At 48.9% G+C, this 115343-nt stretch carries 106 protein-coding genes, 1 tRNA gene and 1 riboswitch (2 of these 108 cut by a window edge); of the genes, 56 read left to right on the top strand and 51 right to left on the bottom strand.

Annotation, left to right across the window (positions count from 1 at the left end; genetic code table 11):
- From atpA to RIG61_09830, 7 genes are all read right to left on the bottom strand, one after another.
- Positions 1 to 56 carry the 5' portion of a F0F1 ATP synthase subunit alpha gene (gene atpA, locus RIG61_09860; GenBank protein ID MEQ9619465.1) on the bottom strand. The gene continues 1462 nt to the left of window position 1, outside the view, so the window shows 56 of its 1518 coding nt (coding positions 1-56); it begins with the start codon at positions 54 to 56; the stop codon falls past the left edge of the window.
- A gap of 32 nt (positions 57 to 88) precedes the next feature.
- Positions 89 to 631, bottom strand: a complete 543-nt coding sequence (atpH, locus tag RIG61_09855) for an ATP synthase F1 subunit delta (protein ID MEQ9619464.1) — start codon at positions 629 to 631, stop codon at positions 89 to 91.
- Entirely contained in the window at positions 610 to 1164 is a 555-nt protein-coding gene (atpF, locus tag RIG61_09850) for a F0F1 ATP synthase subunit B (protein MEQ9619463.1), read from the bottom strand. The genes atpH and atpF overlap by 22 nt, the downstream gene beginning before the upstream one ends.
- Positions 1161 to 1676: an ATP synthase F0 subunit B gene (locus RIG61_09845; protein MEQ9619462.1), complete on the bottom strand. Its 516-nt coding sequence runs from the start codon at positions 1674 to 1676 to the stop codon at positions 1161 to 1163. Before RIG61_09845 ends, atpF begins: the two co-directional genes overlap by 4 nt.
- A gap of 22 nt (positions 1677 to 1698) precedes the next feature.
- Positions 1699 to 2970, bottom strand: a complete 1272-nt coding sequence (locus tag RIG61_09840) for a cation:proton antiporter (GenBank protein ID MEQ9619461.1) — start codon at positions 2968 to 2970, stop codon at positions 1699 to 1701.
- A 202-nt stretch (positions 2971 to 3172) separates the two neighbouring features.
- Positions 3173 to 4132 carry a DUF1152 domain-containing protein gene (locus RIG61_09835; protein MEQ9619460.1) on the bottom strand — a complete coding sequence of 320 codons (960 nt, stop codon included), beginning with the start codon at positions 4130 to 4132 and terminating at the stop codon, positions 3173 to 3175.
- Positions 4133 to 4251: 119 nt separating this feature from the next.
- A complete protein-coding gene (locus RIG61_09830) occupies positions 4252 to 5673 on the bottom strand; it encodes a hypothetical protein (GenBank protein MEQ9619459.1) in 1422 nt (473 codons plus the stop codon).
- A gap of 182 nt (positions 5674 to 5855) precedes the next feature.
- Between RIG61_09830 and RIG61_09825 the strand changes: the two genes are divergently transcribed.
- Positions 5856 to 6584, top strand: a complete 729-nt coding sequence (locus RIG61_09825; GenBank protein MEQ9619458.1) for a transporter — start codon at positions 5856 to 5858, stop codon at positions 6582 to 6584.
- A 155-nt stretch (positions 6585 to 6739) separates the two neighbouring features.
- Here RIG61_09825 and RIG61_09820 read toward each other — a convergent pair whose 3' ends face one another.
- A complete protein-coding gene (locus RIG61_09820; protein ID MEQ9619457.1) occupies positions 6740 to 7003 on the bottom strand; it encodes a hypothetical protein in 264 nt (87 codons plus the stop codon).
- A gap of 222 nt (positions 7004 to 7225) precedes the next feature.
- Here RIG61_09820 and RIG61_09815 point away from each other — a divergent pair, with 222 nt between their 5' ends.
- Positions 7226 to 8041, top strand: a complete 816-nt coding sequence (locus RIG61_09815; protein ID MEQ9619456.1) for an AMP nucleosidase — start codon at positions 7226 to 7228, stop codon at positions 8039 to 8041.
- Between the two features lie 6 nt (positions 8042 to 8047).
- On the opposite strand, the gene RIG61_09810 is transcribed toward RIG61_09815, so the two are convergent.
- From RIG61_09810 to tatC, 4 genes are all read right to left on the bottom strand, one after another.
- Complete coding sequence (locus tag RIG61_09810; protein ID MEQ9619455.1) at positions 8048 to 8425, bottom strand: glycine zipper family protein; 378 nt, start codon at positions 8423 to 8425, stop codon at positions 8048 to 8050.
- A gap of 45 nt (positions 8426 to 8470) precedes the next feature.
- Complete coding sequence (locus RIG61_09805) at positions 8471 to 9154, bottom strand: hypothetical protein (protein ID MEQ9619454.1); 684 nt, start codon at positions 9152 to 9154, stop codon at positions 8471 to 8473.
- A 154-nt stretch (positions 9155 to 9308) separates the two neighbouring features.
- A complete protein-coding gene (locus RIG61_09800) occupies positions 9309 to 11027 on the bottom strand; it encodes an AMP-binding protein (GenBank protein MEQ9619453.1) in 1719 nt (572 codons plus the stop codon).
- A gap of 232 nt (positions 11028 to 11259) precedes the next feature.
- The gene (tatC, locus tag RIG61_09795) at positions 11260 to 12021 is read right to left on the bottom strand and encodes a twin-arginine translocase subunit TatC (protein ID MEQ9619452.1); all 762 of its coding nucleotides are present in this window, start codon (positions 12019 to 12021) and stop codon (positions 11260 to 11262) included.
- Positions 12022 to 12234: 213 nt separating this feature from the next.
- On the opposite strand from tatC, the gene serA reads away from it, so the two are divergent.
- The 3 genes from serA to RIG61_09780 are packed head-to-tail and all read left to right on the top strand — an operon-like array spanning position 12235 to position 16361.
- The gene (gene serA, locus RIG61_09790) at positions 12235 to 13821 is read left to right on the top strand and encodes a phosphoglycerate dehydrogenase (protein ID MEQ9619451.1); all 1587 of its coding nucleotides are present in this window, start codon (positions 12235 to 12237) and stop codon (positions 13819 to 13821) included.
- Entirely contained in the window at positions 13822 to 15069 is a 1248-nt protein-coding gene (hisZ, locus tag RIG61_09785; protein ID MEQ9619450.1) for an ATP phosphoribosyltransferase regulatory subunit, read from the top strand.
- 2 nt (positions 15070 to 15071) lie between these two features.
- Positions 15072 to 16361: an adenylosuccinate synthase gene (locus RIG61_09780; protein MEQ9619449.1), complete on the top strand. Its 1290-nt coding sequence runs from the start codon at positions 15072 to 15074 to the stop codon at positions 16359 to 16361.
- A gap of 13 nt (positions 16362 to 16374) precedes the next feature.
- Here RIG61_09780 and RIG61_09775 read toward each other — a convergent pair whose 3' ends face one another.
- From RIG61_09775 to RIG61_09755, 5 genes are all read right to left on the bottom strand, one after another.
- Complete coding sequence (locus RIG61_09775) at positions 16375 to 16833, bottom strand: hypothetical protein (GenBank protein ID MEQ9619448.1); 459 nt, start codon at positions 16831 to 16833, stop codon at positions 16375 to 16377.
- Positions 16834 to 16885: 52 nt separating this feature from the next.
- Positions 16886 to 17857, bottom strand: coding sequence for a PhoH family protein (locus RIG61_09770; protein MEQ9619447.1), 972 nt, complete (start codon positions 17855 to 17857; stop codon positions 16886 to 16888).
- 294 nt (positions 17858 to 18151) lie between these two features.
- Complete coding sequence (locus RIG61_09765; protein MEQ9619446.1) at positions 18152 to 18976, bottom strand: SDR family oxidoreductase; 825 nt, start codon at positions 18974 to 18976, stop codon at positions 18152 to 18154.
- Positions 18977 to 19093: 117 nt separating this feature from the next.
- On the bottom strand, positions 19094 to 19987 hold the full coding sequence (locus RIG61_09760) for a phosphoribosylaminoimidazolesuccinocarboxamide synthase (protein ID MEQ9619445.1): 894 nt from the start codon (positions 19985 to 19987) through the stop codon (positions 19094 to 19096).
- Between the two features lie 427 nt (positions 19988 to 20414).
- Positions 20415 to 20711, bottom strand: a complete 297-nt coding sequence (locus tag RIG61_09755) for a hypothetical protein (GenBank protein ID MEQ9619444.1) — start codon at positions 20709 to 20711, stop codon at positions 20415 to 20417.
- Positions 20712 to 20894: 183 nt separating this feature from the next.
- On the opposite strand from RIG61_09755, the gene htpX reads away from it, so the two are divergent.
- Together htpX and RIG61_09745 are read left to right on the top strand one after the other, a co-directional pair.
- Positions 20895 to 21758, top strand: coding sequence for a zinc metalloprotease HtpX (gene htpX / locus RIG61_09750; GenBank protein MEQ9619443.1), 864 nt, complete (start codon positions 20895 to 20897; stop codon positions 21756 to 21758).
- 56 nt (positions 21759 to 21814) lie between these two features.
- The gene (locus tag RIG61_09745; protein ID MEQ9619442.1) at positions 21815 to 22162 is read left to right on the top strand and encodes a hypothetical protein; all 348 of its coding nucleotides are present in this window, start codon (positions 21815 to 21817) and stop codon (positions 22160 to 22162) included.
- Positions 22163 to 22220: 58 nt separating this feature from the next.
- On the opposite strand, the gene RIG61_09740 is transcribed toward RIG61_09745, so the two are convergent.
- The 3 genes from RIG61_09740 to RIG61_09730 are packed head-to-tail and all read right to left on the bottom strand — an operon-like array spanning position 22221 to position 25214.
- A complete protein-coding gene (locus tag RIG61_09740; protein ID MEQ9619441.1) occupies positions 22221 to 24272 on the bottom strand; it encodes an ABC-F family ATP-binding cassette domain-containing protein in 2052 nt (683 codons plus the stop codon).
- Between the two features lie 36 nt (positions 24273 to 24308).
- Positions 24309 to 24659, bottom strand: coding sequence for a hypothetical protein (locus RIG61_09735; GenBank protein MEQ9619440.1), 351 nt, complete (start codon positions 24657 to 24659; stop codon positions 24309 to 24311).
- Positions 24660 to 24689: 30 nt separating this feature from the next.
- Entirely contained in the window at positions 24690 to 25214 is a 525-nt protein-coding gene (locus tag RIG61_09730) for a hypothetical protein (protein ID MEQ9619439.1), read from the bottom strand.
- Positions 25215 to 25385: 171 nt separating this feature from the next.
- On the opposite strand from RIG61_09730, the gene RIG61_09725 reads away from it, so the two are divergent.
- Entirely contained in the window at positions 25386 to 26081 is a 696-nt protein-coding gene (locus RIG61_09725) for a gamma-glutamyl-gamma-aminobutyrate hydrolase family protein (GenBank protein MEQ9619438.1), read from the top strand.
- 23 nt (positions 26082 to 26104) lie between these two features.
- On the opposite strand, the gene RIG61_09720 is transcribed toward RIG61_09725, so the two are convergent.
- From RIG61_09720 to RIG61_09695, 6 genes are all read right to left on the bottom strand, one after another.
- Positions 26105 to 26575: a hypothetical protein gene (locus tag RIG61_09720; protein MEQ9619437.1), complete on the bottom strand. Its 471-nt coding sequence runs from the start codon at positions 26573 to 26575 to the stop codon at positions 26105 to 26107.
- 6 nt (positions 26576 to 26581) lie between these two features.
- On the bottom strand, positions 26582 to 26875 hold the full coding sequence (locus RIG61_09715; protein ID MEQ9619436.1) for a hypothetical protein: 294 nt from the start codon (positions 26873 to 26875) through the stop codon (positions 26582 to 26584).
- A gap of 137 nt (positions 26876 to 27012) precedes the next feature.
- Positions 27013 to 27867, bottom strand: coding sequence for a vitamin K epoxide reductase family protein (locus tag RIG61_09710; GenBank protein MEQ9619435.1), 855 nt, complete (start codon positions 27865 to 27867; stop codon positions 27013 to 27015).
- 116 nt (positions 27868 to 27983) lie between these two features.
- Positions 27984 to 30140, bottom strand: a complete 2157-nt coding sequence (locus RIG61_09705; protein MEQ9619434.1) for a 3-hydroxyacyl-CoA dehydrogenase NAD-binding domain-containing protein — start codon at positions 30138 to 30140, stop codon at positions 27984 to 27986.
- Positions 30141 to 30163: 23 nt separating this feature from the next.
- Positions 30164 to 31462 carry an acetyl-CoA C-acyltransferase gene (locus tag RIG61_09700; GenBank protein ID MEQ9619433.1) on the bottom strand — a complete coding sequence of 433 codons (1299 nt, stop codon included), beginning with the start codon at positions 31460 to 31462 and terminating at the stop codon, positions 30164 to 30166.
- Positions 31463 to 31642: 180 nt separating this feature from the next.
- Entirely contained in the window at positions 31643 to 32110 is a 468-nt protein-coding gene (locus RIG61_09695; protein ID MEQ9619432.1) for a TerB family tellurite resistance protein, read from the bottom strand.
- A 257-nt stretch (positions 32111 to 32367) separates the two neighbouring features.
- Here RIG61_09695 and nuoE point away from each other — a divergent pair, with 257 nt between their 5' ends.
- The 4 genes from nuoE to dnaB all read left to right on the top strand — a co-directional run bounded on the left by nuoE (position 32368) and on the right by dnaB (position 36419).
- Positions 32368 to 32841 carry an NADH-quinone oxidoreductase subunit NuoE gene (gene nuoE / locus RIG61_09690; GenBank protein ID MEQ9619431.1) on the top strand — a complete coding sequence of 158 codons (474 nt, stop codon included), beginning with the start codon at positions 32368 to 32370 and terminating at the stop codon, positions 32839 to 32841.
- Between the two features lie 52 nt (positions 32842 to 32893).
- On the top strand, positions 32894 to 34228 hold the full coding sequence (locus tag RIG61_09685) for a glycerate kinase (GenBank protein MEQ9619430.1): 1335 nt from the start codon (positions 32894 to 32896) through the stop codon (positions 34226 to 34228).
- Positions 34229 to 34254: 26 nt separating this feature from the next.
- Positions 34255 to 34977 carry a metallophosphoesterase family protein gene (locus tag RIG61_09680; protein MEQ9619429.1) on the top strand — a complete coding sequence of 241 codons (723 nt, stop codon included), beginning with the start codon at positions 34255 to 34257 and terminating at the stop codon, positions 34975 to 34977.
- A gap of 89 nt (positions 34978 to 35066) precedes the next feature.
- Positions 35067 to 36419 carry a replicative DNA helicase gene (gene dnaB / locus RIG61_09675; protein MEQ9619428.1) on the top strand — a complete coding sequence of 451 codons (1353 nt, stop codon included), beginning with the start codon at positions 35067 to 35069 and terminating at the stop codon, positions 36417 to 36419.
- 55 nt (positions 36420 to 36474) lie between these two features.
- Here dnaB and RIG61_09670 read toward each other — a convergent pair whose 3' ends face one another.
- The gene (locus RIG61_09670; protein MEQ9619427.1) at positions 36475 to 37290 is read right to left on the bottom strand and encodes a hypothetical protein; all 816 of its coding nucleotides are present in this window, start codon (positions 37288 to 37290) and stop codon (positions 36475 to 36477) included.
- A gap of 45 nt (positions 37291 to 37335) precedes the next feature.
- Between RIG61_09670 and RIG61_09665 the strand changes: the two genes are divergently transcribed.
- From RIG61_09665 to RIG61_09630, 8 genes are all read left to right on the top strand, one after another.
- Positions 37336 to 38316, top strand: coding sequence for an SDR family oxidoreductase (locus RIG61_09665; protein ID MEQ9619426.1), 981 nt, complete (start codon positions 37336 to 37338; stop codon positions 38314 to 38316).
- A 55-nt stretch (positions 38317 to 38371) separates the two neighbouring features.
- On the top strand, positions 38372 to 39442 hold the full coding sequence (gene aroC / locus RIG61_09660) for a chorismate synthase (GenBank protein MEQ9619425.1): 1071 nt from the start codon (positions 38372 to 38374) through the stop codon (positions 39440 to 39442).
- A 281-nt stretch (positions 39443 to 39723) separates the two neighbouring features.
- A riboswitch (cyclic di-GMP riboswitch) is annotated at positions 39724 to 39816 on the top strand.
- A 118-nt stretch (positions 39817 to 39934) separates the two neighbouring features.
- Positions 39935 to 42688 (top strand): aminotransferase class I/II-fold pyridoxal phosphate-dependent enzyme, encoded by a 2754-nt coding sequence (locus RIG61_09655; GenBank protein ID MEQ9619424.1) that lies wholly within the window; start codon positions 39935 to 39937, stop codon positions 42686 to 42688.
- Between the two features lie 222 nt (positions 42689 to 42910).
- Positions 42911 to 45250 (top strand): ATP-binding protein, encoded by a 2340-nt coding sequence (locus tag RIG61_09650; GenBank protein MEQ9619423.1) that lies wholly within the window; start codon positions 42911 to 42913, stop codon positions 45248 to 45250.
- The gene (locus RIG61_09645) at positions 45240 to 47159 is read left to right on the top strand and encodes a response regulator (GenBank protein MEQ9619422.1); all 1920 of its coding nucleotides are present in this window, start codon (positions 45240 to 45242) and stop codon (positions 47157 to 47159) included. Before RIG61_09650 ends, RIG61_09645 begins: the two co-directional genes overlap by 11 nt.
- Positions 47160 to 47168: 9 nt before the next feature.
- Positions 47169 to 47540: a hypothetical protein gene (locus tag RIG61_09640; protein MEQ9619421.1), complete on the top strand. Its 372-nt coding sequence runs from the start codon at positions 47169 to 47171 to the stop codon at positions 47538 to 47540.
- 58 nt (positions 47541 to 47598) lie between these two features.
- On the top strand, positions 47599 to 47889 hold the full coding sequence (locus RIG61_09635; protein ID MEQ9619420.1) for a hypothetical protein: 291 nt from the start codon (positions 47599 to 47601) through the stop codon (positions 47887 to 47889).
- A 78-nt stretch (positions 47890 to 47967) separates the two neighbouring features.
- Positions 47968 to 48897, top strand: coding sequence for a cation diffusion facilitator family transporter (locus RIG61_09630; GenBank protein ID MEQ9619419.1), 930 nt, complete (start codon positions 47968 to 47970; stop codon positions 48895 to 48897).
- On the opposite strand, the gene RIG61_09625 is transcribed toward RIG61_09630, so the two are convergent.
- Positions 48898 to 50133 (bottom strand): exonuclease SbcCD subunit D, encoded by a 1236-nt coding sequence (locus RIG61_09625; GenBank protein ID MEQ9619418.1) that lies wholly within the window; start codon positions 50131 to 50133, stop codon positions 48898 to 48900.
- A 49-nt stretch (positions 50134 to 50182) separates the two neighbouring features.
- Positions 50183 to 51319, bottom strand: coding sequence for an alanine--glyoxylate aminotransferase family protein (locus RIG61_09620; GenBank protein ID MEQ9619417.1), 1137 nt, complete (start codon positions 51317 to 51319; stop codon positions 50183 to 50185).
- A gap of 260 nt (positions 51320 to 51579) precedes the next feature.
- Between RIG61_09620 and prfB the strand changes: the two genes are divergently transcribed.
- The 3 genes from prfB to RIG61_09605 all read left to right on the top strand — a co-directional run bounded on the left by prfB (position 51580) and on the right by RIG61_09605 (position 54048).
- Positions 51580 to 52690 (top strand): peptide chain release factor 2 gene (gene prfB / locus RIG61_09615; protein MEQ9619416.1). Its coding sequence is split into 2 segments (ribosomal slippage): positions 51580 to 51648 and positions 51650 to 52690, totalling 1110 coding nucleotides; the frame shifts between segments, so codons are not numbered across the junction.
- Between the two features lie 139 nt (positions 52691 to 52829).
- Positions 52830 to 53699 (top strand): NAD(+)/NADH kinase, encoded by an 870-nt coding sequence (locus tag RIG61_09610; protein ID MEQ9619415.1) that lies wholly within the window; start codon positions 52830 to 52832, stop codon positions 53697 to 53699.
- The gene (locus RIG61_09605) at positions 53680 to 54048 is read left to right on the top strand and encodes a hypothetical protein (GenBank protein ID MEQ9619414.1); all 369 of its coding nucleotides are present in this window, start codon (positions 53680 to 53682) and stop codon (positions 54046 to 54048) included. Before RIG61_09610 ends, RIG61_09605 begins: the two co-directional genes overlap by 20 nt.
- A gap of 21 nt (positions 54049 to 54069) precedes the next feature.
- Here the strand turns inward: RIG61_09605 and RIG61_09600 are convergent, their stop codons facing one another.
- Positions 54070 to 56106 carry a PAS domain S-box protein gene (locus RIG61_09600; GenBank protein ID MEQ9619413.1) on the bottom strand — a complete coding sequence of 679 codons (2037 nt, stop codon included), beginning with the start codon at positions 56104 to 56106 and terminating at the stop codon, positions 54070 to 54072.
- A gap of 555 nt (positions 56107 to 56661) precedes the next feature.
- On the opposite strand from RIG61_09600, the gene glyA reads away from it, so the two are divergent.
- The 4 genes from glyA (at position 56662) to pdxA (ending at position 60234) form a co-directional block, all read left to right on the top strand.
- Positions 56662 to 57909 (top strand): serine hydroxymethyltransferase, encoded by a 1248-nt coding sequence (gene glyA / locus RIG61_09595; protein ID MEQ9619412.1) that lies wholly within the window; start codon positions 56662 to 56664, stop codon positions 57907 to 57909.
- The gene (gene nrdR / locus RIG61_09590) at positions 57910 to 58443 is read left to right on the top strand and encodes a transcriptional regulator NrdR (GenBank protein MEQ9619411.1); all 534 of its coding nucleotides are present in this window, start codon (positions 57910 to 57912) and stop codon (positions 58441 to 58443) included.
- Positions 58443 to 59207: a TatD family hydrolase gene (locus RIG61_09585; GenBank protein MEQ9619410.1), complete on the top strand. Its 765-nt coding sequence runs from the start codon at positions 58443 to 58445 to the stop codon at positions 59205 to 59207. Before nrdR ends, RIG61_09585 begins: the two co-directional genes overlap by 1 nt.
- 61 nt (positions 59208 to 59268) lie before the next feature.
- Positions 59269 to 60234 (top strand): 4-hydroxythreonine-4-phosphate dehydrogenase PdxA, encoded by a 966-nt coding sequence (pdxA, locus tag RIG61_09580; GenBank protein MEQ9619409.1) that lies wholly within the window; start codon positions 59269 to 59271, stop codon positions 60232 to 60234.
- Positions 60235 to 60249: 15 nt separating this feature from the next.
- Here the strand turns inward: pdxA and RIG61_09575 are convergent, their stop codons facing one another.
- The 5 genes from RIG61_09575 to rsmD form a co-directional block, all read right to left on the bottom strand.
- Positions 60250 to 61002 (bottom strand): NAD-dependent deacylase, encoded by a 753-nt coding sequence (locus tag RIG61_09575; GenBank protein MEQ9619408.1) that lies wholly within the window; start codon positions 61000 to 61002, stop codon positions 60250 to 60252.
- Between the two features lie 120 nt (positions 61003 to 61122).
- Complete coding sequence (locus RIG61_09570) at positions 61123 to 62256, bottom strand: amino acid ABC transporter substrate-binding protein (protein ID MEQ9619407.1); 1134 nt, start codon at positions 62254 to 62256, stop codon at positions 61123 to 61125.
- Between the two features lie 110 nt (positions 62257 to 62366).
- Entirely contained in the window at positions 62367 to 63560 is a 1194-nt protein-coding gene (locus RIG61_09565; protein MEQ9619406.1) for a pyridoxal phosphate-dependent aminotransferase, read from the bottom strand.
- A 15-nt stretch (positions 63561 to 63575) separates the two neighbouring features.
- Complete coding sequence (coaD, locus tag RIG61_09560) at positions 63576 to 64061, bottom strand: pantetheine-phosphate adenylyltransferase (GenBank protein MEQ9619405.1); 486 nt, start codon at positions 64059 to 64061, stop codon at positions 63576 to 63578.
- Complete coding sequence (gene rsmD / locus RIG61_09555; protein ID MEQ9619404.1) at positions 64061 to 64600, bottom strand: 16S rRNA (guanine(966)-N(2))-methyltransferase RsmD; 540 nt, start codon at positions 64598 to 64600, stop codon at positions 64061 to 64063. Before rsmD ends, coaD begins: the two co-directional genes overlap by 1 nt.
- A 282-nt stretch (positions 64601 to 64882) precedes the next feature.
- Between rsmD and RIG61_09550 the strand changes: the two genes are divergently transcribed.
- From RIG61_09550 to RIG61_09535, 4 genes are all read left to right on the top strand, one after another.
- Complete coding sequence (locus RIG61_09550; GenBank protein ID MEQ9619403.1) at positions 64883 to 65878, top strand: hypothetical protein; 996 nt, start codon at positions 64883 to 64885, stop codon at positions 65876 to 65878.
- Between the two features lie 246 nt (positions 65879 to 66124).
- The gene (locus RIG61_09545; GenBank protein ID MEQ9619402.1) at positions 66125 to 66526 is read left to right on the top strand and encodes a PA2779 family protein; all 402 of its coding nucleotides are present in this window, start codon (positions 66125 to 66127) and stop codon (positions 66524 to 66526) included.
- Positions 66527 to 66533: 7 nt separating this feature from the next.
- Positions 66534 to 67091: a C39 family peptidase gene (locus RIG61_09540; protein ID MEQ9619401.1), complete on the top strand. Its 558-nt coding sequence runs from the start codon at positions 66534 to 66536 to the stop codon at positions 67089 to 67091.
- A gap of 86 nt (positions 67092 to 67177) precedes the next feature.
- Positions 67178 to 67684, top strand: a complete 507-nt coding sequence (locus RIG61_09535) for a tetratricopeptide repeat protein (GenBank protein ID MEQ9619400.1) — start codon at positions 67178 to 67180, stop codon at positions 67682 to 67684.
- 9 nt (positions 67685 to 67693) lie between these two features.
- Here RIG61_09535 and fmt read toward each other — a convergent pair whose 3' ends face one another.
- The 6 genes from fmt to RIG61_09505 all read right to left on the bottom strand — a co-directional run bounded on the left by fmt (position 67694) and on the right by RIG61_09505 (position 74168).
- Positions 67694 to 68620: a methionyl-tRNA formyltransferase gene (fmt, locus tag RIG61_09530; protein MEQ9619399.1), complete on the bottom strand. Its 927-nt coding sequence runs from the start codon at positions 68618 to 68620 to the stop codon at positions 67694 to 67696.
- 140 nt (positions 68621 to 68760) lie between these two features.
- On the bottom strand, positions 68761 to 70086 hold the full coding sequence (locus tag RIG61_09525; GenBank protein MEQ9619398.1) for a DHH family phosphoesterase: 1326 nt from the start codon (positions 70084 to 70086) through the stop codon (positions 68761 to 68763).
- Entirely contained in the window at positions 70087 to 70920 is an 834-nt protein-coding gene (gene trpA, locus RIG61_09520) for a tryptophan synthase subunit alpha (GenBank protein ID MEQ9619397.1), read from the bottom strand.
- 252 nt (positions 70921 to 71172) lie between these two features.
- Entirely contained in the window at positions 71173 to 72384 is a 1212-nt protein-coding gene (trpB, locus tag RIG61_09515; GenBank protein MEQ9619396.1) for a tryptophan synthase subunit beta, read from the bottom strand.
- On the bottom strand, positions 72374 to 72988 hold the full coding sequence (locus tag RIG61_09510; protein ID MEQ9619395.1) for a phosphoribosylanthranilate isomerase: 615 nt from the start codon (positions 72986 to 72988) through the stop codon (positions 72374 to 72376). Before RIG61_09510 ends, trpB begins: the two co-directional genes overlap by 11 nt.
- A 70-nt stretch (positions 72989 to 73058) precedes the next feature.
- The gene (locus tag RIG61_09505; protein MEQ9619394.1) at positions 73059 to 74168 is read right to left on the bottom strand and encodes a hypothetical protein; all 1110 of its coding nucleotides are present in this window, start codon (positions 74166 to 74168) and stop codon (positions 73059 to 73061) included.
- Between the two features lie 220 nt (positions 74169 to 74388).
- Between RIG61_09505 and RIG61_09500 the strand changes: the two genes are divergently transcribed.
- Positions 74389 to 75489 carry an SGNH/GDSL hydrolase family protein gene (locus RIG61_09500; GenBank protein ID MEQ9619393.1) on the top strand — a complete coding sequence of 367 codons (1101 nt, stop codon included), beginning with the start codon at positions 74389 to 74391 and terminating at the stop codon, positions 75487 to 75489.
- A gap of 48 nt (positions 75490 to 75537) precedes the next feature.
- On the opposite strand, the gene RIG61_09495 is transcribed toward RIG61_09500, so the two are convergent.
- Both RIG61_09495 and RIG61_09490 read right to left on the bottom strand, forming a co-directional pair.
- Positions 75538 to 76854 (bottom strand): oligosaccharide flippase family protein, encoded by a 1317-nt coding sequence (locus RIG61_09495; GenBank protein ID MEQ9619392.1) that lies wholly within the window; start codon positions 76852 to 76854, stop codon positions 75538 to 75540.
- Between the two features lie 16 nt (positions 76855 to 76870).
- Entirely contained in the window at positions 76871 to 78064 is a 1194-nt protein-coding gene (locus tag RIG61_09490; GenBank protein MEQ9619391.1) for a glycosyltransferase family 4 protein, read from the bottom strand.
- Positions 78065 to 78245: 181 nt separating this feature from the next.
- Here RIG61_09490 and RIG61_09485 point away from each other — a divergent pair, with 181 nt between their 5' ends.
- From RIG61_09485 to hslU, 6 genes are all read left to right on the top strand, one after another.
- On the top strand, positions 78246 to 78491 hold the full coding sequence (locus RIG61_09485) for a hypothetical protein (protein ID MEQ9619390.1): 246 nt from the start codon (positions 78246 to 78248) through the stop codon (positions 78489 to 78491).
- A gap of 82 nt (positions 78492 to 78573) precedes the next feature.
- Positions 78574 to 78900, top strand: a complete 327-nt coding sequence (locus RIG61_09480) for a hypothetical protein (protein MEQ9619389.1) — start codon at positions 78574 to 78576, stop codon at positions 78898 to 78900.
- A gap of 232 nt (positions 78901 to 79132) precedes the next feature.
- Complete coding sequence (locus RIG61_09475; protein MEQ9619388.1) at positions 79133 to 81571, top strand: LysM peptidoglycan-binding domain-containing protein; 2439 nt, start codon at positions 79133 to 79135, stop codon at positions 81569 to 81571.
- 153 nt (positions 81572 to 81724) lie between these two features.
- Positions 81725 to 82621 (top strand): tyrosine recombinase XerC, encoded by an 897-nt coding sequence (xerC, locus tag RIG61_09470; GenBank protein MEQ9619387.1) that lies wholly within the window; start codon positions 81725 to 81727, stop codon positions 82619 to 82621.
- Positions 82622 to 82623: 2 nt separating this feature from the next.
- A complete protein-coding gene (gene hslV, locus RIG61_09465; protein ID MEQ9619386.1) occupies positions 82624 to 83172 on the top strand; it encodes an ATP-dependent protease subunit HslV in 549 nt (182 codons plus the stop codon).
- On the top strand, positions 83162 to 84502 hold the full coding sequence (gene hslU, locus RIG61_09460; protein ID MEQ9619385.1) for an ATP-dependent protease ATPase subunit HslU: 1341 nt from the start codon (positions 83162 to 83164) through the stop codon (positions 84500 to 84502). The genes hslV and hslU overlap by 11 nt, the downstream gene beginning before the upstream one ends.
- A 38-nt stretch (positions 84503 to 84540) precedes the next feature.
- Here the strand turns inward: hslU and RIG61_09455 are convergent, their stop codons facing one another.
- Positions 84541 to 85269, bottom strand: coding sequence for a chlorite dismutase family protein (locus tag RIG61_09455; GenBank protein MEQ9619384.1), 729 nt, complete (start codon positions 85267 to 85269; stop codon positions 84541 to 84543).
- A 416-nt stretch (positions 85270 to 85685) separates the two neighbouring features.
- On the opposite strand from RIG61_09455, the gene RIG61_09450 reads away from it, so the two are divergent.
- The 4 genes from RIG61_09450 to argF all read left to right on the top strand — a co-directional run bounded on the left by RIG61_09450 (position 85686) and on the right by argF (position 90981).
- Positions 85686 to 87317, top strand: coding sequence for a hypothetical protein (locus RIG61_09450; protein ID MEQ9619383.1), 1632 nt, complete (start codon positions 85686 to 85688; stop codon positions 87315 to 87317).
- 676 nt (positions 87318 to 87993) lie between these two features.
- A complete protein-coding gene (gene argB, locus RIG61_09445; protein ID MEQ9619382.1) occupies positions 87994 to 88875 on the top strand; it encodes an acetylglutamate kinase in 882 nt (293 codons plus the stop codon).
- Entirely contained in the window at positions 88872 to 90065 is a 1194-nt protein-coding gene (locus RIG61_09440; protein MEQ9619381.1) for an aspartate aminotransferase family protein, read from the top strand. The genes argB and RIG61_09440 overlap by 4 nt, the downstream gene beginning before the upstream one ends.
- A gap of 1 nt (position 90066) precedes the next feature.
- The gene (argF, locus tag RIG61_09435; protein MEQ9619380.1) at positions 90067 to 90981 is read left to right on the top strand and encodes an ornithine carbamoyltransferase; all 915 of its coding nucleotides are present in this window, start codon (positions 90067 to 90069) and stop codon (positions 90979 to 90981) included.
- A 51-nt stretch (positions 90982 to 91032) separates the two neighbouring features.
- Here argF and RIG61_09430 read toward each other — a convergent pair whose 3' ends face one another.
- On the bottom strand, positions 91033 to 91296 hold the full coding sequence (locus RIG61_09430; GenBank protein MEQ9619379.1) for a hypothetical protein: 264 nt from the start codon (positions 91294 to 91296) through the stop codon (positions 91033 to 91035).
- 261 nt (positions 91297 to 91557) lie between these two features.
- Between RIG61_09430 and RIG61_09425 the strand changes: the two genes are divergently transcribed.
- On the top strand, positions 91558 to 92676 hold the full coding sequence (locus tag RIG61_09425; protein MEQ9619378.1) for an AAA family ATPase: 1119 nt from the start codon (positions 91558 to 91560) through the stop codon (positions 92674 to 92676).
- Positions 92673 to 93977, top strand: coding sequence for a 30S ribosomal protein S12 methylthiotransferase RimO (gene rimO / locus RIG61_09420; protein ID MEQ9619377.1), 1305 nt, complete (start codon positions 92673 to 92675; stop codon positions 93975 to 93977). The genes RIG61_09425 and rimO overlap by 4 nt, the downstream gene beginning before the upstream one ends.
- A gap of 23 nt (positions 93978 to 94000) precedes the next feature.
- Here rimO and cofH read toward each other — a convergent pair whose 3' ends face one another.
- From cofH to cofD, 3 genes are all read right to left on the bottom strand, one after another.
- Positions 94001 to 95203 (bottom strand): 5-amino-6-(D-ribitylamino)uracil--L-tyrosine 4-hydroxyphenyl transferase CofH, encoded by a 1203-nt coding sequence (cofH, locus tag RIG61_09415; GenBank protein MEQ9619376.1) that lies wholly within the window; start codon positions 95201 to 95203, stop codon positions 94001 to 94003.
- The gene (cofG, locus tag RIG61_09410) at positions 95190 to 96440 is read right to left on the bottom strand and encodes a 7,8-didemethyl-8-hydroxy-5-deazariboflavin synthase CofG (GenBank protein ID MEQ9619375.1); all 1251 of its coding nucleotides are present in this window, start codon (positions 96438 to 96440) and stop codon (positions 95190 to 95192) included. Before cofG ends, cofH begins: the two co-directional genes overlap by 14 nt.
- 202 nt (positions 96441 to 96642) lie before the next feature.
- Positions 96643 to 97569: a 2-phospho-L-lactate transferase gene (gene cofD / locus RIG61_09405; protein ID MEQ9619374.1), complete on the bottom strand. Its 927-nt coding sequence runs from the start codon at positions 97567 to 97569 to the stop codon at positions 96643 to 96645.
- A gap of 279 nt (positions 97570 to 97848) precedes the next feature.
- Here cofD and RIG61_09400 point away from each other — a divergent pair, with 279 nt between their 5' ends.
- From RIG61_09400 to RIG61_09375, 6 genes are all read left to right on the top strand, one after another.
- Positions 97849 to 99453, top strand: coding sequence for a SurA N-terminal domain-containing protein (locus tag RIG61_09400; protein MEQ9619373.1), 1605 nt, complete (start codon positions 97849 to 97851; stop codon positions 99451 to 99453).
- 32 nt (positions 99454 to 99485) lie between these two features.
- The gene (locus RIG61_09395) at positions 99486 to 102236 is read left to right on the top strand and encodes a DnaJ domain-containing protein (GenBank protein ID MEQ9619372.1); all 2751 of its coding nucleotides are present in this window, start codon (positions 99486 to 99488) and stop codon (positions 102234 to 102236) included.
- A 99-nt stretch (positions 102237 to 102335) separates the two neighbouring features.
- Positions 102336 to 105860, top strand: a complete 3525-nt coding sequence (smc, locus tag RIG61_09390; GenBank protein ID MEQ9619371.1) for a chromosome segregation protein SMC — start codon at positions 102336 to 102338, stop codon at positions 105858 to 105860.
- A gap of 146 nt (positions 105861 to 106006) precedes the next feature.
- The gene (secA, locus tag RIG61_09385; GenBank protein MEQ9619370.1) at positions 106007 to 108865 is read left to right on the top strand and encodes a preprotein translocase subunit SecA; all 2859 of its coding nucleotides are present in this window, start codon (positions 106007 to 106009) and stop codon (positions 108863 to 108865) included.
- A gap of 11 nt (positions 108866 to 108876) precedes the next feature.
- On the top strand, positions 108877 to 109818 hold the full coding sequence (locus RIG61_09380; GenBank protein ID MEQ9619369.1) for a MoxR family ATPase: 942 nt from the start codon (positions 108877 to 108879) through the stop codon (positions 109816 to 109818).
- A gap of 81 nt (positions 109819 to 109899) precedes the next feature.
- Positions 109900 to 110178 carry a DUF308 domain-containing protein gene (locus RIG61_09375; protein ID MEQ9619368.1) on the top strand — a complete coding sequence of 93 codons (279 nt, stop codon included), beginning with the start codon at positions 109900 to 109902 and terminating at the stop codon, positions 110176 to 110178.
- A gap of 12 nt (positions 110179 to 110190) precedes the next feature.
- Here the strand turns inward: RIG61_09375 and RIG61_09370 are convergent, their stop codons facing one another.
- Positions 110191 to 110469 (bottom strand): 4a-hydroxytetrahydrobiopterin dehydratase, encoded by a 279-nt coding sequence (locus RIG61_09370; protein ID MEQ9619367.1) that lies wholly within the window; start codon positions 110467 to 110469, stop codon positions 110191 to 110193.
- A gap of 74 nt (positions 110470 to 110543) precedes the next feature.
- Between RIG61_09370 and folK the strand changes: the two genes are divergently transcribed.
- Entirely contained in the window at positions 110544 to 111071 is a 528-nt protein-coding gene (gene folK / locus RIG61_09365) for a 2-amino-4-hydroxy-6-hydroxymethyldihydropteridine diphosphokinase (GenBank protein ID MEQ9619366.1), read from the top strand.
- 164 nt (positions 111072 to 111235) lie between these two features.
- Here folK and folD read toward each other — a convergent pair whose 3' ends face one another.
- Together folD and thiD are read right to left on the bottom strand one after the other, a co-directional pair.
- Positions 111236 to 112090, bottom strand: a complete 855-nt coding sequence (folD, locus tag RIG61_09360) for a bifunctional methylenetetrahydrofolate dehydrogenase/methenyltetrahydrofolate cyclohydrolase FolD (protein ID MEQ9619365.1) — start codon at positions 112088 to 112090, stop codon at positions 111236 to 111238.
- A 13-nt stretch (positions 112091 to 112103) separates the two neighbouring features.
- On the bottom strand, positions 112104 to 112904 hold the full coding sequence (gene thiD / locus RIG61_09355) for a bifunctional hydroxymethylpyrimidine kinase/phosphomethylpyrimidine kinase (protein ID MEQ9619364.1): 801 nt from the start codon (positions 112902 to 112904) through the stop codon (positions 112104 to 112106).
- 129 nt (positions 112905 to 113033) lie between these two features.
- On the opposite strand from thiD, the gene RIG61_09350 reads away from it, so the two are divergent.
- From RIG61_09350 to RIG61_09330, 5 genes are all read left to right on the top strand, one after another.
- Positions 113034 to 113450 carry an OB-fold domain-containing protein gene (locus RIG61_09350; GenBank protein ID MEQ9619363.1) on the top strand — a complete coding sequence of 139 codons (417 nt, stop codon included), beginning with the start codon at positions 113034 to 113036 and terminating at the stop codon, positions 113448 to 113450.
- 200 nt (positions 113451 to 113650) lie between these two features.
- Positions 113651 to 114535 (top strand): lytic transglycosylase domain-containing protein, encoded by an 885-nt coding sequence (locus RIG61_09345; protein ID MEQ9619362.1) that lies wholly within the window; start codon positions 113651 to 113653, stop codon positions 114533 to 114535.
- A 168-nt stretch (positions 114536 to 114703) separates the two neighbouring features.
- Positions 114704 to 114777 (top strand) — tRNA-Ile (locus RIG61_09340).
- A 27-nt stretch (positions 114778 to 114804) separates the two neighbouring features.
- Positions 114805 to 114948: a hypothetical protein gene (locus tag RIG61_09335; GenBank protein ID MEQ9619361.1), complete on the top strand. Its 144-nt coding sequence runs from the start codon at positions 114805 to 114807 to the stop codon at positions 114946 to 114948.
- Positions 114932 to 115343 carry the 5' portion of a C4-type zinc ribbon domain-containing protein gene (locus RIG61_09330; protein ID MEQ9619360.1) on the top strand. The gene runs 317 nt beyond the window's last position, so the window shows 412 of its 729 coding nt (coding positions 1-412); it begins with the start codon at positions 114932 to 114934; the stop codon falls past the right edge of the window. The genes RIG61_09335 and RIG61_09330 overlap by 17 nt, the downstream gene beginning before the upstream one ends.

Below are 115343 nucleotides of genomic sequence, written 5' to 3'. Positions count from 1 at the left end.
CCTTTAATTCTATTTCTCAGTATTTCTCCGATTTCTTCTACTTTCATTTCCTGCATATTTCTTCGCTCCTTTAAAAATTAGAAGGATTTCATGATCGAGATAGTACTCCCCTTACCCTTTCGAGCTGGGCTTTTATACTACCATCTAACACCTTATCTTCAACCTTTGTTATTATCCCCCCGATGATGGACGGGTCAACTTTAGAGGTAATTTCAACTTCCTGACCTATAACTTTTGTAAGCGCGCTCTTGATACGCGCAAGATCGGATTCGGAAGGCTCGGTTGCCATGATTACTTCCGCCCTTAATTTCCCCGACGCTCTTCTGAGCTTTTGTATGACAATCTCCTCGGATTTCACAAGGGACTTGAACCTGTCGAGCTCAACCACCAGGTTCAGAAAATTCACACTCAGTTTGTCATAACCCTTTTTCGAGCCCACGTCATCTAAAATTCCCTTTCTTTCAGAAAGATCAAACGTGGAACTCCAGAGGATATTCCTTACTTCTTCATTGTCGCTCAGAAGACGGAAGAAATCCTCCATGTCGGAAGTTACCAGCTCAAGGCTTCCTTCTTCCTTAGCGCTTTCGATGAGCGCTTCAGTGAGGTCTCTCAGTGTTGCGATTGATGCCATTTTTGTCCCTCTATATTTTTAGTGAATTCTTCTATGAATCTTTCCTTGTCCGACTCCCCCAGGCTCTCTCTTATTATTCTTTCGGCATGTCCAAGCGCAATATCTACAACCTCGGTCTGGATCTCGTGCCTCGCCCTCTCCACCTCGAGCGCTATCGTTTCCCTGGCCTCCTTTTTAATATTTTCGGAAGCCGCCTCGGCGTGTCTCATAATTTCAGCCCTTTCGGTCTCACCCTGCTTGGTAAGGGTATCCTTGATGCTGTTTATTTCCCCTTCTATCGCCTTTAACTTCTGCGCGTATTCCTCATACCTAGCCTTTGCCCCCGTTATGGTTTGCTGAGCCTCATCTATCTCCTGTGCGATGTTTCCGCGCCTTTCAACCAGAAAATTCCTGACTGGCGTTTTAAGGAAGTAGACAAGCACACCGAGAAGGATTATCAGGTTTACGGCATGCTCCATAACATAACGCCAGTTAAAAGCACCGCCCTCTGAAGCTCCTGTAATCAGTAGATTTATTATTCCAAAGTCCGTCATACTCCCGCCTCCTTGCCCAGAATTTTGGACGCGATATCCCTGGCCAGCAATTCCACGTCGCCCTTGAGTTTTTCCTTTATCCGTCCGGTGTCGGCTTCAAGCTTACTCTTAGCCTCCTCTATAACACCCGACGCCTCCTGTCTCGCTTCGGAAATTATTCCTTCGGCTGCCGTTTCCGCTTCACGGAGTATTTTGGTGCGCTCCTCCTGAGCCCGGGCTCTCGCCTCGGAGAGCTTTGCATCGTATTCCTCTATTATCTCCTTAACCTTTTCCTCAAGCTCTCTGGCCTCTTCAATCGCTCCTCTGGTCAGCTTTTCCCTGCGGTCGATCAGCTTGATGAAGGGTTTGAAAACAAGGGCGTTCAAGACAAAGATCGCGGCTAAGAAAATGACGATTTGTATGAATACCGTTTTATTAACGCTCAGCAAATCTTCTCCCGCCGCGGCGGCGTCAACAGCGGTCAAGATTATGAGTATGAATGTAAAAAGGACTGCGTATTTGGTTCGCCTCATATGATACATATCTCCTTTGAAATCAATCAGCCCCCTGAGCTGCTTCACTTTTTTGCGCAAACCCCATTTTAAGCAGAGGCGGGGCGATAAAGGTAGTCAGCATGACCATTACGGTTACAGCTGAAAAGAGCTGTGAGTTAAAAACACCGTAGGTCAGACCCACCTGGGCGAATATAAGCCCAACTTCGCCCCTCGGGATCATTCCATAGCCTATCACGCTCTTCTTAATACCTTTTTGAAATACAGCCCAACCGCTTACAAATTTACCCACTACAGCAACAATGAAAAGTATTCCGGCAATCATTAGTATAGGAATATTCTCTCTCACAAAGGGATTGAACACGGTTACGTCCACCGCGGCGCCTACCATAATGAAGAATATTGGCGTAAAGACGTCCGAGACAGGCTTGAGACGCTCTTCTATGGATTTGAACTGATTGGTATTAGCCAGAACCAGTCCGGCCGCAAACGCGCCCACTATCGGTGCAAGCCCGACTGCGCTCGCAAGAAAGGCGAAAATAAACGCAAACGCCAGCGCGCTCAGAAGGAGCACGCCGCGTACGCGCATCTTATTTACCAGGTCGAATAATCTCTTGGAGGTGAGATTGCCGATTACGACGGCCGCTACCAGAAAACCGAAGGATTTAAGGAATATTATAAAGACTCCGCCCGCGGTCATAGCTTCACCGCCGCCCTTGGATGACTCTATGATTCCACTCACAACACCCAGGATTATAAGGCCCAGAATGTCGTCTATTACGGCCGCCCCAAGTATTATCTTCGCCTCTCCGGTCTGAAGACGATTCATATCCGACAATACCCTTGCCGTAATACCCACACTTGTGGCCGTAAGCGTCGCCCCCGCGGTTATAGCTATGAGTATCATCAGTGACGGGTCTAAATCCCCCATCAAACCGTACTTTTCGAATGCCAGAACACTCCCGAACCCGAGGACAAACGGAACCACTACGCCTACAACGGCTACGGATGCGGAAGCAACTCCGACCTTGAGCATGTCCTTGAGGTCCGTCTCAAGACCGATTTCAAACAGCAGTATAGCGACCCCTACCTCCGCAAGTAGGTGAAATATGTCATATCCGGCCATCCCGGCCTGTGAAGGGACGAGGGCGAGGACGCTTGCCCCGAGAATAACCCCCGCCACAAGCTCTCCCAGAACTGCAGGCTGCTTGATACGCTCCGCCAATTCTCCGAAAACCTTGGAAAAAATAAGTATGAGCGCAAATGCAATAAAAAATTTTTCTACCGGGTAATGACCGACTTGTTCTAGACTCATTAACGGGTTTGATTCCTCAAGAGCAGAAATTAAAAAATCGTAAGTATTTAACCCGAAATAGAGATACTGTCAAACAGGGCGCGGCAACTGTTTTTTCAGCGAAGAGCCATGCTTCGCGCCGCCGTTCTCGAAAAACCGCCGAATTTACGGCCAGCTCCCATTTAAGAAAACGCCGAAACGAACTCAAAACCGGGGCCGGCGCTCAGACTGCGCCTTTTCCCTCCTTTATCCTGTCCAGCTCAATGTCAAGCTCGGTGCGGATCCCGATGGAATGAAGGGCTTCATTCGCCTCTTCAAGACTGCGTGTATTAATGACGGAACGAGCCATGCGCGATAATTTTTCATACACTACGCCGGGAGAGAAATAGAATGTAACGGTAGAGGACATGGACAGCCTTACCCGCCTCGTGCCGCTCCTTATCGTGGTATCGGAGAATTCCCCCTTCGCGTAGAGCGCGGGCATGCGGCTGGCCTCGGTCGGAACGACCTGAATAAGCCTATCCAGGAGCCGCATGGCGTCCCGGGTGATTCCCCAGCCGCCGAGAAGACCCCCTTCCCTTGCAATGATTTTCATTGATTTTTCCAGCTCTTCCTGAGTAAGCTCACCGTCACTGCCGAAACCGAAAAGCCCCATCATCGCAGGCGTCCTGGTTTCGATTATGGAAAAAGCGGCGGTCATGATGGAATCGGCGAGAGGGCTCATCAGCCCGGGCTCGTCACCGCGGGCCAGGAAATCCCCACCCACATCTATGCCCACTATTAAGTCCGCGCCAAGCTCCTCTGCCGCGCCCAGAATACCCTCGGCGACAGCCTTCGGGCCCGAATGTATGCCTATAAGCAGTGTGTCCGCTCCCAGAACCTCGGCCACCCCCGCCTCCGCAAACCTGACGCCGGTGCTTGTAACCGTATTCGCGTTGGCAGACCATACGACATCGTTCAGCTTACGCGCATTTTTAGTCTCCTCGTATCTTCTCGGGCCGGGGGCGGGGTCTATTACGGACCTCTCCCACGAGAGCCCGCCCAGTACGCACTCTATACCGGACATACCGAGCAGGTCGGCAGTGGGTATGGTTCCGACTATATCCCCTCCGCCGCCTATACCGATTAAGATTGCCTTACTCGTATTTCCGATTATTTCACGGAGCGATTTACTTGCCGCCAAATTCCCTCTCCTTATGAAGGTTAGTTGAGAAACTATCCTGATAATCTACTGAACGGTCAGGAAGTTTCAACGATTTCCGGAGCCGGTGGGAGAATCTTACAGGGAGAACAGCGCGAATACTACGATCTCGGTTCTTCGAGCAGTATAAAAAGCACGTTATCACTGAATGCAGGGGATTTGGTAAGTCCGAGATGATCCGTAAAAAGAAACATCACATTAGACCATTTTATAGGGGATACGAGGCCCGGCGTCCAGTAGTTTCCGACTCTCTCATCCATGAGCGCGCTTGAGCGTGTTACGGTGCCGTCTCCGGGGCTGTAATCCGAGACTTCGAACTTACCGCTACCGGTATCCACCTTTACCTCGGACCCGGTAAGGATAGCGTCGCCAGCGATGAGATAAAGCGTCAAAGCCTCGGGAGGCTCGGCGGGGATGTCTATCGCCCGCTGAAACTCTTTCCCTCTTTCGAGGGATTTTGTTAAATGGTCGAGGGCGATTTCACGTCTCTTCCGGGCTTCAGGCACATCCGGCAGGAGCCACTCGAGCACATAGTCCTGTCCGGGATCCGCAAGGCCCCAGCCGAGCCTTGCCCAGACTTCGGGGTCGAATAAATCTATCCTGTTTCCATCCTGATCCGTGACAAGCCCGTGTCTCGTCCTCGGGAGCTGCTGATAGAGAGAGGGCATGGTGCCTATTACAGCGGGCTCGTATTTCGGCAGGAAAAGACCTATATCCCGTCCGAGGGCCAGAGTCTCTACGGCACCGACAGCGCCCGCGTTCGGAGTGCCTATGATTATCACTTTTTCCACGTACTCGGCGCCAGCCCATGTCACTTCAGGCGGAGAGCCGTCCCGGGGGAGGTCCTCATCACCGTAGCGGAGGAAATATCTGGTGAGCAGCCCTCCCATGGAATGGGCAACTATATCGAATTTGATTTCGTCCCTCTCGATACGCCGTTTTTTATACTCCTCAGCTATGTAATCCCTCTTTTTCTGAATAAATTTCTTTAGTCTTTTGGCGTTTTGGACATTATCGAGCCTCCAGTCATAATCGAACTGAAAGCAGGTGAAATGATCGTCCCCGTAGTTTATCTCGTTCAGCTTGTTGGACGCCAGGGATTCGTCCAGATAACCGCCCGCTCCGAGAGTGCTCAATATATTAATATAGGCGTTTAGCTCAATGGGCAGTCCGAACAGGCTGACTTTCACCCTGTCGAGCGCGCCGTCCGGGTGAACATCGTCCGTAAGCTCCTCGATAGGAACGCCTTCTCTCATCGGTATGGCGACAAGCCTGGCTCCCTCGGGTTTCTCCGGGTCCGCGGTGCCCTTATCGAACGCCCCCCAGACAAGCTGGCCGCTCTCACCGTCTCTCAATCTGGACCCCAGTATTCCGGGAATAACTATTACGGGGTTTCCTAACTCATGGGTGCGCATTGCCGCGCTCGAATATATCCCCCCCAGATCGGGAGGGTTGTACTCTCCCCTGCCGCAGCCGAGCATAACCGCTAGTGGAACAATTAATGCTGTGACAAGCTTTTTCATGTCTAACCCTCTTTTTTGCCGAATCAATACCGACGAACATTGAATTATGACGCGTCTATAAAGTATATGGATTTAATTTATATTAAAAAGGTTCGTAAAGTTCCGCATATTAAATTGTAATATACTCGAATTAACATTTTTCTGCTGTTAAAATGCTCCCTATATGACCGAGGAGCCAGCCTGTGTCTGACCCGCTTGAGAAAGTACTGACCTATACACTTATACCTGTTGTTGCGACTATAGCGGGCGGTATTATAGCCGCGTTCCGCTCGCCGGGGGAAAAAACACGTATATCGGTACAGCACTTTGCCGCGGGCGTTGTGTTTGCCGCCGTAGCGGCGGAGCTGCTGCCGGAGCTGGTGACCAATCTGAGAGTAATTCCGCTTCTCCTGGGGTTCTCTAGCGGAGTGGCCTTGATGCTCGCAGTAAGATGGGCCATGGGAAGGCTCGAGAAAAAAAGAGAAACGGGGAAAAAGGGCGCCGGAGGGCTTCTCGTGGCGTCGGGAGTGGATGTATTTATAGACGGGCTTCTGGTCGGTATAAGCTTCGATATAGGCTTGAGGGAAGGGATAATAATCACGATCGCGCTTACAATCGAGCTTCTCTTTCTCGCGGTTTCCGTCGCCTCCTCACTCGCCAAGGAGAACGCCGGCAAAGCGAGGATCATTGCTTCGACTACGCTTCTTGCGCTGCTGGTACTGGCAGGCGCTACACTCGGAGGCACATTGCTCGAGGGTCTGTCAGGTGGAGGGCTCGAGGTTATTATAGCGTTTGCGACAGCCGCGCTACTTTATCTGGTCACAGAGGAGCTACTAGTTGAGGCGCACGACGGGCCCGATACCGCCTTTACAACGGCTATGTTCTTCGTGGGATTCCTTTCGATACTCATACTCGAAAGCCTTACCAATTAAATATTAATTACGAGGGTCCTGCAAAAATTGAAGATAATATCTCAATTCGAGCTATTTCAAACAAGCAGATTTCAAGGGATATTAGCATAATTAAAAACTGCTGCTAAGTCCCGCCGTGAGTATCAAAAAAGAAATAATAGATAGGCTACAGATCCTCATTCAGCAAATTCAATGCCGAGCCTGACCTGCTCAATCGCCTGATTTACAAGCTCAAGAGCCCTTACTCTGTGTCCGCCCTTATCGGGCGAGGAAACTTCCAGACTAACCCGGGCGGAATGCAGAGACCCGAGGGCCTGTTCCATATTTGGTTGATACGACCGTGCATTTGCCGATCCGAACATGTTGAATGTGCCGAAAAGCACCAGGGCAAAGAACACACCCGCAAAAAAAGGCAATGAAGTCTTGATTATTTTTGACATTACATTCCTCCTGGCTGCATTTGAAAAGCAAGGCTAAATACTCAATCACCGCATAATTCTAGCACCGGGCGTTTTCAACCACAATGCCTGAATTTTAATCGTGAGATTAAAATTTATATTACGGCATGCGCCGTCCAGCTATCGGAATCACGGACTTTATAATTTGAAATAAATCAATCACAAAGCTAAAGTTAATCCAGGGCATCTTTACAGAGATATAACATGAAAAAATTCAGAAATTCTTTGCCGGGAGCCGGTGTGCCTCCGGACGTGAAAGCAGGGATAGCCCGGAACTGGCTTCCGAGATATACCGGGATGCCGCTTGAGGAGTTCGGAGAGTACATTCTTCTGACCAATTTTCATAACTATGTCACAAGGTTCGCCGAAAAATTCAAGTGCAGGATTCACGGGCAGGGAATGCCCATGCAGGCAGCCACGAATAAAAACGGACTTTCCATAATAAACTTCGGAATGGGGTCTCCCAACGCGGCTACCGTAATGGACCTTCTGACCGCTGCAAAACCCAAGGGCGCGCTGTTTCTCGGGAAGTGCGGAGGCTTAAAAAAATCAACCGAGCTGGGACATTTCATTCTGCCGATAGCGGCAATCAGGGGTGAAGGAACGAGCGGGGATTACTTCCCTCCGGAAGTGCCGGCTCTGCCTTCGTTTAAACTGCACAAGTTCGTCTCGGAAAAGATAGCAGGACACGGTTACGAATACAGAACAGGGGTGGTCTACACCACAAACAGAAGGGTCTGGGAGCACGATGAAGAGTTCAGGGATTATTTGAAAGCCATAACAGCTATCGGAATCGATATGGAGACGGCTACGATCTTCATCGTCGGACATCATAACGATATACCCCGCGGAGCGCTTTTACTTGTATCGGACGTCCCGCTTACTCCGGAAGGGGTTAAAACGGGGGAGCTGGACCTCAAGGTGACGAAGGAGTGGTCGGAAATACACCTTCAGATCGGGATAGACGCCATGACCGAGATCGGGGATAAGGGCGAGAAGATAAAGCACTTCAACTATTGAATAGCCTCAGTTAAGCACTTTGTAGCCCCTGCCCCTCATACAGTTTTTATAAACCTCGTCCTTGTCCTTGCTATTTTTGTAAACGCTCATCCCCCCTCCGGCCACGCCGCCGATAACCGCGCCTATACCCGCTTTTTTGCCCGTTTTCCCGCCGATCACTCCGAGTAGCGCGCCCGTCCCGGCCCCGACCCCGGCCCCAATAGCCGTGTCTTTCGCAATATTCCCGGCGCCTTTGCCGCTATCCTTCGCGATTGCCTTACATTCGGCGTTATCCCTGTAGTACTTATCTTCATTCTTTATGCTCGCGGGATCGATCACGGGGTCGGCAAGCGCGTGGCTTGCGGGAATTATCAATAGTAATACAAGGTAGATTAAATTTTTCATAAGAATGCCCTCCTTTTTATTCCGGCTTCGTAACATATACTCAGATCATTTAGCGGCAGAGGCCTCTTCGTATACCTCGACAAAATCACCGCCTATAGGCTCGCCGATTTTGTACCCGTTAAAACGCTCATACTCCTGTACATCGAAATCCCGTACGGTAAGGCTGCATACGCTTCTCTCTTTTTCGGGATAGCAAGAATAGGAGATCATGGAGCCTGCAAGGGTCAGGGTATCGCCGTCTACCTTGAGTGAGGGGATAAGGGAGAAGTTGTTCACTTCAAAGCCGCCCTTGTCGTTTTTTCCGACCCGGTAGACACCGCCGAACTCCACACCCTTCGACTCTTCGGGTTTTTCGTCTCCCTCTTCGAGCACGGTGACACTCCTCACCTCTTCCTGTATCATAGCGCTGCCTCCCAGATCGTTGACCATATCCACAATATCGATTGTGATTTCGCGGTCGGTTTTCCCGTCTTTGGTATATGTGATCACCTGCTCGACCGGTATCTCGAAATCCCCGTCTCCGAGATCAAGCGCTTTCCCGTAACGCCTCTCTTTCTTAACGGACATTCCGTCCTCCTCGCCTTCAGTAACAAGGGTCTTTCCTGAAAGGAGACTGTCGTATAGTTTTCTGAACTCCTGGATGTTGAGCGATTCTCCGGCCAGGGAGCCGACGGCAGGCGTAAACGTGATAAATGCTGAGATTACCAAAAATAATGAGAGCCTTTTCATTTCTTCCTCCTCTTGAAATTCATGTACACCTTCCCATTTTACCAAAACCGGGCTCAATAAAAAAGATTCTCATCCGGTATTCAGAAATCAGACCGGATACTAGTGACTTAAAAAACTTGAGATTCGCCAGCTTTTATATCGGGAAGAAAAACTCTCAGCGCTTAATCTTATAGCCCGCTTTTTCCCTGTCCCAAGTGTCTTTGGTAACTCCCTTTTCGCGGAGCTTATTTTTCTGAACCCTTTCGGTTCCGGTTTTTGGAAGGGATGTTTCAAAACGGATGAATCTCGGAAGCATGAAGTGCGGCATTTTAGGCTCGAGAAACTTCATGAGCTTCTTCGGGTCTATCTTCTTTCCTTTCCTGGGCACAACTACTATCATTACCTCATCCTCGGCATACCTTCCGCCCTCGGACTTTACGCCTATAGTGCCCGATTCCTCTATGTCGGGATGCGAGTTTACGATTTTCTCGACCTCAAAGGAGCTGATGTTCTCGCCCCTTCTTCTGATGTAGTCCTTTACCCTGTCGACGAAATAGATGTATCCGTCCTTGTCCATCCTGCCTGCGTCCCCTGTGTGGAACCAGAAGTTTCTGAAGTCCTGAACGGTTTTCTCGGGCATCTTGTTGTAGAAATGAAGCATGATATTAGGGGTTCTCGGACGGACGATTATCTCCCCTATCTGCCCCCTGGGAACTTCTTCGTCTGTCTCCGGGTCGGCGATTATTATCTCGTAACCCGGAGCCTCCTTACCGCAGGACCCAACCCTGAACGGCTCGCCCGGCCTCATCCACGTGCACTGCCCTATCTCGGTGAGACCGTACCCCTCCATAAATTTTATATTGAACCTCTTCATAAAATCCTCGATTATATCGTGAGGAGCCGGGGAGCCTAGCACGAGCTTTACATTGTGCTGCTTCTCCTCCGGCACAGGCGGGGTATTCCACATGAAATACGCCATAGTGCCGACGATATTGAACTTCGTAACGCCGAAATCCTTGATCCATTTCCAGAACTGGCTCGCGCTGTATTTTTCAACGACAACGGACTTCGCCCCTTTAATAAGGGCGGGGTAGACGGACATGACCATGGCGTTCGAATGATAGAGCGGGAGGCACGTGAAGCATACGTCTCGGGGACCCACGTCCATTATCTCTGCGTAATTCCTGGCGCTCGAATAATCGGCGGCGCACGGCCTCATCACCCCTTTCGACCTTCCTGTGGTCCCGGACGTGTACATGAGGCGCGCGTAGTCCATGAATGTTACCTCAACCCCGGGGTCCGAGCCTTTCTGTGAACTTATAAATTTGGAATAGGAGATCATCTTCCTGAAATTAAACCCATGCTTGTCGAATTTCCCGGAGCCGCTCCTGGTCCACACTATTACATTCATCAATTGCGGCAGCTTTTTGGCGATAGGCGTCATTCTGTCAAGATATTCCTCGGCTATGAAAAGCACTTTTGAATCGGAGCTGTCCAGTATGTACTGGAGAAAATCCATTTTGTACGCTGTGTTTATAGGAACCATTACTGCGCCTATTTTCAAAATACCGAACCACGTAATGACGTAATCGTCCGAATTCGGCATATAGACGGCTATTTTATCCCCTTTTTTGTACCCCATTTTCAGGAGGCCGTTCGCGATCTTATTCACGAGCTGATTAGTCTGATAGAAGCTGAGCGGTTTGTTGTACCCGAATTGAAGAAACGGCTTCTTGCCTAATTTTTTCGCCTGCTCCTTTAATATATTGGGAAGTACCCAATTCCTTTTATCCTGATTCAGATACCATTCAACGTCGAACTTGCCGTTTTCTCTTTTATAATTAATGGGATGCCTTAAATCCCTTGTCTTTTTTCGGGCGGGCTTGCGAGCCATACCGGTCACCTCTTTAACGGGGATCAAAAAAATTCAGGCGGACGACTATCAATCCGGAATAAGGATTTCGTTCTCCCGCAATTTTCATTTTCTACTTTATTTTCTTATAAGGAAAAGTCAAGCTTCCGGGACGGGAATCATATAACGCCCCTGAGGGAAGAAAGTAAATCCCGGTTTAATCTGAATTCGAATGCGCAAAAACGCTTTTATGAGGGGGTAAGAACGCAATCTTCTAGTCAGGGACGCCGGAATCGTCCGGATTCGCCTCCGCGCGCTTCTTTCCGAACATCCACGCGACCAGAATTCCGAGCTCGTAGAATACGATTATCGGAACGAACATGAACATCATCGATACGGCGTCGGTAGTCGGCGTCAGCAAGGCGGCCGCGACGGCGCTCAGGAGCAGCGCGTACTTTCTTTTCTGCCTGAGCCAGGCGCTGGTTACGACCCCTACTCTGGCCAGGACAAAAATTACGAGCGGGAATTCGAAAATTATCCCGAAGCCTAAAATAAGAGCCATAAGAAACGAAAGGGCTTCCCTTATGGAGGGGAAAGCCTTTACATACTCGGATGAATACTCGTTGAGAAGGAACCTGAACGCGGGGGGAGCGGCGACGAAATAACAGAATGCCGCGCCCAGGGCGAAGAATAACGTTCCGAAGAAGATAAAAGGTATCACTATCTGCTTTTCGTGCTTGTAAAGAGCGGGGGCAACGAACTTCCAGCCCTGATAGAGAATAAACGGGACTGCCGCGAACAGCGCCACGAATAAAGACACTTTCAGGTAGGTAATGAACCCTTCGGCAGGCCTTGTGAATATAAGGGAGCTGCCCTCGGGGAGATTGTCTATTATCGGCCGCATCAGGAAATCGAAAATCGCGGTTGAATATACGTACGCGGGAATGAATAAAACCACTACCACGATAAGCGACCACAATATCCTGAGCCGGAGTTCGCCCAGGTGATCCAGAAACGACATTTTAGATTCTTTCATAGCGCCGGGACAATATTAACTTAACGGATTGATGTTCTCAATTATCCGCGCGAATAACCGTCCTGTAATTGCTTGTAGCGCTCGAAGATAAATAAGCCGGTTAAAAAAAGCAGTTTATCCGCACAGGTAGAGCTGGTAAATTGACAACAATTCATAGCTCGCATATATTGTTATCCCGTTAAAATAATCCCTTGAAAGCACTTGGAGGCAAAATTGAAAGTATTGATTACGGACGGAATGGCCAAGGAAGGTTTGAGCATCCTTAAATCCGCCAAGGGACTTGAGCTTGATGTAAGAAAGAGCACGCCCAAAGAAGAATTAATGGAAATAATCGGTAATTACGACGCAGTAATAATAAGGAGCGCGACCAAACTCACCTCCGACCTCATCGAAGCGGGAAAGAACCTGAAAGCGATCGGGCGGGCGGGCATCGGTGTGGACAACGTGGATGTAGAGGCCGCCACCAGGAAAGGGATAGTGGTTATGAATACGCCCGAGGCCAACGCAATAACTACAGCAGAGCATACGGTTACGCTTATGCTCTCACTCGCCAGGCAGATTCCCCAGGCCCACGCATCGCTTAAAGCCGGGAAATGGGAAAGAAGCAAATTCAAGGGGATAGAGATATACGGAAAGACGCTCGGCTGTATAGGGCTCGGCAACATAGGGAAGCTCGTCGCCGAAAGGGCTATCGGGCTTAAGATGAACGTAATCGCCTACGACCCGTTTTTGTCGAAGGACGCCGCCGAAAAACTCGGTGTGGAGCTTGTATCGCTCGACGATCTGTTGAAAAAAGCGGACATTATAACCATACACACGCCTCTGACAGCGGAGACAAAAGACCTCATAGATAAAAAATCACTCGAGAAGACAAAGGACGGCCTGATTCTGATAAACTGCGCCCGGGGCGGAGTCGTAAACGAAAAGGATATAACCGAGGCTATAAAATCCGGGAAGGTGGCGGGGGCGGCGTTCGACGTATATGTAAACGAGCCGCCCGAAGAGGGAAACCCCATCTTGACGCTTGAGGATAACGTGGTTTTCACCCCGCATCTGGGCGCGTCCACAGGCGAGGCTCAAACAAAGGTGGGAGTGGCAATCGCCGAGCAAATAGTGGATTTTTTACTCAACGGGGTGGTTAAAAACGCGGTGAATATGCCTTCTGTAAGCCTGGAGCTCCTTAAGACGATGAGACCGTATCTCAATCTGGCGGAGAAACTCGGCAGTCTCCAGGGACAGCTGTGCAAGGGAGGAGTAAAGGAGATACACATAGAATACGACGGCGAGATTTCTGAGCTCGACACCTCTCCTATAACCGTATCCGCCTTAAAGGGCTTTCTAACTCCCATGATGGACGTCGTGGTCAGCCACGTGAACGCTCCGGTAATAGCCAAGGAAAGGGGAATAAAGGTAGTCGAGGCTAAATCCTCAAAAACCAAGGATTTTACGAGCTTAATTTCGATGAAGGTGATAACGGAAGAGGGCGAAAGTCATGTCGCTGGCACGATTTTCGGGAAGGAAGAGCCGAGATTCGTGAGAATTAACGGCGTTACCATAGATGTAGTCCCCAAGGGATATCTCCTGGTGAGCGAGAACTACGACAGACCCGGTTTCATAGGATCAATGACTTCGCTTCTAGGAGAAAACGGGGTGAACATAGGGCTTCTCCACCTGGGAAGGGAATCAATCGGCGGACGGGCGATAGTTTTTACGAATGTTGACTCTCCCGTTTCTCCGGAAGTAATTGAGAAAATTATGAATCTTCAGGATATTATTTCCGTCACGCAGGTCAAAATTTAAATGATAAACCGCCTCAGTCTGCCCCAGGGTGTCAAGGACTACACTCCTGAAAAAGCAGAAGAGCTCAGAAGAATAGAGGAAGGGCTGCTCGCAGAGTTCGCAAGGTGGGGGTACAGAAAAATAATCACCCCGCTTTTCGAATACCTAGACCCTTTATCGATCGGCCTCGGAGACGAGCTAAAGAATAAGGTAATGAAGTTTGTCGACCCCTCCTCCGGCGAAGTGGTCGCCCTCAGGCCCGATATAACGCCGCAGGTAGGAAGAATAGTAGCAACGCAGATGAAGGACCACAGCTCTCCGCTGAGACTTTGCTACAACGGCAGGGTGGTCAGGTTCGAAGAAAAGGGGAGCGGCAAGGAGAGGGAGATTTTCCAGGTCGGATGCGAGCTGATCGGTCTCCAATCGGCGGAGGCGGACGCGGAAATTATAGCGCTCGGCGTCAAATCCCTCGGTAAATCGGGCATAAAAAATCTGGTCCTGGATATAGGACATACGGGGATACTGAGACACTTGCTCAGGGAAACAGGTGAGCGGAGAGGGGACATCGAAGAGGCGCTTAAAAAAAAAGACCAGGAGGCTCTTTCGAGAGCAATTAAAAATTCTAAGGCGCCCAAAGGCACGAAGGACACATTAATGTCCCTGCCCTCCCTCTTCGGCGGAAGGGAAATACTCAAAGAAGCGAAAAAGATCAGATCCATAAGCAAGTACATAAACGAGCTGGAGAACGTACTGAGCGTTATAGGCGACTACCAGTCCGATTGCGATATCAATATAGACCTGGCCGAGATAAGGGGATTCAATTATTACACGGGCGTCACATTTGAAATCCTTTCCCGTGATATCCCGGCTCCTCTGATAAGGGGGGGCAGATACGACGAGCTGATGGGGAAATACGGTCATGACTCGCCCGCTACCGGGTTTGCCGTGGATGTAGAATCCCTCCTGAACGCGTACAAGAAAGACCTCGAGAACAATCAGATACACTTCGTTGTTATTCCTAAAAAATCAGGCCTGAGGCGTGAGGCGATCAGGCTTGCCGAATGGCTCAGATCCAGCGGTTTCAAGGTGGTGCTGGATCTGAATCTGAACCCGGAACAAAGAGAGCTGAGAATCAAGGAAAACCGGGCCTCGAATTTCTACGGCGTCATTCTGCTTGAGACACCCCGCAAACTCAAGCTGATCGAATCCAGAAGGGGTGCCTGCAAAGAATTCTCGAATCTCGAGGAACTCCTCAAAGGGGGAATCTGAGAATGCCAAATATAGTAGTTATAGGCGCTCAATGGGGAGACGAGGGCAAGGGGAGAATCGTCGACCTCATCTCGGAAGAAGTCGACATCATAGCCCGTTACCAGGGCGGCAACAACGCGGGACATACAATAGTCATAGGCGACAAGAAAATAATACTCCACCACCTCCCTTCAGGCATACTCCGTGAGGGGAAGCTGTCCGTAATAGGGAACGGCGTTGTAATAGACCCCGGGGTGCTGCTGCAGGAGCTTCGGGAACTCCGCTCAGCCGGATTCAAAGCGGACCCGGAGAACCTGAGAATAAGCGACAGGGCTCACATAATAATGCCCTACCACAGGGAGATAGACCTTGCCCGCGAGTCCTCGCGCGGCGATCATAAAATCGGCACGACCGGAAGGGGGATAGGACCCGTTTATGAAGACAAGGCGGCGAGAAGAGGGATCAAAATATCCGACCTCATCGATCCCGACACCTTCAGGGAGAGGCTGAGAAGGGTGTTTGAGGAAAGGAGTATATATATGACAAAGGTTTTGGGCGGACCCTCTCTCGATATTGATGAAATATACGAGGAGTACATAGAATACGGGAAAAAGCTGAAGGATTTTTCGTGCGACGCATCGAGCCTACTCAACAAAGCCATTTCGGAAGGTAAGAATATACTGTTCGAGGGAGCGCAGGGAGCGCTCCTAGATATCGATCTCGGGACCTATCCCTATGTAACATCCTCAAGCGCGAGCTCAGGAGGGGCATGTACCGGCACAGGGGTGAGTCCGACCAGGATAGACGGCGTGCTGGGTATTGCAAAGGCGTACACTACAAGGGTTGGCGAAGGACCCTTTCCCACGGAGATCGAGGGCGAGACCAGCGACCGGCTCAGAAAAGCCGGGGGCGAGTACGGAGCGACGACCGGGAGACCGAGGAGATGCGGCTGGTTTGACGCTTTCGCTCTTAAGTACGCCGCCATGACCAACGGTATATCCCGCCTGGCGATAACGAAGCTCGACGTATTGTCCGGATTTGAGAAGATAAGCATATGCGTAGGGTATCGTTATAAAGGCGAATTATTATCCGGCTTCCCGTCAAATATTAATATTCTCGGTGACTGCGAACCTGTATACGAAGAAATTGAGGGATGGGATGAAGACGTATCTCAGGTAAAAGACATTTCCCGGCTTCCCGAGCAGGCCAGAAAGTATCTCGAAAAGATCGAAGAGGCTACAGGCGTTACCATTTACGCGGTTTCTTTGGGTCCTTCGAGGGAAAAAATTCTATTTCTTACCGAACTCCTTTAAATAGGAATCATGGTCAATCAAATTCGTATTCTCTTATCCAGTAGGCAAGTCCGGGGTTCCAGCTTTCGAGGCGTACAGCGTCAATCCTGCTGTAAAAATATTGGCCCTGGCCCTGCTGCTGGAATGTTTTTCTGTAAAGGCCTACGACTTTGATGAAATCACCTTCGACAACCGGGACTTCTCCGGGTACATAGACATCTATTCCGATACCTCTTTTATCAGCAAGCAGAAACTTCGTGTACATTCTCTGCACGCCCCCTTCATTTATTTCGAGCGGCACGGACTCCAGGTGCCATATTTTACCAATGACTGAAACCCCCGACATATCATAGGCATCCGGACTGGCCAGTATAGTCGCAATCGAGACTTCCTGCGCGGGCAGCGCCGTATCGGGGTCCTGCCAAGTATGGGAACAGGCGGCAGCGAGGAGAAGTGTGGTCGCAAGAGTCAAAACAGATAATGTTTTTCCCATTAAAAGAGCCTCCGGTCAGGGTGCGAATTAATGTTAAATTATAACACAATCTTCAGTTTATTTTCTCATACGCCTCTATAATTTTTCTGACGAGAGGGTGTCTGACTACATCGTTTTTAGAGAAGTACACGAAGGAGATTCCATCTATCGTCCTGATAAGCTTTTCCGCTTCGAGCAGCCCTGATTTTTCGTCTGAAGCTAGGTCCACCTGAGTGGTATCCCCCGTTATGACCGCCTTGGAGCTGAATCCGAGCCTTGTAAGGAACATCTTCATCTGCATCGATGTGGTGTTCTGCGCTTCGTCGAGTATAACGAAGGCGTCGTTGAGCGTCCTGCCCCTCATAAACGCGAGAGGCGCGATTTCGATCGCTCCCTTGTCCACAAGCCGCGAAGCCTTGTCGTAGTCCATCATATCGTAGAGGGCATCCAGCAGCGGCCTGAGATATGGGTCGACCTTCTGAGTTATATCACCGGGGAGGAATCCGAGTTTTTCTCCAGCCTCTACAGCGGGTCTGGTCAGTATAATACGGTTTACTTCCTTGTTTACGAAGGCAGACACAGCCATAGCCATCGCAAGATATGTCTTTCCCGTCCCGGCGGGACCGATACCGAATACTATGTCGTTTTTTCTGATTGACTCGATGTAGAGCTTTTGAGCCAGGCTCTTCGGAGCGATTATCCTCTTTCTCGTCGATACGCAAACGGTATCCAGGAAGACATCTTCAAGGGGGATTTTGCCCTCATCCACTATTTTGGAAGCAAGCTCTATATCGGCCGGGTCCAGCACATACCCCTTCTCAAGGAGTCCATAAATCTCTATCAGGAACCTGTAGGCCGGCTCGACCTCGCCAGCGCTCCCTTCGAGGCTCAGCTTCCCTCCCCTGGCGTGGACTTTTATTCCGTACAGATTCTCTATTTCCTTAAGATTCTCGTTATGCTCACCGTAGAGCTCTTTAACGAGGTTGTTATCATGGAATTCCAGTTCCCTGGAAATACGGTCTTCGGCTGTTATCGTTCCCTGCATGTTATTGTAGAGTCTCCCCTTTTTCGCCCGCAGACAGAGCCTGTCGAATATAATTTCAGTCCCGGCGCGTAAATTTCAAGTACGGTAAAATTATTCATTTATGCCTGAGTATCCGGAAAAACCTAAAACTCGGATGGACCGAAGAGAGATAAAAGTACTTTTGTGGTTTTAATATTCTCAAATGTGTACGCGTGGACAGATTGTAAGCTGTAATAATCTGCCGTGAAAATAGTATAACAGAAGGGAATTCAATTCCAAACATCCGGGCTCATTAGAGGCAAAGCAAACATGGAGTCACTTTTGCCCGTCGTCTATAGAAGAGGGATCGGGATATATAAATTCGTAACCGAGAAGGCGCTTTAATTTATCGCTTGTCACTATTTTATACGAACTCTGGCCGCTCTTATTGAAAACGGGGGGCTCGAGTCCTAGTTTCCCGGCCTGAGCCGTATAATAATCCTTTCTTTTCGGGTGTGAATCGGCGCATGCGTTGAAGGTCTCGCCCCATACGCTCTTCTCGATTATCTTCAGAATGATGGCGATACAGTCGTCTCTGTGAATCAGATTGACCGGGGAATCGCCGTTCGCGATCTCCTTTTTTCCGGCAAGGAACCTGCCCGGCCTGCGGTCGTAACCTATGAGCCCGCCGAACCGGATTACAGTGGTTTCAAATTCGGGGCAGCCCTGTAAGAGCCTTTCGGCTTCCATAAGGGCTAACCCGGAGGGTTTTGCGGGAAGGGCCTCCTCATCTTCCGACACCTCCCGGTTGAGCTCGGGGTAAACCGAAGTCGAGCTTGCAAATATAACCTTGCCTGCAGGGGAGTTTCCGAGCCGCGGCAAAAGCGCATTTATCTGATCCCTATGATAATCGACTATGTCCGGTCTCCTTTCGGGAGGAAAGTTGATTACAATCACATCGCTTTTGAAGAAATCATCCAGGTTATCGCCCCTCAGGTCAGGGTCGAGCACCAGATAAAACGGCTCTATGCCCGAAGCTCTCATTACCTCCAGCTCAGTCGGGGTCCTGGTAGAGCCTTTTACATCGTAACCTTTTTCAATGAGATAACGGGCGAGGGGAAGACCCAGCCAGCCGCATCCCAATACGCTTATCGTTTCCATATCACAAGCTTGAAAATTAAATTTTATATCCGGCCGCCGGATCAGCCCGGATTGAATCCCGCCTCAATACCTCTTATCCGCTAAGGGGAAAATACGCACGGTTGATCAGTATATCGCTTAATCAACCAGCCTCCGCAAGGCTTCCCGGTATTTCTCCGCTGATTTCTCAATCACATCGGGCGGGAGAGAGGGCGCGGGCGGGTTCTTATCCCAGTCGATTGAGCTCAGATAATCCCTGACGAACTGTTTGTCGAAACTCCTCTGAGGGCCTCCGGGTTTATATTCGTCCCCGGGCCAGAACCTCGAAGAATCGGGAGTGAGCGCCTCATCTATGAGTATGAGCTCCCCCGTTTGCTCATCAATGCCGAATTCGAACTTCGTATCCGCAATTATGATGCCTTTCCCGCGGGCTACGTCCCCGGCCCTCAAATAAAGCGCGACGCTTATATCCCTCACCTTCCCGGCCAGGTACCTCCCTATTAATTCCTCGGCTTTCTCAAACGTGATATTTTCGTCGTGCTCGCCATCAAGGGCCTTGGTGGCCGGGGTGAATATCGGGTTCTCGAGCCTTGAGGACTCGACAAGCCCCGGGGGCAGCGGAATTCCGCATACTGACCCCTGTTCCTGATATTCCTTCCAGCCGGAGCCCGCCAAATAGCCCCTTACGACGCACTCTACAGGAAGCGGCCTTGTTTTTTTTACCAGCATGCTCCTGCCCTCAAGCACATCCCTGTACGGATGGAACACCTCCGGGTAATCATCTACAACTGTGGAAATAAGATGATTGGGAATAATGTCCTTTGTCTTCCCGAACCAGTATTCAGAGATCCGGTTCAGCACCCTGCCCTTGCCCGGAATCCCCTCGGGCAGCACCACATCGAAGGCGGATATGCGGTCGGAGGCCACCAGGAGAAGCCCGGCCCCGAGATCATATATATCCCTCACCTTCCCTCTTCGGGGCGTCCCGGCGCCTTCGAAATTTGTCTCTTGTACAACCCCTTCCTGAGTCATATTGTCAACGTCCCTTGTAAGTATATGCACTAAAGCAAACAGTCGCCAGAAAATAGTAGTAAAGATAAAAATATATGTCAAAAGAGGGCGGGCATATAAGGACTGGTACAGCTTTCGCGCCGCGTGCAGTTTACCGCACTTGTTTGAGGAGAGAATCCGTTATTTCTTTTCGCAGCAGCTTTTTTATTCCACTCCCGACGCCGGGGAAGCTTCCCTTTAATTTACCTTCTATCCGGAGGAGCGCGGACAATTCATTTTTCCGAAAGACGCTCATCAAGCACGCAGACAGCCACAGACCCGAGCCCCGGGAAATCGGTCTTCAGGCCGTTTGCATTGAGGGCACCACCAGCTCCGAAAGAAAATCATCGTATTTAGAAATTACGGCATTAATCATCTTTCGCCTGGCGATCATGTTTGCCATTTGATTTCAATCAGCCGGGCCGGGGGCGCTTTTCTTTTTTCTCGCCTCGTCGATTATATCTTTCAAAAGCCATATCAGGAGAAGGGGAATGTAATAAAAGAGCACCACGTACGCCCCTGTCGAGAGATCGTCATACAAAGACCACATTCCGAGAAAGTCAATCGCCGCAACTATTACGAATACAAGAGCGGCCCGCTTATACGGATTAGACACCCATCTCTTAAGAATCCACTGCGCCGCCCGTGAAAGTATGGTTACATTTATGAAAGCGCCTACGAGACGCCACATCATCAGAGTATCCATTTTGTCTTTATAATTCCCGTTTACAGGGACTAAGTACACACTTGAAATTTAACCGTGGATCATTATTTTCTTATTATTGCAGTTGGTAATTCTATATAAAATACAGGTTTTTTTAACTATCAGATATAATTTTACAGTAGATAGGATTTACATTCTTAAAGGTTTAATCCGGGAGAAAAGAAAATGAATACATTAAAAAGCTTGATTTTGCTTGTTGCGCTTTCAGCGATTTTGATGTGGATCGGGGGCGCTATCGGAGGGAAAAACGGACTCGTTATAGCCTTCGGTATCGCGATGGTGATGAACTTCGCAAGTTACTGGTGGAGCGATAAAATAGTTCTTAAGATGTACCGCGCAAAAGAGGTGAAATACGAGGACGCCCTGGAGCTCTACGGCGACATACAGGAGCTTGCACAGAACGCCGGGCTTCCAATGCCGAAGGTCTATATCACCCCTCAGGAGCAGCCGAACGCCTTTGCCACGGGCAGAAGCCCGAGTCATGCCGCAGTCGCTGTAACGCAGGGGATAATGAGGCTCCTCAGCCGGGAAGAGCTTAAAGGCGTGCTCGCACACGAGCTCGCTCACGTGAAGAACAGGGACATCCTCATAGGCTCCATAGCGGCCACAATCGCGACGGCGATAACCTACCTGGCCTACATGGCGCAGTTCGCGGCTATCTTCGGCGGAGGAGGCGGCAGGGACCGGGGCGGGAACCCGTTTGCGCTTTTAATAATGGCGATTGTAGCGCCTCTGGCGGCAACCGTAATCAGACTGGCCATCTCAAGAACCAGGGAATACGGCGCCGACAAGGGCGGGGCCGAGATATGCGGCAATCCCGTCTATCTTGCGAATGCGCTCAGGAAACTGGGAGCGGCGTCCGGAAGGATCCCTTTACGGGTAAGCGAGCAGGTGGCGGACAGCACCTCGCATATGCTGATAGCAAGCCCGCTCTCCGGCAAAGGGCTTGCGGGATTATTCAGCACCCACCCTCCGATGGAGGAACGCATAAGGAGACTCGAGGCCATGGCGGGAGGGGGATCGGCTTAAAGGGCCTTTATAGAGCGCTAATTGAGCGGTTATCTTTCGAGGCTGTCGAATGATCGATGCCAAAACCCCGAAAATTTATCCGTATAATCCATAAACCAAGCGGGACGCTTATAGCGGAAGGACCCCGCGGCTGGGGTATCACACCTTTCGAGGGTAATTTTTATATAAGCGGCAAGTATCTCACTACGGATAGATTCAAGGCGAATTACATGCCCGGCTTTTGTCCCTATAAATTCCTCTACGTCTGGATGGATTTGGTATTGGATAAGGGAAACAGGGTTAAAAGTCTCGGGTGGCTCTACTGGCTCCCAAACCCCCTTTTGCCGTTTATCTGGTTCAGAGTGGCTGTGCCGGGATATCACCCCGAACTTGAAATCGAGGAATACGAAAAGGAAGCCGGCTAAAACCACCAAGCATTGATTCTATACCCGCTGTTTTAGCGGCCGCACCGGAACAGCGAAATCAATCGCCGCGGTGATTTTCCATATAGGCTGAAACGGCCTCCCAGCGTTCGTACAACTTTTTAAGTTTATCGTCGAGATGGCTGTACTCCTCGGTGAATTTTTGAGAGCGCACGTTGTCGTTGAAATTATCGGGGTCGGCCAGAAAAGCCTCTATCTCCGTTTTCTTCTCTTCAATTTTATGGATTCTTTCCTCAAGCTCTGTCAATGCGCTCGCGAGCTGCTTAGGGGAAAGCTGCTCCCATCTTTCCATATTTTCAATTCCATGCTCCTTGAGCTCCCTGTACAGACGGTTCCGCTTTTCCGCCTCAAGCTTCTTTTTCTCACTTGCTGAAGAATCGACGGAGGCTATTTCCGAAATCCCTGATGAGTCGTTACCCGGTGCCGGAACAGCGCGCGGGGCGGTTTCGGCTCCGTTCTTTTCCCTTTGCGACTGATGGTATCTGAACTCCGAATAGGTTCCGGGATAGGTTATTATCGACCCCCTTTCCGCGTACCAGATCTTATTGGCGATCTTATCGAGGAAATGCCTGTCGTGGCTTACGACGATAAATGTGCCCTTATATTGTCTGAGCGCGTCAACAAGCACATTTCTCGATTGAATGTCCAGGTGATTCGTAGGCTCGTCGAGGATCATAAAGTTCCTGGGCGAGAGAAGGGTTTTCGCAAGTGCAACCCTGCTCTTCTCCCCTCCCGACAGAACGGCTACTTTTTTATACACCTCCTGCTCAGAAAATAGAAAAGCCCCGAGAAGAGATCTGATTTGAGTCTCGTTCTTACCTGCGGCCTCGGATTCCAGCTCCTCAATAACGGTGTTCGCAGGAGCTAAAGACTCGGCCTGGTGCTGGGCGAAATAAGTAACCTCGACATTATACCCCTCCTTCCTTTCTCCATCGAAAGGCTCCGTTCTCAACAGTATCCTTGCCAGTGTGCTCTTACCTGCTCCGTTTTTGCCGATAAGGGCGATCTTGTCGCCCCTCGATACCGTGAGGGGACCCGCGTTCTCGAATACCCGGAGCAAGGCGCCGTCACCGTTCGGGTACGACTTCGAGAACCGGGACAGCTCAAGCACTACCTTGCCCGAGCGCTCGGGCTCGGGGAACTTAAAATGTATAGCCGCCTGATCCGAAGGAGGGGGGTCCAGACGCTCGAGCTTTTCGAGCATCTTAATTCTGCTCTGGACCTGCTTCGCCTTGGTGTTCTTGTAGCGGAATCTTTCTATGAAACGCTCGGTATCCCTGATTTTTCGCTGCTGGTTCTCATAAGCGGACTTCTGGATTTCGTATCTGGACCTGCGCCCGACCAGATAGGAGGAATAATTCCCCGAATACTCGGTAATCCGTCCCGCTCTGAGCTCGGCGATGGTATCGACCATGCGGTCGAGAAAGTACTTATCGTGCGATACCAGAATCACAGTACCCTGAAATTCCTCAAGGTAGGTTTCGAGCCAGTCTATGCTTTCAATATCCAGATGGTTCGTAGGCTCGTCCAGAAGCAGGAAATCCGGTTTTATCAAGAGTAATTTCGCGAGCGCTACCCTCATCCTCCAGCCCCCGGAGAACGTATTGATCGGTTTGGCCAGATCGCCCGGCTCAAAGCCCAGACCCATAAGAAGCTTCTCGGTGCGAAACCTGATCGTATGGGCCTCGCGGGTATTCAATTCGTTCTGTATCTCATCCAGCCTGTGCAAGGCTTTTTTATATTCATCCGAATTTTTATCCCCTATCCGCCCCAGCCCGGCCCTGACCGATTCCATGTCTCTCTCAAGGACGAGTATATCCTGAAATGCCGTCAGGGCTTCCTCCACGACCGTCCTTTCGGAAGCCGAGTCTTCGACCTCCTGAGGGAGATAGCCTATTACCTGGTCGGGAGGGATTATCAGCGCGCCGCTGTCAGGCCCGGTCAAGCCGGAGATAACATTGAGCAGCGTCGTTTTGCCCTCCCCGTTGGGGCCGAAAAGTCCTATCCTCTTGCCGTCCTTTATGTTCCATTCGAGGTTCTTGAAAATTCCCCTCGACCCGAAGGAGAGTGAAATGTCGTTTAATTGGATCATATGAAGTTAAAACGGGATGATACCGATATTAAAAAATTATTCTTTCGTAAATTCCAGTTTGGTCTTGAAGTAATCGAAATCGGTCTCGGGCACAAGAACCAGCTCTCTTTTATCTTCCCCGAATTCATAAGAAAAGATCACACTGCTTTTCCCATCGAAATTGAGCGTCAATTTATTTTCATCGTAAGTATATTCGCCCTCGAGGTTAACCGAAACCGTGCTGCCTATTGTAAACTCAAACGAGTTGTCGCTCTTCATGTCCAGGGTAAATATTCCCGACTTCCATTTTCCCACAAAAGGGTTGAAAAGACCCTTTATGACATTACAGCCCGCAAGCGGGGCGGCTAGAAAAGATATTACCAGAAGTACTCTTACGCAGTTCCTCATTCACCGTCTCCTTATCGAACATGAATATTATCAACTAACAGGCAGTACCCCGAATAAATATAATGTCGTATAGGATATACCAAGCGATATTATTAAAGCAAACGCAAAAACAATTCTGTTAAAGCCTTTAACGACGGTGCCGTTTCTCCACAAAAAAACCACTGCCGACAAGTTGACCGCACTCAGGGAGAGACTCGCGCAAAATAGAATAAGCAGATGAAACATGGCCATGGATAGAGGGTACAGGCCCAAGATTGCGCTTGCGGGAAATAGAACGGAGAGTAACAGTGCCGCGACCAGCATTAATAAAGTATTCCGAAATCTGACCGTAATGCCCATGGACCTGCCATTTTTATCATCCCGTATCGATACCGTATATACAACAGCGCTGAGAATTAAATTCGCTCCCAGAAACACAAGAAACAGTGTCAGATTGAAAAAGGGGTGCTCGTATCCATAGAAAAGTCCGAACAGGAGAAAAAACAACCCCGCAAGCAGCGTCGAGAGAAGAACGAAGTAAATCCCTTTGTATATCTCTTTATTCCCGCTTGCCATGAAGGTAAGAATAATACAGGAAGGGGCTTCTCAAAGAAAGATTTCTTTTTTACGGTCAACCTCCAGCCACGGGGGCCTCGACAAGGATTTCATTGACAGAGGCTTGCATTTTCCGCGCGTATATTTATCTTTAGCTAAAGCCGGAAATCTATATTCAACCGCTCGGATTAAATGAAAAGACACAAGCCTGTTATCGGAATTACAACGGATATCAAGGAGGGGAATTTCTTAATCGAGGAAAAGTACGCCCGCGCCGTAGCGGTGGCAGGGGGAATCCCGTTCCTGATACCGTCCATAACCGGAAATGACCGTTTGGTAGAAGACACAGCCGCTGCGATCGACGGTCTTTTGCTTCCCGGCTCACGGGATATGGACCCCGGGTTTTACAACGAGGAGCCCCATCCGAAACTGAGGCCCATGAGCCTGGAGAGAACGGAGACCGAATTTGCCGTATTGAGGCAGGTCACGGAAAGAAGAATTCCGGTCCTCGGAATTTGCGGCGGTATGCAGCTCATAAACGTCTTCTGCGGGGGGTCTCTCTATCAGGATATACACTCTTTTATTCCTGACGCCGGGCCTCACGAAAAGGGGGCGGCTCATGAAATACTGGTAGAATCCGGCTCACTCCTGTTCAGAATAACCGGAACGGACAGGTTCTCCTCGAAAAGCTATCATCACCAGGCCGTTAAAGAGACGGGCAGGGGTTTAAGGGTTTCGGCGAGGGCGCCCGACGGGATAGTGGAGTGTATTGAATCGCTTGACCCCCCTTTCGTGCTTGGAATTCAGTGGCACCCCGAACTCGAAGACAACGTAATATCCGAGCGCATATTGAATTCTTTTATAGAGGAATGCATAAAAAGGCTCTAATACGGGGAAGAAGAAAGGTATCGTTATTTGATTCCGCTCTCCTTAATCAGCATAATGAGCTCCGCCAGAGTCCTCGGAGTATGAGAGGAGGAACCCGCGATGAAGCCCGCAACCGCAGCTATAATGCCCGATTCGAGCGGATACCGCTTGATCAGGGCCTCGGGGTCGGGCATCTGCCCTGCCTGAGGGGCGGCGGTTTCGAATCGAGCGCCCCGCTTGCCTTTAAAATATCCTAGAAAGAGGCCGGTTATCAAGAGGAGCAAGGCGGCTGTGACTATGGCGAGCGCCCCGCTTATCAGCGCCGCCAAGTAGGGGTCAACAGATGTCTTCAAGTACAGGTACGAGGACCAGATGATAAATCCCAAACCCAGAGAAGCGACGACAGAGGATACACACAGGACGAACAATAACAGGAGTATCCTCAGAAGCATCGAACGCAACGCTTCGGAATCGGGCTTGAATGATCTGAACAGAATGCTTAATATACCGCTCAATTCGGCTTACCCGCGATCAAAAAGCTTGCCCAGAACCAGGCCAACCAAAAAAGCTATCAGGAGACTTACAAAGGGTTTTTCCTGAATTTGACTCTCGACCGACTCAACCGTTTCCCTGCCCTTGTGGCGGGCGGCCTGAAGCTCGTATTTAAGCTCTTCAAGGACTTTATCCCTGGCCGCATCCGTCTCGTTCTTACCACGCTCAACCAGATTTTTGCCGAGCTGTGACAAGTCCGAGCGAAGTTTCGTTACGTCTTCCCTTAGTGTTTCTATATCCTGACTTAGTTTTTCTTGCGCCATTTAAATCACCATCCATTACACGATTTATAAATAATAATAACATTTTTAATATACAACCTGAACCGAAATTTTGAGACCGGATAATTCTTCAGGAAACTCCGCGATACTTTAAATGGCAGTAATCCCGGGAGCGGGAGCTAGAAAGAACCGTCATAGCCGGATACCTCAGAGAGCTCTTCAAGCGACATTGCGCCCTGATAAAATCTCCCTCCGATTTCCCATGTCGGATAGTTAGTAATTCCATTGGCAAAGCATAGTGAGGGATTGGCGTTCTCGCCCCTGGGATGACATTCCACATATTTGATATACCTGAACGCGCCTCCGAATAACTTTTTCTGCTCATTGCAATGGGGGCATTTGTAAGAGCCGTACATAACCGCGCCTTTCCCTCCGAGATATTTAGCGAGACCGGTCTGGAAAGCGTCGGCTGTTGAATTGAGGCCGGCGAGGTCGCGGGCTTCATCGAACTTGCCATATTGCACGGCAGCCGAGCTGAAAATGACGACCAACGCGATAAAGACGCTCAGAATAAGGGTCTTAAAAGCCGACAATTTCGGGTAGAGAGCGGGTTTTTCCCTGAGAAGGATAATAAAAATAATCGTCATCAGGACCGCCGATACGACGCAGTACGTGCATATCGCCTTTATGACGAAAAACTCAAGATAGGTGAGGTAGGCCGAGAATATGAAGCCCGACAAAGATAATATATAGAGTGCTGTCCATCTGGCGCGCTTGGTAAGGGTGGTGAGCAGGGTCAGTATGAATATCACCAAATACCCGAGTACACCTAAAGCCGCGACCGGAATTCCGAGGAATGTTGAAAAGCCGCTCTGCCTCACGGCCTCGCAATCGGAACCCGCGGCGCAAAAAGCGGCCTCCGTTTCGGTAAAATGAAGGTATGTGAGATAAAGGGACAGTAATATCCCGATAGCCGACAGGACTAAAAGCGCAGGTTTGAAATATTTGGGCGCGTTATGTTTTTTAGCACTCATGGTAGTATCCGAAAGTTTAATATTTAAATTATAACCACTCGGCCTGAATTAACATATATTGCGTTTCCTGATGAGAATTATTTTTTACCGTGACAACGATGAATAGACCAGCCCGTTCAGTTTTCGTAGAACTTGTCTCCCCCCACCGCCATGCTTTTAAGGAGCACCGGAGGGGTATAGCGCGTCCCGTATCTGACACTCAGGTTATGAAGCTTTTTTAGAATATCCCCCGCGCCCGCTGAATCCATATATCTGAACGGCCCTCCCCTGTAAGCAGGAAAACCGAGTCCCAGCATGGCCCCCACATCGCCTTCTTTGGCGCTTCCGATCACTCCCTCATTGAGACAAACCATAGCCTCGTTAACAAGGGCAAGCACCAGACGGTCCTGTATGTATTCGTGAGAAAGACCCTTTGAGCCTTCTTCGTAGCCGGAAAGCATTTTATAAAGGGACTTGTCGATTCTCTTCTCATCCCTGTCGTATCTGTAAAATCCCCTGCCTCCTCTGGCGCCGGTCCTTCCCTCCGCAATAAGCTCGTCGAGAAGAGGGTGAGCTTTCGGCTTTTCTCCCGACTGCTTGTATATATTATCGTAGCCCTTTCTGACCAGATCGATGCCTACTTCATCCATAGCGCTTAAAGGCCCTTCCAAGAATCCGAACAACACCATAGCGTCCTCGATATCTTCGGCGCCCACGCCTTCACTCAAGAGATTGAGCGACTCATTGAAATAGGTCAGCTGCAGTCTGGTCGTGTAAAAACCGGTTTGGCCGTTTATGACAAGCGGAATCTTCCCAAGGCGCCTGGCGAATTCGAACATCTCTCCGACCGTCTCCTGAGAACCGTTTTCACCTGCAGAAATTTCCATGAGCTCGGTCTCGAACACCGGGCTCGAAATCTTGACTCCCACAACCTTATCCGGTCGCCTGGCCCCCGCAGCGATCCTGGCTATCGGAACGGCAAAAGAATTAGAGGCGTAAATAAAATGCGCGTCCGGCAGAGCTTCCGCCTCCTTTAGCAGCGCTCGTTTAACCTCAGCATCCTCCCCCGCCATTTCAATCACGATATCCGCTCTTCTGAAACCAGAATAATCGGTGGCCGCGCTTATAAGATCAAGCCTTTTTTCCGTTTCTAACTCATCTATTTCCCGCCTGCAAAGCTTATCATTAAAAAAATCGTAGCACGCCTTGAGCGTGCGCCCCGCGGCTTCACTGTCCCTCCCCTTCATTCTTACACGTATTCCATTGTCGGCGGCGAGGCAGGCTATGCCGGCAGCTTGGTACTCTTCGCCAACCACCGCAATCTTCTCGGCATGCTTTATCAATTTGTGCGCGCGTTTAGAAAACTTGCTTTTGTTGGTAATTTCATCGAGAGAAATGTTTGTCCTTATCAGCTGCCTGGAATAGTTGGTGACTGCAAGCTCGCCAAAGTAAACCGACTCGACGTGGAGACCCCGGTTAAAGCTCGAAACCCCGATTTCAAGGGCCTCAACCGTCATCCTCAGGGCGCTCACATAATGCTCCCGATTCTCCTTTATCTGCTTCCTGGCTCTATCGAAAAACATTCTCCGTGAAACGGGATTCTCCCTTAAGAGAGCGTTTGTCATACCCCCGAAACGCTGACGCCTGGGGACTAATTCCCTGTTTGCAAGATCATTCGCGCGCTTGCGGGCTATGTCCTGAAGCAGGTCTCCCGGAACGACCTCGTCCACAAGTCCTATCTGTTTTGAATAATGAGGATCCAGGGTTTCGCCGCTCAATATCATGTCGAGCGTTTCTTTTGAGCCCGTAAGCCTTACAAGCCTCGGCATGCCGCCCGCACAGGGAATTAACCCCAAATCTACCTGATCGAGACCCAAAACCACGTCTCTTCCGTCCGCCGCTATTCTGTATTTGCACGCTGCGGCGAGCTCAAGTCCGACGCCCAGGCACGCTCCGTTAATAGCCGCTACAAAAGGCACTCTCGAATTCTCAATCTTTTCCGTTACTTCCTGGGCTTTCAAACTGTAGGACCTGCCCTCATCGGCGAGCGTAAAGTTGAGGAATTCGGACGGGTCGGCACCGTTTATAAAGCTCTTTTCCTTGCCGCTCGATATTACGACAGCCTTTATCTCGTCATCGCTCTCAACCATGTCCAGCTGCCGCTCTATACCGTTAAGAAATTCGTCAAGCGCGACAAAGCTCTCGTGATTCAGTCTATTCTCCGCGCTTTCAGGGGTATCAACCCTGATCTCGGCAACGCCGTCGCTACCGATATTTATTGATATTCTGCTCATCTATAATTATCCCAAATTCATTATTATTCCTTTTCAAAAACGATAGATACGCCGATACCGCCCGAAGCGGGCATGGAGACAAGCCCGAGCTTGCCGCTCCTCTTGGTCATCCTGTATATGAGCGTCATTATAATCCTTCCGCCTGTAGCCGAAAGCGGATGTCCAATCGCAATCGACCCGCCGGAGACGTTCAATCTTTCCATGTCTATTTCCCCTACCGCCTGGGCTTTCCCGAGTTTTTCTTTTGCAAAACCCCTGGAGGCCAGGGCCCTCAGATTCGCGATAACCTGCGAAGAGAAAGCCTCATGAATCTCTACAAGGTCGATATCGCTTAAGGAGACCCGCGCGCGGTCAAGTGCGGCGGGCGTGGAAAAGGCGGCGCTCATGAGAAGATCGTCCGAAGGATCGAGGGCACTGTAAGCATAGGCCCTTACGTAGGCCAGAGGCTTGTATCCGAGGGCCTTCGCCTTGTCCTCCGACATAAGGAGCAGCGCCGACGCTCCGTCTGAGAGGATCGAGGAGTTTCCAACTGTAACCGTACCGAACTCGCTGTCGAATACAGGCTCGTACCGAGCGAGATACTCAGGGCTTATATCATCCATCACCCCGCTGTCCCGCGAAACGACCTGCGAAAAATCAGGGGGTACGTATGTATGTATTAATTCATCTTCGAATACACCCTCCTCCTGGGCCCTTGAAGCGAGCGCGTGGCTCCTCATCGCAAACTCGTCCTGTTCTTCCCTGCTGATTTTGTATCGGCGCGCGGCTTTCTCAGCCGCTTCTCCCATCATACGTCCCGTGTAGCGTTCCGGTAAAAAGGCGACCGAGGGAACAACCTCTTCGCCCCTCATTTTGAAAAGGGGCTTTGCCCTGCTGATTAAATTCCCGCCCTTTGACGAATGAATTATTTTTGATCCGGGCGCCGCGCCCGAGAGAATGGAAATGTCCGTGCCCGAGTCCGCGCCTCCCGTCAATACGGCATCGGAATCACCCGACATAATACTGTCAACCGCGCTTGTGAAGGCCTGGCCCGAGGATACGCACGCGCTTGTGACGGTGAAAGCCGGCACTGTGGGGGGGATACCCGAGCCGAGCGCGATCTCTCGCGCAAGATTGGGAGTATGAACGGACGAAACGACATTGCCGAAAAAGACCTTATCAATTTCACCGGGGTCTATTTCAGTACGGTTCAGGAGCTCAACGGTGACTAACTTGCCCAGGTCCAGTGAGGTGAGATTTCCGTACGATGTACCGGATCTAATGAAAGGCGTTCTCAGTCCGCTTATTACCGCGACCCGTCTGCCGTTTTGAAATCGACTCACTAAAGACTCCGTCAAAAGGATAATTGATCTATTGTATCTGCGACTTCAAAGTTAGGAAAGCACTCATCTAACCGAATGAAAGAAAATCCGAAGGTTATAATTAACGAGCTCACAGCCCCGAGCAAAGAAGAACCCTTGATCCAATATTGCGAGGTGAGACCGCGCCCGGCCTGAAGAGACTCAGGTTATTCGATATTCGTTTTTCACCTTCATTTTAAGCTCAATGAATTTAGAATGGTCTATTCGAAGCATATTGAAGAGCTTATGCGCGATATAGTTTTCAAATTTATCGAGAGTGCCGTCGGAATAAATAACTTCCCATACAAGCTCCATCAAGTCGTACTTTTCCTCTTTTGTTAGACTCTCGTTAATAAGATTGGTGAAATACCAGAGATCCGTAGCGTCTTCCCTCGCCTTTTTGGATTCGTCGATTAATTCCCCTACCTCGGTGTCCGACATTTGAAACCTTTTCTGCAGGATTTCGATGACCTTCTTTTGCTCCTCAGGCGAGAAATTGTTGTCCGCCGTGGCCGCTTCGAGCAGCAGTACGCATGTAGCGGTCCTCAATTTGGCCCCCCGGTCCTCTTTCTCCATACCGCCCGCATTACCGGACGATCCGTCAAAAAATTTTTTAAACACGCTTAGCATGATCGGGCTCTCTCCGGCGGAATTAATCAGTTAAACTTCCCGCACAGTCTTTTAATTTAACAAACCCTCCGTAAATTTCCAATACTTACCTCCCGGCTGCGGCTATTTTTGAGTCGGTGGAGCCTTTTCAGCCGATTCCGCCGCCGGCGCGGCCCCTGGTACGACTGAAACACACGCACTCGCGGATATATCTTGATAAGAGGTTCAATCCATGTAACATTATCGGTGCAAATTTTCAGTATCCGGAGTATGACATTATGCAGTTTTCCGAATCCCTAAGAGGAAGAATAGATACTATTGTTTCCACATCGGAAACAAAACGGTCCGCCCTTATACCGGTGCTGAGGGAAGTACAGAATGAATACGGATACCTGACGAACGAGGCAATGGAAGAGACGGCCAAGATCCTCGAGATTTCACCCTCAAGCGTACAGAACGTCGCTACATTTTACACGATGTTTTTCAGAAAGCCGGTCGGAAAGCGCGTCATATGGCTGTGCCGGACACTGGCGTGCGCCCTGAGGGGAGCCGAGCATGTCGAGCATTACATGTGCGACAAGCTGGGAATTAAAACGGGGGAAACAACGGCAGACGGGGAAATTACGCTTATGGAGGCCGAGTGCCTCGCTTCCTGCGGTACGGCCCCCGTAATGCTGATTGACGATAAACTCGAAGAGAATTTGACAAGGGAAAGAGTCGACAAAATTATTGAAGAGCTCAGAAAGGACTGAAAAAAGGTTAGACGTGAGAGCGGCGTAAACACCTAAGGCTCGGTTGACTTACATGAATTTCCAGAAAGCAAGAGAAAGCGCACTTGAGATTTACCGGGAAGCCGTAGAAGCGGCTAATCCGAAAAAATGCATCCAGGACCACTTCAGACTGACGGATAATATACTTACGGTAGATTCCAAATCTTATAACCTAGATGATTTCGAGTTCATATACGTCATCGCTTTCGGTAAAGCCGCCCCGTCTATGGCCGAAGCGGTGGAAGAAGTTCTTGGAGACAGGGTGGCGGGTGGATTAGTCGTTTCCAATTCCCAGCCTCAAAACCCTTTCAACAAGCTCGGATTCTACCTCTCAAGTCATCCGGTACCGGACGAGAGAAGTCTGACGGCCGCAAAAGAAGTGGTATCCATACTGGAAGGAGCGGGAGAGAAGGACCTTGTATTATTTCTTATCTCGGGCGGAGGAAGCGCACTTCTGGCAATGCCCGCAACCGGTATATCGCTCGAAGACAAGGAGAGAGCCACCGAGGCTCTACTGAGATCGGGTGTCGATAAATACGGATTGAACGCGGTGAGAAAGCACATATCCGGGATCAAGGGCGGAGGGCTGTTGAAGAAGGCCCTCCCGGCGCAAGTCATCACCCTCTTACTCTCCAATGTGGTAAGCGACAAGCTCGACGCAATAGCGTCCGGCCATACCGTGCCCGACCCCACTACTTTCGAAGACGCCTGGCGCGTGATCGAAGCCCTGGACCTCGAGCACAAGCTCCCTCCCCAGGTAGTGGTGCATCTGGAAGAGGGCAGGAGGGGGCACGCGCAGGAGACACTGAAGAAAGGAGAGTTCGATCCGGAAAAGGTACAGAGCCTTATTGTGGGGAATAATTTTAAATCCCTCATCGCAGCCGAGAAAAAGGCAAACGAACTCGGATACAATACACTTATGCTCTCCTCGCAGATAAGGGGCGAGGCAAGAGAAGTCGCCAAGGTCGCGGCGGCAATCGCGTTCGACATAGAAAGATTCAACACACCTATGGAAAAACCGTCCTGCATAATTTTCGGCGGGGAGACGACCGTGACCGTCCATAATGACAGCGCTTCGGGAAAGGGAGGAAGAAGCACGGAGACCGCGCTCTCATTCTGCATGGAAATAATAGGGCACGATATCGTGGGACTTTTCTGCGACACCGACGGCATAGACGGCCAGATAGACGCGGCGGGGGCGATATGCGACGGGCGGAGCAGGCTTCTTGCGAGGGAAATCAACGTGAGCGCCAGGGAGCACCTCGCCCAGAACAATTCCTACGGCTTCTTCGAAAAACTCGGAGACCTGATTATCACCGGACCCACAGGCACAAACGTAATGGATATCGGAATTGTGCTCATAGGATAGCCCGAATCGAGCCACAGGCGATCCAATTGAAATACGCCATAATTTCAGACATACACGCAAATCTGGAGTCATTTCAGTCGGTGCTCGAAGATATCGAGGCTTCGGGAGCCGGCAGAATCCTCTGTCTCGGGGATATAGTGGGGTACGGTGGAGACCCTAACGAATGCGTTGAAATAATAAGAGACCGAAATATTACCGCGATCATAGGCAATCACGACGCCGCGGCGTGCGGAATTTCCGAGCCCCTTGATTTCAATCCTGTAGCACGGGAAGCGGTACTGTGGACAAGGCGGGAGCTTACGGACGAGAACAGTGAGTTTCTGAGAAGTCTGACCGCGAGAGAGATAGTTGACGATTTCATGATTGTTCACGGGGCAATCTCGGACCCCGACAAATATATAATCTCCTCATATGACGCTGAGGACGAATTAAATCTCTTCGGCGAACGTGATTTATGTTTTTTCGGCCATACGCACACAGCCGTGTGCTTTGCAAAGGCAAACAGCCGCATAGACCGCAATACAGATGAAATATTTGAGTTACAGAGCGGGGTGAAGTATCTGATTAACCCCGGAAGCGTGGGGCAGCCCCGGGACGGAGACCCGAGGGCCTCATTTCTCGTATATGACGGAGAGAAAGGGGAAGCGGCGTTTAAAAGGGTGGAATACGATATTAAAGGCGCACAAGAAAAGATAATAAAAAATGGACTTAACAGGATTCTCGCCGAAAGGCTTTCGTACGGTTATTGACCGGCCGCGTGGAAAAATTGGATTACCGTACATCCTTTTAAATTCCCGAGGTTGAAATCAACACCGTAAGTGATTTAATATAGATTATCATGGAAATGCTGACGCGGTCACTTCCGCAGAATATAGAAGCCGAGCAGGCGGTACTTGGAGCAATCCTTATAGAGAGCTCCTCCATAAATCAGGTAATGGAGATACTTATACCCGAAGACTTCTATAAAGAAGCCCACAGGAAGATTTACAATGCCATGATCGATCTCGACCAGGACAATAAACCCATAGACCTCCTCACCCTGTTCGACTACCTGAAGGCCAACGGCAACCTGCTTGAAGAGGTCGGAGAGAGCAACTATCTAACCTATCTCACCGAACTCGTGCCGGCTACGGAAAACGTGGGTTACTACGCAAAGCTGGTAAAGGAAAAATCCATAATAAGAAACCTGGTAATGGCCGCAAGCGACATCGCCCACAGGGGCAATGAGAGCAATGTCGACATAGATGAATTCATAGACAGGGCCGAGCATACAATTCTCGATATAGCCCAGAACAAGATCAAACCGAGCTTTTACGGCTCAAGGGAGCTTGCGGCCAAGGCGCTCGAAATAATAGAAACGCTTCATGCGAGAAAGGAGCTCGTGACCGGACTGCCGACCGGGTTTGAGAAACTCGATTATATGACTTCCGGCATGCAGCCCTCCGACCTGATAATTGTGGCGGCGAGGCCCGGCTTGGGAAAAACCTCGTTCTGCCTTAACGTTGCCACGCACGCGGCAATCGACTACGGAATGTCCATCGGCATCTTTTCGCTCGAAATGACCAAGGAGCAGCTAATGCTCAGGATGCTTTCGACTAAGGCAAAGGTGAACTACTCTAATATCAGAAGCGGGTATATCAAGGACGAAGACCTTGAGAAGCTGGTCAGGGCCGCGGACGAGTTCAGCAGGGCGAAAATTTATATCGACGACACGCCGGCCATAAGCGTATTGGAAATCCGCGCCAAGGCCAGAAGGCAGAAAAGGGAGAAAGGGCTCGACCTGATTATCGTGGATTACCTGCAGCTAATGAGATCCAGCAGAAGAACGGAAACGAGGGAGCGGGAGATAGCGGAGATTTCGGGCTCGCTCAAGGCGCTGGCAAAAGAGCTCAGCGTTCCGGTGATAGCCGTATCTCAGCTGAGCAGGCAGACGGAGACGCGCGCGGACAGGCGCCCCCAGCTTTCGGACCTTAGAGAGAGCGGCGCAATCGAGCAGGACGCGGACCTGGTTATGTTCATACACAGGGCGGATGTTTATAAAAAGAACCCCGAGGAAAAGGACGGCATTGCCGAGCTCATTATCGGCAAACAGAGAAACGGTCCCGTGGGCACTATCAAACTCGCTTTTCTCGATAAGATGGGCGTTCCGAGCTTTGAGAATCTCGCTCAGGAATATGAAGACGATTTCTGATAATCGATTATACGGACTGCCTTGGAGGCCGGCAAAAGAACCTGTTGGCCGTTGATCATACCATCATAGGAACCACGACGGCGCCTGACTTGACTTCCTCGTGAAAGAGCTTCTCGTCTTCCTGCCAGGCATGGAACCTGCCGTATATCTCGGCAAGGCTTTTCTGTACGGAGTCCCAGTTGAAATCCCAGTCGTAGGCCTTCTTTTTTCCCCTGAAAAACATCTTTTCAAATATTTCTCTTTCTACGGGGAAGCCCTTCTCAGCGATCCATCCGGTGCGGACGCTTCCGTATCCGGCCCCGAAAGCCATGGCGAAGGTACCGTGAAGGCCGAGCCTCTCGGATGCCCTGGCGGCAAGCTCGATAAATACGTAAAGGGCTTCGCTCGTACTGTAGCCCCACTCTTCAAATTTTTCCTCCATCGTAAGGAGGTTCTTAACGAAATACATCGGGTAAAAGGTGGGGGAGTAAAATGAAACGGACTTTGTGCGACTTTCGATAGGCTCCCGGATTATCACATCCTCCTCGATAATCCCTATCATAAAATCCTCTTTCTCGAATTCCCCTGTATCGCCTGCGCGCTCAAGCGACTCCCTGACATTCCCCCATTCCCTCCGGGCTATCTCAAGCGCCCTCTCGAGCCTCTTTTCACCTTCCTCATATTCCCTGTCTCTTAAAAGTTCTTCCAGATCCATCTTGTCCCCCCAATAGTCCGGGTAGTCGTAAAAATATACCCCGATAGACGGGGTTCTCAATGCCTCCTGTATAAAACCCGGTATCAACAAAGTATTCCGGACGTAATCGGCAGTTATCATGTCAAGGACGGCGCGGGAGGTAACTATAGATAGAAACGCATTGTTTTTAATTCGCATGTGTTGTAATATGAGTTTCTTTATACCTGCAAGGAGGCTCTCTAAATGGCGACTTTGGTTACCGGGGCGACCGGCTTTTTAGGCTCCCACATTGCCAGAAAACTTGTGGAAAGAGGGGATGAGGTCAGGATTCTTCTGAGAAAAACCAGCAAGACAATAAACATCGACGACATTGACGCGGAAAGGGTTTACGGGGACGTAACCGATATAGACTCCATACGGAGCGCCCTCCAGGGATGCGACAGGCTTTTTCATACGGCCGGGATGGTGTCCTTCAAACAGGCGGATTACCAAAAGATGGAAGACATCAATGTTAAGGGGACGAATAACGTTTTTACGGCCGCCATGGAGGCCGGGGTGAAAAAAGCCGTTTACACCAGCAGCGTTGCCGCAATCGGCCTAAAACCCGGAAAGGAGCTGGCGGACGAGGAAACCCCGTTTGATCCCGGAAGCACGGATATTCAATATATATTATCGAAATACTACGCGGAGCGGGAAGCGCTCAAATTCGTTGAAAAGGGCCTGCCGCTCGTTATCGTAAACCCGTCCATTGTTATAGGAGCCGGGGACGTTTACGTCTCCACGAGCGGTATGATTCTCTGGTACTGCAAGAGGAGACTGCCCGGCTATACCGACGGCGGGATCAACCTTGTGGATGCGGAAGACGTCGCGATCGGCCATCTTCTCGCCGAGGAAAAAGGAAAGGTCGGGGAGCATTATATCCTGAGCAACCGCAATATCACTATTAAAGAGCTCTTCGAGGTGCTGGAAAGGGTTACGGGGATACCGCGGCCCAAATTAAAGATACCGTATTTCATTGCGCTTGCCGGAGCGTATCTGGCGGAGCTTGTAAGGATTCCCGCTCCGAACTACGTCGCAATGGATGTGGACTCCATAAAAGGGACCAGGCATTACTGGTATTTCGACAATTCCAAGGCGGTAAAGGAGCTTGGGTTTTCACCCCGGCCCCTTGAGGAGACTATAGAAAAGACTGTTAAGTGGTTCAGGGAAAACGGCTATCTGTAATTTCGGGGCAACATCTTTTTTTGCAACGTATTTCCCGTTAATATAAACTCTTCCTATGCCAGGCAACTCTTTTGGAAATCTGTTCCGTATAACAACCTGGGGAGAATCCCACGGGCCCGCCCTGGGGGTGGTGGTAGACGGCTGCCCTGCCGGACTCGAGATATCCCCCGGGGATATTCAATTCGAGCTCGACCGCCGCCGTCCCGGCCAGAGCAAGATTACTACACAGAGAAAAGAGCCCGACACTATTGATATACTCTCGGGCATATTCGAGGGCAAGACCTTGGGCACACCGATTTCTCTTATGGTAAGAAACGCGGACGCCATATCCAAATCCTACGAAGACATAAAGGACACTTACCGGCCGGGCCACGCAGACTATACCTACGACGCCAAATACGGTCTCAGGGATTACAGGGGCGGAGGCAGGTCCTCGGCAAGGGAGACGGTGGGAAGAGTGGCCGCCGCGGCGATTGCCAAGAAAATTCTGAACATGCACGGAATAACCACACGCGGATTCGTCAGGCAGGTTGGAAAAATCGTAGCCCGCAAGGTGGATTTCGATGAAATAGAAAAGAACATCGTGAGATGCCCGGACGCCGAAAAGGCAGAGGAAATGATTAAGCTCATAGATGAGGTGAGGAGAGAGGGGGACTCAATCGGGGGAACGGTTGAAGTAGTGTCGAGCGGCCTCCCGGCAGGTCTCGGCAGCCCCGTTTTCAACAAGCTCGACGCAGACCTCGCCGCCGCGCTCATGAGCCTGGGAGGAATAAGAGGGTTCGAGGTCGGGATGGGATTCGAGGCCTCAAAGCGGAAGGGGTCCAAGGTAAACGACGTAATGTATAAAGACGAGTCCGGAAAGCTAAGATTCAAAACAAATAACGCCGGAGGGCTTTTGGGCGGTATCACGAACGGGGAAGACCTCGTAGTGAGAATCGCTATAAAGCCTACGTCCTCGATTTCCAAGACGCAGCATACAGTGGACAAATTCGGCAACCCGAAAGAGCTCAAGGTCAAGGGAAGACACGATCCCTGCCTCTGCCCCAGAGCCGTTCCGATTGCGGAGGCCATGGTCAACCTCGTGCTTGTCGACCACCTGCTGCTCTCAAAGGCATCGAAACTTTAAGCCGCCTATATCCCGTGTTTCTTCATTAAAATCAAATTCGGATCTGAATCTTATAGCCAAGTCACGGCAGTGAATCTTTTTCTCCATCGATTACCCCGTCTATCAAAGGACCCTTTTGAAACGAATTTGCCGTCTGCATAAATACGATTTTTCTCTCTTAACAGCCCAGATATATTCCATGTTTTTAAAATATTTGTATTAATTACAATTTCACCCTAATAAGAATTAATATATTGAAAATTATTACAAATGGGACTAGAATTTTAATATAGGGTTGGTTCCCTCCGAAAAGGCAAACTATCCGAAAGGATGGGACGCAAAACTTCAAGCCTACGGACATGCGAGTTATAGTCTATGGCGGTTGAGTTGCCGAAAAGAGAATTACTTGCAATATTTCTAATAATAGAAGATAATTGTACGATAGCTGTAAACAATATTCTTAAGTATGTTAAAGAACATTACTAAAATCTATTATTTTAGAGAGGGATAATATTGGGGATCGTAATCAGGGAAAAGAAAGACCGCAGAACCCATGAGAGAATTCCGGCGGACTTCAGCGTCTTATCCAGGAATACCGGCAAGGTTATAGGGCAGGTCAGGGACTTCTCCCCCGAAGGTCTGTTTATAGTAACAGAGGACGAATACAAACGGGGCACGAAACTCCTCGTGGAGTGTGAGCTCAAGGGCAGTGCTATGCCCGTAAAGGCATACTGCGAGGTAAAGAGGATAGAGGCTAACGGTAACGGTCCCGGGGGAATCGGCGTCGAATTTATAAATATTTTCGATTCGGGCAGAGACAAGTTAGTAAATTACATGGAAGGCACACAGACAAAACTTAATTCCGACGATTACTATCTATCCGACTTTGCTGACATACCGGATGAGGACCTTTTTAAGAAGGCGGAAGTATTCTGGCAGTACAAACTGGATATGGAGGAAAAAGGCTATATAAGGTATAGAAGGCCCCTTGCCTCCGCTTCCGCTCACAAAGTCGTGATAGATGACGACTTTACCGGCGGAAAGAAAGAGATGATCATGATGGGCAGCAATAACTATTTGGGCATTACCTCTCACCCGAGTGTCATCAAGGTAGCAAAAGAAATGACTCAAAAATACGGGGTGGGAGCTGGGTCAGTACCTCTTCTAGCCGGCACATTCGACATTCACCGCCAATTGGAATTAAAGCTTGCCGAGCTGAAAGGTTGTGAGGACGCGATAATCTTCCCGAGCGGCTATGTTACCAACCTCGGAACCATACAGGCCCTTGTAAAGAAAGAAGATGTAGCAATCATAGACAGGCTTGCCCATGCGAGCATAATTGACGGCTGTCTGATCTCCTCGGGAACCTTCAGGACCTTTAAACACTCCGATATGGAGAGCATGGAGAACGTCCTAAGGAGAGCTAAAGATAATTACAGTGGAAAGGTAGTTGTCGTAGACGGGGTTTACAGCATGGATGGAGATATCGCGCCGCTTCGTCAAATCACCGAGATCGCGCACAACTACGGCGCTAAGGTTATGGTGGACGAGGCTCACGCCACCGGGGTTATAGGAGAGAAGGGAAAGGGCACTCCAAGCCATTTCAAGATGAGGCCGGGCGACATAGACATTGTAGTGGGAACGTTGAGCAAGTCGCTTGGCGGAGTCGGGGGCTTCGTGGCTTCCACAAAAGAAGTAGTCAACTATCTGAGATATTACACGAGGTCATTCTTCTTCTCATCGAACTTCCCCCCGTCCGTGGCGGCCTCGGTGCTCGCGGCCATGGAGATCATGGAAACGGACGAGTCGCTCCACAGGAAGCTATGGGAAAATATCAAATATATGAAAGAGAACCTAAAACTCCTCGGATTCTATACCGGACGGACAGAATCGGCGATTATCCCTGTTCTGATCGGAGACGAGCTTACTCAAAAGAAGATGAGCAGGAGGATGCACGAAGAGGGTATCTATGTAAACGCAATCCCCCACCCCGCCGTACCCAAGGGGCAGGAAAGATTCAGGTTCAGCGTCATGGCCACCCACACGCGCGAGGACCTGGACAGGACTCTCGAGGTCACGGAAAAGCTGGGAAGGGAATTCGGGATAATAGACAAACCGGTTTCAATGAATATTCCAGAGGGGCGGAAATACAATGTGAGAGAGATATCTTCCAGGGAAGAAATAGAGAAGTCCGTCAAGTTCTCCTGGAAGGTCTATAAGGATTTCCCCGCATGGGTCCCTTACTTTCTGATTAAGGATCACGTAAAACTCATATCAAATGATTATTTTTATTTCAGAAAGGTCTACGGTAAAAGGTTCGTAGTTGAGGAAAGAGGAGAAATAGTCGGCACGGTGAGCGCTTTCATCGATAACTATTTCAACCGCTATCACAATACAAATGTCGGGTTCCTCGGCTTTTTCGAGGCCTTGCCCGAAAAAGAAGAAGCAATCGGTCTTCTGCTTAAAGAAGCAAACGACTTCCTTGCCGGGGAAGGATGCGCCGAGATACAGGGTCCTGTTAACGGTATCTTCGGTCTTTACGGCGGGGGTTTCCTTTCGAGTAATTTCGGTAGAATCCCGTCATTCCTGCAGGTATATACACAGCCTTACTATCATGAATATTTTAGAGATTCGGGCTTCAGGCCGTTCAAAAAGCTGCTTCATTATACGATCGACCTCAAATCACCGGAAAATGTGGAGAGTATATTAAATCACTCCCGCGGGCTCAGCCTCGCCGAGGTTAAGATTCGGAAAATTAACAAATCGGACTGGAAGCAGGAGGTTCGGGGAGTAGTGAAGATATTCAATGAATCACTGGCCCAGCTTTGGGGAAATGTCCCATTCGATTACGATGAATTCATAGAGTTCGCCGATGAATTCAAGAGTCTAATCGACCCCGAATTCTGGCTGGTTGCGGAGGCTGAAGGTGAGGCAATCGGTTTTGTCGGAGGCTTCCCTCAGTACTCGCCGGTTTTCAGAGGTCTGAACGGAGAACTCAAACCCCAGAATCTGCTAAAGCTCCCGCTCCAGCTCCGTAGAATCAGGGAAGGGGCGATATTGATAGTCGGTTTACTGGACAAGTACAAGGGCAGGAAGCTGGGAGCGGTTCTTCTCGGCCGCGCTTGTGAGGCCATGATTGAAAAGGGCTACGACAAGGTAGCGTTATCTTATGCGCTTGAGGAAAACACGAAGTCACGGCGCATTCTAGAAAGTCTAGGAGGAAAGGTCGACTTGTACTGGGACATGTATGTAAAAGGTCCTGAATAGCTGACATCAGGGAATAAAGACCGATAGTCGATAATGTCATTTAAAAATCCTGAAGACATCCAAAAGACCGCATTTACAATACTCGTTTTTGCCCTCCTGATATATTGTATCGGGAATATTTTCTCCGGCTTGAATTGGGTAAACCGGTCATACCCGGGTTTCTTCTTCTATAAAAATTTAGTAATCACTGACATCTCCCCGGACATATCCGAGGACGGCATTTTGAAAAGATTCAAGGATAAGGTTTACGAGATCAACGGAACCAGGGTAAAGACTCCCGGAGATGTTTTTGAAATAATAAACCCTCTGCCTGTCGGCACTGCCGTCGAATACAAGATACAGAGAAGCGGGGAACTTTTCAGCTTTAAGATACCGACACAGAAATTCTCGGCAAAAGATTTACTTACAATGTTCGGTGTCATATATGTAATAGGTATAGTTTTTTTAACTATAGGGACACTGGTTCTTTATTACAAGCCTTACCTTAAAGCGAGTAAGGCGTTTTTCCTGTTTTGCGCATCGATATGTATCTGGTTCGTAGGTTCGTTTAACGGGCAGGCAGTATATATCCTCGATCAATTAACATTTTTTGGATTGACGTTCAGCCCGTTTTTCGGAATTTATCTGATGTTCATTTTTCCTTCGGATACCAATATAAAGGCGACAACGCACAATTTAATCTCACTCTTATTTTTGTTATTATCCTCCTTACTTTTCATATTGCAATTCATTTTCTTTGATTCGTATTATATTTGGAAGTACCTAAATGCCTCAATCTGGATATACATTGTTTTAAGCACTCTCATATTCCCGCTCCCTTCAGTATGGACTTATCTGAAACCGCATTCATCGCTGGAGAAACAAAGGGCTCAGATAATATTGCTCGGTTGTATTTTCGGCCTCCTGGTGCCGGCTCTGGCGGTTGCCTGTATTACCGTATTCAAAATAAACATGCCCTTTAATCTAATGGCGCTTCCGGTGATAGTATTCCCTCTCTCCATCGCATATGCCATTCTGAAGCATAAGCTCTTCGACATCGACGCGATACTTGAAAAAGCCCTTACATACGGGCTCCTTACCGGCGCTGTCGGGGGTATTTTCGCCGTGACAGTATTCGGCTTCAATGTGGCGTTTGCCAAGTACGGCGGGTGGAAAAATCCTGCCTTTTTCGTAATCCTGAGCGGTTTTCTGGTTATCGCCCTTAACCCGCTGAAAAATCATATACAGAACCTGGTGGACCTTACCTTTTTCAGAAAGAAATATGATTACCGGGGCACTGTGGAAGAAGTAAGCTATGCGATGACTTCGCTTCTCAGTCTCGACAAAATCGTCGATAAGATTATCGGGATAATTGAAAGCACGATGTTTTCCTCCCCGGTTTCGGTTTCTATCTATAATCAGGACCTGGGTGTTTACGAGAAATATTTAAAAGACGGAGACGTTCAATACTATCCGGAAAGCACAATTAACGAAAACAACATCCTGGTGCAGCAGCTTAATTACTACCGAAAGGAAATATTTAAAGAAGACCTGATAGCAGATGAGAGATACATACATAATTCTCAAGAACTGATGAACGAGTTCGAAAGGTTTAAGGCGTCCCTGTTCATACCTCTACTGTTCAAGAAACAGCTTATAGGTTTTATAGCTCTAGGGGATAAAAAATCGAGACTCTCCTACACGTCCCGCGACGTAAAGCTTCTCCGACTCCTGGCCAACCAGAGCGCAATCGCGATCGAGAACGCTATTGCGTTTAGACTCGTCGAGGACTACGCGAAAAAACTGGAGAATACGAATAAAGAGCTGAAGGACACCCAGGAACAGCTCGTGCATGCGGAGAAGATGTCGGCGATCGGACAGCTCGCGGCGGGCGTCGCTCATGAGATACGAAATCCTTTAAATATAATAGAAGGGGCGAGGTACTATCTTTCAACCTATATGACAAACGATAAAAACTCCGAGATGGTCGAAGAGTATCTGGATTACATCAAACATGAAATAGACAGAACCAACCGCCTTATAGACAGTCTCCTTAAATTCTCGAAATCCGAGGAGCCTTATTTCGAGAACGTAAATATTAACAGCGTCCTTCAAAATGTGGTCATTCTGGTCCGGAAGCAGCTTTCAGACAACAATGTCAATCTCACTACGGACTTTGATGAAAATATCCCCCAAATCATGGCTGACCCGAACCAGCTGTGGCAGGTATTTATCAACATAATCCTGAACGCTATTCAGGCGATGCCCACAGGCGGCAATCTAAAAATAGAAACAACCACTCATTACGAGGATTACGGAAACGACAATTCGAATCACGTGTACATCAACTTTGAAGATACCGGAACGGGGATCGTAAAGGAGGATATCTCCAAAATTTTCGACCCCTTTTTTACCAAGAAGGACATGGGTACCGGTCTGGGGCTTTCGATAGCTTACAAGATAATCGAAAAACACAAGGGCAGAATAATAGTGAGCAGCGAAGAGGGTAACGGAACTACCTTTACAATTGAACTTCCGACAAATAACTATAATATTAATAGAGGAGAGGAAAATGAAGGGTAGAGCAAAAAGGGTTCTGGTAGTCGATGACGAGCAGCTAATTCTAAAAATCATCTCAGACATATTAACTAAAGAGGGTTATGAGGTAATCATCGCCAATAACTGCGAGAAAGCGATTGAAAATTTAAAATCGGCTTCTTTCAATGTCGTACTATCCGATATCAAAATGCCGATTAAGAGCGGGATTGATCTTCTGGAGGAGATAAAGAACAAAGACCCGAATATACCTGTCATTCTGATGACGGGTTTCGCCTCTCTTGAAACCGCTGTCGAAGCGGTCCACAACGGGGCTTTCGATTATATGATTAAACCCCTCGATTACGGAAAACTAAAAAGCGTCATCGAGCACGCAGTCGACAGATATGAACTGCATCAGGAAAACACGCGGCTCCTCAAAGACCTGAAAGAGCTTAATTCAAACCTCGAGCTAAAGGTTAAGGAAAGAAACAGACAGCTTGAAAACACACTGAACAGTACGAATGAAAGTATAATCACCACGGACAAGGAGCTTGTAATAATCAGCGCGAATCCCAAAACCGCAGAAATTTTCAGCAAAGACTGTACAGGAGAAAAGTTAACCTCCCTGTTCGACGGGATCAACTTTAATAACGTTGTTCCCAAGATACTGAGCGACCCCTCATATTCGACGAAACATGAAGTGAGGCATGACGGAAAGTTCCTGGAGGTGACGCTTTCCCCGTTGATCGACTTCGAATCAAAGGAGATATTCGGCGTTATTGCGGCGACTGAGAACATTACGGAGAAGAAGAAGCTTGAAGCGCAGCTGATACACTCGGCAAAGATGTCGGGCGTCGGACAGCTGGCCGCAGGGGTTGCCCATGAGTTTAACAATATACTCTCCGGCATAATAGGCTATACGAGCCTTGCTTTAATGAGGGAAGATATGGAGAGTGTGAAGAAGGATCTTAAAATTATCGAAAAGGCCTGTGACAGGGCGGTCGAGATTGTGAACAAACTTCTTTCTTTTTCCAGACAGAAGGGAGAGAAGTTCCAGGTTGGCCAGATTGAGAGCGTGATAGAGGATGCGCTCGGCCTAGTTGAGCATACATTCGAAACCGACGGGATAAGGATTCTCCGCAATTACGAGAAAGTCCCCGCAATCAGAATGAACCTGGGAGAACTCCAGCAGGTCTTCCTCAATATGGCCATTAATTCGAAACACGCGATGCCCGGCGGAGGCGCCATAGCTATCAACACGAAGATTGAGGATAACTATGTCAGGATAGACTTTTCCGATACAGGCGTCGGAATACCTCAAGAGAACCTGTCGAGAATATTCGAGCCCTTTTACACTACCAAGCAGAGCGAAGGAACAAAAGCGGGAACGGGACTGGGACTCTCCGTGATATACGCCATTATTGAAAGACACGGCGGCTGCATCGAAGTTTCAAGCGAAGTGAACAAGGGAACAACCTTTACCATACTCCTTCCGAACGTCCAGTCCGCTCCGAGAACACAGGATGCTGAGCCTGTTACCAGGATTCACGACACGGGAAAAGTAATCGAACTCAGAAGAAAAGGAAACGTGCTAATAGTAGACGATGAGGAATTCATCCGGGATATAGTGAGCGAATGCCTGTCGAGCACGGGTCACAACGTTATGTCCGCCGGAGACGGGAAACAGGCTGTAGAAATTATCAAAAAAAACCATTTCGATATAATATTTCTGGACTTCTCCCTGCCTAAAAAAGACGGCCTCGAGCTGTTCAGGGAAATAAAAGTGATAGACCCGAACTCGGCAATCGTGATTATAAGCGCAAGGCCGGAAGAACAGCTCCCGGACGAACTGTCGGACGAAGGGGCTTATAACATCATTAAAAAGCCCTTCTCAGTCGATCAGATACAAAACGCGGTTTCCAGGGTGCTTGGCGCAGAGGCAGTCAGCAGATAACCCATTGTTATGGCGGGAACAGAAGAACCAACCCCCTTTACCTGCAAAATTTATGTGAATGAAGACGAGATATATTCAGGTGATCTGAACGAGGTTCCCCCTAAATTCAGAAACACAATAAAACGCGATCTGTCCGAATGGGCGAACTCGCTGGGGAAAAGGGGATTAAACGAGCTCATATACTCGCATCTTGCGTGGTACGAGGACAAAGAGACTTACTGCGAGAACTGCGAAAAATCGGTTAACCTCGAAGGCGGGGCGGAATGCGGGGACTGCGGAGAAAAACTCTCTCAGCGCTACCTCTATGAACGAAACAGCAAATTGGATATGATAATCACCTGTATCGGAATGATTACCAGGGTTCAGGTGTCGGAAGATTGATACAAGTCGACGTTAACCCTTTTACTCATCCCAACTCCGACTGCTGAGAGACTGAAAAATGAAGCTTACAGTAAAAGGACAGATTTTTCCCAAGGTATGGGAAATTGCAGATAACGTAAGGGAATTAAGGAAGGACAGAAAACCGGTTAATTTGGGATCCGGCACAGTAGGATATCCGGTGTATGAAGTGGAACTGCCGGATGATACAAAAAAGGACGGATTATACTTTGTCACGCCCCAGGGTATCAGATTGTACTTTTACCCGGGCGACCAATACCACATCGCGTACCTGATTTCCGAAATCGATCATGACCCCCTGAGAGAGAAACACTTCAAGGAAACCGGCTAACACAAAGTTATAAATCAAAACCCCCGATCACCGATTACTCTTTGACTGGTATTCGGGCTCTTGGTATTTTTATTTCAGATGGAACCTCACGATCACGGTCACGACCTGAAAAACACGAAAGAGAAAAAGGCGCTTATTATAGTTCTCGCGCTGACCTCGTCTTTCATGGTTATAGAGGCCGCGGCGGGCTTCTACACCGGAAGTCTCGCGCTTCTCTCGGACGCCGCTCATATGCTGACGGATGTTTTCGCACTTTCGATTGCATTCTTCGCGCTCTGGTTTTCCATGAGACCCGCCACGCACACCAACACGTTCGGATTTTACAGAGCGGAAATACTGGCGGCGTTCATAAACGGAATACTGCTCTTCGCAATATCGCTCGGAATCTTAGTGGAGGCGTATAAAAGGATACAAATCCCCCATGAGATAAAAAGCCTGGAGATGACAATAGTCGCCGTAACAGGCCTGTTCATCAATATTTTAGCGGCCTATATTCTGTACAAATATCAAAGCGGGAATCTGAATATCCGTGGTGCCCTGTATCATGTCCTGAGCGATGCCGTAGGCTCCGTAGGCGCTATAACGGCGGGTGTCATTATGCTTACGACGGGCTGGTACTATGCGGACAGCATTATTAGCGTCCTGGTAGCGATTTTGATAATAAGGGGAGCCTGGGTGCTTTTGAGGGAATCAGTTCATATTCTGCTAGAGGGAACCCCGAGGGGCATCGACCTGAAGGCGGTGCAAAGCTCAATATGCTCCCACGAACGGGTAATCAGTGTTCACGACCTTCACGCGTGGACACTTACTCAGGGATTCGAGGCCCTGAGCGCACATCTGGTAGTAGATAATATGTCTAAAAGCGAGAAGCTAATTGACGAAATAAAGATACTGCTCTCGGGGACATTTCATATTAACCACGTAACATTGCAGCTGGAGACAGAGGAGTGTGAAACCGCAAACGACACCTGCTATGAAGACGGCGCCTACGGTAGTGATAAAAACTAATTATTCGTTTTCGCGAATAAGCTTTTCCGCGTAGGTCTTCATATCCTTCCCTATCTTCTTTAGTCCGGGCTTGGTTTGTATATATTTTTCAAGTGCGTCCAGCACATTCATGGAGCTTGAAAGCTCAGCCTGCCTGAGGACCTTTCCGGGCTTTGTGAAAACCCTCTCGATCTTGAGCGAGTGGGCGTTCTTAAAAATCTCCTTTATGGATTTCTCGTCGATCTCGTCTCCGGGACCGGAAACCTCATATCTAACCCGGACAATCGCATCGTCCGTATTTTCCGGCAAAAACCGCCCGGGATTGACCGCGCCGGCCCCGTCTTTATCATTTTCACCGATTTCAATTGTAACGAACCTCCTCGCCGGCGTCTCGATAAAATCGAATTCACATTTCCATCCGCCGTCCGAGCTTGAGAGCTCGCCCAGGACGAAACCTTTCTTTTCCTTCTCCTCCGTAAAATCTATTCTCTCAATAGAGCCCGAGTACACAACAGGGGGAGCATGGCCCGGGTTCAGGTTCTGAAAACGGTGTATGTGACCGAGCCCCACATAACCAAACGGCCTGACGGCGAGCTCGCCCACGGGGACAACCGGGTCCGAGGTCGCAAGCGTATCAATTTCCGTTCCCGAAAGCCTGGCGTCCCTTACCGCGAGATGGCCCAGAAACAAAGCGGGGTCGGATGAATCGACTTTTTTAGTCAAATCGCGGATTATAGCTATAAACCTTTTTTCAATTTCAATCTGCAGTTCCTGCCGGGAGAGCGATTTGTACTCTTCTCTCGCGACCAAAGCCGCCGGGCCCGCCCAGGGCAGGCACGCAACCTGAACGACTCCGTTTTTGGTGTTTACACGGACTAGCTCAGGTTTTCTTACAATCGTTACTCCGTCGATTTCGAGTGCAGGGAAAATCTCGACCGCGGAAGCGCTGCTCCCAGAGGAGGGATAATCATGATTTCCGAGTACTATAAGGACCCGCGCTCCGCCCTCCCCCGACACCCCCCTTATCCTTCTCGCGAACTCTATTTCCTCTGCCGGATGCGGATTTCCCCTGTGAAACACGTCCCCGGCGATTAATACCAGATCGACGGATTCCTTTCGAGCGGTATGAAAAACATAGTCGAGGCAGCCCAGCACGTCCTCGAGCCGCGTGTTTAAACCCGTAGACGGATTTATTTTGCCGTGCGCGAGGAGACCGATATGGATATCGGAAAGGTGGATAAATCTTATTTTTTTCAAAAGCGGGTTATCCCGAGACACACCCCATTATTGCAAGCAGATATCTCTACTAGGTATTCAGAATTTCGGCTGCCTTTCTCGTTCCGGCGCCGAAATCAAATTTGTAGCCGAGTGCGTCAAGGACGCTTTCTATAGCCGCCACCATCGTCAGGGTATCGGTCTTACTAATATCACCTATATGGGAGACGCGGAAAATTTTTCCCTTAGCCTGATCCTGTCCGTTGGCGACGGTAATTCCGAATTCCTCGCTGAGCGCCTTTATTACCTTGCCCGAGCCTATTTCAGAGGGGGCGACAATCGTGGTGAGCGCCGTGCTGGGGGTGTCCTTTACGTAGAGATCAAGCCCTATCGCTTTCATGCCCTCCCTCACGGCCAGAGACAGCTTCGCGTGGCGCTTGTGCATGTTCTCCCTACCCTCTTCTCTGAACCTTCTGAGCACAGCGGCGAGGCCTATGACAAGGGTTACTGCGGGCGTGTAGGGCGTCGTGTTTTTTTCAGCGTTCTTAAGGGCGGCTTTAAAGTCGAAATAAAATTTAGGGAGGTCGGATGTTTCATTAAACTTCCATGCCTTTCCGCTCATCGCGGCAAAAGACAGACCCGGAGGAAGCATGAAGGCTTTCTGGGAGCCGCCTACCATAACATCTATACCGAGCTTGTCGAAAGGAAGCGGGAACACGCCTACGCCGGTTATCGCGTCAACTATTAAGATTACGTCATCACGGTCTTTTGTTATGTTCGCTATTTCCTCGGTCGGGTGCATTACGCCTGTAGAAGTTTCACTCGCCTGTACCAGCACGGCGCGTACGGAGGGGTCGTTTTCCAATGCCTTTTTAATGTCCGCCGGATCAACGGCGTGCCCCCATTCGACCATCAATTCCTCCACGTCGAGCCCGTAAGCGCGGCATATCTTGCCCCACCTCTCTCCGAATTTGCCCCCGTTTACGACGAGGACTTTATCCCCGCGTGAGAGTGTATTCGCTACGGAAGCCTCCATGGCCCCCGTGCCTGACGCGGCCAGTACGAATACTTCCTGTTCGGTCTCGTAAATGTATTTGAGCCCCTCTCTCACCTCTGAAAAAATCGTTTCGAATTCTTCTGTCCGGTGATGGATTATAGGCTTGGCCATCTCTATCAGAACTTCGCTGGGTACGGATACCGGCCCGGGAGTAAAAATATATTGTTTCACTTTTTCAATCTCCTCTCAGTAAATGTTTGGTAATACGTGAATTCAAATCCGCCATGATCTCGTTCCTACGGGGTTTTTCCACCTGTCCTGAGACCGGATACAGGGTCTAAATATTGATTTTTTTCTTTAATAGCGAACAGTTGTGAATGTATCCCCCCGAAAACCATATGACTTTACCCAAAATTGCGGATAATTCAACCGTTCTTGCTTTTGAGACATGAACCCTTATATTAATAGGTTAAAAACGAGAGGAATATAACATGATCGGAGAAAATAAAGAACAAATACAAGACCTTAAAAAGAGATTATCAGCGCTCGGAGACTTTCTTTGACCTGCCCGGAAAGGAGTCCCGCCTGAGCGAGCTTGAGGATATTACCGGCAGGGAAGGGTTTTGGGACAATGCCGAGAAAGCCCAGATAATTCTCAAGGAACAAGCCCAGATTAAAAGCGTAATCGAAGACTGGCAGAAGCTGTCCGGTGATCTTGAAGACGCGGAAGTGCTGGATGAGCTCTCTCTCGCCGAAGAAGACGAAGAGACCGCCGCGGAAGCCAGGGTAAAACTATCCGAAATAGAGAACCGCATAGAGAACCTGGAGTTCAAGCGAATACTCGGGGAGCCGGACGACCGGAATAACGCAATCGTATCAATTAACGCGGGGGCCGGGGGCACCGAAGCCCAGGATTGGGCCGACATGCTTCTCAGGATGTACCTCAGATACGCAGAAATAAACGATTACGAAACCGAAATGGTTGAATATCAGGAAGGTGACGAAGCAGGGCTGAAAAGCGCAACATTCCTCGTAAAGGGCGATTACGCGTTCGGATATCTAAAAGGTGAGAGCGGCGTACATCGTCTCGTCAGAATATCCCCTTTCGATTCGAATAAAAGAAGGCATACCTCGTTTGCGTCCGTTTTCGTCTCACCGGAAATTGACGACACCATCGAAGTTGAAGTCGACGAGAAAGACCTTAGAGTGGATACCTACCGTGCAAGCGGGGCCGGGGGGCAGCACGTAAACAAGACAGATTCGGCGATAAGAATAACGCACATCCCGACCGGAATAGTGGTCAGCTGCCAGAACGAGCGCTCCCAGCACCAGAACCGGGCTACGGCAATGAAGATCCTGAGGGCGAGATTATACGAGCTTGAAAAAGAAAAACAGCAGGAAAAGGCAGAAGAGCTTCAATCCACCAAAAAAGATATCGGCTGGGGCAGTCAAATCCGCTCCTACGTGCTGCATCCGTACAGAATGATAAAAGATCACAGAACCGATTACGAGACGGGCAATATAGACCCCGTGCTTGACGGCGACCTCAACGAGTTTATTAAAAGCTATCTGATTATGAAGTCGGGCCAGAAAGGGAATTAAATCCGCACCTCCGTTCATAAGCATACCGTCATGGGCTTGATTTCTTTGATTCCTTAGCCATAGTGGTATATTTATCCCGAAAATCATAAACCTTGGCTGCAGAGTCTTGCAAGCTCTATCAAACCGGAGGTCCGGCACATTGAAAGTAGGGATTATAGGTAAAACGGACATTGAAAAAACGCTCGAATTGACAAAGGAGCTTTGCGAATGGTTCGGCAAAAAGGGAATTGAGGTCTATCTCGAAAAAGAGCTGGGCGAAAAAACCAGGCATAAAAACTCTTTCCCGAGCTCCGAGATACCTCATCTGGTCGACATAATCCTCGTATTCGGGGGCGACGGGACATTCCTCGGAGTGGCGAGACTCGCATGCGGTCACGGAACTCCGATTCTGGGAATTAATCTGGGGGGGCTGGGTTTTCTCACCGAGATAACGGTAGATGAAATTTACCCTATGATGGAAAGGATAATGAGCGGGGATTACGAGATTGAAGACCGGAGGATGCTCCGCACAACCATAAGAAGAGGGAAAGAGCTGATAGGCAGTTACGAGGTATTAAATGAGGTCGTAATTAACAAGGAGGCGGTCGCCAGAATAATAGATCTGGAAATTTACATACAAGGCTCGCATGTCACCACCTACAAGGCCGACGGTATAATACTCTCTACGCCGACAGGCTCCACGGCGTACTCTCTTTCGGCCGGGGGACCGATAGTACACCCCACGATTCCGGTGACTATCATTACTCCGATCTGTCCCCATACACTCACCAACAGGCCGCTTGTGGTTTCAAGCGAAATGAAGGTGGAAATAAGGATTGCCACTCGGCAGCCCGACACCTATCTCACACTCGACGGACAAATAGGAATCAGGCTCAAAACTGAGGATGTCGTCGAGGTGATTGAATCCGACACTTTCGTTAAGTTGATAAAGTCCCCGTTCAGAGACTTCTTTACCATTCTCAAAACAAAGCTCATGTGGGGGGAAAGATATGGCAAGATCAACGGATGAACAGTTCTTGCATGACTGGGTAATAAGAAAAGTTCATGAAAAATACTCAAGACTTTTCAGTGAAGTACAGGTTAACCCCGGGGAGGAAAGAAATTTCGCGTATAAAGAAATGTATCCCGACGCTATCATTATTAACTATGGCCAGGTTGTCCAGATAGTGGAGGTCGAAACACGTGAAACTATAAACGCCGACAGGGTCGCGAAGTGGAAGGAATTATCCGGACTGGGAGTAAAATTTTCTCTCCTTGTGCCCAGGGAGTTTCAGGGAGACGCAAGGGACATATGCTGGAAAAACGGTCTCGCGGCCAAAGTCAATATCGGCAACTTCGAAGTAATGTTGAACATTTGAAGAACCTGCGCTTCAAATTTCTCATACCACTCCTGTATTCCTCGTCACCGGGAACTTTATATTGAATGCCGTTCCTCTTTGCTTCCGGAGCTCTATTGTCCCGTTCAACTGTTCGGCAAGAGTGCATACAAGCTGAAGTCCAAGTGTTTTGGTTTTTCTGAAATTGAGCCTTCCGGGGAATCCGATCCCGTCATCCATTATCGAGAGTATCAGGTTTTGATAGCCGTCGGTCCGAATTTCAATCGATACGGTGCCGCTTTTTGTCTCTTTCCCCTGAGTTGTCCCGTCTGTCCTGAAAGCGTGCTTGAGACAATTCGAAAACAGCTCGTTTATAATGAGCCCGCAGGATATCGCGGTATCGATGTCAACGGAAATATCATTGGTTTTAACCCTGACATCGATCGAGCTTCCATCGTTATCAAAAATACTGAGCAGGTTGGTTGTTAATGTATTCACATAATCCGCCATCTTGATTTCGGCGATATCCCTTGACTGATACAACTGCTCATGAACAAGCGCTATTGTGGAAATCCTGTTCTGGCTCTCGTTAATCAGACTGAGAGAGTTCTTGTCCTTCACATAATCGGACTGGAGACTCAGGAGGCTCGAGATTATTTGCAGATTATTTTTTACTCTGTGATGTATTTCCTTGAGCAGAAATTCTTTTTCTTCCAGTGATTCCTGAATCTGCTCCTCCGTCTTCTTGCGCTCCGTAATTTCGCGCGAGTCGATTATTGCGCGTATTTCGCCGGCAGCGGTCATAAACGGTTTTCCGGTACTCTCAAACCAGCGCCAGCTGCCGTCCTTGTGCATATATCTGAAGACAGCCCGTCCTGTGGAAAGAGCGCCGACACCCTGTATAAATTTCTCCAGTACCTGGGGGCGGTCATCCGGGTGCATCTTATCAAATACATTCTGTCCCAGAAGCTCTTCCGGCCTGTAGCCGAGTATCTCATGGTGATTAGAGCTGGCATATAAAAAACGGCCGTCCGAGGTGGTTTCAACTATCAGGTCATGGGCATTTTCAACAAGGGTTCTGTAAAGCTCTTCCTTCTCTATAAGCATATCCTCTGCATGCTTGCGTTCGATCATTGTGCTTATCCAGCGGCCCATCAGTCTTACAAAATCCTTATCCGCCTTTGTGAACGGTTTTTGCCTCGGCTCGGGGCTTGAAAAATTGAGAGTGCCGAAAACGACGCCGTTTATGCGAAGCGGCACGGCAATATAGGATTCGAGACCCAATTCAAGGTAGAAGTTTTCCCGGTTGTATGCCGACTTGCCCACATGATCGAGGGCTATAAGATCATCCGCCTGAAGAGTGAGCCTGCAGTAGGTTTTGTCGAAATCAAACCGGGCCCCCTGCGTAACCTTACCGAGCTTATCGTAGCAATATCCGACCGTATAGTTTCTGTCCACGATGTGTCCGATAATCGCTATTTCGAGACCAAGCATCTCCGTTCCGGTCTTGAGAGTCTCGACGAGCTGCCCTTCGATTCCAACCCCCGGCTCGGAGGAGATTTCATAGAGAGATCTGATGCGTTTATTCTGCAGGGCCAGCATTTCTTCCGCTTGCTTGCGCTCGGTTATGTCCCTCGCAGTGCCGAGTATCCTTATAACCTTGCCATCCCTCATCCGAGGCCTGGCAATCACCTCGGCGGTTAAATATCCACCGTTCTTTAAATTAATCGAAATTTCCATAAGCTGATGAAGCCGCTCATTTTCGAGCAGGTAAAAGGCCTCTCTAAATTTTCCCCTCTGCTCGAAACATACGAGTTCCGCAAAGGGTCTTCCTATCCACTCGAGCCGCCTCCATCCCGTGAGTTTCTCAAATGCCGAGTTGAGGAAAGTAATTTGGCCTTCAGGAGAAAGACTGAAAATCATTTCCGGAACAGTCTCAACCAGGTCGCGGAAAAAACCCTCGTTATCTTTAACCTCTTCTTTCAAAAACGGCGAGATAGCATTATCGAAGCCTGGCGAAGCGGCAGGTTGTCCCATATCTATGGTTTCATGCCAGCTATCATTCAAGAGCTCAGTTATGCTAATTCCTTTACTTTTCACTTAATCACCACCAGGCCCCCGTCCGACTTGTAATGGAGCCTCGTTTAACGGACCGAAATTTATTTCTAATTAACGAATCTAAAAAATAGCGCGCCACGGCTTATTTTAATAAAAATTTTAGATACTTGCAATCCTTTCAGGAAGCTTCAGAACCTGGACCGCTATATATGCAAAACTCTATCTGCAAAGTAAAAGGCCAAACGAAACCTCTCATTTCTGTAACGGGGTGAGAGCATTTTTATTACTTACAGACAATATGCTGCAAGCGCTAAACCTGCCCTGCTCTTAAATTACGTTTCCGGAAATAAGTGTCGTGGATCAAAATAGATTATCAGAGATGAAAAACTACTGTCTCATAAAATTTGTATCTGAAAGCTCAATTGTCCAGTTACATTTCTCAAATTTTATTTATATACAGGCAGTTAAGATGTTAAAACCGGATCAAATCCCGTTCAGGATCGGAAGGTCGGCCCCATAGAGCCGCACGACCCGCTCACAGCTTGCCAACTCGGGTAATCTTTGATAGGCTTTTCATGCTATCAGGGGGTATAAAAGATGTCGAATCTCGAAAAAGTCGATCCCGAAGTCGCGCGTGCTATCAGATCCGAAACCGAGCGTCAGGAATACAAGCTTGAACTCATAGCATCCGAAAATTATGTCAGCGAACCGGTACTCGAAGCGCTTGGGTCCGTCCTCACAAATAAATACGCCGAGGGACTGCCGGGAAAGAGATATTACGGCGGGTGCGAATTCGTGGACATAGTCGAGGACCTGGCGAGAGACAGAGCCAGGCAGCTCTTCGGATGTGACGCGGTGAACGTACAGCCCCATTCAGGCGCCCAGGCGAATATGGCGGTTTTCTTCGCGGCTCTTGAGCCGGGGGACACAATACTCGGCATGAATCTCGCTCACGGGGGACACCTGACCCACGGTAGCCCGGTGAACTTTTCAGGAAGACTCTATAACACGGTCCCCTACGGGGTTACCGAAGATACAAATCTCATAGACTACGATGAGGTGAGAAGGCTTGCCCTGGAGCACAGTCCCAAACTGATAATCGCGGGTTGGAGCGCGTACCCGAGAGACATCGATTTTGCAAAATTCAGGGAAATAGCCGACGAATGCGGCGCTCTTCTAATGGCCGATATAGCTCATCCGGCGGGCCTGGTAGTAGCGGGGCTTTACTCAAACCCCGTGCCGCACTGCGATTTCGTTACGACAACCACACACAAGACTCTCAGGGGCCCTAGAGGCGGGATGGCCATGATGAAGCAAGAGCACGCGAAGAAGGTGAACAGCAGGGTGTTTCCCGGCACGCAGGGAGGACCCCTGATGCACGTAATCGCCGCGAAAGCGGTCGCGTTCAAGGAAGCTCTTCAGCCCGAATTCAACGAATATCAGAAGCAGATATTGAAAAACGCCAGACGGCTCGGAGAATGTCTTTCAGATACCGGGCTTAAACTCGTGTCCGGGGGAACGGACACACACCTCGTGCTGGTAGACCTGAGGGAAACGGAGCTTAACGGTAAGATAGCCGAGGAAACCCTCGAGCGGGCGGGCATAACCGTGAATAAAAACGCTATTCCGTTTGACCCGCATCCCCCTGCCGTAACCAGCGGAATAAGGATTGGAACCCCTGCCGTCACGACAAGGGGAATGAAAGAAACGGAAATGGAATCGATTGCGGAATTCATCATTAAAGCCATGAACAATCCGGGAAATGAAAAAATACTTTCAGGAATAAAGGACGATGTCCGGGAGCTCTGCAATCAATTTCCGATTTACCGACATAGACTCGTTTAAATGAAATGTCCATTTTGTTCTAGCCTGGAAAGCAAGGTAGTCGACTCACGTCTCGCCAAGGAAGAAACATCCATACGAAGACGAAGGGAATGCCTCGACTGCAAGAGCCGCTTTACCACATATGAAAGAGTGGAAGAAGTGGAGCTGCTGGTTGTCAAGAAAGGCGGCGTAAGGGAGCCCTTCGACCGGAGCAAAATAATCGCAGGCATGATAAAGGCCTGCGAGAAAAGGCCCATCAGCATGGAGGTCATTGAAAATTTCGTATCCGATTTTGAACGCGAGCTACAGGAAAGGGGGGAACGCGAGGTGGACAGCACCGAAATCGGAGAAAGGGTGATAAATAAGCTTTACGAGATTGACGAAGTGGCGTATGTAAGATTTGCGTCTGTTTACAGGTCCTTTAAGGACGTAAATCAATTTTTAAATGAACTCAAGGATCTGCTAAAGGAAAAAGGCGGAGAGAAGAAATTAGGCGGCGAATCCGATTCGGCGAGCCAGACTTTAACCCTCATACAGAATAAGAACGATAAATAATGTTTATCGACACGCACGCACACCTGACATCGCTGGAAGACCTCTCGGGCGCTTTGGAAAGGGCACGCGAAAACGGCATAGAAAAAATAGTAGCGATTTCCTCAGACCTCCCTTCCTCGGAATCGACGACATCCATATCCGACTCCCTTGACAACGTATTTGCGGCTGTAGGCGTTCATCCCCACGCAGCAGAAACCTTAAACGACGACGTTATCCGAGGCATAGAGAAACTTTCAAAGGAGTCTAAAACGGTTGCCATCGGTGAGACGGGCCTTGACTATTATTACATGAACTCGGAGAAAGATGTGCAGATCGACTCCCTGATCGAGCATATAAATCTGGCTCGGAGATCCGAGCTACCTCTCGTAATCCATGTCAGGGATGCCGACCGGGACCTCATGGAGATACTCGGAAAAGAGCGGATTTCCGAGAGAACAGGGGTAATTCATTGTTTTACGGGCGATTACGAGACTGCATGTAACTACCTCGATCTCGGATTTTACATTTCTTTTTCCGGGATCGCGACCTTTAAAAAATCGGAAGAGATAAGAGACGCGGCTAAAAAAATCCCCGCCGACAGGATATTGATCGAAACGGATTCACCCTACTTGGCTCCGGTCCCTTTCAGAGGAAGGAAAAACGAACCGGCGTATGTAAAATTCGTCGCGGAAACGATAGCCCGTGTGAGGGGCGTTTCGGTCGAAAAGATAGCGGAAATCACGACAGAAAACGCACAGGCATTATTTCAATTCAAAGATCAATAAAGACAACTCGCAGTTTCTCTCAGATTATCAATAAAATTCAGGCGGCGGAAACGAAATAACAATGAGCATGAAACCTAAAATCGGCATTACAATGGGTGACCCAAACGGAATAGGTCCCGAGATTATAGCAAAGGCTCTCGGCTCGAAGGAAATCCGGGCATTATGCAGCCCCGTGGTAATCGGCTCTGAAGAAATTATGGAAGCTGCAAAAAGGCTTACGGGGATCGACTGCGAATATGAGATCATCAACTCCGGGGATATCAAGAGTGAGGATTTAAAACCGGGAGAGGTGAGCAAAAAAGCGGGCGAGGCGAGTATTTCATATATACAAATAGCCGCCGGAGCCGCGCTCAAAGGGGAGATAGACGCAATCGTCACGGCCCCTATCAGCAAAGAGTCCACCCATCTGGCGGGGTCGGGCTTCCCGGGTCATACGGAAATGCTTAAAAATCTCACCGGAGCCGAGAAAGCGGTAATGATGTTCGAGGGCGGAAGGTTCAGGGTCGTACTTGTAACGATTCACGAAGCTCTCGCAAAGGTCCCTGAATTGATAACAGAGGAAAGGGTGTTATCGACCATAGAAATTACCTGCCGGTCCCTGAAAGACGACTTCAAAATTGCCGAGCCAAAAATCGTCGTCTGCGGTCTGAATCCGCATGCAGGCGAATCGGGGGCATTCGGGAACGAGGAGATCGTTCACATCACACCCGCGGTCGGTGAAGCTGTCAAAGCCGGAATAGATGTCACGGGCCCCCTGCCCGCCGACACCCTTTTCTATCACGCAAATCAGGGGAAATGGGACGCCGTCGTCGCAATGTATCACGATCAGGGGCTGATTCCATTTAAAATGGTCTCCTTCGATAAAGGTGTTAACGTGACAATCGGTCTCCCGATCATAAGGACATCCCCCGACCACGGCACGGCTTTCGATATAGCGTGGAAAGGGAAGGCCAGCCCGTCGAGCATGATCGCTGCCATCGACGTCGCCGTCAGGATTGCGGAGAACAGGAAGTCGCAGAACGGCTGAAACCCCGCATACCGCTCAACTGTACATCTTTTGGGACTTATATAGGAGGGGGAGTATTTCCCCTGATTTCCCGAGCAGGGTTAAATCAAACAGCGCTGAATTGGGGGTTTTCTCAAGGTTTATTTCAACTACGGATTTACCGGCCTGTTTAGCGACGAGTCCCATAGACGCCGCGGGCTCCACCACGCCTGATGTGCCGATGATAAGCATTACATCGCACTCCTCGATTGCTCTCAGGGACTTGTCTATCGTTTCCATCGGGATTATCTCACCGAACCATACGACGTTCGGCCTTCCGATTTCACCGCAAAGGGCGCATCTGGGAGGGATTTCATCTAACGGAACCTGATGGTTTTGTTTTATATCCCCGCACTTCGTGCATCTTATCTGCCAGAGATTCCCGTGCATCTCTATGATGTTTCTGCTGCCCGCCATCTGGTGCAGGCCGTCGATGTTCTGCGTTATAAGCGTGAAGCTCTTTTTTTGATTTTCGAGCTCGGCCAGCGCAAAATGTCCGGGGTTGGGTCTTGCGTCCTTTACCGCGTTCCTTCTCCAGTCATACCATTCCCAGACAAGCTTCGGGTTATTCCAGAAGGCCTCGGGCGTAGCCAGTTGCTCCGATCTGAAGTTGCGCCAGAGCCCCTCCTTGCCCCTGAAAGTGGGAACTCCGCTCTCGGCAGATATTCCCGCCCCGGTAAGCATTACTACGGATTCAGAACTCTCTATTATACTCCTAGCTTCATCTATCTTTTCTTCATTTTCACTCATATAATAATTCTACAGCACATAATATGAATACCCACGGCATTTTTTCTGCACCCCGGGATTCTAAGCATGAAAGAACGGATTTCAGCAATCTATCTTTATTATTTTTACCGTAAATCGAGACTAATATTTGAATGGGGCCGGGTAAACCAATTCGGCCTGTGATGAGGATTCGGGATGAACAATCACCTTTTTACCCTCTAGCCACTGGACTACAAACATTTCATGCCCGGTTTGATTTCCCCGGGAATCGGTTTTGAAATTCCCGTAAAAAGTATTTAAATCCAGCCTTAAAGCTGCTTCCCTCAGCACCCTGTCCTCAATAGTGCCCGCGTCCCGTATGCATTTTTGAATTATGACACCTATGTTATACCCCTGAGCCGCCACGTAATCGGGCTCCTCTCCGTAAGCGGCTACAAAGCCCTTTTGAAACTCCTCCGGAGTCGGCCCGGTATCCGGCTTAAGCGCCGCGCCGCTCTCCCACTGGCTTGCGGAGAGAAAACCTTCCGCGTATTCATTGATCGTATCTTTAAACAGCCTGATCGAAGCGACCACAAGCGCTATGGATTTTGCTTTCACCTTCCGCTCTATCAATTGCCGCGCTAACAACAGGTCGTCATGGGCCCGGCCCATTCCCATTATCAGATCGGGCCCGAAGTCACTCACCTTCTCTAACAAGCGAGATAAATCCTGCTCCCCGGACATGAAGCTGAATTCCTCTACAAGAAAGCCGTTTTCCAGCCCGTAACGTTGGGCGCCGCGCGCGATGTTCCGGGAGAAGCCGCTATTCACGGCGCTGAAGATAGCTATTTTATCCGCATTTCTATCCGATTTTCTTACAGCCTCTATAATTCCCGCCGAGTATTTGCTGGCAGGTGTGATTGCGCTTACCACGAAGTTAAACGCCCTCGCCTCAACCTCATCCGTCGAGCCGCCGTGGTTCCACAGTGTTTTCCCGTGCTCCTCCGCGACCTCGGCTGAAGCAAGCGCAAGAGAGCTCGAATAAGGGCCCAGGAGAAGATCGACTTTATCTCTCGATATCAGTCTTGCGGTTAAATCTCCGCATCTTTCAGCCGAGCTCCGGTCATCGTAATGGATGAGCTCGATCGGGATATTTTTCCCGTAATCTTTTACGAATATCCCGCCGCGGCTGTTAACATCCGAGACCCAGAGCGTGACGCCCCTGAGGCTCTCTCTGCCCTGGACTGAATAATCGCCTGTCAGCGATACAGGTAATCCTATTTTGACCGTACGCATATTTGTAACGCGTGTACCCGTGAACAAACGGATACGGACACATACATATTATATGCATTTACACCGGAAGGTGTTAATCGGTAATCAGGCGAAGTGCGGGATACTCCGGATCAGCCCAGTTTTTTCACGGCTTCTTCCATCCTGTCCATTCCCTTCACGATGTTTTCCATCGAAGTAGCGTAGGAAATTCTCACATGGTCGTCCGATCCGAACGAGTTGCCCGGGACGACGGCGACCTTGGCCTCATCGAGAAGGAACCCGGTAAAATCCATCGAACCAGTGATCTCTTTCCCGTCATATCCTTTCCCGAAAAATCCCGATACATTCGGGAAAACGTAAAAAGCCCCCTGAGGACTGAAGCATTCAATTCCAGGCATGGAGTTTAAACGCTCCACGATGTAGTTCTTTCTCTTCTCAAACTCCCGGGTCCGCGCTTCGATCTCGTCGTGCGGACCTTTGAATGCCCCTATGGCTGCCCACTGGGAAATCGATGCCGGATTCGATGTAGATTGCCCCTGAAGCTTGCTCATAGCGCTTATTACTTCCCTGTCCCCTGCGGCGTAGCCTATCCTCCATCCTGTCATGGAATAGGTCTTGGAAACACCGTTTACGAGAATGGTGGATTTTTTTACGTCCTCTCCGAGCGCCGCAACAGGTGTATGCGTAAGACCGTCATAAATAATTTTGTCATAGATCTCGTCCGAGATTATGATCAGCCCCGCATCCATTGCCACATCCACAATTTTTCTCAACTCTTCCTCGCTGTAAGTAGCCCCGGTGGGGTTTGAAGGATAGTTAAGTATAAGGGCCTTCGTATTTGAAGTTATAGCCTCCCTGAGCGCGCCGGGCTTCAGTTTAAAACCATCGTCCTCGCTGGTCTCGAGTATTACGGGCGTGGCCTCCGCTAGCTTTATCTGTTCGGGATAAGATACCCAGTAAGGAGAGGGTATTATCACTTCGTCGCCTGTATCGAAGAGCACCTGGGTCAGATTGTAAAGAGTATGCTTGGCCCCTATAGAGGTAAGTATTTCCGATTTTTCGTATTCGAGACCATAGTCTTCTTTTATTCTGTGAATTATCGCTTCCTTGAGCTCATCGATTCCGCCGACCGCCGTGTATTTGGTAAGTCCCGCCCTGATTGCCTTAATGGCTTCTTCTTTCACGTGTTCGGGACTGTCGAAATCGGGCTCCCCCGCACCGAAACCGATCACATCCACACCCTGTGACTTGAGAGCCTTTTCCTTAGCCGTAATCGCCATAGTAGCGGAGGGCTTTAATCTTTTCGCACGTGAAGAGAGTTCCATAAAATACAATTCCTCCTAACTTCTTTTAAGTTTTTTCCTCAGTCTTTTTTCCACAATCTCCGGCACCATATGTGTGGCAGGACCGCCTAACGCAATTACCTCTTTGATGACAGACGAGCTTACGTGAGAAAACTCGCTGTCGGTAACCATAAAGACCGTTTCAAGCTCCGGACTCAGCATTTTATTAGCCAGAGCCATCTGAAGCTCGTATTCGAAATCAGACACCGTCCTCATTCCCCTGAGGACGACATTGGTGCCCATTTTATTAGCATACTGAACGAGAAGACCTTCGAAGTAATCCACCTTTACATCGTCCCGGCCCTGGAATATCTCATTTAATATTTCGACCCTTTCCTCAAGCGTAAAGACTGTCTTTTTAGAGGTATTATGAGCTACCGCCACCACAACCTGATCGAACACCTTGACTCCCCGCTCAATCACATTCTGATGCCCCTTCGTAAAGGGATCGAACGAACCCGGATATATGGCTATTTTACGCATTAAGAGCTCCTGGTGAAATAACTGACATGAGTTCCCCCGAAAGGCTTTGTCAATCTCTCAAAACCGGGCGGCGTATAGTCTGTTTTATGGTCATGCTCTATCACTATAATCCCGCCCGCTACAAGCAAATTCGAGGCAGGCGAAATAAAATCACTCACCTCTTTATTCTCGTAAAGCTTATAGGGGGGGTCGATAAATATGAGGTCGAAAGTCCGGTTATCCCCGCCGAGACCTTTAAGCGCCTCCTCGTAATCAGAGCATATGAGAGTTGACCGGTCCGCAAATCCGCAGACGGCTAAATTCTGAAGGAGTATCTTGAAGACGGATGAGTCCTTTTCGACAAATGTCACGTGTGACGAGCCCCGGCTCAGGGACTCGATTCCCAACCCCCCCGAACCGGCGAATACATCAAGAACCCTCAGGCCCGAGATATCTCCTAATCTGTCGAATATAGATTTCTTTACCCTGCTTGTAGTAGGGCGTATCTTCTGTCCCTTGGGGACTTTAAGTTTTCTCCCCTTGTGTGTACCTGTTAGCACATGCAACATAAAGTTTGATATAGTACCACAGGGACTTTTTTTGGCAAAATCCCGAGTAAGGGAGTCCCTGCCGCCTGATTTCTGTACAGTATTGTACAATTAATATTGCGTGTTTTGACACACATCTTACGTGTAAAGCCACGATTGAGAATCTAATCCTCTTACATTACTGGAAATTTAGGCTAAAAGAACACTGGCCTGAATATTGCCCAAAATAACTTTCAGTACTGTATGCAACTATGTTGGATATACAGCATAAAAAAATAAAGGAGGAGTAAAGATATGAAGAAGGCAAGAAATATTTTAATAATCCTGGCCCTGGCACTAGTGCCGTCGATTACTCACCTCGCTTGTGACGGAGGAGGGGACAACGGCGAGAACCGGACCGGCCAGACAACGGTTGTTAACGGAAGGGTTTCAACTGTGGTCGCCATGACCGAAGGAAACGCGAACTCAGTAAGGTTCGCAAAGCTGATGAAGCTTCTGAGTCTGATAAAAGAGGCAAAAGCTCAGGACGGTATCACGGTTACGGCAATTATAGACGGAGTCACGGTGGATACGGACATAACAGACGCTGACGGAAGTTTCTCGCTCAGCTTTTTACTGGATTCGGCTGAAAATGTGACCCTAATCTTCGACGTAGACGGAACTACGGTTTCTGTGAGCATTCTGGTCGAGGAAGGCTCCATCCTAGAAATAGTAGTCGCTATAGATCTCAATTCACCTCCCGGAGATGAAGTCGATATTGTCGAAATCTCCGAAGTGGAAGGTCCGATCCGCTGTGAAAACGGGACCCTCGAGATTACCAAGAATGTGAACGAGGATATCATCATTGACGGAGGGGGAGAGGACTGTATCAGAACGGCAGGCAACTGCAACTTGATAATAGACCCCGAGGACATCGTACTGACCAATTGCAATAGGTGCATCGACGCGAGAGGAACGTCGCAGGTGACACTACTTACGGTTGACGGTGACATAACCTGCGACGCCACCGAGGACGGCATCAGAACCCGCGGCAACGCCGATGTCGTAGTGGAGGCAAACGGTGATTTAAATGTATCGGCCTTTGAGAACGGAGCGCGTGCGGAGGGTAATTCAAGCATCTCATTCTTTGCCGATGCCTGTATTTTTGATTCGGGTGAAGACACGTTTGATGTAAACGGAAATGCGTTAATCGACACCGGCGGGTGCGAGGAAATTATAGAAAGCTTACCCCCATCTCCGTTTCCGTCACCTGAGCCATCACCGTCTCCAGAGCCTTCGCCAGAACCCTGATTCAAGCTAATAATTAAAAAAATCGAGATGCGGATTAGAAACCCTGATCCGTATCTCGATACGGGGCCGGTCAGGATGTCCGTTTTCGCTTATAAAGCGCTTTGATTAAATCACATTAAAGCCGCAAGACCGGTGACGCAAATAGATCATTTAACACTATTTGTATTAAAAAACGCTTTGTTTACCGATTATATTGGATAAAATAGTTGCTGAGTTATTCAAACCAATGATCGAGGAGGATAATTAATGAATTTTTACTCAGGAAAAATCCATATTCCGATTGTAGTGTTGATACTGATAACATTCACGCCGGTATCGCTCATAACCGCAAGCGTGAATGCGGCTACAGTCGATTCTCAAATGATCTCACCGGAACACAACGCCTCAACCAAGAGGGAAATAGACGAAATCAAGGTTAGAAGAGCCCTTGAAAACAAGATCGTCGCTGAAAAATTGTCGAGTCACGGCCTCACTCCGGAAGAGGTTTCCCAGAAGCTCAATCAAATGAGTGACGAGCAGGTGCATCAAATGGCCTCACTCGCGGACCGAATGCCGGCTGGTGGTGACGCGGGCATCGGAATCCTGATAACGATTCTTGTGGTCGTGGCGCTCGTTCTCTTAATAATATTCCTTTACAAGAGAGTATAGATGATTTATGTACGGTGGTAATTACATCAAGTTTATAATTTTCATGCTTACCGCTCTTCTATGGGCGGGATGCACTCAAAAACAGCAGGGGCAGGATGAATTCCGCCCGGAAAGAGACATAACGGTTATTGAGGGCGTGCCCTTCGTAAAGCAAAAAGATAATTTCTGCGGTCCTGCGTCGATGGCATCAGTGATACAGTTTTACGGCGACGACGTGAGCCAGGAAGAAGTCTCAGAGGAGATTTATATACCCAAGCTCGAAGGAGCCCTCATTTCCGATATGGAGAATTACGCCCGCGACCGGGGCTACAAGGTTAAAGCCGTAAACGGAAGCATAGAGGGGATTAAATCGGCCATAGACAGCGGCAAGCCCGTAATTATGCTAGTTGACAGGGGCATGTGGAAGGTGAGCGTCCCTCATTACTATGTCGCCTACGGCTACAGTGAAAACGGGGAAACGGTCATTCTACACACCGGGGACGAAGGCGGAAGGGAAATGGGCTTCGATAAGCTCGACAGGCAGTGGGAAAAAATGAACCGCCTGATGCTGGTCATCTCAAAGTGAAAAAATCCCGGATTTTACTTTTTATACTTTTTATTGCTCTCAGCATAACTTTGCCGGGATGCGCTTCGCTTTACGGGTCCTATTTCATGAAAGACCCGCTCACCGCTGAAGAGCACAATAACCTGGGAGTCATATACGAAAGAGAGGGCAAGCACGAGCTCGCGCTCAGGGAATACAAGAGGGCCTCCGCTATAGACGGAGAGCTTGTCACTCCAATCGTAAACACGGGAAACGTTTATTTAAAACTGGGCAAATATAAAAAAGCTGTAAAGTACTACAAGAAAGCGCTGAAAAAAGACCCGGCCAACATCGAGGCGGCAAATAACCTAGCATCAGCATATATAGAGACAGGGGAAAACCTTGAGGAGGGATTGAGCTATCTGCTCGCCGCTACCAAGTTACAAGAACCTGTCCCCGCATACGCCCTCGACACGGTAGGGGTTCTCTATTTGAAGACCGGCGACAGGGGTAAAGCGCGTAAATATCTGACGGAAGCCTGCAAATCCGCTTCGGGAAGCGAGGAGCTGAAAGAGGAGATAAAATCTCATCTTGCAGAATTGGGTGAATACGAAGGATGCGAATCTGAAAAATAAATTATTTAACTATCGGCTCAGAACTGTGCCTGGCTCGATCTTTCTCCCGGCAAGAAAGGCCCCGGCATCCATCCTTCTGCCGCCTTCGAGCTGAAGCTCAAGCACATCGACGGCCCCATCTCCCGCGCATACCCGGAGAATCCCGGACTTGGACTCTATTACTTCTCCCGGATTTCCACTGCCCTCCGTTACGCGAACTCTGTAAATCTTGAGCAGCCTTCCGCCGAGATATGTAAACGCCCCGGGCCAGGGAAGCATGCCCCGTACAAGATTCCTCACCTCCCCGGGAGACCGGCTCCAGTCAATCCTCCCGTCTTCCTTTTTAAGCATAGGCGCGTAAGTGGCCCTGGACTCATCCTGCTTTTTAGGCGTCAGGCTGTTTCCCCCGAGCTTGCCGATCGTTTCGATGAGGAGCTCCGCCCCTGCTGTGGCAAGTCTCCGAGACAAGCTCTCCCCTGTGTCTTCGTCGTCAATTGGAATTTCGAGCTGAAGGAGTATATCCCCGGTGTCCATGCCCTCGTCCATGAGCATCGTGGTTACGCCCGTGACCCTTTCACCCCGCACTATTGCCCAGTTAACCGGAGCCGCGCCGCGGTATTCGGGCAGGAGCGACGCGTGAACATTTATGCAGCCGTAACGCGGCAGCTCGAGTATAGCCTTGGGAAGTATTTTCCCGTAAGCGGCGACACAGATAAGATCCGGACTTAGTTTCCGAAGCTCGTCGAGAAATTCTGCGGTTCGAATTTTGGAAGGCTGAAGCACGGGGATGTCATATTTTGCAGCGACAAGCTTTGTCGGCGGCGGAGCAAGCTTACGCCCCCTCCCCCTGGGTTTGTCCGGCTGAGAGACAACCGCGACTACATCGTCTTCCGAACGTATCAGAGCTTCAAGGGACGGAACGGCGAAATCTGGCGTACCCATGAAAATTATTCTCATAGCGAAGGATTATATTACCGCGCCTCAGCGTAATCAAACCGAGCAGCTATTTATGAGATCAATTTACCCGATCCGGAGCTTAATTTTATAAAGGTAAAAATGATAAGGGCAAAAACAAAAAGCTGGTAAGGCGAAATACGTTAATTCTCTTCCTCGGGCTTTTCCGTAACGGCCTTTGTAAACTCCTCCGTAAGCCATTTTTTAATGCTTTCCTGAGACCCCTTGCCAATTGTCTTGCGGACCTTGCTCAATGAAATTACGGCCTTGGCGGCTGATCTGTGACCGCCTGCGCTGCCGATATCCTTAAACATCTCCCTCACAAGACGGCCCGCGCTCTTAACATACCCCACGTTACGGACAGAAATAGTGAGGTGGGATTTCCCGAGTATCCCGAAAGCCACCGACCAGTCGATGCCCTTGACCTGAATTCCGAAATCAGCCATTTTCGGGATCAGGTACTCCCTGTCCACCCTGCCGACGTTTACAAAGAATATGCCGTCTGAAATCCAGTGGTCGGCGAGCGCCTGTCCGAGGGATTTAATTTCAGAAGGCGGGACCTCGGCGCGCTCAATTCGTCTCAACAAGCCCAGATTGGCATGGGGATAAAGGAAAGTAAAAGCCTCTATATCATCGGGATTGGCATCGCGGTTAAGGGTTATCGTATCAGTCTTAATGCCGTAAAGGAGCGCAGTGGCGAGCCGCTCGGATATATCTACCTGAGAAGCCCTGAGATACTTGGTGAAAATTGTAGAGGTCGCTCCCTCTTCGGCCCTGATTTCTTTAAAAGGAACTTCATAGTTATCCACCAGAGGGTGGTGATCGATTACCGTATCGACAGGGGGCAGCTGGTCGCCGAAGAACGGCGGCTGCACATCTACCAGGGCTATCGAATCAAAATCCTTCAGGTCTTTGAGAGTAAGCTCAAGCAGATCGATTTCGAGCAGCTCTATCATCGCCACATTCTCGGGCCGTGAGATTTTCTCGCCGAGGTGACCTATAAAAGCGGTTTGCTTGTTTCTTTTGAGGAGCGTCCTCAGAGCGAGGGCGCTCGCTATTGAATCGGGGTCAGGATGATCATGCAGGAGTATCAGCATTTTTTTGGCATTCGCATGGACCTTTCTCAGCTCCTCTACGCGAAGCTCCGTTCTTGCCAGCCTTTCTTCCCTCGCGATTTCATCGGACAGTATCTTGTGAAAAGCGACAAATCTGACGGAGGGAGGAGGCTCTTCAGTACGTTCTCCATTGCTCACGATCAGAGGGGTTTGCGGATAATGTACAGTAAGTTCCTTGGTAAGATCTGTCGTAAAACATTTGCTCTCTATCATTATTATCGAGAAATTACCGGTTTGATTAAGGGCCTCTTCGAGCGAGCTGACCCATATTACCTCTCCCCTTTTTGAGAAAAGGCCGAGGAGGAAGGAATCGAAATCCCCTATGAAGAGGTATCTTCTGAGTTCTTTCTGCATTTATATACTAGCCCTTGTCCTGGTTTTATCATCCGGGGTGACGCAGACAGCGCTCAAATTGCTCACGAACGCAGAAAGCTCATCGAGAAGCTTTTCCTTTTGATCGCCGTGCTCTTCTATTATGCGCACGATCGCGCTCCCGACTATAACCGCGTCCGCATACCGGGCTATCTTACTTACCTGTTCTGCGGTAGAAATACCGAATCCCACGCCCACAGGCAGATTAGTGGCTTTTTGAATTTCATCCGCAAGCTCATCGAGGGAATAGTCCATATCGGGTCGTACGCCCGTTACCCCGGTTACGGAAACGAGATACACGAAGCCGCTAGCCCTCTCGGCCACAAGACTGATTCGATCGGATGTGCTTGTCGGGGCGAGAAGAAAGACCAGATCGAGCCCGGGGCCGTCAGTGTGCATTTTGAGCTCGGCCGCTTCCTCAGGCGGCAAATCAACGACAAGAACCCCGTCCGCGCCCGCGCCCGCCGCATCCATTGAGAATTTCTCGAGACCGTATTTAAAAAACGGGTTGTAATACCCGAAAATAATTATGGGTATTTCCGATTTTTCCCTTATCCGCTTTATGAGCTCGAGGACGTTTCCGAGAGTCGTGCCGTTTTTCAGCGCTCTTTCGGAAGCCAGCTGTATAGCCGGCCCGTCCGCCATGGGGTCGGAAAACGGAACGCCGAGCTCGATTATATCCGCGCCGCTTTCTTCCAGCTTAAAAACGAGGTCAGCCGTCATTTCCAGCGACGGATCACCCGCGGTAATATATGTAACGAGCGCTATTCTGCCCTTTTCTTTAAGTTCCTTGAACTTATGGTCTATTCTGTTCATGTGTTTTTGATTTTGATCTAAACAGGGCGTAAACGTTTGACAGCCGTTTGCTTCTAACCGCAAGCGTTATGGTATGGGCATTCATAAGGATACTTTTTACTAAATATTATTCAGGAAACCCGACCCGTTAATAATATTTTCTCGGACAAACTCTAACACCTGCAGAACTAAAGTCAAGAGATTTCGGGGACCGAACGGGGGCGGAGTTATCAGCTCAAATACCCGGACTCTCAGCTATTAATTACTTTGCCGTCACTGTTTACCGGAGTCCTCCGCGAGAATATCCGCTACGGCATTTATGTCCTTGTCCCCGCGTCCCGAAAGACAGATCATGAGAATCGAGTCCCTCGGCATTTCAGGCGCTCTTTTCATAGCATAGGCTACCGCGTGCGCGGATTCAAGCGCCGGGATTATACCCTCGACCTGTGAGATGAACCTGAACCCTTCAAGTGCCTCTCCGTCCGTAACATTTGTATAATTTACGCGCCCCAAATCGCTTAAATACGAATGCTCGGGCCCTACGCCAGGATAATCAAGCCCCGGCGCTATAGAATGCGTACCCCTCACCTGCCCGTTTTCATCCTGGAGAAGATAGGTCTTGCTGCCGTGCAGAACACCCACGGTCCCGTCCGAGATGCTCGCGGCATGGCGCCCCGTCTCTATCCCTCCTCCCGCAGCCTCAACACCGGCCATCCCGACGCTCTCATCCCCCAAAAACGGGTAGAAAAGACCCATTGCGTTTGAACCGCCGCCGACGCATGCCACAAGAAGATCCGGAAGCCTGTCTTCCTTCTCAAGTATTTGCTCCCTCGCCTCCTTTCCGATCACAGACTGAAAATCCCTCACCATCATCGGGTAGGGATGAGGTCCCGCGACGCTTCCTATTATGTAGAATGTATCCCTTACATTCGTTATCCAGTCCCTCATGGCTTCGTTCATGGCGTCTTTCAAGGTTTGCGTCCCCTGAGAAACCTCTCTCACCCCGGCGCCCAGAAGCTTCATCCGTATAACGTTGAGGGCCTGGCGCCTGGTATCCTCAAGCCCCATGAATATTTCACACTCCATATCGAGGAGCGCGGCTACTGTGGCCGTTGCGACTCCGTGCTGCCCGGCCCCCGTCTCGGCTATTATCCTCTTTTTCCCCATACGGGAGGCGAGAAGAGCCTGACCTATTGTGTTGTTGATCTTGTGAGCCCCCGTGTGGGCGAGGTCTTCGCGTTTGAGGTAAATCTTAGCCCCGCCGAGCTCATTCGTCATCCTCTCGGCGAAATAAAGAGGGGTGGGGCGTCCTACATATTGCGTTAAATAGTATTCGAACTCCCTATTGAATTCGGGGGCATCCTTTATTTCCTCATACGCCTTCTCAAGCTGCAATATTGCGGGCATAAGTGTTTCGGACACGTATCTGCCACCGAATATTCCGTAATGCCCCAATTCATCCGGCAGCACCTGTTTAGTAGCCATTTCTCACCGCCTCAATAAATTTTCTAAGTTTCACGTGATTTTTTTTGCCCGGAGAGTCTTCCACACCGCTGCTCACATCGACCCCGTAAGGTTTTACCGTTTCCATGGCCTGACAGACGTTTTCGGGAGTGAGTCCGCCGGAGAGAATAATTTCTTTAGATATATCGAGATTCCTTAAAATATCCCAGTTAAAACTCCTGCCCGTCCCGCCGTAACTATCCTCCGAGTGCTTATCAAAGAGGATAGCCTGTACGGAATAAAGTTCAACTTCTTCTCTGTCGATATTGTCTTTAATCCTGAGGGCCTTAATTAGCTTGTATGGAACTGCGTTACAAAACTCCGGGCTTTCGTCCCCGTGCAGCTGAACAGCGTCAATACCCGTCTTCTCTTTCAGCGAAGCTATCTCATCCAGGCTCTGATTTACAAAGACACCCACAGTGGTAATGAAAGGGGGGAGAGAACCGACTATCCGCGCGGCGATACCGGGGTCAATATATCTCCTGCTTCCCCTGTAGAAGATGAATCCCAGCGCGTCGGCGCCCAGCTTAGCCGCCCTCATCGCGTCTTCCCGATTAGTAATTCCGCATATCTTTATTCTCGTCATAGAGAAGGAAAATTATAAAAGCCCGATCACGACATGTAAACCGGGCCGCCCGGGAAACGTAATAACCATTCTAATTATTCCCCAGATTATTTTTAACGGACTCGGCTATTATCCTGTAGCCGTTTTTATTCGTATGGCCGCCGAAGTTGTTGGGATACAGCTGCTCCTTGCCCGCCCGATTCGAAAGCGGTTCAAGCGTATCTACGTAATCGATGCCGTTTGTATGAAAGAAACTCTTTACGATTTTATTTACCTCGTGTTCATTTTCTATGAGCTCGTCAATTTCTCGTGATGAAGGCAAGCCCTTGTTTCCCTCGATGTAATCTTTAAACACACTCTCTTTGGTTGGAATCATCACCACGAGAAATTCAATATTGTTCCTCACGGCAAGCTCACTCATACGCCTGAAAAACTCCAGGCTTAATTCGAGACCTTCCCTGACTTCAGGTCTGCCTAAATCAAGGCCTTCGAGCCTTTCGTCAGGCGTAAACCCCGTGTTGATACCGATATCCTCATTCTCATACATAACTATCTCTTCCCCCCGCTTGAGCCTCCTCCTCTGCCTCAAGCTATCTCCGACGAAGGACGAGCTTACGAGCCTGTATAGAACGCTGTGCCCCGGAAGCCAGTCGCCTATTGTGTATGAGAATTTCTCATCAGCCGCCGTCACACCCTCCTCTGATAAAACCGACCCGGGCCTCCTGAAGTCTTTCCAGACAGGGACATTATATACCGCTCTTACAGAGTCGACTAAATCGTTACCGAGATAAAACCCGGCGATAATGATCTTCGGATGAAACCGGACTGCGTATTCCTCCATCAGATACAAGTATTCCGCCGGGCCGTAGCCGCCGAGGGACAGGTTGTAGACCTTGTATCCGGTAAGCCTTTCAAGCTGAGACGGCCATGAGTCGGTCGCAGTGGCGCTTATACCGTAGGTGTGGGAGTCGCCGATTGCGACTACATCCGCTGTCTCCGGCACGAGACTGTTTCTGAAACCCAACGAGTCATGCGCACCGGTGCCGGGCTCAATCCTGTACCTGAGTATGCGGTCTGAGACCCGCTTGGGCTTGAGGAAATCGATCGGATCGAAAAGGACCCTCGAAATACCCTCGGCTACGAGAAGCGCGGCGATTATTGAAAACAATATCAAAACAAGGTTTCTAAGGATTTTATTCATCTAGTCTATTACCCGGTCTTCCGGATTGCCGGAAAATTCCGGAAATAAGTTAATCTTTTCCTCGGTTAATATATTGCGCAAAACATAAATATCCATGATCCTTGTAAAAGAAAAACTGTTAAAATGCATGTGATATAATATATATCAATAAAATCAGGCGGCACACAAACCGGAACCTTTAAAATTCCCCTGGAATTATTCATAAACTGAGAAACATAATATGAACGACGCGCCAAGCGGCACCCCCTTTAAAAACAAGTTTATCCTGATTTTGCTCAGTATCCTTTTTACGTTTCTGGCGCTCGAGATTGGAACACGTATCTGGCTTGAGCTCATCGCGCCGGAGGAGGTGAAGCTGGAGTACTCCCTGTACTCCTACCTGAGCCCGGACAACCAGAGATACATACGCCACCACTATTTGAACTACTATCCGAACCCGGAATACAGAAGAGGAAAAACGAGCCATAACTCTCTCGGGTACAGGGACAGGGAATTCCCGGCCAAAAAGCCTGACGGCGTGTTCAGGATTGTCGCTCTGGGCGGCTCCAGCACATACACCATTGAGGTCAAAGACAACGAAAAGACATTTACGGCTCAACTGCAAAAAATACTAAGGGACAGATACGGCTACGAGAAAGTGGAGGTAATAAATGCGGGCGTAGGAGGATACAATTCCTGGGAATCCCTGATCAACCTCGAATTCCGTGTGCTGGATATAGAGCCCGATCTAATAATCGTCTATCACGGTACGAACGACGTCCATACCAGATTGGTAGACCCCGAATCGTACAGGGGAGATAATTCAGGCAGAAGAAAGCAGTGGGAATCCCCTTCGGTCCCGCTACTCGAGCACAGCGCGCTGTTCAGGGTGCTCCTCAGGAAGTCGGGGATTACGACCCAGGTGGGTATCGGGAATTTCGTAAACGCGGATACCGGCTACGGCCCGTATTCGGTAAAAGACCACAACCCCGGTGAGCTTCTTGAAAAGAACCCGCCCGTCTATTTCAGAAGGAACCTTAACAATATGATTGCGGTATCCAGGGCGAACGACGCGGATATAATGCTTTCTACCTGGGCGTATTCGCCTTACTTCGACGATTACGCCTCCATGGATTTTTACCAAAAGGGTTTCGCCGAAAATAACGAGGTTGTAAAAGAAGTTGCAGCGAGCAACGGAGCCCCGTTATTCGACTTCGCCTCCGTCATGCCCAAAGACAAAAAATACTGGGCGGACGGGCGACACGTAAACGAGCTGGGCGCCGAGAAGAAGGCAGAGCTGTTTGCCGACTTTATCCATAAAAACGGATTAATTTCGGAATAGACGAAGCCAGCAGGCTTTTGGGCTATAAGCGTGAGAGGCGCAGGTCTCCTAGCCCCCTTTTTCAGCCTTTCTCATCAATTTCCCGAATACGGCAAAAGAGAGCCCCGATTTGATTACGGCAAACCCGAGAAAGGCGAAAGCCGCGCCGATATACGAGTACGGGGGAACCAGAATCAGCATAAGCGCAAGATAAGCGGCGGTTGTAACCACGTAGAACAGGGTTCTGACGCCGGGTCTCCCCAACGCAAGGAGCGCCGGGTTGATCCAGTACGTATATCTTGCGATCAGCACTCCCAGAGCGAGTATTCTGAGGGCGTTTACCGCCGGAAGGTAATCAGACCCGAACGCGTATCTCACTATAGGTTCGGCAAGCGCTATAATTATTACCGTCACAGGGATTATTAGCTTCAGGAGGTTTTTTGTGGACTCTTTTATAAATTTCCTGAACTGACCTAAGGAGCTTGAGCTCGTAAATTTAATCAACTCGGGGAAAATAGCCTCATAGAGGGTATCGACCACGCGGTTCACAATCGTCGCGACCGAATTCGCTATTCTGTAAAAAGCGACCGCTTCCTTTCCGGCAAAAAATCCGAGAATCATCATTCCCAGATACTTGTCATTACCGGTTTTGAGCGTCGCCATAAAGCTCGTGTTTCCGAGAAACCAGGCAATCTCTTTCCACTGACCCTTTATTAAAAATATATCCGCCCCCAGCCAGTTCCCGAGATTCTTCTCGTAAAGAGTCCTGATCACGACCCACATTCTTAGCGCAAACGCTATAAAATTAGAAAGTACAAAAGCGTACAGCGCCCCCTTTATTCCATATCCCGCAAATAGAAAAACGGCTACTAAAAGAAGTTTTATAATGCTCTCTACGGTATTTAATAAAGCTATCTTTTTGAACTTGTCGAACACTCTCAATATGGCGTCTGATGTGAGTTTCGCGGTCTCGATGAAGAGGCTCAGAGCATAAATCCAGATGTATATGTACGCATCGGGAGAATGAATTATATACGTGCTGATGAGTTTTGCCGTAACTATGGCGATTACGAATGAAAACGCGCCGCTCGCCACATCGAGAAGATAGGACAGTTTTATCATGGACAGGGTTTTATCTATTTCATTATTTCCCCAGTAAGTACCGATGTACTTGATCGCCGTTTCCCAAACTCTGACGTCGAAGAACTGATTCATAATCGCGATATAGGCGATAACCAGCTGAAAGAGCCCGTAATCGGTGACCCCGAGAATCCTTGCCAGGAGCACCGTCTGAAGCGCGCCCGAAACCCCTGATACGAACTTACCGCTAAAGAGCCAGGAGGCGTTTAAAAAAAGTTTTCTCTGGAGATTATTCGAATCGGGCATGTGATTCCGTCACAACTCAAGCATTTCCGTCGTTATTATAGACAGTTTTTATAGCGCTGAGATAATTATTTATCATCCCTGTCACTGTATGAAATTCCTCGACCGATTGCCTTCCGTTCTCGCCCATGAGGCGGGCTTTCTCCGGGTCTCTTAGTAGAGCGAGCACCGCTTCGGCGACATTGCTTGCGCTTTCCGGGTCCGCGAGCAATCCCGTCACGCCGCTCCGAACGGCCTCGACCGAGCCCCCGTGACTTCCGGCTATTACCGGCTTCCCCCTTGCGCTCGCCTCTATGAGGGCATTGGGAAGCCCTTCGATTTTATTGTTCCAGTACCTGTTGGGCATGACAAAGATGTCGCATAGATCGATGTAATCCATAATCTCCTCATGCCTCACCCCGCCGGTGAAAATAACCCTGCCACCAACCCCGGTGTCAATCGCAAGCTCCCTGAATTGTTCCCTGTACCTGCCCTCGCCAACGATTATATATACCGTATTCGGAAACTCCTCGAGGACCGTGGGCAGAGCTCTTATGACAGTGTCCTGGCCCTTTCTGGGAAGCACCCTCGCCACCGTGAGAAGAACTTTTGTGTCGTCATGTATGCCGTATCTCTTTCTCATTCCGGAGAGCTTTTCCCTGTGGGGCTTTCTGGTGAGCATTTCCTCTTCCACCCCGTTGTAGATGACCTTTATTCTCCCGCCCGGCACCCCAACGCTTTCGAGAAGCTCACCGGTATTTTTACTCACCGCGATAATCAGCCGGGAACGGTCGTAAAGCCTCTTCATAGGAAAACGCATGATTTTTTTAAAGAACCTGTTTCCGTAAAAACATGTTGTAATACCCGAACCCGCAACGCGGACGACCGGCTTAAAGGGAAAATAAGGCAATAGCCCGCCCGCCGCTTCAGCCTCCTCGGTTATAAAAAGGACTATATCCGGTTTCCCGCGGAGTATTGTTACACAGAGATAGAGCCAGCCCAGGATGATATCGAAGAGCGGCAGCGCCTTCACCCATTTCCCGCCAAGTCCGGGTATCCTGATGACCCTGCGCTCAAGCTCAGCATCCGCAAGTCTGTCGCCCGCACCGTAGCCGGGCGCGAGCACGGCGACATCGGCGCCGGACACGGAAATTCCCTTTGCAAGCTTATAGCTTGTCGTCGCGAGCCCTCCCAGAAAGGGCGGAAATTCATGAGTGTATATTAAGACTTTCATCAGCCGTATTATTCACCGCCAAACGATCGGGCACGTCAGAATCCGAGACAGGCAGTATTGCGCTTTACTCTATAATACACTATATTTCGTAATAGATTTTAAGATAAGATACCGGGAAACCGGGTTGGGAAAGTATGAAACGAGCTTGTCCGTTAAACTGTACAATCAAGGCTGCAATTCGATGAATGATCTTGGAGAAAAGATTCTCAAAATTCTATGCGGGGGCGCCGGTCAGGGCAACTCAAACACCGACAAACTGACACGGGCGATCATGGAATCCAATCCGGATCTCAACCACGATCAAACCAAAATCGAGGTCGTGGAATCGCTGCGCGAGCTATCCGACAGGGGCGAAATCCAGATAATGACGCTCAACTGGGAGCTTGGGGAAGAGTTTCTCTACGTATGCACGAACATTATCGATTAACTTGCTGATTGAAGCAGTCGGCCCGGTATGTCAGTCAAGCGGCCACTTCAGGCGATAAATAACTTGATAAACGGAGCGGGATTTGCCTACACTCGACTACATCCGAATAGTTGGAATAACAGATATTCCCGCTGACAACTCCGGAAATTCCGATGTTACATTCAACATCGAGTACTCCGGGGATGCGGAGTTCAGCGTGCCGAAAATGGGGGTTATTACTTTGAGGTTTACGGAAATTATCGACACGGGTGGCTTGAACCCGGAGGATTTGGAAAAAATAGCTTCACGTCTGATTAGACAGATATTGATAAGGGAAAGGGACGAGGACGGCTCGATAAATATTATGCACTTCCTGGGGCTCCCGCTCCGTGAATGGCTGATTAAAAATAATCCGATCCTCAACCAATAGGAAATTTGCTTAAGAATTAAAGGCAAAAATTGTTTTTGAAGCCCCGCCGGAAAATTAGCCGATTTTGTATAATTCCATTTACATATCCGAAATTTATCGTGTATAATCTGTCCCAATATTTAAGTAATTTACTTAGTTCTTTGAAAATCCGATTTAAGAGGCTTGCCCGAGTATCCGGAGTTAATCCGGCAAAGGAATAATTACAGAATTTGTCTCTGCAGGAGGTATAGGTATGGTAATTAGGCGTTCCCTTGTAATACTCATTGCAATTCTCCTTCCGGCAACAGCTCTGGCGGCAACAAAATATGTCGTGCAAAAAGGAGATAACCTTTACGATTTATCCAGAAAATTCGGAGTATCAGTCGAAGATTTAAAAAAGTCAAACCACTTAACAAGCAATAGATTAGACATCGGTAACGTATTAGAAATTCCCGAAGCAAAAGGTCCAGGCAGTAAAACTACTAATACAGGCAGTATAAGCAATAATAATGAATACGTGGTCAAGAAGGGCGATACGCTCGGGCATATCGCGGTAAAGTTCAGCACTACAAGCCGTGAAATAAAAAAATTAAACGGCTTGAAAAGCGATAGTTTACAGATCGGTCAGGTCCTCAAAATCAAATCCCTTGCCAAAGAGGGAAAGCCTGCTCAGTCAAACGAAAGCACGGCAAAATCCGGTACGCCTGAAACAAACGCGCCTAACGGCAGATACACTGTCCGTAAAGGGGATACACCGGGCGAGATTGCCGAGAAACTGGGCGTCAGCACCAGAGAATTAATAAAGTTAAACGGGATCGAAAGCAGAAACCTGCGGATAGGGCAGGTACTCAGGGTTCCGGGTCTCAGCCCCGAAGATAAAAAAATCCCGGACCCGGGAGTCGCGTCCGGTAAACCGTCAACCAAGGACAAAAAACAGTCCGAGCCTACTGAAAGGTCGGTAGAAACTCGTTCAGTGCCCGCCGTATATACCGTACGCAAGGGCGACACCCCGGGCGAGATTGCCGAAAAACTGGGCGTCAGCACTAAAGAATTGATAAAGCTTAATAACCTCGACGGCAAGGTGCTTCAGATCGGACAGAAACTTGCCGTACCCGGCGCCGTATCCCGGGACGTAACCCCGGAGAGCGCGCTTGCCGACAGGGAAGATCAAAAAACAAAAACCGATGAGGGGAAATCAGCAAAAACCCCGAAAATACCCGTATCATCCATTCCCGCCGAATACACCGTAAAAAGGGGCGATAATCTCCATGATTTATCACGGAAGTTCGGAGTTTCGGTAAATGAGATAAAAAATAGAAATAACCTGAAAACAAACAATATAAGAATCGGTCAAAAGCTGATTCTAAATACCTCCGGAACCGCTCGGACCGTAACGGCTGGAGCGGAAGAGAAAGTAGAGACCGTATCAAACTCACAACTTACAGACAAGTACACTGTTAAGAAAGGCGATACGCTGGGGCACCTGGCTATTAAATTCGGGATATCCCAGAGGGAGCTGAAAAACCTGAACGGACTACAGAACAGCACACTCAGAATTGGGCAGGTTTTGAGAGTCCCCGGTTCTGAAGAAAAGATAGCGATTGTAGTCCGGGAAAAAGACCCTTCTCAGGTTAGCGATATATACATCAAAAAGAGATATGTGGTGAAGAGTGGAGATACACTGAGCGGAATAGCAAGCGGATTCGGCGTGACTGTCAGCGAATTAAAAAAGACAAGCGCTTTAAAAAACGATACGATCAACGCGGGCGACGTACTTCTCATACCGGTCCCGCAGGAAAAGGTCACAACCTCCAAATATACTGTTGCTGCGGGAGACACTCTGGGTAAAATCGGGAGCAGATTCGGCGTCTCGGTAAAAGAGCTGAAATCGGCAAACGGTCTCACTAGCGATAAAGTATGGGTCGGCATGAAACTGAACATCCCCGGAATCTATTCAACCGATTCCGGCGGTGCGGCAACAAACACCGTTATAGCTAAAACGCCTGCCGTAAAAAGTGAGTACGTGGTCAAGAGGGGTGACACGCTGGGGGCCATAGCAAAACGGCACGGTGTATCCGTGAAAGAGCTTAAGAGAGAAAATAATATTAAAGGCAATATAATCAGAGTAAATCAGGTGCTCTACATACCCGGACACAACAAACAGGCGACAAAGTATGTAGCCGTATCGGAAAAGGCTCTCAACAATACCAACGGACATCACAAGGTAGATGATTCGGGGGTTAAAAACGGCAGATTCTCAAAGGAAAGCATAATACAGGTAGCCAAGAAATATCTGGGCGCGCCTTATAAATTCGGCGGTTATGACTTCACGACCGGTATAGACTGTTCCGGCTATGTGAAGAAAATATTCAGCCGGTTCAATGTCGAACTGCCCAGAACCGCAAGGGATATTTACTACAGGGCTGGGGCCAGAGTGGAAAGGAGCCAGCTCGATTCCGGAGATCTGGTATTTTTCCAGACGTATGCGAAATACCCGTCGCATGTCGGCATCTATCTGGGAAACGAAGAATTCATCCACGCCTCTTCCGCGTCTAAGATGGTCACAATAGATAATATCAACAAGCGTTATTATAGAAGCAGATACATAGGCGCAAAAAGAGTTCAGCTCTCGGGCCTCTTTTACGATGAATTAACCGAAGATTACAGAGGCTTTGAAAATTCAAAGAATTAAAATTCGAATATCGGCCCGGCTGCCCTGACATATTAATATTGACCGGCTCATTCGGAATCTTACCGACTTAAACAGATTTTCCTTATTCCTGGGATAATAATTTTAATCCATTGAAAGACACAGAGCGGTGTTTATATTAATAAGAATAAAGTCATGGACCGATACATTCAAAGCTTCAAGGATTACTTAACTTCCGAGAGAAACTATTCGAATCACACCGTGAAGGCCTACCTTACCGACATCAAAGAGTTCTTCGGCGTAATAAGGGTAAAACAACTAATACCGGAAGATGAGGGAACCCCTGACATGGCGCTCCTGGACGAGAGCCACGTGAGGGCGTTTATAGGCAGCCTCTATACAAGAAATCACAAGACCTCTATTTCACGGAAGCTGGCTTCCGTAAGGACGTTTTTCGAGTTCTTAATGAAGAACGGAGTTATAAAAAATAACCTTGCGAAGCTCGTTCCGACGCCCCGGGGGGAAAAAAGGCTTCCGACCTTTCTCACGGTAGATGAAGTGATAAAACTCCTTGAAAAGCCGGGCGGCGGCGGGGTGCTCGAAGACCGGGACAGCGCAATACTCGAATTACTCTACTCGAGTGGGCTCAGGGTAAGCGAGCTTGTCGGCGTAGATTTAAACAATCTGGACTTGGACAACCTCACGGTAAAGGTGTTAGGCAAAGGGAATAAAGAGAGAATGGTTCCCGTGGGGTCAAGAGCCGCTGATGCCCTGAAAAAATACCTCCGGGGAAGGCTCGATCTGAATCCGAAGGGAGACTGGCTTTTCGTGAATGCAAGGGGTGGCAGACTTACGGTGAGGAGCATAGACAGGATAATAAAGAAGTACGCCAAGAAGGCGGGAATACCCAAGAACGTGAGCCCTCACGTGCTTCGGCATACGTTCGCGACACACCTGCTGGGGGGAGGGGCCGACCTGAGAGCTATACAGGAGATGCTGGGCCACAAAAGCCTCTCCACGACTCAGAGGTACACTCATACCTCTATCGAAAAATTAATGGAGATATACGACAAAACTCATCCGAGAGCATAGATATGGAAAACTTTCACGGAACAACAATAGTATGCGTCAAAGCCAGGGGAAAGGTCGCTATGGCGGGGGACGGTCAGGTTACACTCGGAAACGCGGCTGTAAAACATTCCGCTAAAAAGGTGAGAAAGATCTTCGAAGGCCAGGTGCTGGTGGGATTCGCTGGCGCCACAGCCGACGCCATGACGCTGTTTGACAAGTTCGAAGCAAAGCTGGAGGAGTTCAGGGGCAATCTGAGAAGAGCCGCCGTGGAGCTTGCGAGGGACTGGAGGACAGACAGGATACTGAGAAGACTCGAAGCGCTGCTCGCGGTAGCGGATAAGGAGAGCATGTTTCTTATCTCCGGAAGCGGGGACGTGCTGGAGCCGGACGACAACGTGATAGCCGTGGGATCAGGCGGCGCGTACGCACAGGCGGCCGCAAAAGCGCTTTCAAATCATTCCCAGTTGGGCGCCCGGGAAATTGCTGAGGAATCTCTAAAAATCGCGTCGGAAATTTGCATTTATACTAATGACAAAATTACAGTAGAGGAACTTGAATCCAATGAGCAGTGAGACATTTTTTACGCCAAGAGAGATAGTATCGGAGCTCGACAGATATATTATCGGGCAGAATAAAGCTAAGAGGGCGGTTTCCATTGCGCTGAGGAACCGCTGGAGACGCCAGCGCGTTTCCCCCGAACTCAAAGATGAAATAGCCCCTAAAAACATCCTGATGATAGGTCCTACGGGCGTCGGGAAAACGGAGATAGCCCGGAGGCTCGCCAAACTCGCGCAGGCGCCGTTCCTCAAGGTGGAGGCATCGAAATTCACGGAGGTCGGATACGTGGGGAGGGACGTCGAGTCAATGATCCGGGATATTACGGATATAGCCATTAAAATGATAACTGATGAAGAAAAAGAGACGGTCAAAGCGAAAGCCGAGGAACTCGCGGAAGAAAGAATGCTTGACCTGCTCTTTCCGTCTACGCCGGTTGCACCGGGGGAGACTCCTTCTGCCGAGACCCCTACCGACACAAGAGAGAAACTGAGAAAGCTGCTCAGAGAGGGAAAGCTGGACGATAGATTCGTCGACATAGAAGTTACATCGAGAAACTTCCCTATACAGGTTTTCTCGCCTACAGGGCTTGAGGAAATGGACGTAAACATATCCGACATGCTCGGGAATTTGTTTCCGAAAAAGACTAAAAAGAGAAAGGTTAAAGTACCCGAAGCCATGGAAGTGCTCATGCAGGAAGAGGCGCAGAAGTTAATCGACATGGACAACGTGGTAAAGCTCGCGATCGAAAGGGTCGAGCAGTCGGGGATTATATTCATAGACGAAATCGACAAGGTCGCCGGACGCGAAAGCTCTGCCGGGCCAGACGTATCGAGGGAAGGTGTTCAGAGGGACCTGCTGCCTATAATAGAGGGATGTACAGTTAACACGAAGCACGGGATGGTCAGAACCGACCACATACTTTTTATCGGCGCTGGAGCTTTCCACGTATCGAAACCGTCAGACCTGATACCGGAGCTTCAGGGGAGGTTCCCCATCAGGGTGGAACTCGAACCCCTGACGACGGAGGACTTTGTAAATATCCTGACTCAGCCCAAAAACGCGCTCATCAAGCAGTACGTGGAACTGCTGAATACAGAGAACATAGAGCTTGAGTTCTCGGACGACTCCATACAGGAAATAGCCGAGACAGCGCAGAACGTAAACGAGTCGACGGAGAACATAGGGGCGAGAAGGCTTCATACTATCATGGAGAGGATGCTCGACGACATATCCTTTAACGCGCCCGATATGGGGGACGAGAAAATCGTTATCGACGCTAAATACGTGAGGGAAAAGATAGCCGATATAGTAAAGGACAGGGACCTCAGCAGATACATATTATAGAAAGCGTTACGCCTGAAAGACTAAACCGGGTAAAGGCCCTAACCCCGGGACTCACCCTGCCATAAAACCTTGCCGACAAAAAAAGGCCCGAGGCTTTCAAGATACATCGATGTCTGTTTCGTCTTGCGCATGGTCTGAATGAGTATGGACATGGAGGGGAGTTCCTTGCCGAGAATCCCTATTACAAAATCGTTGTCGTTCTTGTCGAGGCCGTGACAGGCAAGGCGTATATCCTTTGCGTAGCCCGCGCTTCCGAATTTAAAACCGAGCTTTCCGTGCTCGCCCAGCACCGCCCTTTGCTCGTCTTCGGGCAGTGTCTCGAACTGTTTGTTTCTTCTTAACGGATACCATATTACCCAGGGGAGACCCGGGTCAAGCACCCGTTCCCGCGGCCCCTCGACAAGCACCCTGTCGAGGTCGGGCTCATAGCCGAATGAATAGGTCCTGCCGAGCATGGTGTATTCCGGCTTGGGAGTGAGGTCCGTAAACGGCTTCTGCGTGAGAAAGCTCCTTAGCTCGCTCACAAAGAAATCGGGGTCTTCGCTCATAGCGATGAGGCCAACTCCGTAAGGGTCATTGATATCGGCGTAGAGAGCGGCGTCCATTTCCGTCCGTTCTAACTTCTCAACGAGCTTTTTTGTGTCCATGCAGCCGCCGAACGCGAGAAGCTGCATGAACAAACGACGGTTCGAGGACAGCGCAGTGCCGTCCTTGGCCCTTCCCTTCTCACTTAAATCAAGATGCGCGGATTCCTTATCGGCAGACATTAGAGATTCCTCCTGAACTCTGAAAATATAACAGGTAATGCCGGCATTGGCGACTCGGCTCATGTTCAATATGGCAAAGAGCAGTAGCGCAAGTACGAAACTGATATATAGGGAGTGTAAAGGTTTATATTATCCGCATGATAGAAATTTATTCGATCAGTCTTACTCAGAATCTATTATCTGGTATAAGTAAGAATAAACTAGAAATTCCAACCGGCTAAAACTTCCTATATAGTGTGGTGTTATAAAAATATACCTTGAGTATCCATGCCCTTTTGGTGTGTTGACACCTTACTGTTTACAATCGTTTATTGTTTATATTATAATGGGTAATGGGGTAAGCGGTGCTATTCTCCGGTTAATTATAAATGAGCCTTATTTAACATGTATTTAAAAACTAATGGGAGGTTTTTGTCATGTATATATTCAGAATGGTTTTGTTTATCGGAGTTCTAATACTTTCCGTAAATACGGGGATCGCCGAAAGCGGCAAGGATTCAAAGATGGCTGAAGGCTCACTCGGCAAGGTGAATTTTCAGACCTCTTGCAGCGAATCGGTGTCAGGGGATTTTAACCGGGCCGTTGCGCTCCTTCACCATATGATGTACCAGCAGGCCGAGCAGGTGTTTGTGACTATTACCGAAAAAGACCCTGAGTGCGCGATGGCATACTGGGGCATTGCAATGACTCAGCTGCACCCCCTTTGGGCGCCTCCCAGCAAAGAAGAGCTTGCAAAGGGACTTGATGCCGCCAAAAAGGCAAAAGCAATGAACCCTCCGACAGAGCGGGAGCAGGGATATATCACGGCTGTCGAGGCTTTTTACGAGGGCTATGATGTCAAAGACCACCCTACCCGCATAGCTTTGTGGGAAGCGGGTCAGAAAAAAGTAAAAGAAGCCAATCCGGATGACATTGACGCCGGGGCGTTCTACGCGCTCTCTCATCTGGCCACCGCGCCAAAAGCTGATAAAACGTTCACTCATCAAAAAGAGTCAGGCGCATTACTTGAAGAACTACACAAGGAGGCTCCCGAGCATCCAGGGGTTTTCCATTACACGATTCATGCTTATGACAACCCGGCGCTGGCCGAGCGCGCAGTACCCACAGCGAGAGGCTACGACAAGCTTGCACCCAATGTGCCGCACGCCCTGCACATGCCCAGCCACATATTCGTAAGGCTCGGCATGTGGCCCGAAGTAATTGACTGGAATGTGCGCTCCGCAGATGCCGCAAAGAGTCAGTCAACGGAGGATACAATGTCGCTCCACTATATCCACGCGGCAGATTACCTGATTTATTCCTACCTCCAGGAGGGGCAGGACAAGAAGGCGATGGAACTCCTGTCCGAAGTAAACAACGTGGTTAATTATCAGGACAGTTTCGCATCGGCTTACGGTATTGCGGGGGCTCAGGCGCGCTACCCGCTGGAGAGGATGCAGTGGGAGGACGCGGCTTCGCTTGAAGCGCGTACACATAAAAATTTCCCGTGGGACAATTACCCCGCATATGAATCGATTACCTATTTCGGGCGGGGCATAGGAGCTGCGAGGAGCGGCAACGTAGAAGGGGCCGAGGAAGCGCTTGAGAAACTAAACGCCCTCTACGACGCGACCGTAAAAAGCGGGGATCAATACTGGTCTGTTATCGTAGATGCGGAGCGTAAGTCCGTTGCCGCCTGGATTGAGTACGCAAAAGGCAATAAGAAAGAAGCTCTTACAATGATGCGGGAAGCGGCCGATATTGAGGACTCCGTCGATAAGCACCCGGTTACGCCGGGGGCGGTACTCCCGGCCCGCGACCTTTTGGGCGACATGCTGATCGATATGGGTAAGCCTGAAGAGGCGCTTACGGCATATGAGACAAGTCTTAAAATATCCCCTAACCGCTTTTACAGCCTATACGGCGCCGGTCATGCAGCAGAGCTTGCGGGAGATAGTCAGAAGGCTCAAATGTACTATGAGAAACTCATAACGGTTACGGCCAAGGCGGATAGCCCCAGACCCAGAATTGATAAGGCGAGGGAGTATTTGTCAAAAGACAGCGGCTGAGAAAGGGGAAAACAGTTTGCGTATTAGTTCTTCAAAAAAGGCCTGTTATTTTAAGAAGCCCCGTTTTTACTACGGGGCTTCTTTTTGCATTCAAGATTAAAGGAAACAGTACTCGGGGCTCATCCCTTGAAATAAATCGTCACATTACAGTCAAGATACAGAAGCTTAATTACTCGTTAAAAACTCACCCAGGCTTAAGCCTGAAAAACTCGCGCCAAAAATAACCTTTGTTTTTTTAATTCAACGGCAAATGAGCCGATTATTTATTTTAGCGCTTGATTCTTTTTACGGAGGCGGTTTACTTTTCCGCCGCCTCTCCAAATTCAGGCGCTCTATAAGTTTCGGATAAAAACTCATCAAGCAAGCTCGTCTCATAGCTCTGAAATAGCTACCCCCGGCAAACTTCGAGCACTATCTTTGTTTTAACTTTGAAATCCATTTTCTTCATTCCATTGCTCCCTTTCCTTATACGTTTCTCCAACACATTTTACCATCTTATTTCTAACAGGTTCTTAACGGGAAGCAGCATAGCGTCCTAAATTGAACATGGTAGCCGGGATGAGCTCGTCAGACTTTTCAGGCTCGTCGAAAAAAAGAATTAATTGGCATAGAACCATATTTATTTTATAATAATCAGCTTATTTTTCTTATAGAATAAAACACGGAATAAAATCAGATGAAAGACTTGATCCAGAAGGCCAAAACTCTAGTCGAAGCCCTGCCCTACATAAAAGAGTTCTACGGGGAAACGATAGTCATTAAATACGGCGGGAGCGTAGGGGACGACGACCTCCAGAATTTCGCCCGCGATATAGTGCTCATGAAATATGTGGGCATACACCCGGTGGTAGTTCACGGGGGGGGGCCGCAGATCGGGAACCATCTGAAGAAGCTGGGCATAGAATCGGAATTCATAGCGGGGCTCAGGGTGACGGACGAAGAGACAATGGAAGTAGCCGAAATGGTGCTTGTCGGAAAGATAAACCAGAAGATAATAGAGGCGATTCACTCGATGGGGGGGAAAGCCGTAGGCACATCCGGCAAAGAAGGGAAAATGATCCTCGCCAAGAAGCTCGACGTTAAGAAATTCGCAAGGGACCACGGCGTGCAAATCCCCAAAGGCGCGGACCTCGGCATGGTCGGAGAGGTGGAATCGGTAAACCCGCAGCTTATCAAGGTACTCGAAAACTCAGGCTTCATACCTGTTATAGCCCCGATCGGCTTTGGCGAAGGGGGGGAAACGTTTAACATTAACGCGGACCATGTCGCGGGAAAAATCGCGGGCGCGCTAAACGCCGTCAAGCTGATCCTGTTGACGAACGTTCCCGGAATACTCGACAGGGAAAATAACCTGCTTCCAAGCCTTACGGAGAAAGAGGCGAAGCAACTGATAAAAAGCGAAGTAATATCGAGCGGCATGATACCCAAAGTAATGTGCGCGATAGACGCGCTTCATGAAGGGGTGAGAAAAGTGCACGTCATAGACGGAACGATAGAGCACGCGCTCATACTGGAAATTTTCACTCATTCGGGAATCGGAACGGAGATACTGATTTGACGACGGCGGAGATAATTTCAGCCACCGGCAAGTATCTTATGAATACTTACGGGCGGTACCCCATAGCGATGACCAGGGGAAAGGGGTGCTGGGTATGGGACGCGGACGGCAAAAAATATCTCGATTTTGTTACCGGCATAGCGGTTAACAATCTTGGACACTGCCATCCGAAAGTGGTAAAGGCCGTCCGGGATCAGTCAAAAATACTCATGCAGGTCTGTAATCTTTTTCATATAGATCAGCAGGCCGAGTTCGCAAGAATACTTGTGCAAAACTCTTTTGCCGACAAGGTGTTTTTCTGCAACAGCGGGGCGGAGGCCAATGAAGGCGCTATAAAACTGGCGAGGAAATGGGGAGAGGCAAACGGCGGCAGGTATAAAATAGTGCACGCGCGCGATTCCTTTCACGGACGAACGCTCGGAGCGCTGAGCGCTACGAACAAGAAGTATCAACAGGGGTTCAAGCCGCTTCTAGCCGGATTCAAGCCAGTCCCCTACGCTAAAATAGAGCCTCTCGAGAAGGCCCTTCGGGATAAAAAAATATGCGCTGTGATATTAGAGCCTATGCAGGGGGAAAACGGCGTTATCATTCCATACAGAAATTACCTGAAAGAAGTAAGGAAACTCTGCAGGAAGAATAACGCGCTGCTCATCCTCGATGAAATACAGGTCGGGATCGGCAGAACGGGGAAGCTGTTCGCGTACGAGCACTCCGGCATTAAACCCGACATAATGACCCTGGCCAAAGCGCTCGGGGGCGGAATACCGTGCGGCGCGTTTCTGGCGACAGATAAAGTCGCGAAGCACTTTACGCCCGGAGTACACGGAACGACTCTCGGGGGGAACCCTCTCGCTATGAGCGCGGGTATTGCGGTCCTGAATACTATCGCGGAAGAAGGCCTTCTCGACAATACGGCGAGTAAAGGGGAATATTTTCTACAGGAGCTTGATTCGCTCAAGGATACATACGGAAAGCTGATCAAGGACGTGAGGGGCCGGGGGCTTATTCTGGGGATCGAGTTCAGGAAAAAGGAAAAAGCAAAGGAAATAGTCACGAAATGCATGGAGAAGGGACTGCTTACAATTCTTACGGAACAGAGAGTAATGAGAATCCTCCCTCCTCTTATTGTGAGTGAAAAGGAAATAGACTACGCTGTCAAAATTATACGCGAAACGCTCGGTGAGGTTTGAGTTGCCAAGACATTTTCTCAAAATAAAAGACTTAACAAAAAAAGAGTTCTATGACATTTTCAAGAACGCTTCCGAGCTTAAGACCGAGAAGAAATCGGGCAAGCAGCGGAGCACGCTCGAAGGTAAATCCATAGGACTCGTCTTCGAAAAGTCTTCCACCAGAACGAGGGTCTCATTCGAAGTGGCTATATACGATCTGGGCGCGAACTCTCTATATATGAACCCCGGCGACATGCAGCTTGGAAGGGGAGAGACTATAGGGGATACGGCAAAAATCCTTTCGTCATATCTGCACGGTATAATTCTAAGAACTTACGAGCAGGAGAGAATCGAGGAATTCGCCGAATACTCAAGCGTGCCTGTTATAAACGCTCTTACCGACCTCGAGCACCCCACACAAATTGTCTCGGACCTTTTTACCATCGTGGAGAAAGGAATTGACCTAGAGAATATGAAAATGGCCTATATAGGCGACGGAAACAACATCGTAAACTCCTTTATTGGCGCTTCGGCAATTCTCGGGTTTAAATTGTCCATAGCGGCCCCTAAAGAATACGAACCCGATTTCAAAGCGCTGAGCGACCGAGGAAAAGCCGAATGTCCCAATGTCGAAATTTTGAATGACCCTCAAAAGGCAGCCGTGGGAGCAGACGTATTGTACACGGATGTCTGGGTAAGCATGGGTCAGGAAAATGAAACAGCGAAGCGAAAAAAAACCCTGAAGCCGTATCAGGTAAATAAAGGGCTTCTCTCACACGCAAAATCTGACGTACTTGTAATGCACTGTCTTCCAGCGCACAGAGGGGAAGAAATCACTTCCGATGTGGCCGACGGACCTAACTCGATTATATTCAATCAGGCCGAAAATAAATTACACGTCGGAAAGGCCGTACTTGAAATGTTCATGAAAGACTGAGCTTCCGTCCAACAGGCGTTCAGATACAACCCGACGGATTAATATCTACGATTAATAGTCCTCGTCTATATTGATGGTGGGACTGTATTCGATATTAAATCCCCTTCTGATAGGATCCGAATCGAGCACCCAGTATCCGCCCTTTACGAAAACGTTGGTTATTGCGATCGGGGGCCTGATAGCGAGGCTAAGGAGCTTGAAAGGATGAAGAGCGTCACCGGGGTTGTAGCTGTAATTGGTTATTTGAGGATTTCCCGCCATAGCCGAGGATCCAAACAATAAAACTCCCAAAATCAATCCCGTAATATATTTCATGTCCATCTCCTTTTCTAAAGTAAACTATCAACTTCTTCATCCAAATTATAATGATAGTGGTCTATTTAGTCAACGGGCTCGCTATAACATAGCAAACGGTTAAAACGCATAGTTAAAGCCTGGAATTAACAATGAGCCCCCGTTTGAATCGAGCGAACCCGGGAATTCAATATCCGATACCAAGGGTGGTATAATATCAGGGTTGGCTTGCAAATGAAAAACAAAATTTATAGAATAGTACTCTCAGGGGTCAGATAGCAGATGAGAAGAGGAGAAAAAGTTTATTACGTGAAGGACTTCATTCAGACGGTTCCTCTTCCGTCGCCCAGGAAAATTTTCAGTGACCTTGAGAAGCTGGGCTACAGAGGCCAGCCGGGGGCGAGAAGGGCAGTCTCACTTGCGGCTTACCGGCACGTAAAGAGATTAAAGCTTCTGCACACCAAAAACACCCCCAGGTCCAGCCTTCCTCCGAGACCGAACTCTATTCTTATGGGACCGACGGGATGCGGTAAAACCTACCTCATCGAGCTTCTGTTCGGGGAGATATTCAAGCTCCCTTTTGTAATAATCGATATGACGAAGTTCACCGAATCGGGCTATGTGGGGGATGACGTGGTGAATATACTCGTACAGCTCGTTTACGCGGCGAACGAGAGCATAGACATCGCCGAGTGCGGAGTAATAGTGCTCGATGAATTCGACAAGATTGCGGGCGCCTACAGCAGCGCCAGGTTCGCAGGCCAGGGAACCACGAAAGACGTCTCCGGGTACGGAGTACAGAGGGAGCTGCTCAAAATACTCGAAGGCACGGACGTGCAGATACCCCTTGATTTCGGTTTTTCCAGCAGAGGCCCGAGAGCGCTCATCTCCACACGGGACATAACGTTTTTTTCGGTAGGAGCTTTTTCAGGCATAAGAAACCTGATGGAGAGACGCGGGGTAGGATTTATGCAGATACTCGAGGAATTCAGAGGAGATGAAGAATCCATAGCCTATAATATGAGCGAAGAGGAAGCAGACGATATAACGAAGTTTCATCTTTTCGGCTTTCTTCCCGAGCTTATTTCGAGGTTCAACAGAATCGTCCCCTTCTCTCCTCTGCATAAAGAGACGCTCAAGGAGATAATCCAGATAAAGGTTCAGAATTACAAGAGGGAATTCGAGGAAGAGGGCTTTAAGCTCGAGATAGAGCCGGTTGTGGTAGATTTCATCGTTAACGAAGCCATAAAGAGACAGACCGGGGCCAGGGGGCTCGATGTCATTATTTCGAAATATCTCGAAGAGGTGGCTTTCGAAACTTTCGGAAAGAGCGAAAAGGGAGAGATAGTGCTAACGCTTGACTCGGGCGGGGTTAGTCATATCGTGAAGAGACGCGCATGAAGATATCGGTTGTCAGCCTCGGCTGCTCAAAAAATCTCGTGGACAGTGAGATAATTTCGGGGACATTAAAAAAATCGGGACATGAAATATCATCCGAAGAGGATGCCGAGGTAATAATCGTGAATACCTGCGGATTCATAGGGGACGCGAAAAAAGAGTCGATCGACACCATACTCGAGCTGTCCGAACACAAGCTAAACGGCAACTGCAGGAAATTGATAGTAACCGGCTGCCTCGTAGAGAGATACTCGGAAGAACTCGGTCGGGAGCTCCCGGAAGTGGACGCTTTCTGGGGCACGGGGAACCTTCAAAATATCGCCCGGGTCTTTGAAAGAAACACTGCGTGCACGGTTCACAGAAATCCGCCGGGGACGATTTACGACCCCGACACACCGAGGATTCAGCTCACTCCGCCGCATTATGCGTTCGTAAAGGTATCCGAGGGCTGCTCAAGGACTTGCTCGTTCTGCATTATACCCAAAATGAGGGGCATCATGAAAAGCAGGACTGTCGAGTCTATAACGGGCGAAGTATTCAACCTGGCGAACAGCGGAGTAAAGGAAATAAACCTGATCGCTCAGGATATGACGAGCTACGGCAGGGACATTGGCACAAGCCTCGAGAATATGCTGAGAGAGATTGTGAAAGTCGAGGATGTAAAATGGATAAGAATTCACTACTGCTATCCCTGGGGACTTACGGACTCCCTGGTAGACCTTATCGCTCGGGAAGAAAAAATCCTCCCATACATCGATATGCCCCTTCAGCATATAAACGACAGAATTTTGAAATTAATGGACAGGAAAACTCCTTCCAAAAGGATACGGGATATTATCCGCAAGCTAAAAGAGCGGATTGACAACCCTACTCTGCGCACGACTTTCATAGTGGGATTCCCCGGTGAGAGCGACCGGGAATTCGAGGAGCTTCTCGATTTCGTTCAGGAGACGGAATTTGACAGGGCGGGAGCGTTTAAATACTCCCGGGAGGAAGGCACGCCCGCGGGCACTATGGAAGGCCAGCTACCCGAAGAGGTGAAAGACGAGAGATACGAGCGGCTTATGGAGACGCAGTCAGAGGTTTCTTTAAGGAAGAACGAGTCCCTCATCGGCACGACTCACGAGGGCTTCATCGAGGGGAGGGAAAACGGCAGCTATATAGCGCGAATCCCCTCACAGGCCCCCGAGGTGGACGGCTATACGCATATCACACGCACAAAAGAATTAAAAATCGGGGACCCGGTAAGTATCAGGATTACCGGTACCGATATCTACGATCTTTACGGGGAAATAACAGACTAACTAAATCAAATCAGTATAAACCCTTAATTAGACCCGTTTCCATCAAACATCTGACGTATTCCGTAGGTGGTAGTTCTCTCAGCGGGGATGCGTCCTATTTCCCGGGTCAGGCGTCTGAATTCCTCGGGCGGGAAATACTGTCCGTAGCTTGCTCCCGCGGAACGGGATATCTGCTCTTCCATAAGCGTCCCGCCAAAGTCATTCGCGCCTGCCGTAAGGGAGAACTGTGCGAATTCCGGCCCCTGTTTTACCCAGGAGACCTGAATGTTGTTAATATGCCCCCTTAACATGAGCCTGGAGACACCGTACATCTTTAACTGGTCAAGGTCGGTAGGGCCTTCCATAACCTTCCCTTTGGAGTGTTTGAAAAGCCTCGTGTTCCAAGGGATAAACCTGAGCGGCACGAACTCCGTAAACCCGCCCGTTTCTTTCTGTATATCCCTGAGTATTCCTATGTGCTCCGCCCAATGACGCGGCCTGTCCACATGCCCGTACATAATTGTCGAGGTTGTCCTCATTCCTGACTTGTGAGCCTTTTTAACTATCCTTATCCAGGCCTCCGTGGGCATCTTCCTCGGGGCTATTATCTTCCGCACTTCCTCTACGAGTATCTCGGCCGCAGTACCCGGAAAAGTATTGTGACCCACGTCCTTGAGCTTGTCGATAAACTCTTCTTCGCTTATGCCGAGCGTCTCGGCCCCGTAATATATCTCAAACGGGGAAAACGCGTGAGTATGCATATCGGGTACCGCTTTCTTGACAGCTTTTATAAGCTCGACATAGAAATTTCCGTCTATATCGGGATGCATTCCCCCCTGCATGCATACTTCCGTAGCCCCTATTTCCCACGCTTCCCTAGTTCGGTCCGCAATCTCGTCCATGGAGAGAAAATACGCTCTTTCATCCCCTTCAGGGGCCATAAAATTGCAGAACCCGCAGTACGTATTACATATATTAGTAAAGTTAATATTCCTGTTAACTACGTAGGTGACTACGTCTCCGACGTCAACCTTCCTTATCTCATCGGCGCAAATAGCCAGAGCGGAAATCTCGTCCATATCATCTATGCTAAAAAGCTCTTCGGCTTCCTTTACCGTTATTTCTCCGCCCGTAAGAGCCTTATCGAGAATCCGGCCAGTCGTGCCGTTTACCTTTCCCAGGATACCGTCAAGGCCGAGAACTCTGTTTTCTTCTATACGTTCGATCGCTTCTTTAATTTGGTCCATTGGACACCTCCTCAAGCGGCACATAGCCCCGCTCGTCAACAAAACCTCTCACAACTTCCAGCAGTTCCTTTTTAATATATTTATCGTCTATGTACTCGGGATAAACAGGCAGCCTCTCACGCAGCTCGAAGTCCATCTCCTGAACGAGAGCCGTCATCTTTTCAAGCTTGGGCCACGGGGCCTCCGGGTTTACATAGTCGATGGTAATCGGCGACACCCCACCCAGATCGTTAACACCCGCATGGACAAACAACGGATAAGTCTCGGGATTGAGATTGGGCGGTATCTGAATATTCATGCTCCCGCCGAAAAGAAGCCTTGAAATTGCGACAATTTTTAACATCTCGATGAAATCGGGAGGCGGGTATTTTTCCATAAGGATTCCCGGTTTCGGGCTGAAATTCTGAATTATAATCTCCTGGATATTGCCGTACCTGTCCGAGAGCTCTTTAAGCGCCAGGAGCGAGTCTATCCTCTCCTCCCAGGTCTCCCCTATTCCGACCAGGAGACCCGTAGTCCAGGGAATACCGAGCTCCCCGGCAAGCTCCATAGTCTTGATCCTTTGCTTGGGGACCTTGTCCGGACACCTGTAGTGCGCCTGCCCCTTCTTCAGCAGCCTCGGGCTGATATTCTCCAGCATGAGTCCCATGCTCGGATTGGTTTCTCTGAAAGCCTCCAGCTCCCCCAGGGTCGCGAGGCCGAGATTGGTATGAGGAAATATATTTTCGCTGAGCCCGGACTCTCCCATAGCGATCAAATAGTCGGCAGTAGTTTCATAACCGAGGTTCCCGAGGGCTTTACGGTACTCGGGATATAAGAGCTCAGGCTTGTCTCCCGTAACAAAGAGGAGCTCCGTGCAGCCAAGGCTCGCGCCTTTTTTCGCCATATCAACAACTTCTTCAGGCGTCATAAAAAGAGGCCCTTCTCCGGGCTCATACTTGAAAGTACAGTAACCGCAGTGATTTCGGCAGAGCTGTGTAAGGGGCACAAAAACATTTTTTGAAAACGTAAGGGTCCTTCCCCTGCCCCTGTCTCTCAGTTCCGATGCCGCCAGAAGCACGCAAGGTATCTCATCAACGCTCGAATTTACTATGGACAGCATATCTTCGCGTCCCAAAGTTTCATTCGAGAGAGCCTTTTCAACTGTTTTCTCGAGTTCGGGCGAAGGTTTTTTCGAGGGCTTTGTCTCACCCTTCAGAAAAGCCGACAACCAACTTTGCGAACTTTCCAGTCTCATATGTTCATGCCTCATATCGGAGAAACTCAAATATCGTTAATCGTTGTATGAATTAGGCTCCGGACCCAATACAACTAATTAATAGTTCAAGCACTAACTAAAAATTATACAGGACGGGTATTTCAAGCTCAAATCGCCCCCAATTGCCCTATGTATATTTGCACAAACAGGTTTATCTTGTCAAGCTGAATTATTAAGTCGGCTAGAGCTGTCCAAGCACGGATGAGGCGAGGGACGCCGCCTTATCGGGGTCCGACATAAGAGTGTCGACTACAAGGGGCTCTACGCCCATGTCCAATATTTGTCCGGCTTCCGGCGAGTCTTTCGTGTCTATTACCATTATATCGAGAAAGTCCCTGTAGAGCCTGGCGACCTGCACGGATGAAACCTCAAGCCCGATTCCCTTCATTAGCTTGTCCGCGGGCCCTTTAAGAGGCGCGCCCTTTATAAGCGGACTTATAGCTACGATTTTGGCATGAGTTGTCTTAAGTGCTTTTTTTATTCCGTCTATATTAAGTATGGGGCCGATACTTATAATTGGGTTGCTCGGACAGAGAATAATCCCCCGCGAGTTCTCAATCGAGCTTATTACTCCGGGGGCGGGCTCTGCCCGTTCTATGTTTTTGACAATGACCTTTATCACCTCGGGCCTCATTCTCCTCTTTACGAGATACTCCTGGAAATGCATCTCCCCTTCATCCGTGACTATCCAGGTCTCTACATCCTGATCCGTCATGGGCAGTATTTTGATATTTCCTTTCACGCCGTAAGCCCCGGCTATCCTCGACGTTATATCGGTCGGGGAAAGGCCGGACTTTTTTAGATAAGTCCTGTACAGATGCGTGGCGAAATCCTTATCCCCTATATTAAACCATGTCTCCTCGCCGAATCTTTCGAGCGTCTTAAGTGTGTGGAAGGTATCGTCGCCAATACCCCACCCCTTCGTTTTATCTATGCTGCCCGAGAGTCTGTAGATAACCGTATCCACATCCGGTGAAATATTAAGGCCGTACAAGTTTATGTCGTCGCCAGTGTTTACAATCACGTTAAGTGATTCGTCGCCGATTACGGAAGATAGACCCTCCAGGAATTTAGCGGCTCCGACCCCACCGCCCAGGGCAGTTATCATAGGGAGATTCCTTTAAATATAAAGAAAATAGAATGAATCCTTCTTAAATACTTATGTTAATGCCTAAGAGGGGTTAAGAATATTTGAGCGCGGATAGACTGTCAAGAATAAGAAGCGGCAGTATTCACAAGCTTGAATTACAAGTGGCGTCGGAATGCTTAAATACAGCTCGCGACACTGTCCCCCGCACCGATGTCAAATTGGGGCATTTGTTGAAACTAAACCGGAAGTGATATAAATTTTTATTAGAAATTACAAATATAAGGGGAATTCCATATTATGAGTCTCGATCTAATCAGGAACAAGCACAGCTGGTTTACCAAAGGTGTATTGATTGTCATAGCGGTAACCTTTGTCCTGGGCATAGGATACAATTTAGCGGACTGGGGCGCGATAACCCATGTGCCAAGCCAAACCGCGGCGGAGGTGAATGGGGAGCCGATAAGTCTTATCAGCTTTAATATGTACAGGGAGGGCCTCAAAAGGCAGTTGAACCAGGAGGGAGGGGAACTGCCTGAGCAATACGCCACTCAGATCGACGGCATAGCCCTCAGTCAGTTGATAAACTTAAAACTAATGTCCCAAAAGGCCAGGGACCTGGGATTCAACGTTACCGATGATGATCTCAGCGATGCCATACACTCGGACCCGGCGTTTCAGTCCGAGGGCAGATTCGTCGGCAAGGAGCAATACGAACAAATCATCAGAAAATATTTCAATCAGGATGTCGGGGAGTTTGAAAACGCGTACAGGGATGAAATTCTCGCAAGGAAGCTTTCGAACTTTATCGAAGAAACCGCCGTGGTCACGGATGACGAGATATACAATGTATTCAAGAAAGAGAACGATAAGGTAAATCTCTATTACATAGCCTTCCCGGCAGAGGATTTTGGGGACGAGTATTCTCCGACGGAAGAAGAAATTGCTGAATACTACGAGAATAATAAGGGCCAACTCAAAACACCTGAGCTCAGAGAAATACGGCACATCGTATTAGGAGCCGAAAACTTCGGACAAAACCTGAATGTTACGGATGAAGAGATAGCGTCTTATTATGAGGCCTACTCCGAAGAGTTTTTATCGGAGGAGGGAGAGCCTTTGCCCTTCGAGGATGTAAAAGGGGAAATCGAAGCAAATCTCAAGAACGGGCGTGGAGAAGCTCTTCGTCAGGAATTTCTGGCGAGTCTGGAAAATCCCGAAGAGGAAGGGAAGACGATAGATTCCATTGCAGAAGAATTCTCTGTAACTATAAACGAAAGCGAACCGGTTTCCGCCAGAGAAAGTCTGAACCTAGTCCCGCCCGCTGTAGCGCGTCAAATTTTCAGTATGGAAAAGGGCAGAACGACTATTATTCCCGTGGGGACAGCTCTGTGGGTGACGGAATTAAAGGAAGTCATTCCACCACGCGAGAAAACACTCGAGGAGGCCAGAGAAGACATTACAGCTGCGCTCAAGAGTGAGAAGTCAAAAGAGCTTGCGCGCAGTAAGGCAAACGAAACTCTTGAGAAGCTAAAGACCGTAAAAAGCGATAGAATAAAAGCTGAAGCGGAGAAGCTCGGGCTTGAGGTCAAAGAAACCGGTTATTTTTCACGCGTGGAAACGATTCCCGATATAAACGTGAATGAATTAAGGGAAGAAGCATTCGAGCTGGATGAAGGATCCGGCGTTTCCGATAAAATCCACGCAAACAGGGATAAATTCTATATTGTGGCACTTAAGGAAAAGCAAGACGCGAAGTCCGAGGAATTCGAACTCAAAAGAGAAGAATTAAGGGAACTCGAATTAGCTAAACAGCGCTCGGAGATTATACGGAATTGGCTGCAGGATATGAGACGGCAGGCGGAAATAATACCTAATTCCGATCTATTTCCGGCCCAGGGATAAACGTTTGAATTGAGGAGCGAAAGGTAAAATTGTTGAAAAGAGCTCTCGTAATAGGAACAGACAGGGATTACTGTTATGTAATCAAGGAGTTTCTGGAGCTCAGAGGTTTATCGGTAACTGTAGTTTTAAACCATAAGGACGGGCTTGAGAGGATTTTTTACGAGAAACCCGACTTAACGGTGCTCGAGCTTCTGGAGGAGGGGTTAAGCTCCGCACGCATCGGCTCAATAAGTTCCTCAAAAGAATTCGAAGTTGTCGATTTTACCAACACTCGGAAAATAAATAATCAGACCAAACCGGTATTGATCTTTGAAGATAAAACCCACATTAACTCCTTATTCGATTTCCTGAAGATCAATTTTTCAGATCAAGAAGCAAATGAACCGTCTCCCGTGTCTGGGGACAAAGGAAATCTTGGCTCGATATTTTACCCCGAATTACTCGTAGACATTTACCAGAAGAAGCGGAGCGGAGTGCTGTCGCTTAGTTCGAGTACAAACCTTCATATCTATTTCACAAACGGCGCGCCTGTGTTTGCAGAGGGAGGAGATATTGAAACGGCTATCGGGAGAATTCTGCTGGACAGGGGGCAGATAGACCGGGAAACGTATGAAAAAGCAATCGAGATGTCTTCGGAAAAAAAACTAAAATTCGGGGAAACCCTTTTCGAGATGGGAATCACCTCACCGCACGAATTGAATAGTTTTTTAGAACTTCAGATCGAAGAGAAAATACTAAGCGGATTTTACTACATAAAGGGTAGTTACGAATTTGCAGGCGGCAGCGACTTCACGGATAAAATAGTTTCGTACCGTATTGATTTACCGAAAGTAATCTATGCTGGAGTAAAAAGATACATAAGCGCGGAAATCATCGAAGCAAAAGACCCGTTTATAGAAACTAGTCCCGACCTGGAAAAAGAAATCAACAAACTGGGACTGAAGCCGGCGGAGTCAAGGTTTGTACAGCTGCTCAAAAACAAGGCGAGCCTAAAACAGACCCTAAAAACAGCTAATCTGGAGAAGAGTGACGCTCTTGAGCTGCTATACTTTTTGACACTCTTCGGATTAGTCAGCATTACCGACATTTCCATAGACGAGATAGGAAGAATGTCGATGGAAAAGCATATCAAAGAAAAAGATACGCTGCAGGACGGCGGACGGATTGAAGGCCTTAAGCTCGACGAAGAGGGATTTTTCACGGCTGAAACGGGCCCCGTCGCGGCGCCGGAGAATCCTCCGGTCGAAACGGAAGAAGAATCCCCGGCCATTGATAACAATATAGCAAGCGGAATACCCGATACGGAAACACGAGTACCGCCGGAAGGCCTCGAAGAAACAGATAATCAACAATATAACTTTCCCGAGGGAAGTGAGAGCCAGAGTGAAGAGGAACAGGGCGTGGAAGAGGCCGGCTTAACTTACGAAACCCTTGAAAAAGACCCGGATGACATCGGAATCGGAAGCGATTACTTCTCCGAGCTCTTTGAGGAAAAGGCAAAAAACGAAATCCCCGGTGAAGACCCGATAAAGCAGGAACCCGGACCCAGTAAAGATGATTTTCATTCTAATTCGGGAGAAGATCAAGAGAATAAAGACATAGCGATTGAGCTCCCGGAGGACACATGGGGAGAAAATACCGACGAAAAAGATATTTCTCCCGAACCGGAGCAGGACGACTCTCTCAGGCATATGGGTCTTGGCGAAGAAAAAACCGAAACGGCAGATGAATCGGGGCCTGAAACCCGTCAAGCCGAAAACGATATAAACGCGCCCGAGGGTCTTGAGGCAAGACCACCCGAACAAGATTATTCCCTCCCTTATGAAGGGGGTATGGAACTGGAGCTTGACTCTCAGGAACAACCAGACGGCGAGGAAGCTTCATCAGGCGGCTCTACAACCCCGCCCGGGAACAATGAGGCTGAACCTGGAAACGCGGCAGACGGACAGTGGGGGGATTTTAAAGATGCAGAATACGCCTCCGACGAAGAGGCCGCGCTTGCGGTGAATGAATTAAATGTCGAGCACGATATTCCGGAAACACAGCAGTCAGAAGAATTTGTCACAAGGGTGAACGAGTTTCATGCGGCAATGGAAGAAAAGGATTATTATGAAGTTCTCGGACTCGGACGGGATGTTTCAGGTGAAGAAATAAAGAACGCCTACTACAGTCTTGTTAAACAATATCATCCTGACGTCAAGCCTAACGCGGAAAAAGCCGTGCGGGAAAAGGCGGAAGGAATATTTACTAAACTCACCTCCGCTTACGAAACCCTCCACGATCCCTATAAAAGAGAACAGTACGACTCCGGCGAAGAGCTTGCAGAGCTTAAAAGTCAGGCCAAATATATATACGAGGCTGAAATTGCTTTCAATAAGGGGGTCGCGTTACTGGTTCAAAGAGATTATGTCGGAGCGGAAAAGAAAACCAGGGAAGCCCTCAACATGAACCCCGAGGAAGCCGCCTACATAGGAACTCACGCATGGACGATGTTCCTGGCCGCGGATGATAAATCCAAGGTGCTTGACGAGGTAAGAAAATCAATCGAGAAAGCAATAGCGTTAAACGACAAAGTACCTGAAAACTACTATTATCTCGGCTCTATACACAAATATAACGAAGACCTGAGGAAAGCCGAGGATTATTACAAAAAGGCCCTTGAGCTGGATCCGGATTATATCGAGGCAAAAAGAGAAATCAGGCTCCTCAATACCCGCAAGACCGGCAAAGTGAACCAGAAAAGGGTGGAGAAAAAATTTTGGTCGAACCTGTTTAAGAAATAACCGAATCGTTCTCGATTAAAAAAACTTGCAGCATTAACCTTGCGCCGGTTATTTACATTTTTTAAACTTTTGATTATCTTCACTCAATAACTTTAAGAGATGAAAATCAAATCCCTGGAAATTAAAGGCTTTAAATCATTCTACGACAAGACGCTCATCCGTTTCGACAAAGAGTTAAACGCCATCGTGGGTCCGAACGGGTGCGGAAAATCAAACATCCTTGATGCCATAAGATGGATACTGGGCGAGCAGAACCCGAGACAGCTCAGGGCAAACGTAATGGAAGAGATAATTTCCAACGGCAGCGAATTTCTCAAACCGCTAGGCATGGCGGAAGTCTCGCTCGTCATGGAGAACGTCCCCAATTACAATTTTGAGGAAGTCGAGATCAAGCGCCGCGTGTTCCGTTCGGGAGAGACCGAATATTACCTGAACAAAGTTAACTGCAGACTTAAGGATATAACCGACATTTTCATCGATACCGGATCCGGCGCGAGAGCGTATTCGGTCATCGGACAGGGCAGAGTGGATCAGATGATAACCGCCAAGCCCGAAGAAAAGAGAACTCTTATCGAAGAAGTCGCGGGCATCAGAAAATATAAGCTCAGACGTCGTGAGACCGAGACCAGAATCAAAACAACGAGAGAGAACCTCAGCCGAATAAAGGACATGAACAATGAAGTAAAGCGTCAGATGGACACACTCAGCCTGCAGGCAAAGCATGCTAAAGAGTTCAGGGAATTATCGGATGAGGCAAGAAAGCTGGAATCAACCATACTGAGAGCGAAGCTTTGGAGGATCGAGAGCAAAAAGAGCAAAATCAACCAGGAAAAAGCGGGTATCGACGACAGGGTTGCCAAATCCGAAGAAGAGATAATCCAAATTGTAAACAATCAAAAGGCCTTAAACGACCGGGCTTCCGTATCGGAAGAGAGCATCCGGGGGCTTGAGAGCGATCTCTACAGGACGAAAACCGAACTCAACTCAAGAATATCATCTCAGCAATTAATAAAAAGCGAAATCTCGAATATCGACAGATTCATAGAGAAAATCCAAAGCGAATCCGTTTTACTCGGCACGGAAAGGGAAAAGCTCAAGCAGCAGCTGGATAATAAAAAAGAAGCGCTGGAGGAAGCTAAGGCGGACCTGCAGGTAGCGCGCGAACAAATTTCGGCGATCGAGGAAAAGCTCGCGGCTCACAGGACCGGATTTACCCGGATTCGTACGGAACATCAGGAAATCAGAGGCTCATTGTTCAGAACACTTGACGAATACAGCTCGCTAAAGGGAGCAGCTCTGGGGCATGAGAATGAATTGAAAGAGCTATATTCCAAAAAAGAAAGGATCGAAAAAGAAATATCCGAGCTAGGGCAGGAAAAAAAGAATACCTCCGATGAAGTTTCAAAGCTCGAGCGAATTCTGGAAGAAAACGATATAAGAAAGAACAATATCTCGGAACTAAAAGATGAACTGAGGAATTCACTATCCGAGCTCGAGCAAACCCGGAGACTTAAGGCGAGCGAGGGCGATTCTTTAAAGGAAAGACTCAAGGAAAGCGCGTCGAGGCTGAACGCCCTTGAGCAAATTGAGACTAACTACGAATGGCTCCCCGAGGGGATAAGAAACTTTATACTGGAAAACAAAGGAAACGGAGTGCTCGGCACGGTCTCGGACTTCATCTCGGTCCCTGAAGGCTATGAGAAGGCGGTTGAAGCGGCGCTGGGTGAAAAAATAAAATGGATTCTCGTCAAAGAAGGCTCAGAAGCCTTAAACGCGATAAATTCCTTGAGGGAGCGGGATCTGGGCAGGGGGACGTTCGTCCCGGCGGGCGGCCAATATCAGGGGAAACAGGACGATAACGGCGTTGATGCGAGGTCTCTCTCGGAAATCGTAAGCATAGAGAACGTAAGTCTTGGAGCTATAGAAAATATACTGGGCAGTGTTTTTCTGGTGCCCTCACTTGAGGAGGGGCTTAGACTTCGCTCAAGTGCGGCGGAAAGCGCCTCTTTCGTTACGACAGACGGGGATTACCTTCACTCAAACGGCGCAATTTCAGGAGGAACGGCGCAACCGGGGGTCCTCACGAGAAAAAGAGAAATAGAAAACCTGAAAAACGACGTCGGCACACTAGAGACGGAAATTGAGGATATAGATAGCCAAGTGCAAGTAATTGAAAACGAAATCAGGGACCTGAACTCCAAAATAAAGGAACATGAGCGGGAATTGATAGAGCTCGGCATTAAAGAAGCCGAGACCAAAAAAGACATATTCAACCTTAATACTAACCTGGACAAAATAAACAGACGTATCGAGATAATGAACGAAACCCTAAGAGAGACCAGCGCTGAAACCGGCGAGAAAATCCTTCAGATAGACGAGATCAAAAAGGCTATTGAGAAACTTGACGGCGAAAAATCGGTGCTGGAGCACAAATTCGGTGAGGTTGAGGAAAAAATTCAAAAAGCGGAGGAAGAAGAGAAATCCATCGAAAGGGAGATCTCCGACAAGAATGTTACCTGCGCCTCTTTAATCGAAAAACAGAACGGACTGCTTGAGGACCTGTCGGAACTGGAGAAAAGAATAAATTCTATAAATGACCGCATGCAGCTTGAGGCCAGGAATATCGAGGATAAGAAAAGAGAGAAACTCGATTTCATCGAAAAGGACAGGGACACAGTCGAGGGAATAAGCGCAATCAACAAAAATATTGCCGAAAATGAAGAGAAGCTCTCACTTATGAAAAACGAAAGAAGCCGTCTTCTCGATGAAATAAGAATAATCAATGAAAACAAGGAGAGCTTGAATTTGCGTTTATCAGAACTCAGAATGAAGAATAATTCACTTGAGCTCGACCTCAACAGTTTACAAATAGAGATCGAGAACATACATGAGAATATGCGGAGAAACAACCTGTCCGTACCGGCGGTAGAAGGAGCGAAAATACCCTCCCCGGAAGCAGGGGACTTCACAGACATAAACCTGGAAGAAGAGGAGCCGAAACTCAGGAGGCTTCAGGCGAGGATTGAAAAATTCGGCCCCGTGAACCTGCTTGCGCCTGAAGAATACAATAAGCTTGAGGAAAGACACAATTTCCTTAATGAGCAGATGGAGGACCTCCTGCAGGCTCTCTCGTCGCTGGGCAAGGCAATCAATAAAATCGACAAGGAGTCGGAAAAAAGATTCAAAGAAACCTTTGAGATTATGGACCAGAAATTTCAGGAGATATTCAGCAGGCTTTTCCGCGGGGGGGAGGGGAAATTGGTGCTGACGGAGCCTGATAACCTGCTCGAGTCGGGGGTCGAGGTTATGGTAAGACCGAGGGGGAAGAAATTTCAATCTATAAATCTACTCTCGGGGGGAGAGAAAGCCCTCTCGGCAATAGCGCTTATCATATCCGCATGCCTTATTAAACCGGCCCCGTTTCTCCTTTTTGATGAGATCGACGCGCCGCTCGACGACAGGAACACATCCTATTTCCTAGAGCTGGTAAAGGAAATCGACAACAGATCGCAGGTCATTATCATTACGCACAACAAAAAAACCATGCAGGAAGTAAACTCCCTCATAGGCATAACTTCCAACAAATCCGGGACATCGACCGTAGTTTCGGTTGACCTCAATTAAATACCCGTCCGAGAGAGCCAGCACCATACCGCACCGCCGCTTAAACATCACGTTTCAATCAAAAGGGAAATAGAGACCTGTTATTTGTGATACCAGGTTTTTACACTTATACTTTTATGGTTTTACAATCGGAGGTTCATTAACTTATGCTTTCCTACATAATGAAAAAAATTATAGGTTCCCAGAACGAAAGGGAAATCAAGAGACTGGGATCCATTGTCGAGGATGTAAATAATTACGAGAGCGAGATGTTAAAGCTCCCGAACGGAGCGCTTACGGAAAAAACAGAGGAATTCAGACAAGCAATCAAAAATAACCTGAACGGCAATGGTGAAGCAACGGACGAAGCCCATTTCGCAAAACTTGAAGGAACCCTGGAAGAATTGCTTCCTGAAGCGTTTGCCCTGGTAAGAGAAGCTTCGCGAAGGACTCTCGGAATGAGGCCTTTCGACGTGCAGCTCGTAGGCGGCCTGGTACTGCATTTGGGAAGAATCGCAGAAATGAAGACAGGAGAAGGTAAAACCCTTGTCGCGGCCCTGCCCCTCTACTTAAACGGCGTCACGGGCTACGGCGCGCATCTCATAACCGTAAATGACTATCTGGCAAGACGTGACGCTACGTGGATGGGACCCATTTACAAGCTTCTCGGCCTGGATCTGGGAGTCGTTAACCATGAAATTTCATATCTCGTCGAGTGGGAAGACCCGGACAGGGCCCGGAACGCGATAGAAAATAATTTGAGCGTATGGCCCGCGGAATATTCCGATATGGAGATACCGCCCGAGAGAAACCTCGACGTGCTCGCGGCTTTCAAGACAAAACTCGTCGAATGTTCGAGAAAAGAGGCCTATCAGGCTCATGCGACTTACGGGACCAATAACGAATTCGGTTTTGATTATCTGAGAGATAATATGAAATTCTCCCTGAAGGATTACGTCCAGAGGGAGCACAATTTTGCTATAGTTGACGAAGTTGACAGCATTTTGATCGATGAGGCCAGAACGCCTCTCATAATATCAGGCCCTTCGGAAGACTCCACACAGCTCTATTACGATATCAACAACGTGGTGAAAAGGCTTAAACCAGACGTCGATTTCACCGTGGACGAAAAAACAAAGCAGGTAACGCCGACTGAAGAAGGCTCGACAAGGGTGGAAAAGGCGCTCGGCATTAACAACGTTTACGACCCTGTGAACCTGGAAATACTTCACCATGTCATTCAGGGACTCAGGGCTCACAACCTCTTTCACAAAGACGTCGACTACATGCTCAAGGACGGAAAGGTTATCATTGTGGATGAATTCACGGGGAGGCTTATGCCGGGCAGGAGATGGAGCGACGGGCTTCATCAGGCGGTTGAGGCAAAAGAAGGTGTAGAGATAGAGAACGAGAACCAGACCCTTGCCACGATCACGATTCAGAATTATTTCAGAATGTACCGAAAGCTCGCCGGTATGACGGGTACGGCCGATACGGAGGCATTCGAGTTCAAGAACATCTATAAACTTGACGTGAATGTGATTCCGACAAACAAACCTATGATAAGGGACGACAGGAACGACTCCGTATACAAATCGGAGACGGAAAAATTCAACGCCGTTGCGGAGGAGATAAAGGAGTTTCACTCCCAGGGGCGCCCCGCACTCGTAGGAACGACATCGATTGAAAAATCCGAGAAACTGAGCAACCTGCTGAAGAAGCTCCAGATTAAGCATCAGGTGTTGAACGCCAAGCAGCATGAAAACGAGGCCGAGGTAGTAGCGCAGGCGGGAAGAATCGGCGCGGTTACCATAGCGACTAATATGGCCGGCCGCGGAACCGACATTATTCTGGGCGGCAACCACGAGTATCTGGCAATGAATATACTTAAAACAAAGTTCAAAGTTGATCCCGCCGAAGCCCTGCCGGAGCACTTCGAAGAGGCAATGCTCGAAGCCAAATCCGTATGTGAGAGCGAAAAGAAAAAGGTTCTGGAACTGGGCGGCCTTCACATCATAGGAACCGAAAGACACGAATCCAGGAGAATCGACAATCAGCTGAGAGGTAGAGCCGGCAGACAGGGAGACCCCGGCTCCTCAAGGTTTTACGTTTCTCTTGAAGACGACCTGATGAGGATATTCGCTTCGGAGACCATAACCAAAATCATGGACAAGCTCGGGTGGGAAGAAGGTGAGCCGATAGAGCACAAGATGATCAGCCGCTCGATTGAAAACGCACAGAAAAAGGTGGAGGGCAGAAATTTCGATATTAGAAAACACCTTCTCGACTACGACGACGTGCTGAATAAACAAAGAGAGGTGATATACAAAAAAAGAAGGGATTTTCTGGCCGGCGGAGAGAATCTCAAGGAAAACCTTTATGAGATGTCGGACGAGGTGATAGACGATCTCGCCTCAGCCATGGTTCCCGAAAAAGCCAACTCAGACGAACTGGATTTAACCGATCTTAAAGAGGCTGTACAGAATACATTCAATTTTGAGATAGATTTTACCGGTTTAACCGAAAACGGGACAGAGAGAGAGGCCGTAGCGGAATTCATGCGCGGCAAAGTCCACGAATTCTACGAGCGGAAGGAGGAGGAGATAGGTTCCGAGACAATGAGGCAGATAGAAAGATATGTGATGCTTCAGACGCTCGACTTTTTATGGAAAGACCATCTTCTCAATATGGACCACCTCAGGGAGGGAATTGGGCTCAGGGGCTATGCTCAGAGAGACCCGCTGCATGAGTACAAGAGGGAGGGATTCGAAATGTTTACCGGACTCATAGACAGGCTTTCGTATGATGTATGCGAGAAGCTTTTCAGGGTGCAGCCGGTGAGCGAGACGGACATGGAGCGCCTCGAGAGGAGAAGGAGAGCCGAGCAGCAGCGTATGACACTTAGCAGAGGGGAAGAGGAAGAGAAGAAGAAACCCGTAAAGAGAAGTGAGAAAAAGGTGGGAAGAAACGACCCTTGCCCTTGCGGAAGCGGGAAGAAATATAAAAAGTGCTGCGGCAAAACATAGAGGGACCCCGATTGGACTCGTCAGATTTTACTTCTAAAATTCAAAGCCTCGAAAACAACATAGGCGGAGTAATAAAAGGAAAACCAGAGATTGTTAAAACAGCAGTTGTGGCGCTCCTTTCCCGCTCTCATATGCTGATAGAGGACGTGCCGGGGGTGGGGAAGACCACACTGGCCCACGCGCTTGCCAGCTCGACCGATCTCTCCTTTAAAAGAATTCAGTTTACAAGCGACCTCCTGCCCTCCGACATACTTGGAGTATCCGTGCTGGATCAGTCCACAGGGGAGTTTAAGTTCAAGCCGGGCCCAATTTTCGCAAACATCGTACTGGCGGATGAAATAAACAGAGCTACACCAAAGACCCAGAGCGCGCTGCTTGAGGCAATGAACGAGGCCAGAACCACTGTGGACGGCAATATTCACGATATACCGAAGCCCTTTATGGTCATCGCCACGCAAAACCCTTTCGAATACAAGGGGACTTTTCCCCTTCCGGAAAACCAGCTCGACCGGTTCTCAATAAGAATAAGCATCGGCTACCCCGACCGTGAAAGCGAGAAGGAGATACTTTCGACTTTCAGCCCGGTGAACTCCTGGGACAGCATAAAACCCGTTATATCCGCGGATGAAGTAATCTATCTTCAAAAAATGTCCGAAAGAGTGAAAATTGACGAATCGATACTCGACTATATTCTGGAAATAATAAAAGAAACCCGGAATCCGAAGTTTTTCGAACTCGGTGTGAGTCCGAGAGGAGCGATTGCGCTCAAAAGCGTCGCCCAAGCCCGGGCCCTCACCGACAGAAGGAACTATTGCATTCCGGACGACGTTAAGGAAATGGCAGTCGCGGTGCTTGCTCACAGGGTTGTGGTGCGAAACGAGCACATGATGGGTCAGGAAGGGAATGAAGAGGCGCTTAGGGAAGTTCTTCAAAGGGTAAAGGTGCCTATCTAAAAAACAGGCGTCGGGAAACACTACATGGTAAACTATCCATATGTTTACCGGGTGATCGAGAGATCACGAACGGGGGAAAAAATGAATCCAAATAGAAAAATCTTTTTTTACCAGGGAAAACCGCCGGTATATATGTTGCCGCTTGTTTTGCTGCTCGGTATCGTGATATTAGCTATTCTGGCCGTATTCGGCTTCTTTCTCGGTATCGTCATCGGCGCGGCAGCCCTTGTATTCGGCGTTTTAAAGCTGTTCTCGTCCTTTAACAAAAAGAAGCCAAGAAAAACCATTGAGGAAAACGGCAGAACCACGGTTATTCTCGATAAAGAGGATTTCGAAGTAATCGAAAATAAAAAGAACTGATGATCCGCGGGGTCAGGATACTTTCTCGATCTCGTGAGCCAGATTGAAATCCTTTTCGGTCAGCCCTCCCTCACTGTGCGTCGAAAGAGTTAAATTTACCTTGTTGTACTGGATTAGAATATCGGGATGATGGTCGGCTTTCTCGGCTAAAATGGCCGTCTTATTCACAAAACCGACGGATTCCACGAAATTCTTGAATTTAAATTGCTTAGCAATTTCATTCCCCTTTTGCTCCCATCCCTCCAAATCCTCGAGTTCTTCCCTGATTTTTTCTTCCGATAATAAAGCCATATAATTTCACCTCGCTTATTTAAGTTTATAAAATGCGGTTGGATAGTCAAAATTTTGTGATTTAATATAAGTTCATGGCGCGCGTATTTCTAGGACTGGGCTCTAATCTCGGAAACAGGAAGGAAAACCTGAGAGAAGCGGTTCAAATGATGTCGGCCTTTACGGAAATTGTAATGGTTTCCTCAGCTTACGAGACGGAGCCCGTGGGAAATGAGGAGCAGCCTGATTTTTTAAACTGCGCCGTGGAGATTAAAACTTCGCTCCCGCCCCGAAAACTCCTGGCAGAACTCAAAGCTGTGGAAGACAAACTGGGAAGGGTACGCAAAGAGAAATGGGGACCCAGGACGATAGACATCGATATAATCTTTTACGACAATCTCGTGATCGATAGCGATGAGCTGAATATACCGCACCCCGGCTCTCACCTGAGGCGTTTCGTGCTGGAGCCCCTGTCGGAGATAAGCCCGGATTTCATACACCCCGCGCTCGATGTGCCTCTCTCACAGCTACTTGATAAGCTCGAGGACTCAAAATCTGTAAGGAAGGCGGGAAGTCCGTCCACATTATTTCCACAGCCATTAACAGCCTATAAACAGAAATAAAACACCTTTTTCCTAAAATTATACACATAGATAGAGTCCACGGAAGGAACTATAAGGTTAATATTCACGGATAGTTGGAGTAGCTCATGAAAATCCAGCCCTGAAAATGTGAATAACCGGTCACAATTAAAACCCGGGTTTATCCACAGGGCTGCCCGGCTCAATCACAGCCCCGAAAAACTCTTTGCGGACTCAAGCGTGTTCCAGAGGAGCATAGAGATTGTCATAGGCCCCACCCCGCCCGGCACGGGAGTGATGTATGAGGCTTTTTTAGAAACGGCTTCGAAATCTACGTCCCCTGTTAGCTTCCCCTCTTCGTTACGGTTTATGCCTACATCGATTACGACCGCCCCTTCCTTCACCATATCGGCGGTTATAAAATTCGCCCGCCCGATCGCTGCAACCAGTATATCCGCCCTTCTGGTGACTTCGTCCAGGGGCTTGGTGCGGGAATGGCAAATCGTGACCGTGGCATGACGATGCAAAAGCAGCATCGAAACGGGCTTGCCCACGATATTGCTTCTTCCGACGACAACGGCCTCCTTGCCTTTTATGTCTATATTATAGAATTCGAGCATTTTTATAATCCCGTGCGGAGTGCAGGAAATAAATCTCGGGTTGCCCTCCACAAGCAGACCGACGTTATAGGGATGAAAGCCGTCAACGTCCTTGAGCGGAGAGACGGCCCTCAGCACTTTGGTTTCATTTATTTGATCGGGCAGCGGCAGCTGAACCAGTATGCCGTGTATATTGCCATCCGCATTCAGCTTCTCCACAAGTGTGAGCAGCTCTTCCTCGGTTGTTTCCTCGGGCAGCTTATGCTCTTCCGAATAGATTCCGGCATCGGCGCACGCCTTTCTCTTGTTTCTGACATAAATCTCGGACGCCTGGTCGTCGCCCACGAGCACGGCAGCCAGCCCCGGGGTTACTCCGGTTTCGTTCTTAAGCGTCTGAACGCCCTCGGCTACCCCGGTCCTTACATGCAGGGAAACCTTTTTTCCGTCTATTATATCCGCCATTTCCGACTCCTTATCATTCATATTTCCAAAAGTGATTCAAGGGTCCGTGCCCCCTGCCCAGTTCAAAAGACCTCTTAATCGCGCAAGTTGTATAATCCTTGGCCTCTTTTACCGCATCCAGCGGGGATAACCCCCTGGCAAGCGAGGCGCATACGGCAGCCGAATACGTGCAACCCGTGCCGTGCGTGTTCCGGGTCTCTATTCGCGGGGCCTTCAGCTCGTAGAATGTAGAGCCGTCATAAAAAATATCTATCGCGTCCGTCATGTCCTCAAGGTGTCCTCCCTTGAGGAGCACATACTCGGGGCCGAGCTTCCTGATTTTCTCCGCAGCTTCTTTCATCCCGTCGAGTGAGTTTATCCGGGTGCCTGAAAGCACTTGCGCCTCGGGTATATTCGGCGTAACGATATGAGCGAGCCCGAGAAGCTCGCCTACCAGGACATCCTTCGCTTCACTGTCCAGAAGAATATCCCCCCCCTTCGCCACCATCACAGGATCAACCACTATTTTTTTTACCCCGTACTCCTTTAACTTTCTCGCCACGGACAACACTATGCGTTTATTTGAAAGCATCCCGGTTTTAACCGCGTCCACTCCGATGTCTTTTAACACCGCGTCAATTTGTAATTCCACGAATCCGCCGGAAAGATCGCTTTTCCCGAGGACCGAAACCGTATTTTGAGCTGTGACGGATGTAATTACAGACATGCCGAAGACCCCTAATGCGGTAAAGGTCTTAAGGTCAGCCTGAATACCGGCCCCTCCTCCGGAATCGGAACCCGCAATAGTCAGCGCTCTAGGAACCTGTTTCCCCACGGCGATTTATTCTACTAAGAATTTAAAATGTTTACAAACCACACTCGCGCCTGCCCCGGACTACTAGACTAAATGAAAAATAAATGTAATATATTCTCTGCTAAAAAACCCCAAGGAGAGAAAGGAGCTATGGCAGAGATTTTAGAAAATGACGAGGTCTTGTTTCCGGAATTATTTACCGTCGATGATTCGGGTGCAGTGAGGCTCATCGCAGGATACTCGGAAGAATCCGATAACTGGACATTTCCCAAATACCTGGCGGACCCTGTTAGCTTTTCAGATGACGTAGAGGAAAAAATGCTGAGCCCTACCGGTGAGCTTCATTCTTTTACAGTCGTGAGAAGGAGCATGCCCGAGTTTCCCGTCCCCTATGCGCTCGCTCTGGTTGATTTTCCGGAGGGAGTCAGGGTAATGGCTCAGGTTGAAATCGATAACCCCGAGAACCTGAAAATCGGTCAGAAAATGGGCGTAACCGTCGGAACCGTTAAAAAGACCAAAGACGGTAAAGATGTCAAGTCCTATAAGTTTTATCCGATTAAAAAGTAAATTAGAGAGCCCCTGTAAAGGGTCGAGCCCGGGAATATAGATTCCGCCTGCGCATAATCGGTCAGGAAAACCGCCGGTTTGTATGAGGGACGGTTAAATACGTTCGTAAGAAATTGCGCGGATAGCCCTTAAAATTCGCTGTTTACATTCCTTAGTTAATCATTTATTCTGAACTTAAACCGAATTGAGTAGTTTACTTAATGAAGAAGCTTCTTCTAACAGTAGTTATATTTTCGGGATTGATTATTATCCGCTCTATTGCTCCCTCCGCACTGGAAACCACTGATCAATATTCCGCTGACGCACCCGAAACCATTATGCCCGCAAAAAAAAGCGGAATACTTTCCGTCGAGGTCGCAAAGTCAAATCTTCATCTAATTGTGCTCGGCACTCTAACGAGCGGAGAAACCCCAAGGGTTATGATAAAAAACCCTGTCACGGGAGAGCTCGGCACATTCGCCGAGGGAGATACTCTGGATCTTATCAGATCCGAGGCTGTAAAAATTGTTGAAATAGCTAAATGCGTGATACTGATAGAGAGGACGGGAAACCTCGAAACAATGGAATGCAATAACAAAATGCCTACAGTTGTGTTCAGCGGACCCGCGGCTCTGGCCAAATATAAAATCGTACGCCCGGGCATGGAAGGCAGTCACCTGCTTTCGAGTAATTTTATCAGCGCTTACGATAAGGACATTCTGACGGTCAGCGAGAAGCACGGTGTGGACCCCTATCTTGTGAAGGCGGTAATCAAGGCTGAATCGGATTTCGACCCCAATGCCGTGTCTCCCAAGAACGCACAGGGAATAATGCAGCTCATACCCGGTACGGCAAACGATTACGGTGTCATAAACCCGTTTGACCCACATGACAACATGGACGGGGGCGTGCGTTACCTGAAGGACCTTCTTGAATACTTTGACGGTGATTTGAATCTGTCCCTTGCGGCGTACAACGCAGGAAAGGGAGCCGTAATAAAGCACGGTTTCACAATACCCCCCTATCCGGAAACGTCGAATTATATCACCAAAGTACTCGGATATTACAAATTGCTCAAAGCAAAGAACTATGCGTTAAAAAAGTAATTTCACCCGTATTTCAAACCTGAAATTGAAACAACCGTTTCATTCAAAGTCAGCGGCGCGTATAGGAATCACCAGGGCACTGACCGTATAACTAACGGAGTTTAATTCCGCCGATTGACAACAAGCGGTTATTTATCTAGACTAATAAATTCACTAAATTAAGTCAGAGGGCCCATAGCTCAGTTGGTTAGAGCGGCGGACTCATAATCCGTTGGTCCCTGGTTCGAGTCCGGGTGGGCCCAAACTTAAGAAGAGAATTCAACTTTTTGATGGATAGAGAAGCCGAGATAAAGAACATACTTCAAATGCCAAGCCTGACGCCGGCCGCAGAATTACCGGCGGAACTTCTACACCCTTTCCTTGAAATCACCAAGCCATTAAAAAAAGGAGAAAGAAATGAGAAACCAGATTGAGGTTCTCGACATGCTCCAGACTATTGACATGGAGCTAAGTGAATTGGAAGAGCATATTAGCGAGTACCCCAAAAGAATCTCAGCCTACGAAGAAGAACTTGAAGCATACGGAGAAAAGTTAGAAAGCCTCAATAGTGAAAAACAGGAGTTGCTGAAGAATAAATCAAGTATGGAGCTGGAACTCACCCAAAACGAGGAAACGATCAAGAAGTCCGAGGAAAAACTCTTTGAAATCAAAACTCACAAAGAATACGAAGCCCTTCAGAAGGAGATCTCTGAAACAAAAAGAATGAACTCCGAGCTTGAGGACAAACTTCTCGAGGAAATGGAAAAAATCGAAAATATCGAATCTCAAATTTCAGCCACAAATGAAGAACTGACCGGGAAAAAAACCG

The organism is Deltaproteobacteria bacterium (assembly GCA_040223695.1).
In the GTDB taxonomy this organism is placed as follows: Bacteria; Desulfobacterota_D; UBA1144; order Nemesobacterales; family UBA2774; genus JAVKFU01.
This window is presented reverse-complemented; position numbering and strand designations above follow the sequence as displayed.

Excerpts from the sequence above, each read along its gene's own strand:
- atpH (MEQ9619464.1), bottom strand. The coding sequence starts at position 631 with ATGGCATCAATCGCAACACTGAGAGACCTCACTGAAGCGCTCATCGAA.
- atpF (MEQ9619463.1), bottom strand. The coding sequence starts at position 1,164 with ATGACGGACTTTGGAATAATAAATCTACTGATTACAGGAGCTTCAGAG.
- RIG61_09845 (MEQ9619462.1), bottom strand. The coding sequence starts at position 1,676 with ATGAGGCGAACCAAATACGCAGTCCTTTTTACATTCATACTCATAATC.
- RIG61_09840 (MEQ9619461.1), bottom strand. The coding sequence starts at position 2,970 with ATGAGTCTAGAACAAGTCGGTCATTACCCGGTAGAAAAATTTTTTATT.
- RIG61_09830 (MEQ9619459.1), bottom strand. The coding sequence starts at position 5,673 with ATGAAAAAGCTTGTCACAGCATTAATTGTTCCACTAGCGGTTATGCTC.
- RIG61_09820 (MEQ9619457.1), bottom strand. The coding sequence starts at position 7,003 with ATGTCAAAAATAATCAAGACTTCATTGCCTTTTTTTGCGGGTGTGTTC.
- RIG61_09815 (MEQ9619456.1), top strand. The coding sequence starts at position 7,226 with ATGAAAAAATTCAGAAATTCTTTGCCGGGAGCCGGTGTGCCTCCGGAC.
- RIG61_09810 (MEQ9619455.1), bottom strand. The coding sequence starts at position 8,425 with ATGAAAAATTTAATCTACCTTGTATTACTATTGATAATTCCCGCAAGC.
- RIG61_09805 (MEQ9619454.1), bottom strand. The coding sequence starts at position 9,154 with ATGAAAAGGCTCTCATTATTTTTGGTAATCTCAGCATTTATCACGTTT.
- RIG61_09800 (MEQ9619453.1), bottom strand. The coding sequence starts at position 11,027 with ATGGCTCGCAAGCCCGCCCGAAAAAAGACAAGGGATTTAAGGCATCCC.
- tatC (MEQ9619452.1), bottom strand. The coding sequence starts at position 12,021 with ATGAAAGAATCTAAAATGTCGTTTCTGGATCACCTGGGCGAACTCCGG.
- hisZ (MEQ9619450.1), top strand. The coding sequence starts at position 13,822 with ATGATAAACCGCCTCAGTCTGCCCCAGGGTGTCAAGGACTACACTCCT.
- RIG61_09780 (MEQ9619449.1), top strand. The coding sequence starts at position 15,072 with ATGCCAAATATAGTAGTTATAGGCGCTCAATGGGGAGACGAGGGCAAG.
- RIG61_09775 (MEQ9619448.1), bottom strand. The coding sequence starts at position 16,833 with ATGGGAAAAACATTATCTGTTTTGACTCTTGCGACCACACTTCTCCTC.
- RIG61_09770 (MEQ9619447.1), bottom strand. The coding sequence starts at position 17,857 with ATGCAGGGAACGATAACAGCCGAAGACCGTATTTCCAGGGAACTGGAA.
- RIG61_09765 (MEQ9619446.1), bottom strand. The coding sequence starts at position 18,976 with ATGGAAACGATAAGCGTATTGGGATGCGGCTGGCTGGGTCTTCCCCTC.
- RIG61_09760 (MEQ9619445.1), bottom strand. The coding sequence starts at position 19,987 with ATGACTCAGGAAGGGGTTGTACAAGAGACAAATTTCGAAGGCGCCGGG.
- RIG61_09755 (MEQ9619444.1), bottom strand. The coding sequence starts at position 20,711 with ATGGATACTCTGATGATGTGGCGTCTCGTAGGCGCTTTCATAAATGTA.
- htpX (MEQ9619443.1), top strand. The coding sequence starts at position 20,895 with ATGAATACATTAAAAAGCTTGATTTTGCTTGTTGCGCTTTCAGCGATT.
- RIG61_09745 (MEQ9619442.1), top strand. The coding sequence starts at position 21,815 with ATGCCAAAACCCCGAAAATTTATCCGTATAATCCATAAACCAAGCGGG.
- RIG61_09740 (MEQ9619441.1), bottom strand. The coding sequence starts at position 24,272 with ATGATCCAATTAAACGACATTTCACTCTCCTTCGGGTCGAGGGGAATT.
- RIG61_09735 (MEQ9619440.1), bottom strand. The coding sequence starts at position 24,659 with ATGAGGAACTGCGTAAGAGTACTTCTGGTAATATCTTTTCTAGCCGCC.
- RIG61_09730 (MEQ9619439.1), bottom strand. The coding sequence starts at position 25,214 with ATGGCAAGCGGGAATAAAGAGATATACAAAGGGATTTACTTCGTTCTT.
- RIG61_09725 (MEQ9619438.1), top strand. The coding sequence starts at position 25,386 with ATGAAAAGACACAAGCCTGTTATCGGAATTACAACGGATATCAAGGAG.
- RIG61_09715 (MEQ9619436.1), bottom strand. The coding sequence starts at position 26,875 with ATGGCGCAAGAAAAACTAAGTCAGGATATAGAAACACTAAGGGAAGAC.
- RIG61_09710 (MEQ9619435.1), bottom strand. The coding sequence starts at position 27,867 with ATGAGTGCTAAAAAACATAACGCGCCCAAATATTTCAAACCTGCGCTT.
- RIG61_09705 (MEQ9619434.1), bottom strand. The coding sequence starts at position 30,140 with ATGAGCAGAATATCAATAAATATCGGTAGCGACGGCGTTGCCGAGATC.
- RIG61_09695 (MEQ9619432.1), bottom strand. The coding sequence starts at position 32,110 with ATGCTAAGCGTGTTTAAAAAATTTTTTGACGGATCGTCCGGTAATGCG.
- nuoE (MEQ9619431.1), top strand. The coding sequence starts at position 32,368 with ATGCAGTTTTCCGAATCCCTAAGAGGAAGAATAGATACTATTGTTTCC.
- RIG61_09685 (MEQ9619430.1), top strand. The coding sequence starts at position 32,894 with ATGAATTTCCAGAAAGCAAGAGAAAGCGCACTTGAGATTTACCGGGAA.
- dnaB (MEQ9619428.1), top strand. The coding sequence starts at position 35,067 with ATGGAAATGCTGACGCGGTCACTTCCGCAGAATATAGAAGCCGAGCAG.
- RIG61_09670 (MEQ9619427.1), bottom strand. The coding sequence starts at position 37,290 with ATGCGAATTAAAAACAATGCGTTTCTATCTATAGTTACCTCCCGCGCC.
- RIG61_09665 (MEQ9619426.1), top strand. The coding sequence starts at position 37,336 with ATGGCGACTTTGGTTACCGGGGCGACCGGCTTTTTAGGCTCCCACATT.
- aroC (MEQ9619425.1), top strand. The coding sequence starts at position 38,372 with ATGCCAGGCAACTCTTTTGGAAATCTGTTCCGTATAACAACCTGGGGA.
- RIG61_09645 (MEQ9619422.1), top strand. The coding sequence starts at position 45,240 with ATGAAGGGTAGAGCAAAAAGGGTTCTGGTAGTCGATGACGAGCAGCTA.
- RIG61_09640 (MEQ9619421.1), top strand. The coding sequence starts at position 47,169 with ATGGCGGGAACAGAAGAACCAACCCCCTTTACCTGCAAAATTTATGTG.
- RIG61_09635 (MEQ9619420.1), top strand. The coding sequence starts at position 47,599 with ATGAAGCTTACAGTAAAAGGACAGATTTTTCCCAAGGTATGGGAAATT.
- RIG61_09630 (MEQ9619419.1), top strand. The coding sequence starts at position 47,968 with ATGGAACCTCACGATCACGGTCACGACCTGAAAAACACGAAAGAGAAA.
- RIG61_09605 (MEQ9619414.1), top strand. The coding sequence starts at position 53,680 with ATGGCAAGATCAACGGATGAACAGTTCTTGCATGACTGGGTAATAAGA.
- glyA (MEQ9619412.1), top strand. The coding sequence starts at position 56,662 with ATGTCGAATCTCGAAAAAGTCGATCCCGAAGTCGCGCGTGCTATCAGA.
- nrdR (MEQ9619411.1), top strand. The coding sequence starts at position 57,910 with ATGAAATGTCCATTTTGTTCTAGCCTGGAAAGCAAGGTAGTCGACTCA.
- RIG61_09585 (MEQ9619410.1), top strand. The coding sequence starts at position 58,443 with ATGTTTATCGACACGCACGCACACCTGACATCGCTGGAAGACCTCTCG.
- pdxA (MEQ9619409.1), top strand. The coding sequence starts at position 59,269 with ATGAGCATGAAACCTAAAATCGGCATTACAATGGGTGACCCAAACGGA.
- RIG61_09575 (MEQ9619408.1), bottom strand. The coding sequence starts at position 61,002 with ATGAGTGAAAATGAAGAAAAGATAGATGAAGCTAGGAGTATAATAGAG.
- RIG61_09570 (MEQ9619407.1), bottom strand. The coding sequence starts at position 62,256 with ATGCGTACGGTCAAAATAGGATTACCTGTATCGCTGACAGGCGATTAT.
- RIG61_09565 (MEQ9619406.1), bottom strand. The coding sequence starts at position 63,560 with ATGGAACTCTCTTCACGTGCGAAAAGATTAAAGCCCTCCGCTACTATG.
- coaD (MEQ9619405.1), bottom strand. The coding sequence starts at position 64,061 with ATGCGTAAAATAGCCATATATCCGGGTTCGTTCGATCCCTTTACGAAG.
- RIG61_09550 (MEQ9619403.1), top strand. The coding sequence starts at position 64,883 with ATGAAGAAGGCAAGAAATATTTTAATAATCCTGGCCCTGGCACTAGTG.
- RIG61_09545 (MEQ9619402.1), top strand. The coding sequence starts at position 66,125 with ATGAATTTTTACTCAGGAAAAATCCATATTCCGATTGTAGTGTTGATA.
- RIG61_09540 (MEQ9619401.1), top strand. The coding sequence starts at position 66,534 with ATGTACGGTGGTAATTACATCAAGTTTATAATTTTCATGCTTACCGCT.
- RIG61_09535 (MEQ9619400.1), top strand. The coding sequence starts at position 67,178 with ATGAAAGACCCGCTCACCGCTGAAGAGCACAATAACCTGGGAGTCATA.
- fmt (MEQ9619399.1), bottom strand. The coding sequence starts at position 68,620 with ATGAGAATAATTTTCATGGGTACGCCAGATTTCGCCGTTCCGTCCCTT.
- RIG61_09525 (MEQ9619398.1), bottom strand. The coding sequence starts at position 70,086 with ATGCAGAAAGAACTCAGAAGATACCTCTTCATAGGGGATTTCGATTCC.
- trpA (MEQ9619397.1), bottom strand. The coding sequence starts at position 70,920 with ATGAACAGAATAGACCATAAGTTCAAGGAACTTAAAGAAAAGGGCAGA.
- trpB (MEQ9619396.1), bottom strand. The coding sequence starts at position 72,384 with ATGGCTACTAAACAGGTGCTGCCGGATGAATTGGGGCATTACGGAATA.
- RIG61_09510 (MEQ9619395.1), bottom strand. The coding sequence starts at position 72,988 with ATGACGAGAATAAAGATATGCGGAATTACTAATCGGGAAGACGCGATG.
- RIG61_09505 (MEQ9619394.1), bottom strand. The coding sequence starts at position 74,168 with ATGAATAAAATCCTTAGAAACCTTGTTTTGATATTGTTTTCAATAATC.
- RIG61_09500 (MEQ9619393.1), top strand. The coding sequence starts at position 74,389 with ATGAACGACGCGCCAAGCGGCACCCCCTTTAAAAACAAGTTTATCCTG.
- RIG61_09495 (MEQ9619392.1), bottom strand. The coding sequence starts at position 76,854 with ATGCCCGATTCGAATAATCTCCAGAGAAAACTTTTTTTAAACGCCTCC.
- RIG61_09490 (MEQ9619391.1), bottom strand. The coding sequence starts at position 78,064 with ATGAAAGTCTTAATATACACTCATGAATTTCCGCCCTTTCTGGGAGGG.
- RIG61_09485 (MEQ9619390.1), top strand. The coding sequence starts at position 78,246 with ATGAATGATCTTGGAGAAAAGATTCTCAAAATTCTATGCGGGGGCGCC.
- RIG61_09475 (MEQ9619388.1), top strand. The coding sequence starts at position 79,133 with ATGGTAATTAGGCGTTCCCTTGTAATACTCATTGCAATTCTCCTTCCG.
- xerC (MEQ9619387.1), top strand. The coding sequence starts at position 81,725 with ATGGACCGATACATTCAAAGCTTCAAGGATTACTTAACTTCCGAGAGA.
- hslV (MEQ9619386.1), top strand. The coding sequence starts at position 82,624 with ATGGAAAACTTTCACGGAACAACAATAGTATGCGTCAAAGCCAGGGGA.
- hslU (MEQ9619385.1), top strand. The coding sequence starts at position 83,162 with ATGAGCAGTGAGACATTTTTTACGCCAAGAGAGATAGTATCGGAGCTC.
- RIG61_09455 (MEQ9619384.1), bottom strand. The coding sequence starts at position 85,269 with ATGTCTGCCGATAAGGAATCCGCGCATCTTGATTTAAGTGAGAAGGGA.
- RIG61_09450 (MEQ9619383.1), top strand. The coding sequence starts at position 85,686 with ATGTATATATTCAGAATGGTTTTGTTTATCGGAGTTCTAATACTTTCC.
- argB (MEQ9619382.1), top strand. The coding sequence starts at position 87,994 with ATGAAAGACTTGATCCAGAAGGCCAAAACTCTAGTCGAAGCCCTGCCC.
- RIG61_09430 (MEQ9619379.1), bottom strand. The coding sequence starts at position 91,296 with ATGAAATATATTACGGGATTGATTTTGGGAGTTTTATTGTTTGGATCC.
- RIG61_09425 (MEQ9619378.1), top strand. The coding sequence starts at position 91,558 with ATGAGAAGAGGAGAAAAAGTTTATTACGTGAAGGACTTCATTCAGACG.
- rimO (MEQ9619377.1), top strand. The coding sequence starts at position 92,673 with ATGAAGATATCGGTTGTCAGCCTCGGCTGCTCAAAAAATCTCGTGGAC.
- cofH (MEQ9619376.1), bottom strand. The coding sequence starts at position 95,203 with ATGGACCAAATTAAAGAAGCGATCGAACGTATAGAAGAAAACAGAGTT.
- cofG (MEQ9619375.1), bottom strand. The coding sequence starts at position 96,440 with ATGAGACTGGAAAGTTCGCAAAGTTGGTTGTCGGCTTTTCTGAAGGGT.
- cofD (MEQ9619374.1), bottom strand. The coding sequence starts at position 97,569 with ATGATAACTGCCCTGGGCGGTGGGGTCGGAGCCGCTAAATTCCTGGAG.
- RIG61_09400 (MEQ9619373.1), top strand. The coding sequence starts at position 97,849 with ATGAGTCTCGATCTAATCAGGAACAAGCACAGCTGGTTTACCAAAGGT.
- smc (MEQ9619371.1), top strand. The coding sequence starts at position 102,336 with ATGAAAATCAAATCCCTGGAAATTAAAGGCTTTAAATCATTCTACGAC.
- secA (MEQ9619370.1), top strand. The coding sequence starts at position 106,007 with ATGCTTTCCTACATAATGAAAAAAATTATAGGTTCCCAGAACGAAAGG.
- RIG61_09375 (MEQ9619368.1), top strand. The coding sequence starts at position 109,900 with ATGAATCCAAATAGAAAAATCTTTTTTTACCAGGGAAAACCGCCGGTA.
- RIG61_09370 (MEQ9619367.1), bottom strand. The coding sequence starts at position 110,469 with ATGGCTTTATTATCGGAAGAAAAAATCAGGGAAGAACTCGAGGATTTG.
- folK (MEQ9619366.1), top strand. The coding sequence starts at position 110,544 with ATGGCGCGCGTATTTCTAGGACTGGGCTCTAATCTCGGAAACAGGAAG.
- folD (MEQ9619365.1), bottom strand. The coding sequence starts at position 112,090 with ATGGCGGATATAATAGACGGAAAAAAGGTTTCCCTGCATGTAAGGACC.
- RIG61_09350 (MEQ9619363.1), top strand. The coding sequence starts at position 113,034 with ATGGCAGAGATTTTAGAAAATGACGAGGTCTTGTTTCCGGAATTATTT.
- RIG61_09345 (MEQ9619362.1), top strand. The coding sequence starts at position 113,651 with ATGAAGAAGCTTCTTCTAACAGTAGTTATATTTTCGGGATTGATTATT.
- RIG61_09335 (MEQ9619361.1), top strand. The coding sequence starts at position 114,805 with ATGGATAGAGAAGCCGAGATAAAGAACATACTTCAAATGCCAAGCCTG.